This window comes from Vibrio bivalvicida (genome assembly GCF_001399455.2).
In the GTDB taxonomy this organism is placed as follows: domain Bacteria; phylum Pseudomonadota; class Gammaproteobacteria; order Enterobacterales; family Vibrionaceae; genus Vibrio; species Vibrio bivalvicida.
Genome location: NZ_LLEI02000032.1, coordinates 230,687 through 346,029, shown reverse-complemented (window position 1 = coordinate 346,029; position 115,343 = coordinate 230,687). Strand labels below are relative to the sequence as shown.

Below are 115,343 nucleotides of genomic sequence, written 5' to 3'. Positions count from 1 at the left end.
TTGCTACGATGCTATACGAATCAAGCGAGCGGTCCCACTCATCCCACCCCGAGAAGGAGCCGTCTTCTGGGAGCATGGACACCCTCGTAATTTAGCAGTAGGTTGCCAGAAACTTCACGGTTCCAACAAGAAATGGAAAAAGCGATATGGCTATCATAAGCGCTCGCTATCAGAGACAGCAATGTTGGGTGGAAAATTAAGCCTAAGAAATTACAACGCTCAGGTTGGTGAGACTAACGCCATGATCAAAGCGTTGAAAAAGCTTACAGGGATTGGTATGCCTGAAACTCAGTATATGGTTTAAGAATTAAGCACTCATGGTGTAGGTATATCTTATCTCTGAATTAAGCAACAAAGCCGCTCGTACCGCCTCTGTCGCTGCATTCAATGCCAGTAAATTGATTTGCTTAGAAATGTCGTTGATGAAATTTAACACCGTAGTAATCTTTTCACCTTATTCAATCAACTTGTGCATTTTGGCATTTAAACTAGCTAAAAATCTGCTCCTTGTGTTCTTACGCTTTTAAGTTAATTATTAATTTAGTCATTATTGAAGGTTAAAAGCAAACATGAAACTAAAACTTGCTCACAAGGTGGCGATAGCGTTTGGCCTAGCTCTAGCGCTAAATACTGTTGTTTTAACAGCTATTTCATTCTTCAAGGTTACAGACGAAACACAAAAAATGATTTCGTCAAATGCTTACAATTACAGCCAATTAGCAGCTCGAGATATTGGAAACTGGTTAGAAAGCAGAAAACTATCTATCTCTGCGCTTACTAATGCGCTCTCCAACAGCAGAGACAACGAAGATATCTTACGCCACTTGGAGCAAGCAAAGCAGGCTGCAGAGTTTGATCTAGTTTACCTCGGTTTAGCTAACGGTGACATGTACCGAAATACAGGCTTAAACACTGTATCAGGATACGACCCACGGGTGAGAAGCTGGTATAAACTCGCAAGCAACTCCAGTGACATTGTGGTGACTAAGCCATTTATTGCAGCCTCTTCTGGTAAGTTAACAGTAACCATTGCAAAGTCTTTGCATGTTGATGGTAGTTTTATCGGAGTTGTAGGAGCAAGTGTTAGTCTAAGCAAGCTCACTCAAGATGTGTCAGATATGGATGTCCCAGGTGAAGGCATTGCATTTATTTTGTCAGACGATGGTGTGATAATTGCACACCCAAATGAAAAACTACGCAACCAACCGTACGATTCGCTCAATGCCAACCTTTCGTTTGACCAACTTTCTAGTTCAAGGAGCCAAAACCATCTCCCCACTGTCAAGTTATCTGATACAAACTACCTCGTTACGACTCGTCCTATCCCAGCGTCAAACTGGCTAATTGTTATGGCGGGAAAAGAAGACGTGCTCTTACGTCCGATCCGAGACTTAGCTATGTTCTCACTATTGGCAGCTTCCGCATTGATTGTCATCACTATCACTGTTGTCACTCCTTTGATTAAAGCTTTATTTACCAACTTGTTAACGGTGTCTTCAGCATTAAAAACAATCTCCAAAGGTGGGGGAGACCTGACTCAACGTATCAAGGTAGTCAGTCATGATGAAGTAGGGCTGCTCGCAGAGAACTTCAATCTTTTTGTGGGTCAGCTTCAAAACCTGTTGAGTGAGGTGCGTAATGTGACTGAGCAGGTGAACATCCAATCTAGAAGTATCGCCACAGCGGCATCTAAGCAAGAAATACAGGCAAAGTCCCAACAAGACGAAGTAACGATGGTTGCTACAGCAGTGACCGAGATGGCTTCTGCGACACAAGAAATCGCAAACAACTGTGAACAAACGGCTAATGCTTCTGCCAACACTGTTTTAGTAAGCTCTAAAGGTCAAGATATGGCAAAAACCTGTCAAGGTTCAATTGAGAGCCTATCATCCCAAGTAAATGATGCAACGGAGATTATCAGTAAGTTGAGTGCTCACGGTCAGGACATCAACACAATCGTTGGCACAATCAGTGATATTGCTGAACAAACTAATTTGCTTGCACTAAACGCAGCGATCGAGGCTGCTCGTGCTGGTGAACAGGGGCGCGGGTTCGCAGTTGTTGCAGATGAGGTTAGGATTCTCTCTCAACGTACACATAAATCAACCGAAGAAATTACAGCTATGATTACGACGCTCAAAACCACAACCCAAGCTGCTGTGGATGTTATGGCAGGGTGCCATGAGCTGGCTGTAACCAGTGTAGGTGATGCTCAGAATGCTAACGATGCATTCAGTGAGATAGCAATGGCAATAAGTCAAATAAGTGATATGTCTATTCAGATTGCCACCGCAGCTGAAGAGCAGACATCAGTGACCGATGAAATAGGAAGAAACACAGATGCTATTAGAGAAGTGGCGGATTCGTTTATGATAGAGTCTCGAAAAGGTGTGGACCAATCCAGCCAACTTTCTGCACTTTCTAATAAATTGAACGTGCTACTTTCTCAATTTAAGCTGTCTTGAGACATGTTAATGTTCATTCGGTTTAGTATCTGCTGGGTAACTGCGACCTTTCTTAGTTTTGGTGTTATTACACCTGCACATAGCAAGATAGAGATGGTAACATTTGGTTTTCCTCCATACTCGATGCCAGCGATTGATGATAAGCCTATTGGTCCATTTGTGGAGATAGTAAATGATGTATGTGTTCAATTAGTTATTGGTTGTGAAATTGGGTATTGGCCGAACCGAAGAGCAAAAATGCTAGTTAACACAGGTCAAGCAACGGCTATTTTCCCTATGGGGTGGAATAAGCAACGAGTATCGAAATATTTTTTTTCTGTGCCAATCATTGTATCTGAGTACGGTTTTTTTATTAACAAAGATGTGATGCAACCGATTAAAAGCTTAAGCGACTTACAAAATCTCACGGTCGCCGTGTTTAGTCCTTCAAACACATTCTCATCGTTGCTCACCTTACAGCAAGAGATAGTTAAGTTGGGTTACAAACCTTTTGATATCGCAGAACAAACAGATGTATCTGAAAAACTCATTCATCTACTAGACAAAAATAGAGTCGATGCATACTACAGCAATCGAGATGTTGGAGAGTTTAAAGCTAAGACGTTAGGTCTTGGTAATATTACTTATAGTTTTAATCACAGAGATGTATTGTATTTTATTGCTTTTTCTAAAAGCTATGTGAGTCAAGACTTTATTCGAAGATTCAATCGTAGTTTACTTAATTACATGTCGACTAACCCCAATTACTACAGCATTTTGTTAAAATACCAATTAAGTCCAGCTCCTGTAACTGATGAAATTTTAGACAAGTATAATATATTACGTTAGCGTCAACGAAAAACAACGGGAAGGCTAGGCTTTGTTGCGTAATTCGATGGAACTAAATCAGGAACTTACGATCTGATCGGCTACATCAGTTAATTATCGTAGTCCTATGCCAAAACCTCGTTACAAAACAACTAACTCGAAACAGTACACAAAGCCCTAATCAACCGTGGTTCTCTCACCTTCTGGATTGATGAAGATGCTATAAGAGAATGGAAGCACAGCAAACAGAATAAGAGCGGTAGGCCTCGTCGATTCAGCGACCTAGCCATTACAACCGCGCTGATGGTGAAACGAATTTTCTCAATGCCTCTGAGAGCGTTGCAAGGCTTCATCGATTCCCTGTTTAAGTTGGCCTATATTCCTCTTACCTGTCCACATTACAGTTGCATCAGTCGAAGAGCTAAGCAGGTTGAGGTTTCATTTAAGACAAGAACCAGAGGTGCGATACAGCATCTGGCCATTGATGCTACTGGTCTCAAGGTTTATGGCGAAGGTAAATGGAAGGTCAAAAAGCAAGGTATTGATGGAAAGCGTAGAGTCTGGAGAAAGTTGCATTTAGCAGTCGACACCTGCACTCACGAGATAGTCGCTGCAGAACTGAGTTTATCCAATGTCACTGATGCAGAAGTCCTTCCTAATTTGCTCAAGCAAACACGTCAGCGAATCATCGAGATATCTGGAGATGGTGCTTACGACACAAGGAATTGCCATAATGCCATACGGATTAAGCGAGCTGTTCCATCTCACCAAGAGAAGGGGTTGCCTTCTGGGAACAAGGACATCCTCGCAATTTAGCAGTGGGTTGCCAAAAGTTCTACGGTTTCAACAAGCAGTGGAAAAAGCCGTATGGTTATCACAAGCGTTCTCTTTCTGAAATAGCCATGTATTGTGTGAAGCAGTTGCTAGGTGGGAGGTTAAGCCTGAGAAACGATAATGCTCAGGTTGGCGAAACCTACGCCATGATTAAAGCGCTGAACAAGCTTACAGGACTTGGTATGCCTGAAACTCAGTGTGTTGTTTAAGAGTTGCTCAATTTCGAGTGGGTTGGCTTTCTGTCTGAATTACGCAACAAAGCCAATAATATTAGTAAGTAGGACATTGGCATCAAATTAGTAGCCACTAGAACAGCGAGTCTCTAGTGGCCAAAAACAGGTTACCAATCTACACCTTTGAGAGCTTTTACGCCTGACTCAAAAGCATGCTTGACGTTACGCACTTCAGATACGGTGTCGGCCATCTCAGTTAAGGTGCGATGAGCGCCACGCCCGGTGATAATTACTGATTGCATTTTAGGGCGATGGTTCAACGCCTCAACTAATTCATCTAACTCAATGTAACCGTAATTGACCATATAGGTCATCTCATCAAACAGCACGACATCAATCGACTTGTCTTGCAGCATACGCTTACACTCTTGCCACACTTTTTGTGCCGCTTCGGTGTCTCGCGCTTTACTTTGAGTTTCCCAAGTAAATCCCGTACCCATCACTTGAAACTCAACCCCGAGCTTTTCAAGCAGGTTACGTTCACCATTGTCCCATGTCCCTTTAATAAATTGAGCGACAGAACATTTCAAACCATGCCCGACAGCGCGAGCAATGGTGCCAAAACCAGAGGTAGATTTACCTTTACCGTTACCAGTAATGACGAGGAATAGACCTTTTTCTTCTTGAGCAGCAGCAATTCGAGCATCTACTTGCTCTTTCACTTTTTGCTGTCGCTCTTTGTGACGCACTTCTTTATTGGTTTCAGAGGTCATGGTAAATCCTTTTTTATTCAATAATTCTGTGTCTATGATAGCCCATTCACAGTATGGCAAAAACCTATGATTTTCATGGGAAAGCAGTTAGAAATAGAGGCTGAATAGGAAATGAAGAAGCTATTGGTTGTTTGTATGGGGAATATTTGTCGCTCGCCTACGGGTGAAGCTATTCTAAGAGCAAAATCAGAGCAATTAGGAATCTCTGTTGAAGTAGACTCCGCGGGTACTATCGGCTATCACCAAGGCAATCCGCCGGATTCAAGAGCGAAAGCTGCAGGGGAGCGCCGAGGTTATTCATTCAAAGGAATCCGTTCACGCAAAGTGGTAAGTAGTGACTTTGACAACTTTGACCTAATTTTAGCGGCAGATAGAGATAACTTTGCTGATCTTATTGCCCGTTGCCCGCAACGTGTACAGTACAAAATCAAACTGTTTCTTGAGTTTTCTGACACTGAATACGACGAAATCCCCGACCCTTATTACGGTGGGGATAGCGGTTTCGAGCTAGTATTGGATCTTATTGAAGAAGCTTCAGAGAACGTATTGAAGTCGCTTTAATACCGGATAATGGCGGAAAGGTTGTTACGCCGCCATTACTCTGCCACTAAAGTAATCATTAGAGACAATATACTCAGTATTGCGAATTAACTCATCTTGCACTTCTGCCCAGTGAGAGCTGTCATGCTCAATTGCTGGGACGACACCACCGACACGAATATTAAAAGGCGTTAACTCTTTTGCCCAACTTTGGGTAAATCCTGCCACCATTGATGTTGCATTGTCGAAGCCGGACATGTCTTGATAGTCTGGATGGGAAATGACATTAACTATTACACCATTCTTTTTCTCTTCTCGCATTCTTTCCGCGGTTGCCTGACCAAAGCTAAACAGTGTTGCAGCCATTAAAGATAGTCTCTGGGTAAATAAATCACTGCCGTGGTGATCAAAAATGTTGGGCATTGCCTCTGCGGTTAGCGTGTTGATCAAAACGTCGGGGGAGCGCTTGATAGTTTGATCCATAAATGTGAATAAGTATTGGATAGAACTGAGTGAGTGATCATCTATAGGGCACTGATAGACGCTGTCTGATATCTCTTTGCACTGCTGATAGGTCTGAGTAAGTTGTGGAGTTTTTCTGTCACACAATACCAACGTCGCACCAAGCGAAGCAAAATGATAAGCGAGAGTGCTACCGATTTGAGAACCGGCAGATGTCACTAAAATTACAGCATTTTTTATATCCATTGGCTTACCCCCATAAGCAATGCATGCTCTAAAAGATGTCCACATAGCATGGTAGATTAGCTGTGTTTTAGTTGTGAATAACGTCAAATAACTCTTCGCTCAGTATGACAATGTTCGATTATTTGGCGCTATTCACACTATGCAGGTCAATTGTTAAGCAAGTCTGAAAAATGAGACACGAAAAGTGTGATCGAAAACGATCCTATTAGACTTGAGTTTGGATCTGGAAGGTGCGTTGCGCTTTGATGAGCTGGTTATAAAGATCGATAGGTATCAATTCTTTTGGTTCTTTCTCTCCCAGTGCTCGGCGCTGATGACCAGATAAATTGTGATACACCTCTTCCGGCATGTTATGCGTATCTTCAGGTAGGTATGTTAAAGCATCAGGTGCTAGATAATGACTCAGCTTGGTACTCGGTAGCCCCGAGTTATGGAACAGTGAGGCCTGATTTGCTGAAATGTCATAAGAGCCTTGATCGGATCGAAGCTGTTGGGGTAGTGGCAATTCAAACCTTTTACGCAGTGCTTGTTCACTGGTATCGATTTCGTCGACCTTTTCAAGTGGGGTATTGTCACGCACATCATCGGAAAACATCGACAGAATTAAAGCAAAGTCAGCTCGGCGTCCTTCATGCACGGCATGGTTAATACCCGTGCCAAACTGAAGCTCGCTGATAATGGCTGCTTTGTCTAATGTATGAATTTGCATGATGTTCCTCGCTCGTTGCTTTTATAGCGACTTAATGGTGAGAAACTTTAGGTAAATCATGGCTTGAAAAGAAAAAAGCCAGCGAAATACTGGCTTTTGAGTGACTAAACTTTAAATCCTAGGGGAATGGATTATTTTGCTAGGTTTTCTGCAACGAAGTCCCAGTTAACTAGAGCCCAGAACCCATTCATGTAGTCTGGACGAACGTTACGGTAATCGATGTAGTAAGCGTGTTCCCACAGGTCAACAGTAAGAAGTGGAGTTGTCCCTTCTTCTGTTAGAGGTGTTGCTGCGTTAGACGTGTTAACAATTTCTAGAGAGCCATCCGCTTTCTTAACAAGCCAAGTCCAAGAAGAACCGAAGTTGTTGATTGCAGAGTCTGTGAATTTCGCTTTGAACTCTTCGAACGAACCGAATGCAGCGTTGATAGCGTCTGCTACTGCACCTGTTGGCTGACCACCTGCGTTCGGCGCTAGACAGTGCCAGTAGAAAGTGTGGTTCCAGATTTGTGCAGCGTTGTTAAATACACCACCAGTAGAAGTCTTGATGATTTCTTCTAGAGATTTGCCTTCAAACTCAGTGCCAGGGATAAGACCATTTAGCTTAACAACATAAGTGTTGTGGTGCTTACCGTGGTGGAAATCTAGAGTTTCAGCTGAGATATGTGGTTCTAGTGCGTCTTTCGCGTAAGGAAGAGCTGGTAGTTCAAATGCCATTGCTCGATTCTCCATTTATATGAAAGGGTTACCCCTCTCGATTGCTTCCAGTGTTATTTATTATTCATAGCTAGCTAAATGCCAACCATGGTCGATTTGCTGACTTGCGCTATAGTTTAGCAAGTTTTTACTTTATTAAAAGCTTGGCCGCAGCATTTCTATATGAAAATTTTCTATCAGCTTAATCTCTTAAATCGTTTAAAGGATATAACCTTATACATAATAGGCTTTTTATTCTGTGCTAATGGTTTAGAATATCCGGATTACTTGCCGTAACTCCATCTAAGAGGAAGCAATGGAAACTATCGATAAAATCAAACAACAAATCGCAGAAAACTCGATCCTTCTGTATATGAAAGGCTCGCCTAAACTACCTAGCTGCGGTTTCTCTTCACAAGCGGCGCAAGCACTAATGGCTTGTGGTGAGAAATTTGCCTATGTAGATATCCTGCAAAACCCAGACATTCGTGCAGAGCTGCCTGCTTACGCACAGTGGCCAACCTTCCCACAGCTTTGGGTTGAAGGTGAGCTAGTCGGTGGTTGTGACATTATCATCGAAATGTTCCAAAAGGGTGAACTTCAGCCACTTGTCAAAGAAGCGGCTGAACGTGCAGGAACCAGCGAAGAGTAATCTGCACTATATGAATATGACAAATACTGTTTAAATTTACAGTTTTTCTTGATTTGTAAGGGCCACATTCGATAATGTGGCCCTTATTGTATCTGTCTTGCCCTATTTTATGTCTCGTCTCTTTATTGCTGAAAAACCAAGCCTTGGCCGCGCAATTGCCGCTGCGCTGCCCGGACCAAAGAAAAATGACCAAGGCTTTATTCGTTGCGGTAATGGCGATATTGTCACTTGGTGCATTGGACACTTGTTGGAGCAAGTCGAACCAGACGCTTATGATGAGCGCTATAAAAAGTGGAATCTAGCTGACTTGCCAATTGTCCCGGAACAATGGCAGTTAAGACCTCGCAAGTCCTCCAGTAAGCAACTCACTGTAGTAAGAAAACTGCTAAAAGAGTCGCAGCAAGTCATTCATGCCGGAGACCCTGATAGAGAAGGGCAATTGCTGGTGGATGAGGTACTCGATTACTGTAAGGTAAGCAAAACTAAAAAAGAAGCGACCCAGCGTTTGCTGATTAGCGATTTGAACTTGCCAGCGGTCAAGCGCGCCTTAAATCAAATGCGCAGCAACCGTGAATTTGTTCCGCTGTCTGTTTCTGCTTTAGCGCGGTCTAGAGCAGACTGGTTGTATGGTATGAATATGTCTCGCGCCTATACGCTACTTGGACAGAAGGCTGGCTATCAAGGCGTCTTGTCGGTAGGTCGAGTACAAACTCCAGTGCTTGGCTTAGTGGTGCGCCGTGATGAAGATATAGAGAACTTTATCCCTCGTGATTATTTTACTCTTCACGCCCTCATCCCGTATCAAGATGGCTCAAGCGCGTTTGATATACGCGCTCGTTGGAAACCGAGTGACGCGTGTAAACCATGGCAAGACGAAGAGGGGAGAGTCCTCAATCGTAAGCTGGTGGAAAATGTCGCAAACCGAATAGCCAACCAACCAGCAAAAGTCGTTGAGTCGGAGCATAAGAAAACCAAGCAATCAGCGCCACTGCCATATTCGTTATCTGCTCTACAAATTGATGCTGCAAAGCGATTTGGTATGAGTGCGCAGCAGGTGCTTGATACTTGTCAGTCGTTGTATGAAAAGCACAAGCTGATCACCTACCCACGTTCTGATTGTCGCTATTTACCGATGGAGCATTATTCCCAAGCGAGTAGCGTTTGTGATGCGATTGGTAACAATGCCAAGGAGCTTGGCAGTGCAGTATCAGGGGCGAATCTGAGCCTTAAATCCAAAGCATGGAATGATAAAAAAGTCGATGCTCACCATGCGATTATCCCGACGCCGAAAAAGACTTCAGTGAATGGGCTGTCTGGCAATGAGATGAAGATTTATCAGCAGATTGCGCGCCAATATTTGATGCAGTTCTATCCGGCGGCAGTGTATGCAGAAGCCAAGCTGGTATTTGATATCGCAGGAGGAACCTTCATTGCCAAGGGGCGTCAGCTTGTATCGGCAGGCTGGAAAGAACTGATGGGTAAAGTTGATGATGAAGACGCAAGTGTTGATGCGGTTCCTCCTTTACCTGAAGGGAGCGTTCTAACCTGCCGAGAAGGTGAGATTAAAGACCGTAAGACAGAGCCTCCGAAACATTTTACTGAAGCGACATTACTTCAGGCGATGACGGGGATTGCCCGTTTTGTGGAAGACAAAGAGCTGAAAAAAATACTCAAAGAGACCGATGGCTTAGGGACAGAAGCGACGCGTGCAGGCATCCTTGATACTCTGTTTAAGCGCCAATTATTGCAGCGCCAAGGCAAGTCTATTCTCAGTACACCTGCTGGAAGAGGCTTGATTCATGCACTGCCATCTGAATCGACCTTTCCAGATATGACAGCAAATTGGGAACACCAGTTGCAGGGTATGGCGGAGCGTAACCAAGCCTATCAACCTTTTATGCACGAACTCCAGCAGCGAATTGATGGTTTGATGCATCAAGTTCGTAGCGGAGAGGTTCCTGAGTCTTTACGTCACCTACCTAAAGTAGAGCGCCCGGCATACAAGCGCAAAAAAGGTGGCTATCGTAAGAAATCTTCCGCCAAGTCAACATCTAAAAAGTCTTATACCAATCGGGATAAATAGGTGTTCAGATAGTTATACTGCTTGGTATCAACCTACTTTGCGCCCACAGCGTTTAAATAGTTGTTGCCAATAATCGACATGACGGCGTATAGCTTGACGAAACTCCACATGGTGCTTCTTTAGTGGGTACACATAGCTATGAATGTTTGGCTTGGGGTCAAGCAGACTTAGGTTTGATGACAGGGTCTGATAGTAGCCGTCGAGTTGAGCCATATAGGGTTGCACTTTACCCACAAATTGCTGTTCAAAGACATTGTTTAGATATTTGAACTTAGTGCTATCACGATTTGTCGCGCAAATGATGCGATGGTCATATTCTGAGAGTTGTCGAGTGACCTGGTTTAGTTTAGTGGTTGCCATCGCAAGAGAGTAATTTAGGTCACCAACAATTGGGCTTTTCTCTAGTACTTCTTGTACCTCAATGACTTGGCTGTTTGAGCTGTAAGAGGCGAGCTGCAAAACCTTTAGGGCTTGACTGACTTCCAGAACCGTTTGACCAAGATTGGCCTCCAACCACTGATAGCCCTGTAACTGTTTTTGCATCGTATCACTGGCGAACACCAAGTTCCATTGGTGCAGCGACAGTTGAGGTCGCTTTTTCTGCTCAATATCTGCTAGTTTTAGCGTGAGCTCTTGGTCTAATTTGTCACTATTTAAACAGCGAGATAAGCCGTCTAGTAAAGCACGTTGATAGTCGTAGTTACGAAACTCATCGGCAACCTTACCTAAAACGGAGTTCTTCTCCGCAATCAGATTGAATAGACCGCACTGCCGTAATTGATAACTCTCGAGTAAACCGATAGAGACTGGCGGTATTTCGACGTATAAATCGCGTTTTCGTGGCAGGTTGGTGTAACTGTCAGACTCTTTGCCTACCTCAGGTGCGTCTTGTACTCGAGCAACGCGAGTCAGGTAATCGTCAAAAAAAATACTTGGGCTATCCGCTTGGCAGGCTGTTAGCGCGAACAAAGTGGGTATGAGCATGAGTGAATGCGCTCTTACCATGTTAATGCTCTACTAGACTCTGTGAGGGTTCAGCATTGCTGCGAATTGTTCGCATATAATCAGTTGGTGTCAAACCAAACTTAGAGCGAAAGCGCTGGCTGAAGCGTTGCTCAGACTTATAACCGCACATATAAGCTAGTTGCAGTACACTCCATGACTGTGCTTGCATTAAGCTAAGGGCGTGATTAAGTCTTACATCACTGAGAACTTCTCTGTATTGAAGCCCTTCTTTCTTCAGTCGGCGAAGGCAGGTTGCTCGACTAATCGCAAAATGGCTGGCCACCTCCTCTAAAGAGTGAGCTTCGCTGGGTGAAAGTGAGAGATATCGAGTAAGTTGCTCGCGAAAGGAAGCCTGTTGGTTTATGAACAGATGATGGAGAACGCCACGTTCAGCCAGTAGCTGATACAAGGGGGCAAGCCAAAGATGTTGAGTGTCGGTGCTCATGTGTGACAAGTCGAGGGAATAGAGTACATTTAGTGTCTGTTCAATAGCCTTATCTTTTTCTATCCAGGGTAGGTCCTCTGCCCTCATTTTTTGCTGACTAAGTTGAATCAAGTCTTGTTTTGGTGGGGAATGAAAGCTAAACATCCGTGAGAGAAAAGCGCCTTGCTCAGGAAGGTTTTCGAAGCTAAAACGCGATGAACCCTCACAAAGCAGTAGTTTTGTCGAAGACAGAGCGATAGTGCTATCACTCTGAAATAGCCGTTTACTGCCCGAAATGATTTGAATAATGCTTGGAGAGTGAATCGTCACATTGCGCAGTTTTTGTGAATGCTGAGCTCTAAATGTTGCAATTTGATATACGTGATTCATCACTTCTCCTGACTGTTTAACGGGTGTATGTTGCGGTCAAGGTTGCTTTGTCTAATGCAATACTATTAAGGGTAAACCCAACGACAGCAGCTGGTGTGTTTTTATCGAGTCCGAGTTTTGCTTTTGGCAGAGCCCACACTGTAAATTGGTAACGGTGCATACCGTCTGCAACAGGAGGACATGCACCTCCAAATCCAGCAGAACCATAATCTATACTAACTTCCTGACCACCAAGCTCAGTGATGTTTACACCTCTTGGCAGTTGAGTTGTTTTCACTGGAACATCTAATGCAATCCAATGCCAAAAGCCGCTTTCTGTTGGCGCATCAGGATCGTAGGCCGTAATTGCAAAGCTTTTTGTACCTTCCGGGATATCCTTCCAACTCAGTTGAGGCGATAAGTTATCTCCTGTGCACCCCCAACCGGAATATTCAAAGGTCTTAGCCATCGGATGGCCTTCTTGAATGTCATCACTATAGATTTGAAGTGCACTAGCTACGCCAGAAAAAGCGATGCTAGCAATAGATAGTATTGTGAAACCAAGTTGTTGTTTGATCGTCTTCATTGTGACTTTCCTTATTTTTAATCTGTTTATCTAATAGCGTTAAGCCAATTCAGATTAAGGAAAGAACAGCAATTTTAATCAACAAAAAGTATCAAATTTGTCTTAAAGCGTAGTTCATTTGATACTTAGTGTTTTTGGGAATTTTTATTAAACCAGTAAGTGGTTCACGTGTGGATTACCAAGGTAAACGATCACCATTGTAGTTAATAAACTCACCAGAACATGCTTGATCTGTTTGTTCAATCACTTTGATTAAACCCTTTGCGGAAGTGTCGGTATCAATCAACGCATTAGGCCCGCCCATTTCAGTTTGTACCCAGCCTGGGTGAAGTGCTAACACGGTAAAACCTTCAGCTGTCAGATCGTTGCTTAAGCTTTTGACTACAGAGTTGAGGGCCGCTTTTGACGAGCGGTAAATGTAGCCACCACCTGAAGTATTCTCAGTCATGCTGCCGACTTTAGACGAGAGGCAAGCAATTTTCTTTAGCTGTCCTTTTTGCAGGTTAGGGTATAAAGTCTCCACCAGTTTCAACGGTGCAATGGTGTTGATTTCAAGCACTTTTCGCCATTCATCAACATCGGTGTTACCAAAGCCATAACCTTTCGGCCCGTAGTAGCCTGCGTTGTTGATTAGCAGATCGATAGCAGGTAGCGCGTTAGCAAATTCACTCAGTCCTTGGTAATCCGTTACATCTAATGGGTGACAGGTTAGGTTGTTCCCTTCCAACTCCAGAAGCTCCGGCGAACTACTCTCTGAACGATAAGTTGCGTGAACTTGCCAGCCTTGAGCAAGATAGTTTTTCGCTAAGCTTAATCCTATACCACGGTTAGCTCCGGTGATTAGAACAGTTTTCATAGCAAGTCCTTTAGATATTCTCAGAGTGTTTGTTGAAGAATATCAGAAAGCTAGCGGTAAAGGGACTTGGTCGATTGCCTGATAATAAGCTCGATAGGTGGCAGGCGAACTTCATGTCTATTGCCACTTAACAAGTTAAGAATTGACTCAGCACAGACAACACCGACTTCTTCAACGGGTTGACGCATCGTGGTGAGCGCAGGGGTAAAGTAAAATGAGGTCGGAAGATCATCAAAGCCTACCACTGAGATATCTTCTGGTACTCGATAACCGTGGTCATGCAGGGCTTTTATCGCCCCATAGGCTGTTTGGTCATTGGCAGCGAAAATGGCGCTGAAGTGACTCTTAGATTCAATCAATTCCTTAGTCAGTTGATAGCCACATTCACTGCTGAAGTCGCCTTGTTTAATCAGTTTTGGCTGAACCTTGATTCCTGCCTCTTGCAAAGCTTTCTTGTAGCCGACAAAGCGTGCGACCGCGTCTGGTTGGTTGAGCAGGCCTTTAATATGGGCAATGTTTAAGTGACCTTGTTGAAGTAGGTGCAAGGTCGCCATGTAACCACCAAGTACGTTATCGATGTTAACGCAGCGCACGCGATCGCCAATCACATCATAGCCAACGGCGACAACAGGGATGTTTTCTGCATATTCAAGGATTTGCTTCTCTGTGAGGCTGCCAGTGACAATGATGACGCCATCGACATTACTTTTAGACAAGTAGTCTAGAGCATGTGATTCAAGTTTGTTTTTCCAGTGTCCGGTCGCGATAACCAGAGAGTAGCCTTGTGCATTGAGGACTTTCTCCATGTCATTCAGAATACGGCTCGTATGCGGGCTTTCGGGGTTTTGCACCAGAACGCCGATGGTCATGGAACGCGTGTTGCTGCCCTGATTCATGGTGTAGTTAGGCTTATAGCCCAGTGTTTTTATTGCTTGCTCAATGTTGTAACTTTTTTCATCAGAGACGTAAGTTGTCCGATTGAGAAAACGTGAAACAGTACTGGGTGAGACGCCAGCAAGTTTGGCGACATCATAGATAGAGGGGGATTTATTCTTCTTTTTTGATTTCATCGAACCAACAACAAAGCAAGCCAAATACTGAATATAGAAAACACCCAGTCAGAGCTCAATACAGCTGATAGGGAAGTGAGAGGTCTATTAATCAGCCGATGCTAAGTGAGCATCGGCTTACTCATGCTATTAGAAGGTGGCCAGTGAATTTTCACTCAAGGCATCAAACAGATGAACCGCATCTAAATCGAGATACAGAGTCAGTTCACTGACATCAACTTCCGCCGCTTGTGTTTCTACCATCAGTGGTTGCCCCGCAATTTCGGTTTTTAGCAGTATGCTTGCGCCTAGCAGTTCTTTGTCCTTGATCTTGACCGGCAGTGGCAAAACTCGATCGTGGTCCACCTGTTCGGCACGCAGATGGATATCCGTTGGCCTAACACCGAAGTGAAGTGCCAGATTTTTAGAGGCATGCGCGTGGAAACGCTGTGGAAGCGGGATGCGAACATCACCAAGCTCTATCTGCCAATTGCCTTCATCGCCAACTAATTGTGCGTCAAGCATGTTCATCGATGGGTTACCAATGAACTGGGCAACAAACTTATTAGCAGGCTGCTGGAACACTTGTGTTGGTGTGCCCACCTGTGCGACATAGCCATCTTTAAGAATGACAATACGATCAGCAAGTGTCATGGCTTCTATTTGGTCATGGGTGACGTAGATAGTGGTTGTTTGTAGTTCTCGATGAAGCTGCTTGATCTCTTCGCGCATGGTACCACGCAGCTTAGCATCTAAGTTTGAAAGTGGCTCATCAAACAAGAATACTTTAGGTGTACGGACCATAGCTCGACCCATTGCAACTCGCTGACGCTGTCCACCAGAAAGTTCTTTAGGTTTGCGATCTAGAAGTGGCTCTAGTTCCAACATTTTTGCTGCTTTACGCACTTCAACATCAATCTGGCTTTTTGCCATGCCTTTGAGCTTGAGAGCAAAGGCGATATTTTCGTATACCGTCATATGTGGGTAAAGTGCATAGCTCTGGAATACCATCGCTAAGTCTCTATCTTTAGCATCGATTTTATTCATCAGCTTATCGCCAACAAGTATCTCGCCAGCAGTGATGCTTTCTAGGCCAGCCAGCATGCGCAGCGTGGTTGACTTGCCGCAACCAGATGGACCGAGGAAAACCACAAACTCACCATCGTTGACGGTGAAATCGAAGTGTTTCACTACCTCGACATCGTCGTAAGACTTCTTAATGTTTTTGAATTCAACTTTAGCCATTACACATTCTCCTCTCGGCGCTCAAGTAGCATGTTACGGTAAGCAATGGCGCTCTGTTTTAGCGTACGTTTTTGGGTTTCATACTCAACGTGCACAATACCGAAACGCTGCTTGTAACCAAATGCCCACTCGAAGTTATCCATTAGGCTCCATGCGAAGTAGCCTTGTACGTTGACACCAGATTTAATAGCGCTGTCCACCGCTTCTAAGTGTGCTTGGAAATAGTTAACACGTTGGGTGTCATTCACTTCACCATTGATACAATCGTCTTCTCCTGCAGCCCCATTTTCAGTGATGTAAAGTGGCGGCAGGTTGTCGTAACGGTCGTTAAGACGGAGTAGTAGATCAGTGAGTGCTTGTGGGTAGATCTCCCAGCCGATAAAGGTATGTTCATTTTCTGACTGAGGCACGTCTTTGATATCACCATTTTCATCAAAGCGAACTACGCAGCGGGTGTAGAAGTTAATACCGATAAAGTCCAAGTCGGTGCGGATAATGTCGAGATCGCCCTCTAAGATCATCGGCATATTGTGAGATTGACGCTCAAGAACTAACTGCGGATATTCGCCTTTCAGTACTGGGTCCATAAACCAGTGGAAACCTTCTGCATCTGAATACTCGGCAGCAGCCACATCGCTATCGTTTAATGGGTATGCTGGTGTGGCATTGAACACACAACCATGCATGGCGTTAGGGGCATTCTTACGCATGTGAGGAATCGCTAAGCCATGAGCTAGCATTAGGTGGTGAGCCGACAAAAAGCCCTCGCGTTCGCCCTTAATACCCGGCGCATGGATTCCCCAACGATAACCTAGATACGAAGAGCAAAACGGTTCGTTAAGCGTAGCGTAGGAGTCGATTTTATCGCCGAAGTACTCACTGACTATGTTAGCGTACTGCTCAAATTTGTAAGCGGTTTCTCGGTTCAGCCAGCCCCCTTTATCTTCAAGGTACTGAGGGAGGTCCCAGTGATAGAGGGTGACAAAGACTTTTAAACCCCGCGCGTGACATTCATCGATGATCTGTTCATAGAACTTTAGCCCTTCTTGATTGACAACACCGTCTTGAGGAATGATGCGTGGCCATGCCATAGACAGTCGGTATGCGTCGACACCTAGCCCTTGAATCATCTCAATGTCTTGTTTCCAAAGATGGAAATGGTCACAGGCAACATCGCCGTTGTCTGCGTTATCTACTGCACCTGGTTTATTGCAGAAGGTGTCCCAGATAGATGGGCTTCGTCCACCAAGTTGAGCACCACCCTCAATCTGATAAGAAGACGTGGCGACGCCAAACAAGAATTCTGGGCTGCGTAATTTAGAATCAGTAGGAAGTTGGAATTTATTCATTGTTATTTAAACCTTTTTAGCCTTTAACAGCGCCTGACGTCAGGCCGCTAATCATTTGTTTCGACGCGAATAGATAAGTGACAACCAGTGGAAGAATCGAAATGGTTGTACCTAGCATGACCGCTCCCCAAGGGGTATTTGGGATACCTTGGACGCTGCGTAGCGCTTGGGTAATGACATAGTTTTCTGGAGTAGTGAGTACAACCAGAGGCTGCATAAACATGTTCCAGAAGAAAACGAATTGAACGATAGCAAGTGTTGCTAGAGCGGGTTTCATCAGTGGTAGAACAACACTCCAGTAGGTTCTAAACTCGCCTGCTCCATCGAGCTTAGCCGCTTCTAACAACTCCTTTGGGACTGACGCAACCACATGCTGTCGCATCAGGAAAATACCAAATGGTGTAGTGGTAAACGGCAGCCACACAGCTAGATGGTTATCGAGCAAGCCAAGGAATTTGACGATCATGAAGTAGGGGATCAAACTGAGCACTGGTGGGATCATCATCGAGCCGACCAACATACCAAACAGCAAGGTTTTGCCTTTGAACTTGTAGACAGCAAACGCATAGCCACCCATGCTACAAAACAGCAATGAAATCGTAGTGCCCAAAAACGCGATGTAGATTGAGTTAAACATCGCTTGCCAGAATGGCATTATTTCCAATAGCTTGGCGTAGTTAACCGCTAAGCTGTCGCCGATAGCGAAGCTGATCCCAGAGCCAAAGATCTCCGTTCTATCACGCGTGGATAGCAGTGCAGACCACAGGAAAGGGAACACGGTCATAATCGCAGAAACGATCAGGACTACAGCAAGTAATGCCATCAGCAGCTTGGTAAATATCTCTAGGCTACGATCACTTGGTCGCCAGCGAGGAGAAGTTATCGAGTTTGTCGTCATCTTATTGCTCTCCCAGACCTTTTTTACCGAAGAAGAAGAATTGAATTGCGGTACAGCCAGCAATCAACATAAACAGCAGCCAAGAGATCGCTGAAGCGGTGCCCATCTCAAGCCATTCCCAACCCACTTTGTACAAGTACATTGAGATGGTTAAGCCAGATTGGCCGGTACCACCCGTGCCACGTGTTAACACAAACGGTTCTTCAAACAACTGCAGGTTGCCGATGATGGTCATGGTGACTGCAAAGAAGATAAATGGACGAATCATAGGTAGTGAAATACTCCAGAAGCGGCGCCAAGCGTTAGCACCATCCATACGGGCGGCTTCAAGAATATCCTTTGGAATTGTCATCAAACCGGTTGTGTAGAGCACAATGTTGAAGCCGGTGTATTTCCAGAACACCATAATTGCGATAGACGGTTTCACCATGGTGGCGTCATCAAGCCAACGGATTGGTTGGTAGTCATTTACCCAAGCAAATGCCCAGCCAAACAAAGAGCTATCCGCTAATGCCATCAAGCTTTGGTTAATGATTCCTGAGTTGGGCGAATACATGTTGAAAAAGATCAGTGATGCTGCAACCGTCGAGGTAATGAAAGGCAGAAAATACGCGGATGTTAGCCAGTGGCGAAGACGATCACTCATCGAGACCAAAATGTAGGCAACGGGCAGAGCGACTAAGTGCTGTGCCACACCTGACGTAATCGCAAGCCAGAGTGTGTTTTTTAATGAGCGCCACAACCAAGGGTCGGTTAGGGCAATGTGGTAGTTCTCTAGCCCCACATAGTCCATAGCGCCAAGGCCTTCGACCGGGTTCCACTCATGAAAAGAGAGATAGATAGAAAAAAGCAGTGGGAAAATCCCAAATACCGAGAAAATAATCAAAAACGGCAGTAGGAATCCATACGGTGTAAGCGCTTTCAAACTCAGGCGAGAAAAAAGGCTTTCGCGTTGTGATGTTTCCATAACCTTGCTCGCTGCATGATTCATAGTAACGACCTCTAGTCAGGAAGGCGCTGTACGCCTTCCTTTCTTACCAAATATGTAACCAATTAAAGATTGCGTGTACGACGCTTAATCATGCGTTCTGCTTCTTTGAGTGCAGTTTTGATGTCTTTACCTTCATCAAGCACTTCCATCAGAGCATTTTCTAAGATTATCGAGCGAGCAACGTGGTCACCTTTAGCCGGAGCGACAGGCTTGATGTTTTTCGCCACATCAGCAAACAGCAAACGGGCTTTTTGACCGCCGAGGAATTCCACTTCCTCTTGGAACAAAGCGTCATCGTAGGTTTGGGTGTTGGCTGGGAATGCCGCAATGGTTTCAAAGTGCTTAAGTTGAATATCACGACGCGTTGTCATGTATTCAATCAGTTTCCACGCTTCATCTTGGTGTTTTGACTGAGTTGGAATTGAGAGGAAAGATCCCCCCCAGCTACCATAGATACCATCTGGTAGGTGAGAAACGCCCCAATTACCTGCGGTTTCAGGTGCGATCCAGTTATTGAGGTGACCAAGCAGCCATGCACCAGACAATTGAGTGGCAAAGGTGCCATTGCGGAAACCTTCATACCATTCGTTTGACCACGCTAAGATTCGCGCATCTAAGCCTTTTTCACGGATCTCTTTGGCTACTTCGAAAGCATGCACAAAGCGCTCAGAGGTGACCACAGGGTTACCGTCTGCATCGAAGTAGAGCCCTTCTCCTTCAGGCACTGTGGTGAAGATAATCGCTTGGGCAACGTCGGCCGCAGAAGCAATCAGGTAAACGTCTTTTTTCTTCAGCTCCTCACCCGCTTTGATGTAAGAATCCCAGTCTTTGATCGCTTGGTTTACATCAATGCCTGCTTTAGCAAACACATCACTGCGGTAGTACATCACTCCTGGGCCTAGGTCGACAGGCATACCATAAACATCGCCGTCGGCACCTTTACCTTGTGCCCAAGCATAAGGAGCAAAACTCTCGGCAAACTTATCGGCACCATAGTTTTCAGATAGGTTAACTAAGCCGCCAGAAGCGACAAAAGGGCCAATCTTTTCAACATCAACGACAATAACATCGCCTGCACCTGAGCCTGTCGCAAGGTTAGTGGTCAGTTTGGTGTGGTGGTCGCCATGATTGTTCATCAGGTAATCGACCTTGATTCCCGTCTCTTTTTCGAAGTCAGGCAGCAGAACCTTGAGGCTGCTATCGAAGTCTGGGAAGCCGTCAAAGCGAATGTTTGAATCGGCGGCGTTGACTGTCGTAGCAAGTCCAAGTGCGGTGACAGTGGCAAGCGTCAAAGTTTTTAGTTTCATCTTCTTGTCCTTAAATGACTTTATTTAGAGTTGTTTTACTGAGCTTCTAGGCACTAGGGTAGGTGACAGTTTGAAGCTCACATCTCGCTTGTTTTTGTTGAGTATTTGAATAACCAGTTGAACCGCTTCGGCACTCATTTGCTCAATGGGAAAATTCACGGTTGTAAGCGGCGGCGAAATATAACGAGCAAACAAAATGTCATCGAAGCCGATCAGTGACACCTGATCTGGGACCTGAATGTTGTGCTCTTTCAATACCTCAAAAGCGCCGAACGCCATATGATCATTACTGGCAAAAACGGCGGTAAAAGGGCGCTCACGCTTGAGGAGCTTGCGCATTGCGCTTATGCCAGACTCTTCGGTAAAACCGGCCTCTGAAATCAGTGCTTCGTCGAACAGCAGTCCCGCATCTTCAATCGCTTTGCGGTAACCCTGCAGACGCCCCCGTGCATCTGATTTGTCCAGAGGGCCGGTAATACATGCAATGTCGCGATGCCCCATTCGCAACAAATATTCGGTTGCTAGTTGGCCCCCTAATTCGTTATCAATTTCGATACAGTTCTGCGCTAGTTCTGGTACGAAACGATTGACCAAAACCAAAGCCACTCCTTTTGCTTCAAGCTCTGTGAGGTAGTCATCTGAGAGGTGCTGAGTGTGCAAAATCATTGCATCGACTCGACGACCAAGTAGAAATTCCACCGACTCACGTTGGCCCTGTTCGGTATTTGAGCCAGCAGTGACGATTACGTGATAGCCAAAACGGCGTAGCCTTTTTTCAATACTATGCAGGATGCCAGAATAAAACGGACCACCGAGCTCAGGGACTATGATGCCAATGCTGCCAGTGCGGCTAGATGCGAGTGCCTGAGCAATCGAGTTTGGGCGGTAACCCAGAACTTGTATGGCTTTCTCTACCTTGAGCTTTTTGTCATGGCTCACTCGACTCGTGCCATTGATGACGCGAGATACTGTCGCTTGAGAAACGCCTGCATACTCAGAAACATCTTTTATGGTTGCCACTACTTACCTCTACAACTGCTTTTCACTTGAACGCATGAACGTTTTAGAAACCGCTTTCATGAGGCTTAGTATTAAAGATCTTGGTTAAAGCCTATGTGAGAAAAGTCACACTCAAATAAGCCCTGAAAAGCCTTATTGTTCAAAGGATGAAGCGGTATGCAGTTTCGATCTACTTCATGAAACTGTTTCATGAAATGGTTATTTGATGCACAAATGTATTGCTGAGATGATTGAATCTAGGTTTTGCTACCCACAAAAAAGAGCCGCTAAAAAGTGGCTCAAATGGTTTGGAGTTAAGTTGAAGCGGCTAGCAGAATATTGTTAGATTGCTAGCGAAATAGTTGGACAGTATTGTGCTGATTACCACCAGGCTTCCCACATGGCGCCTAAGCTAAATGTATCTTGCTTAGCGGTTGTTGTTGCGGTTGCTTTATTGTCGACTTCGCCTGCTGTTGCGTAAAAGCGGAGCATTGGACGTGCACCAGATCCCCAATCAAAGGCGATGTTTTGTGAAAGCGTCACTTTCCAACCAGAGTTGTCATCAGAGGCTCTCGCGTAGTCGACTACTTGATAACCCGCTTCTAACCAAGTCGAGTGAACATCATTCCAGAAGTACATAGGGCGAACGATGGCACTGTAGTTGGTTCGCTCATCTTCGACCTTTGAAGAGCCGTCGACGGAGTAATCGTGGTAAGCAAGCAAGTACTCGATAGCGGCGTTTTCACCAAGTGTGCTGTTACCATCAAAGCTCGCATAGAGAGTCGTCAGATTATCGGTTTTCCAGAAAACACCGTTATCCGCATTATCAGAGTATCTTAGAACCAGTCGGTTGGAGCCATTGTCATGTGGACGAGAGAAAACCGCTCCCAGTTGGTACGCATTAATACTCTTTGCATCATCAATCGCTTCTGAATCAAAGCCGTAATTAGCGTACAGCTCAAGGTCGGCGAAGCCTAAATTGATGCCATGCAGTTTGGAAGTGAAAGCGTAAGCGCCACTGTCGCCAGTACCCGCACCACCAGTACAGTTGATTGATGGATTAGCACCTGGTTCTATCGTTGGGCTGCAGCTGTCAACAGCACCGACTACGCCAAAATCAAGCTTGACCGAGCCAAGTTCTAGGTTGTTAATGCCGCCACCTTGACCATCATGCATCATCCAGAAATAATCATTGATGCCTTGTTGTGGACGCTGGTGGAAGTCACGCCCAGCCCATACATAAGCGTTGGGCTGACTTTCAAATACGTTGGTTGCACCAGCGTAGGCTTTTTTGATGTTTACCTCATCACCCCAATGGTCGAACATCACTACAACATCCCAGATAGCGCCGCTGTCACTTTGAAACACTTTTGCCAACTGGAACTCTCCGCCGTTGCCTTCGTTGCCTAAACGACCAATCGCTGACGAGCCATTAAATGATCCATCGACCTGAACATACTTCTGGTCACCGGATTGGTAATGTGCGCCATAGCGAGCATAACCAGAGAAGACCACGCCGAGAGGGACTTCAATATCTGGAGTTAGCACAGCAGGTTGCTGGTCGTTGACATAATCGGTCTGCATCCGGCTTTCCAGTTCCTGAATGCGTTGTTCGAGTGCCTGTAGTTCAGTTTCAGTAGCAAAAGAGGTGACGGAAGCAAGCGAAGCTGCCACTGCAATTGAAATAGGCAATAGCTTAAGTTTTTTCATGATAATTCCCTATATGACATTGTGTTGTTGTTCTATTGGGAATCTTAAAAAATGAAATGGATGAAAAGGTTTGAGCGCTTCACACCACGCCTAGGAGGAGACTGTCATGAAACTACACTCTAGTATGGTGAGTCGTTTATTAATATTAAAAACAACTGGATATCTATATTTATCAAAGGCGATGAATTCAATGAAATCGCTTTCATTTCATGATTTTCTATAAGGTATATCACGTTACATTCAAATGCTTTGCGCCTAAAAAAGCCTCTTGCTTTGAATGCTTTCACTATTATGAAAGTTTTCATAGAACGTAAAATTCTTACATTCAATGTCAATCTATATGGTCAGGAAAGAACTATTCGTATCAAAAACCAACTGCTTAATAACATCGCTAGAAACAAAAACAGGGCAGATAAAGTTCCTGCCGCAACCCCTAGTAATAGGTAGTATCGAGTATTCAAACTGAGCTCTTACATTGTATTGGTAATCATTATCATTTAACTTGTTTTGCAACCGCAAATCAAGCTGATACCATGAATCCAACCTTATGGACTTTGTGTTGTTATGATTCCTCTGATTTACCACTCCCTCTATTCTGAGTTGCCGCTGCCTGAAGGGCATCGCTATCCAATCAATAAGTATCGGCTGCTGTTTGAGGCAATTGAACAGCAGCGAGCTGTAAACCCGATATGGCAGCAGACTTTTCAATATGTGCAGCCAGCCCCAGTTGAGCAGGCGGAAGTGAATCAGGTTCATTGTCCTGACTACATACAACTTCTTACGTCAGGTGAACTACCTGCGCCAAAGATGCGCCGAATCGGCTTTCCATGGAGCGAAACACTGATTACTCGGACGTTGACGTCCGCTGGTGGAACCTGCGAAACGGTTCATCAGGCCGTTAAACATGGCGTCGCTATCCATTTAAGCGGTGGATATCACCATGCGCACAGGGATTTTGGTAGTGGCTTCTGTTTAGTCAACGATCTAGTGTTGGCAGCCAAAAGGGCGCTGACTCTTAAAGGGATAGATAAGGTTTTGATTGTTGACAGCGATGTTCATCATGGAGATGGCACGGCAACACTGTGTGAAGAAGAGGACGCGATAGTTACGCTCTCTTTTCACTGTGATAAGAACTTCCCTGCGCGCAAGCCAGATTCTGATCTCGATGTACCGCTAAGCAGAGAAACGGGGGATGCTGAGTTTCTTGAGGCATTCACCTCGGTGGTTGAAATGGCAGTTAATCTACATCAGCCCGATCTCATTCTATATGATGCAGGCGTTGATATTCATGAAGATGACGAGCTAGGGTATTTGAACATCTCTAGTGACGCTATCTACACGCGAGATGCATATATGTTTGATCTTGCTAAACGAAGGAACTTACCAATTGCATGTGTGGTTGGTGGCGGCTACCGCAGTGAGCATCAGGCTCTTGTCCCAATTCATATGCAGCTTATTCGTGCCGCGTTGAACAGCTACCAAAGTTAAAGGATAAATGATGGAACATCGAATTCGCGCCGCAGGGATACTGATTAAAGACGGTGCAATGCTACTTGTTAAAGTGAAAGACTTTACCGGTGAGTATTGGATTCCCCCCGGTGGTGGTATGGAGCCAAGCGATCAAAGCTCGAAAGCCTGTGTGGTGCGTGAGTTTAAAGAAGAGGCGGGGATCGATGTTCAAGTTGGAGAGCTTATCTGCGTAAGGGAGTTTCTCGAAACGCATAAACAGCGCTACCACGCCGAGTTCTTTTATTTAATTGAAGGGTTTTTAGGGACACCTCATCTAGAGAATTTAGCAGGACTAAATGATGAAGGCTACATTCAAGACGTTGAGTGGGTTCCAATCCCTGAGCTAGCAGATAAAAGAATATATCCAGCAGAACTCAAAGATAAGCTTATTGAATTGATTGAGACCAAACGTTTCTCAACTCACCTTGGTAGTTATGTTCAGGGTGAAAATGAAGATATCGATTATCTTTAGAATGATTTGAGACGATAAGCCGCTGATTACTGAGCAGCTTTCTTATGGGACGTGTTTGAAAGTCGAGTTGCGTTCAACTAGGGATTTAATGAATCCCTATTAACTTTACTTGCGCTAAAACGACGAAAGCCCGCTAAAAAATTAGCGGGCTTTCTGAATGTGGCGGAGAGATAGGGATTTGAACCCTAGATACGCTATTAACGTATGCCGGTTTTCAAGACCGGTGCTTTCAACCACTCAGCCATCTCTCCGTTGTTGAAGCGAATAATATAGAGCTAGAGAAAAGTTGTAAACCCCTAATTTTACTGTTTGCTTTAATTATGAGCGGTTGGCTATAAAAACCTAGACAAGCGAGCGTTTTTTAAGCTTTTATCTGAGTGGGGATTCGAGTCATCTAGAAAAATGTTGTTCTGTAATCGATAGTTACGTTGATTGGAGTGGGTATCTAGCCTAACCACAAAATTAAATTCCGCTTATAGCTCAATAAGTGGGGGAAGTGGATGCAAATCAATTAAAGGCGTTGCGGGTTTCAGTCCAAACAGAAATAGTCGATGATTTGAGTCATTAGTAAGATGATTCAATTCGACCAGATCAAGTAAAGCGTAAAATCGATTGACGTACTGACTGGTTTCAGCCGGAAGTGTGAGGTGAGAATAATGCTGGCTGCCGGCTCGTTGAATTGCTCTGGCTACCCTTCCTTCTCCCGCATTATACGCGGCAAGAGTTAGTGTTAAATCACCGAACTTACTATAGAGAAAACTTAGATAGTTAATAGCTGCATCTGTACTAGCGGCGGGGTCAAAGCGTTGGTCGTTATTTTGGCTGACATTTAAGCCAAAGCGCTTGGCGGTTGCTGGGATAAGTTGCCACAAACCAGCGGCATTCGCACGAGAAACGGCGTTGGGGTTGTAAGATGACTCTAGCATAGGAAGTAGGACTAAGAGTTTCGGCAGTTTTTGACTTTCAAGCTGGTGCGATATGTCTTGGATCAGGGCCTGGTTAGCGTTCAGCCTAGCTTGAATTTGCTGCTTATAGGGTGATAACAAGCTAAGCTCTTGCTCGAGATCAACTGGATGCGAAGTAGCAAGCACAGTAACTGGATTCATTAGCGTAAGAGAAATTAAGGTCAGCCGGATCAACCTGCGCAGCTGTGCTAACACTTTCTCCATATCGCTACAAAAGTTCAGTGTAAGTGTGTTGGCTCGGTTCTTTCAGGCTGCTGATTAGCTCATGGAATGCGGCAGAACTTGCCCCGTTGTCACTATTGAGTTGCTGGCACTGTTCAATAAGAGACGCTAATGTTTGCCACTGGTGACGAACTTTGTACGCAATTGACTGAGGTAGAGCATTGAATATCTTTTCTGTACTGCTCTGCTCTAACGGTAAACCTAGTTTGTCCATCACTTGGCTTCTCATCTTTGCGTTGGCGTTAAGTTTTTCGATCAATGGTTTCTGGGTATTGATATTTTGATTGAGTTTTTCTGCATCAAAGGTCAGGTAGAGCATTCTCTGATCCTGCAGTAGCGGAGCGAGCTTGCGGTACAACGCGATATCTTCTCCAACGCTTCGAACAAAGTTTTGAACAAGACGAGAAGCTTCAGATGTCATGGTTATTCCTCAATATTGCCGCTGAATACGACAGTGTTTACTCGTGACCCGTATGGAATTGTAATACCGCGTGCGATAGGGCTTTGGTGTCTAGGGCAAGTTCACCTTTGGCCAAAGCGTTTCTGACTTGTTCTACTTTGGCCAAGTCGACATCTGGAAGTGATGCCATTTGGGCTTGAGCCTGGTCGATAGCGGCAGTATTGGCATTAATCAATGCTTCACTTACTGGCTGTTTTGTCGTTGTCTCAGCTGGCTTTTTAGATGCTTGATTGAAATTGGTTTGTGGGACATGTCCGCCCGCAACTTTATCGATTTTCATGATGTGGTCCTTAATCATCGTGGTTACAGGTTTAATGCGACTATTCCGTGATAGAAATTAAATCCAAGTGATAACTTTTTATATCTACCTGAATTTATAATCTATTTACGAGTGTGGAATGTGAAAAATGATAGCTTCAGTCCAAAAATCAAAATTGAGTTTGGACTTGATTCAGTCCAGTCACGACCGCTTTAATGGTTTTCCCCGAAGAACTATTTTGCACATCGATCTGCTCTCCGTAGTCCCCTTCTTCTAGTGCGATGCCTTTTGTTCGGGCACTAAACCCATCCTTTGTCGCGGTGATAACCACTTGATTACCTTTTGCTACTAGCGCAGGGGAACTTAGTTTACGCGAGTCTAAAATCTGGCCAGTTCGAATGCGCCGCTTGGCAGTTTTGTTGATGACTTGCGATGGCTGAGTGAAAAAATCTTGTTCCCTGTTAAGCGTTCGTCGTTCTATGTGAATCAAGCCTGCAGAGATAGGTTCATCGCGATTGATGCCTGATTTAGCGACGACAACATCGAGAGTGAGTGAGGCTTTGATGGTGACATTGATTCGCCAATCAGCAGATGGAGACGCGCAACTTACCGAGCGCTTTAAGTTTCCGACTGGGAGCGTTTTATTATCGACACCCGAAATCACAACAGCTGTCGGACAAAGTGGTAAATGCTGTGCGGCGCTAGGGACGTGAATAGCCGTTTTAAGCTGATAGTTGTGCCATTGATTACGCTGAGCACGTGCTGATACCGCTTGCGCAAGGTGGCTCTTTACGGCCGAGCGAATAGTCTCTTCAGACATAAATTGCTCTTCAGCATACACGCTTGGTGTGGCTAGAAATACAGTGGCCAAAACCCCCATAACACAGGAGGAAATAAAGGCGTTTCCCACAGATGCGAGCTCTTCCGTAAAGCGGAAGTTGGCTTTCCTTTTGTTTTTATAAGTCATTGATAAATTAAAGTTATTTTTGTGGCATGTATCTTGTTGTATTAGTCCTTAATCGAGCCGACTGTAAGGAAAGATACATGGCTATCTCGTTTGAAAATGCGTTGGGCGTTCACCCTGACGCGCTGAATTTTCGGGTTCAGCGTACCAAAGTCCTTGCTAGTAACCTAGCAAATGTTGATACCCCCGGGTACTTGGCGAAAGACTTGAGTTTTACCACCGTAATGAACCAAATGACACCACAAGGCGTGAGCAAATCTGTACCTAAATTGCAGATCTCCTCGCAGTATTCGATTCCCTACCAAAACAGCAAGGATGGCAATACCGTTGAGCTTGGTGTTGAGCAAGGCAAATTCACACAAAACAACATGGATTTTCAAACTAGCCTGACTTTTCTGAACATGAAGTTCAAAGGCCTAGCGAAAGTCATAGAGGGACGTTAACTATGTCATTTACAGACATTTATTCCATTGCGGGCTCGGCCATGAATGCCCAAACCGTCAGGTTAAATACCGTCGCGAGTAACCTAGCAAATGCAGATGCGGTCTCTGCTAACCCGGATGACGCCTATAAAGCGTTGAAACCTGTTTTTGCAACGGTATACAGCAAAACTCAGTTGGCAACGAGTGAAGGTGTTTACCCAAATGCTGAAGTTCGGATTGTTGATGTGGTGCAAAGTGCTGGCAAAGCTGAGAAACGCTTTGAGCCAAGTAATCCTTTAGCTAATGATGAAGGGTACGTCTTTTATCCCGACATCGATGTGGTTTCGGAAATGGCAGACATGATGTCCGCAACACGCAGTTTTGAAACCAATGTTGAAGTCCTTGGCAATGTAAAAAGTATGCAGCAAGGATTACTCAGATTAGGGCAGGGCGGCTAATGAGTATTGCACCTTACAATGCGTTGAGCAATGACACGCCTGTTGGCTCAGCCACAAGTAGCCTCGGGATTTCAGGTAACCCTCAAGATACCAATAGCGCCTCTTCACTTGAAAATGAATTTATCAGTTTGATGGTGGCTCAAATCCAAAATCAAGATCCACTTAATCCATTGGATGGTACGGAATATGTCGGTCAATTAGCGCAGTTCTCACAAGTTCAAAGTACAGAAAACATGTCCAGCATGATGCAAAACAGCATGGTGCTTTTAGACAATATGCAGGTGCTATCGACAGCAGGTTTAGTGGGCCAGACGGTCTATGTGTCGGGCAATGAGTTTGAACTTAATGACAACATTCAAAGCGGCAAGATTGAACTCGCTCACTCTTCTAGCCAAGTCACCTTAGTGGTCAAAGACGAATTCGGACAAGCAACCAAAGTACCTTTGGGGGCGCATCCGAAGGGCGATGTCGATTTTTCGATTGACCCAGTAAAGCTAGGTCTGAAACCTGGGAATTATTCTGTCTCAGTTGAAGTACAAGAAGGTCAAACGAAACCCAATGTACTGCTTGCAGGTAAAGTGGAACAAGTCCGGATCCCAAGTTCAGGTGGAGCTGCATTTGTCAATATTGAAGGTGTCGGTAGCGTGCCTTTCTACCAGATTACTCAGTTTGGTGCTTAACCAATAAGGAATAAAGAGGTTAATTATGAGTTTTAATATCGCCCTAAGCGGCTTAGATGCAACCAATACCGAGCTGAACACAATCAGCCACAACATTGCCAATGCATCAACCTATGGATTCAAAGGGGCTCGAACAGAGTTTGCAGCTGTCTACAATGGTATGCAGCCAGGTGGTGTGGAAGTCGCTTCTATATCTCAGAACTTTGACAAAAATGGCTCAGTCAGTGGTACGGGTCGTGCGATGGATCTTGCGATCAATGGTAGTGGTTTTTTTGTCACTAAAGATACTTCTGGTCAACTGCTCTATACCCGCTCAGGTGTGTTCGGTACGGACAAAGACAACTTCGTGACAGGTAACACGGGTGGCAAACTTCAAGGTTACAGCGTAGATGGTAATAACAACCTACTGACGGGGGCGACAGGCGACATCAAGATTTCAACTTCGTCGTTAGCGGCAAAAGCGACAGACCAAATGGAGTTTGTCGCAAACCTAGATGCGAGCGCCTCCGTCGTTGACCAAGTGGCAAATCCATTTAATCCAAATAATACCGACTCGTTTAATTCTTCCTATACCACCAAGGTGTACGACTCGTTGGGTAACGCACACACTGTTACTCAATACTTTACCAAAACGGCAGCCAATACTTGGGAAGTGAACGTTCAGGTTGATGGTAGTGCTACCCCAACCGCAACCGTCGGCATGACGTTCAATGCTGACGGTACGCTTGCTACGCCAACCGGGAGCTACAATGTGGCCTTCCCAGCCGCGGGTGCTAATGCCATGAGCGTTGATATTGATTTGGCTGGTAGCACTCAATTTGGTGCGGCGTTTGGTGTGAGCACAAACAACCCGAATGGTTATACATCTGGTGAACTGGCTGGTGTGCGTGTCGAAGACAACGGTATGGTTTACGCCACCTACACCAATGGTCAGTCTCAGCTTCAGGGGCAAGTGATATTAGCAGACTTTGCCAACCCACAAGGCCTAGCAAAAGTGAGCGGTACGGCTTGGACACAAAGCTTTAGCTCTGGCGCACCTATTTTGGGGGTTCCGGGCACAGGGACATTGGGTGATCTTACCCCTGGTGCTCTTGAAGGCTCGAATGTCGACTTGACCAGTGAGTTGGTCAACCTGATGACAGCGCAGCGTAATTATCAAGCGAATGCCAAGACAATATCGACTAACGATAAGCTGACTCAGGCGCTATTTAACGCGATTTAACGGGGCCTGACATGGACAGTTTGTTATTTACAGCAACCTCTGGTGCGAGCCGCGTTTTAAAAGCTCAGCATGTGCGTTCGAACAACTTATCTAACGCCGATACCGCAGGGTTTCGAGCTGATATGGAGCGAGTGTCTAGCATTCAGTTGCAAGGCTCGGGTTTTGACGGCCGCACTATGGTGGTGACGAACTCCGCTTCAACCCGATTTGATGAAGGCGACATCGTAAAAACCGGTCGTCCGTTAGATGTGGCTGTGATGGGAGAAGGTTATTTGGCGGTACAAACCGCCGATGGGCAAGAAGCATATACGCGAGCAGGCAACATCAAAGTTGATTCATTTGGTGCGTTGAGCATCAACGGCTTTGCTGTGTTGGGTGATGGCGGACCGATTGTGCTGCCCGATTACCAAAAAGTAGAGGTTAGCGAGCGAGGTCGAATCTCTGTAGTGCCACCTGGTGGTGGTGCTGAGTTAGAAGTAGGCACGCTAAAGCTTGTTAAACCGCAGACACAGCAACTGCAAAAACAGAGCGATAGCCTATTGCATAGTGTCGATGGTAATCCGTTTGAGGCCGATCAAACCGTGCAATTGGCTCCGGAGCATATTGAAGGCAGCAACGTTTCGGCCATTGATGAGTTGTTAAACGTGATGTCTTTAACGAGAAATTTTGAGATGCAAGTTCGTATGATGAAAACAGCCGAAACGCTTGCTCAAGCTGGCAATAAATTAATGTCGTCGCGATAGTCGACGTCTGACGGAGTAGAAAATGAATTCAGCATTGTGGGTAAGTAAAACCGGCATGGCGGCACAAGACACCAAGATGACCGCGATTTCAAACAACCTTGCTAACGTAAATACGGTTGGGTTTAAACGTGACCGAGTGGTATTTGAAGATCTATTTTACAGTATTCAGCGCCAACCCGGAGCCTTGGTTGACGAAGTCAATGAACTGCCTGCTGGCATCCAGCTTGGTAGTGGTGTTCGTGTCGTAGGAACACAAAAAGTGTTTACTCAAGGTAACACACAAAATACCGCCCAAGAACTCGACCTTGCCGTCATGGGTAAAGGCTTTTTCCAGATTGAAAACTCTGACGGACAGATCATGTATACGCGAAATGGCCAATTTCATGTGAATTCTGAAGGGCTAATGGTCAACAGCCAGGGGCTTCCTTTAGAGCCACAGATTCAGATACCTGAGAATGCCCTTTCGTTGACGGTTGGTGTCGATGGTACTGTTTCGACCACGACAGCAGACAGCACCGCGCCACAACAGCTTGGACAAATTACCTTAGCCAAATTTATAAACCCTGCGGGTCTAGAGGCGCAGGGTGGCAACTTATTCCGCGAAACGGAAGCGAGTGGTCAGGCCGAGGAATTAATCGCGGGAGAAGATGGTGTTGGCAGTATCAAGCAAGGCTCACTGGAAGGCTCTAACGTGCAGGTTGTGGAAGAGATGGTCGACATGATCACCACCCAACGCGCTTACGAAATGAATGCCAAAGTGGTGTCAGCTGCAGACGATATGCTGAAATTCGTTGCGCAATCTATGTAGTAACCGAGAGATGATAAAGGAACAAGCAATGACATCATTTGCAAAATCTTGGCCGCTAGTGGTTATTTTACTTTCGGGTTGTGCGGGGAGGCCAGAGTTTTTACCTCCCGAACCGGATGAAGAGAAGTACGCACCGCCGGCTTTAGACTACTCGTTGCCAGAGGCTCAAAATGGCAGCCTTTATCGTCACCAGTATTCAATGACTTTGTTCCAAGATAGAAGAGCGTATCGTGTTGGCGATATGCTCACTGTGCTACTAGCGGAAGAGACGGAGTCGAGTAAAAAGGCCGACACCAAATATGGCAAAACCTCGAGCGTCGGATTTGCTGCACCAAGTGTTGGTGGAAAAACCATTGACGAACTTGCGGCAAGTGTGGATGCAAAGCGCGCATTTGATGGTAGTGCGTCGAGTTCACAAGGCAACAAACTTGAAGGCTCCATTACGGTAACAGTGCACGAAGTATTGCCTAATGGCGTGTTACGTATTAGCGGTGAAAAGTGGATACGCCTTAATCAAGGTGATGAGTTTATTCGATTAACCGGCATTGTCCGAGTTGATGACGTTAGTCGTAACAATCAAGTCCCCTCCTCGCGAATTGGTGACGCACGGATCACCTACTCAGGGCGTGGCGCTATTGCTGACAGTAATGCATCGGGTTGGCTGACACAATTTTTCAACAGCCCATGGGTACCTTTCTAATGAGACAACAAATGACTTTATTGACCTCCATTTTGTTGATGTTCTTTGTCGGTGCAACGTCTTCTCAAGCCGAAGAAAACAGCATGGGTAAACATCGACGCTCACTACTCACTGGCATGTTAATAATGCTTTCGTTGGGGGCAAGTGCACCCTCCCAAGCGCAGGTGACCATCCCCGTTATGGATTTGGTGGATGTGCAAGGTATTCGAGAAAACCAGTTAGTCGGCTATGGTCTTGTTGTCGGTTTAGATGGTCAAGGGGATCGTAACCAAGTGAAGTTTACCGCGCAGTCTGTAACGAACATGCTGCGTCAGTTTGGTGTACAAATCGATGATAGTACCAACCCTAAACTGCGCAATGTCGCGTCTGTTAGCGTAACGGCAACGGTTGACCCAATGGCGGGCTCAGGGCAAAAACTCAATGTTGTTGTGTCATCGATTGGTGATGCGAAGAGCTTACGCGGTGGCACCTTATTGCTTACCCCTTTGCGCGGAATTGATGGTGAGGTATATGCCGTTGCTCAAGGTAACGTGGTAGTCGGTGGTGTCTCAGCGGAAGGAAAAAGTGGCTCGAAAATCGTGATCAACACACCAACCTCTGGCCGTATTCCAGGCGGTGCGATGCTAGAGCGTGAGGTGCCCAATGATTTCGCTGAACAAGAGCACATTGTACTTAATCTACGTAAACCCAGTTTTACCACGGCTAAGAACATTGCCCGAGAGGTAAACAATATATTTGGCCCTGAAGTCGCGGTAGCGAAAAACAATGTCCGAATCAATGTAAGAGCCCCTCAAGATAGCCAGCAACGGGTTGTGATGATGTCGATGCTAGAAGAGATTAGCGTCGCTGAAGGTAGAAAACCGGCCAGAATCGTTTTCAACTCTCGTACCGGCACGGTCGTGATCGGAAAAAGTGTCAAAGTGAGCGAGGCTGCGGTGAGTCACGGTAACCTAACTGTGACCATCGCAGAGTCACAACAAGTCAGTCAGCCTAACGCATTTGCTGACGGAGAAACTAAGGTTATCGACCAATCTTTACTTGATGTCCAAGAAGAGCAGGCGCAAATGGCAATTTGGCCTCCGGGAACTGAACTCAATACGATAGTTAATGCCGTCAATAGCTTAGGTGCCACACCGACCGATTTAATGTCTATCTTGCAAGCGCTACATGAGGCGGGTGCCCTTAATGCAGAGCTGGTGGTGATTTAAGGAGCCAGTATGAAGTTTGACGGACTTAACGAGCAAGCAAAAATGAACTCAGTGCTCTACCACGATAATAGCGCGCTGATGAATATCAAAAACAGTAACCAACAAGGTGCTGCTTTAGAGGCAGTGGCAGGGCAGTTTGAAGCCATGTTTTTGCAGCTAGTTCTGCGTCAGATGCGCAGTAGTAGTGATGCCCTTGCGGATAAAGACAGCCCATTTTCAAGTCAGCAATATGGGGTTTTTCGCGACATGTACGATGGTCAGCTTGCGATTGAAATGGCGAGAAAACAAAACTCGGGCATTGCAGACATGTTGATTAAACAGCTAAGTCCTTCAATGGCGGAAGTCGAGTTCGAAACTCACTCGATAGGCGCTTCGGCCAATGATGCTCTTACTGCTGTGGAACCAAGCTCACAACTTCCAAGTGATGCACCTGTCAATGTGCAGGCGCCTCTACATTCTACAGGCCAGTCGGTCGCCTCTGTAAGAGAGATTCTGGGTGAAGCAGGCGTTACAACGGCTTTTGCTCAGCCACTAATTCGAAAAATGGAGCTATAAATGAGTTTGGTCAATATTGCATTATCGGGCCTGAATGCAAACCGTGTGGCGCTTGACGTAACAGCGCAGAACGTTTCAAACATTAATACTCCTGGCTATAGTCGCCAACAAGCTTTACTGGCATCGGTTGGTGGTGGTAAGCACGACAAGTTAAGCGCTGGTTCTGGGGTTGAAGTGACCAGTATTCGTCGCGTGACGGATGAATTCCTTGTCAAGCAGACTTGGTCAACCAACAGTTTATCGTCTTATGCGACTCGTTATACCACCAACTTCGGCCAGTTAGAGAATATGCTAGGTGCAGATGGTTTTAGCCTATCTGCAGGACTAGATACCTTATTCTCGGCGTTGAACGACGCGACAGTAAAACCAGAATCGGTCCCTTATCGCCAACAAATTATCAATGAAGCAGAAGCAATTTCGCGCCGATTCAATACTCTTACGGAGTCGCTCTACAATCAACACAAAGATATGAGTGACCAGAGAAGTGCGGCGGTCACTCATGCCAATAGTCTGATGAACAATATCGCCAATGTGAATAAGCAGATTGTTGAGATGCAGGGTACGGGTGGCAATCCTGCAACCTTGATGGACGAGCGGGATGCATTGATTGGTGAGCTTTCCAAAGTGGTTGAAGTGAAAACCACCGCTCAGCACGACGGTAGCTTGCAAGTGACTTTGGTTTCAGGGCAGCCACTGGTGATGGGCAGTGACGCGGGTAAGCTCAAAGCAATTCCAGATCCGAGTGATCCTTACTTAGCAAACATGCAAGTAGAGTTTGGCACGCAAAACTTTGCTGTAACGGGTTCAACAGGTGGGAAAATTGGCGCGTTAAACGATTACCAAACCCAAGTCTTAAGCCCATACCGAACAGCGATTGACGATATGGCCAAAGCATTAGCTGACGAGTTCAACACAGTACTGGCAACGGGGAAAGATCTTAATGGGAATGCTGGTGGTGCATTGTTTAGCTACGACCCTGCTAACCCAGCAGCCAGTTTAACCACGACTGATTTAAAACCTGATCAATTGGCACTGTCTTCTGATGGAACACCAGGTAATGCAGGTGTATTGGACCAGCTTGTGGCGATCAGTAATAAATCGGTTGCGATCAGTGGTTTTGGTTCTTTAAGTCTTAATGATGCTTTCGCCGCAATGGTCGGCGAGACGGCAATTAAAGCGCGTCAGGCAGATGCAGACTACAAAGCTAAGGTGGCGATCAATGAACAGGCCATTGCCGCTCGCGACAATATAAGCGCGGTGAACAGTGATGAAGAAGCGGCAAACCTGATGACTTTCGCTAACGCGCACAATGCCAATATGAAAGTGATCAGTACCGCGAATCAATTGTTCGACTCTGTACTCAAATTATTTTAAAAGTGGGAGAGCCTAAATGCGAATCAGTGATACTCAATTTAGTCAGATGATGCTGCAAAGCTTGCAAGTTAACAATGCAGGTTTAGGGCAGGTGCTGCAGCAGATGTCGACAGGTGAGCGCTTAACTAAGCTTTCTGATGACCCGATGGCATCAATTCAACTGCTGAACTTAGGTAGAGAAGGGTCTGCGATTAATCAATACAAATCCAATATCGCCAACGTAAAAACCGCGCTCTCAAGTCAGGAAGTTCATCTAGATTCAGTCAATGACAGTATTAAGCGTATGAATGAGTTAGTGCTTTGGGGGGCAAACGGCACACTCACCGATGACGACAGAGAAGGCATTGTTACCGAATTGGAAAGCCTCCGTGCCTCGGTGGTGTCTTCTTTTAATGCCCAAGATGAAGAAGGCCGTTTCTTATTTTCTGGCACACAAACTGATACACCAGCGTTGTCAAATACCGCAGGCACGTACACCATTGATGGTAACAATGACAAGCGAGTTGTGACAGTAGCCAAAGGTGTTTCGATGGAAGCCAATATGACAGCGCAAGAGATCCTTGATCTCGGCGGAACAAACTTACTCAATGATCTCGAAGCGGTGATCACTGAGTTTAAGGCACCAACAGCCGCGTTTCGTACCACAGTTGAATCAACCTTAACCGCAATCGAAAACACGTCTGCGAATGTACTAGGGGCGATGACGGAGCTAGGTGGGCGCCACAATAACCTTGATCTGATGGATAGCGCTCATAGCGAGAATAAGCTGTTTGTTGATAAGGTGACAGGTGACCTTTCTGCACTTGATTATGGTGAGGCTTCAGTGCGCCTGAGCAATTACATGGCAGCGCTTCAAGCAACTCAGGCGAGTTACGTTAAGATCAACGATCTGAGTTTGTTCAACCGAATCTAAGAGGTAGTCTTCATCCATGGTTATGAGTACGGTAGAAGTTCGCCCCCATAACGTCCGACTGGCTGGCTCTGAGCGGGCGACCATTTCTCCGCCACGTTCTTCAGACACCCAGGTTGATAATCGTCAGCTAAAATCTGCGGACCATAATCCAGCACCAGCATTGTTTTCGGTGTCTGGTGTTTTGCTTACTCAGGGGCAGCAGAATGCAACATCGGTACAAATTGCTCAGCGCTCCTTACAGGCGATTGGTAGCGAGTTGTCAATGATCAAACAGGGGTTAACACGAGCGTTAACCAGTGGTGCGAATAACATTGCCGGGCTGAAAGAGGGTTTGTCGCGCTCTAAAGCAAATATTGAACATGTATTAGAATCTGCGCGCTTCGATGGTAACAAAGTGGTTGATAATCAGTTAACTTTGAAAATTGATAAAGCAGATATGCGGCGCTTTTCCATTCCAGGACTCAATGTTCATCGATTGAGCGACAAAGCGGAACAAATTCGTTTGGATTTCCCTCAAGGACATTCAGTAATGATTCAGTTTGATGGTCGAGCCGATGGTAAACAGACGGTGAAGATGCTGGATCGCAGTCTCGTCCCTTTGGGTTTAAGGGCATCGATGGCAGACGATGGCACTATATTGTTTGAATCTTCTGAAGTGGCTTACCAGCAGATGCAGCAGAAAGTTATGGTGACTGGACAAGGGCATCGCTTTCCTGCTGGCCAGTCTAATGTCATGACCCTCAAACCCGAGCCGGAAGGTATCTCAGAACTGAGTTTTGATTTGTCGTCGCGTGAAGGGATCAAGCAGACCATTGCTAAAGTAAATCAACACCTTAGACAGGTGCAAAAAGGGTTAGAGCAGGCTAGTTCTTTCGGCTCTGAACTCAGTGCACAAATGACACTTATCCATAGCCAATCCAACCTACTATCAGCCAATGAAGTTAATGAAAAGCTTGCGAGTCTTACACAAAATGATGGCATGTTCGCTACGGCATTTCAGGCACTTAACGCGCAAGCGAACGTGAAACGTCATTCGGTCGTTGCCTTGATAAGATAGTGTCTACGCATCAGGTAATTGATTTCAAACTCTCCCTAAAGTGGAGAGTTTTTTGTACCCACTACACCAAGAAAAAGAAATACAGGAAACAGACAAAGGCGAGCAGAGTCGCAGACAGTGTCGGATAAATAATATGAGCATCTCGTTTGTCGGTTCGCTGAAAGCAAAGGGATGTCAGTAAAACGTTGTATAGGAGCAACAAGGTACTAATTGCCGTACCGCCGTTAAGAGTCAGGTTGTAGAGTTGACTGAGAAATAACGACAGCAACACGTAGTCGATGATGATGAGCCACAGAAATGCTTTTTGTAGGCCATCTTTTTTTGCATGACTGACTTTATGTTGAGGCATGAGCGTATCGTACTGTGTTGCCCCAAGCTCAGTTCTTTAGTGATCTGAGCCTGAGACAGGGGGGTTAAAGGTCTTGCAGCGTTTTATCGCTGCCATCAGCAGTCGGAGTATAATTAATCACTTCCTGCCTAATGACGGGTTTGTTGAACTGGGCTTTTTGTTTTGCCTTTTGCAGTTCACTGTCGTTTTTGTTGCCAAAGAACGTTTCCAATACTTCTGCTGCGGGCGTTGTTAAAACAAACAACTCTATGCGTCGATTTTCACTTGATTCAGGGTTGTTGTCGTTGAGTAACGCCCTGTCAGACATGCCAGTGACTTGTAACACTCGCTCGTCTGGCATACCACCGGCGACTAAGGTATGCCTAGCCATATTGGCCCTTGACGCCGAAAGCTCCCAATTTGATTTGCTGTTAAATCGGCTGCGAAAGCGTGTCGCGTCGGTGTGACCACTTATAATGATGGGGTTGGCAACGCGCTTAAATACAGGTGCGAGGGCGATGAGTAAGTCTTCAAAGAAGGGTGTCAGTTCTGAGCCACCGCGACCAAACATGTGCTGTTTATAGTCATCTTGCAATACGATTCGTAGCCCTTGGGGTGTTACGGTTACATTAACGTTGCCTTGTGCGCTACTTTGACGAACGGCCTCTTGAATCACTTTTGCTAACGCCGCCAAGCGTTCTTGTGTATCAAATGTCCCCGGGATCAGTGAGTCGGTTTCTGGTCCGTCACCGTCACCATCAAAAAATGAGTTTACAGTATGTGTCGAGTTGTGTCGGCTTGGCACTGATGAATCAGATGCCAGATCGATAGGAGAGATACTCTGCGATGTATCAAAAGGGTTACCATAGCTCTTATCAAACACACTTGAGCTATGCAGATGAGCAACGATCGCTTTTCGCTCTTCCTGATCAACAACCTGCATTACCCAAAGAACCAAGAAAAGGGCCATTAATGCGATCATAAAGTCAGCAAATGCCACTTTCCAGGCCCCACCGTGGTGTAGGTCGTGGTCATGGGTTTTGGCCCGTTTAAACACAACATGTTCTTGTCTTTGCATTATCCCTCCTGCTCAGCCAGCCATTTCTCCATTTGATTGAAGGTGGGTTTGATGTCGAGCTGAATGTGTTTACGACCAGCGTCAATTGCTAACAGTGTTGGCTTTTTAGCAACATACGCGACTAGGGTTGCGCGAACACATTCGAATGCCGTCATGTCACGTTTAACACGCTGTGCCATAGCATTACTGAGTGGATCTAGGCAGCAGTAACAGCCGAAGATGCCAACAAAGGTGCCCACTAACGCAGCTGCAACGTGGTAGCCAATCAGTGCAATTGAGCCATCAATGGCAGACATGGTGATAATGATGCCGCCAACTGCGGCCAAAATACCAAAGCCAGGCAGTGCTTCTGCGGTACGCTGCATTGAGCGAGAAGGCAGAAGTAGGTCGGTTTGGATGGCATCAATTTCTTGTTCTAACAACCCCTCTAATTCATGAGGCGACATTTGTCCCATTGCCATTAAGCGCAGATTGTCAGTAATGAATGACACCAAGCGATAATCTTTTGCAACCAGTGGATAACGACTAAACAAAGGGCTTTGTTCTGGGTTTTCAATATGTTTATCAAGCGACTTAAACCCGCCACTACGCACTGTTTCCAATAATACTTGCAGTAGTGCCATTAGCTCCATGCAGTATTCACGTTCTTCCTTTGGACCTGAGATGGTCATGCCCACCTGGCGGCGCATTTCTTTAAGAACTTGTGGTGGGTTGCCAATGATCAATGACCCGGCGGCTGCGCCGATAATGATAAGAAACTCAGCTGGCTGCCAAATCGCACCAAGGTTGCCACCTGCCCACATATATCCGCCAAAGACACAGAGTAAGACGGTGATGGCTCCAAAAAACTTTTGCATGAGTGACTCCTAGGAGGATAAGTAGTGATTAAGTTGTTTAAGGGCTTGTTTATGCAACTGGCAGATGCGCGGAGGCGTCAAATCCAGTACCAATGCAATTTCATGAAGGTTGAGTTCATGTTGATAGAACAAGGTCAGCAATAGCTGGTCTCGTTTGGGGAGTTTTTCCAATGCTACTTCGAGACTGCGACGAGTCTGTTCATGGGCCATACCGTCATAAATGGCCTCAACATTGGTTTCGATGCCATTTTCAATCAGTTGGTCTAGGCTCTGCATCTCACCAGCGAGTACTGCGTTTTGGCGCGCAAGGTAGTCTTTTTCAGTCGTGCCCAGAGCTTCGATGATTTCTGAATCTGTTGGCTGTCGACCCAAAGTTCGCATCAGGTCACGTGTGACGTCATTGAGTTCGTGAGCCTCTTGACGTGTTTTTCGCGAACGCCAATCAAGCCGGCGTAGTTCATCGAGAATGGAACCACGAATCCGACATACTGCAAAAGCAGGGAAGTTTGGGTCTTCAATGTTGCCGTAGCGTCGCCCGGCTTCGAGTAAGCCAATTAAGCCAATTTGCTGCATATCTTCGATGCTGCAATGGGGCGTTGCATGGGCTCTGAGTTGATTGACGATGCGCTTAACCAGTATCTGATGTTTGGAAAGTAGCTTGTTTTCATCAATAGGAACGGAAGGTGAACTGATTTCACCCTCCATGCTGTACTCTTCCTGAAAGTTCATATCCAGCATAGTTGTGCTCCTTATTGCACAACGTATTTGGTCAGCAATACATCATCGATTTCTCGAACGAGTTCGGTATCTTCAAAGGCGAGCAGAACGGTTTGTTTCACTTGGTTTTGTAACAGGTTGACGGCGCCATCTTGACGTAAATCATCGTAAGTTTTATCGCTAAACAGCTTGAGCAGCGAATTACGAACAATAGGCATATAGTCATCAATGTTCTGAATTTTCTCTGGTCGGCGAGTTTCAATAGCAACTTCTAGCATCACAAAGTGGGTCTGTCTTTTTCCTTTCACGCTAAGAACGATTTTTTCAAGTTCATGAAAACTAGGTGTCCGAACAGGAACTGGTTCTTTGGTAAGGAATGAAAGGGGTGAATCAGCGAAAAAATTTTCCGAACTTGATTCGTTCCCTGATTGTTTCAAAAACCAAATTCCGCCAACAACAGTTGCAGCGGAGACCAGAGCGCTGGTGAAGATCATTGCAGCAAAAATTGCGATCATTTGTTGTTTAGTCATAACTCTGTTCCTAGTTTGTTATGCGTGTGTGCTGAGCCAGTGCTCTGAATGGGTATTAGAACTATCCGATGTAGTTGTGCCTGTATCGGAAAAGGTTGCGGAAGATAAAATATGCTTCTCTTGTTCTTGCTGGTGAGGCGACCGATATTGATCCGAATCACCTGAGCCAACATTGACATCGACGTGAACAAAGTTCTGATTCTGTAGCTCTGCACGTAGACGATCTGAGACTTGCATCAACGCCTCACGGGTAGCGGTAGCATTGGCATTAATCTGCACACTAAGGCGGTCACCTTCGACTCTAACTAATAAGTCAAGTTTGCCAAGCTCTGGTGGGTCTAGGCGGATTTTTGCTTCTTGCATGCTTTGTTGAGCTTGTAAGGAGACTCGATCATGGAGAACCTGCATCATCTGCTCTCCCCACTTCCCTGCGTGGGTATCAACCTTAACTGCAGCCCATTCTGAACCTTGCGATTGCGTCACTAGTGCATTGGGTTGAGTCGCTGTGGCCAGTTGAGGTTGGCTTGCGGTGTGAGAGATCGTTTGCAAAACGTTTTGCAATGATTGATTAACTGAAGGAGAACTCAGTAACTCTTTGGCCTGAGTGCTTGTTGGCGCTTTCAGTAGTGCAAGATCATTTTGTTGGCGAGACTGAGTGCTTGCACTGACTTCACTGATTGTCTTAGCCGTTGTTTGTGGGTATTTTGACTCAATAAACCTAGGTTGGTTTTGCTGAGCTGTCGCGACTGATTGAAGAGCAGCTAGTGTTTCTTCAAGTGGTTCTATATCTGTTGGCGAACCATTAGGGCTATAGGCTAGCAATGGTGGTTCTTGGTCGCTGTTTCGCTCCGCCGCCTGTTCGCTGTGTTCTGGCTGCGCCACGTTCCATAATAGGGCTGAATTCTGCTCCATCGCTAGAGCGCCGCCTAGTTCAAAGCGATGAGTGTCTGTACTTTGGCCAAAAGAGCGAGCTTGGTGAATACCACCAATTGAGTTGGATTTCCCCACCGTTTTGGCTGGTTGAGTTTGCACTGAAGAGGTGTCAATCATCTAATGCTCCATGGTCATTGCAAGCTGATACGCTTTAGCTCGTTCGTGCTGCGCGTCGACAACATTAATGTCGGCTTCCAGTTCACTGATGGCTTTCTCTAACACAGTAAAGGCTTCGTGATGAACTGCCCTGACTTCCTTGATCACTGGTGCGAGTCGAGGATCTTTAAGGTAGGGTTGATGGCTTTCCAATAGCTCGCGAAGTTGTAAGTCGTAGCGTTTAAGCCCTGGCCAATCTTGGGTTTTTGTCGCGATTTGAATCAGCTTAGATAGGTGACGGAATCGCTCAGGTGAAACTCTATGCTTGCTGACCAAAATTCATCCACCCTTCTCGAATGTTGTTCATGACATGCTCTACACTCGTCAACTTATCCAGATTGTTTTGGACACTGGCCTGATACAGTTCTACTTGGCAGAAGTCATACAGTTGGTGCAGACCCTGGGCAACTTCTCCCCCGCTCTCTGCGTCAAGAGCGCTGTCTAAACCGACCAAAATGTTCATGCACTTATTGATACCGGAACCTTTTTCGGCAAGGCGTCCGGCAGACATGTGACCGCGGACACGTTCAATTTCATTAAGCAGGCCGTCAATAAGCATCACCACCAATTGGTGAGGATTGGCGGCAGCAGCTTGAGCATCTAAGTCGACTTGCTGATACGAATTGTATCCAGAATCCATTAACATAAAACGTCTCCTAGTGACCGTTAACCAAACAACGACATGGTTTGATTCATCTGGCGCATAATGGTGTTCATTTGGGTAAATTGTTTGAGGTAGCGGTCGTAGGCCATATCATATTTACGGTCTAAAACGACTTGCTTATCATTGATTCGATCAATGTTTTGTTTGAGCGCGTCCTTGCGAGATTTGAATAATCCAGACGAGAATTGCAGGTAAGGCTCGATAAGTGCTTCGACAGAATCTAGTAGTGCACCATCATCATTGAACATGGCTTCAAGCCCTGCGCTATTGTTTAACTGAGCTTTATCGAACTTTTCTGAATCTAGCTTCATTTTGCCATCACGGTCGATGTCTATGCCTACTTGACTCAGGCGTAAGCCGCCAAATTCGCCACGAACCGCGGACTTGACCTGGCTTTCAATCGAACGCAGGGTTGGATCGCTAGCGAGAGCAGGGCGCTTGTTGTTCTCACTATCGATTTTCGAGTGTTCGCTCACGGTTGACATTAAACTGTTATAGGCGTCAATAAATTTAGTGACTTGTTCTTTCGTGGCCTCTTTATCACCGCCTACCTTCATCGTTAGCGGTGAATCAGCGCTCGCCTGAGCCTTGTTTACAGTGATGTCAACGCCATCAATAGCGTTGCTAAATGTATTGCTACTGCCAGTTAGCTTTAGACCCGAGCCTTGTGCACCTAGCCAGACAACCGCATCTTTCGCAGCAGTGATGTCGGTCAAGGTAGAAAATGCATTTTCAAACCAAGCTTGACCTGTACCCGTAGCCTCTACTTTCGTTAGTGCTTTCGTGGTGCCAGTTTCTTCACTCGATAGCATGAAATGCGTCTGACCATCTGATCGAACCAGTGTTGCGTTTACGCCAGGATTATTTGGGTCGTTGTTAATTGCTGAAGTTAGATCTGCAATGGTCGCTTTGCCATCGCCATCACTATCTAGGGCAGACAGATCGAGCGTCATGGTTTTACTATCGACAGTAAATTCAAGCGTTCCAGTCAGGGGAACTTCGGTGGTGGCGTCTAAGCTTGCTGGCATATTGGTTGAGACTTGATGAGCGGTAGCGACTTGTTCTACAAATATCTGGTAGCTACCTGTCAAAGCTTTTGAGTTAGCCGTAGCACTGAAAAAACCGTCTTCGGAAATGGTTGCGCTGTTTTTAATAATACCAGCGGTACTGCCGTTCATTTCAGTCACAGCCGTTCTAAATTCGCGTAGTGCCGATTCGACTTTACCAAGTGCATCTAGCTGAGACTGGTACTGTGATGCTTGCGTTGAATAACGCTGTCTAAATGACTGAACATCGAAAGTGGCCAGTTGTTTGGCCATCGTTGCTGGATCTATTGAGCTCATCAGAGTACTCCCTTTACTAAGTGTCTCGCCAAGTGGCAGAAGTCACACATCACCAATCTATTCGGTTTGAGTAAATTGCAATATGAGTGCCAATGTAAATATTTTTATTTATCAATGGCTTGTTCTTGTTTTTTCTAAAAAACGGAAGAGAGCCTTCCATGATAGGAATTCCGCCATTTCCTGCGTGAAGCGGATTGTTCCTTATAAAATAGAGGCGACCAAAAAGGAGCAAAGATTAAGTTTAAAATTCACGCGAACTGAATCGGATAAAAAAAGCCCCCTATTGAAAAGGGGGCAAAATCACTAGAGTAACTTAAATTGTTACTTGTCTTAGAATGCTTAGCGAAGCAGAGACATTGCCATGCCAGGTAGCTGGTTAGTCTGAGAAAGAACCGTTGTACCTGCTTGCATCAGCATTTGGTTCTTCGTCATGTTTGAAGATTCAATCGCGAAGTCTGCGTCTGTGATACGGCCTTTTGCTGCGGCTGTGTTTTCAGAGATGTTCGCTAGGTTGTTGATCGTGTGGTCTAGACGGTTGATGTTTGCACCTAAAGAAGAACGCACGGTGTTGATTTTGTCGAATAACGCATCAACTTTAGCAATTTCGCCGTTAGAGTTAGCGTTGTTATCAAGAGGTCCTGTTGCGGCTAGGTCTGTTTCGATGGCTTTAACCAAAGTAGAAACATCCACGTCAAGTTTTTCACCTGTTGATGCCCCAATTTGGAAAGTAACTGCTGCTGCTAATTTACCATTTGTAGTCTCAAGCAGTTTCTGTCCTGCACCGTAGGTCGTTTCGTTGATAATGCGTCCAGCTTCTTTCTCAAGCTCTTGATATTCTGCATCTAGCGCAGCAAGTTCAGTCGCACCGTTAGTGCCGTTCGCGCCTTGAGTTGCAAGGTCTTTCATGCGGTAAGCAATGTTGGTTAGCTCTTCAAGTGCGCCGTCTGCTGTTTGCAGCATCGAGATAGCATCTTGAGAGTTACGCATCGCAACAGACATGCCGCGAGTTTGTGCTTCAAGTTTGTTGGCGATAGTAAGACCTGCTGCGTCGTCAGCTGCAGAATTGATACGCATACCAGTACTTAGGCGTTCCATCGCTGTGGTGAGTAGGTCATTAGTGCTGCTTAGTGTATTTTGCGTTACTAGTGATGCGTAGTTAGTGTGCATTGATAAAGCCATCTTAGTCTCCTTCGTTTCTCTCAATACTCAGATTTCGGCTTCAGGATTTCCCCTGGTCACTAACAAGAGGCGGACGACGGCTGGCAAAGATTAACTAAAAAGTTTAAATAATGATAAAAATAAGCAAAATCAGACCAAATAGGAGATGTTGATTCCACTATTTGGCCCTTTTGTGGGTCACCAAACCTCATTTTCGTTTTCAAATGTTTTAAAGGAAAGTGATGTTGGAATGTCGCTAAAGTAGCCAAAATAGTAACTGGCACCCAGCAACTTGTATTGATTGAGTTCTTTTTGGCTCGCGACACGGCTTGCTACCCATTTCAGCTTATGCTTCTTGAGCAATCGCACAATCGGCAAAAAGGCTTGGCGATTTTCTTTGTCTTCTAGCGATATCGAGATCTTGAGCATTGACGGTTTAAATTGAGCAATTCGCTCAAACAGCGGACAGGGTGGTGTCACTTCAAACCACAAAGCATAGGCAAATTCTTCAATTTTTTCGACTAGATGGGCCATTACGGAGGATGAACTGGATTTATTGCCCAACTGCAATGAAGGGATGACATGGGCAAACGCTTGTTTGTGGCATTGAATCACTTGTTCAAAAAATTCGTTTCCAGGTTGCCATGTCAGGGCTTCAACTTGCAGTGGTACCACCACATTGCTGATCAAATCTGGGTGGAAAGTTTCGAGTTGAAAGCGGGTCTGGCGTAGAGCCAAATACAGACTAAACAGATCGAGGCAATATTTGATGTTTTGCGACAGATCAAACTGATACACGCTTTGCTCCCCATCTCCGCCAAAGCGAAGTGTCAGATGCTGGAATTCGACCTCTCCCGATCGCGTTTCGCGTATCGCCTGACATGCATGTTTGATGTCATTGTGTTTGAGTGCCTCAAAAAGGAGCATATCGTCCTCAGTCTCAACATACTCTTCCATGAGTTTAATGATGTAGCCGTACATGGCTTGATGTGAATTTAGATTACCCAAGGTTACCTACCACGTTGATCTGTTTTGTTTCAGGAATTTCGTTATAAGAAAGCACCGCTAGACCTTGCGAGAATGTTCGCGCATAACGGGCAATTAATGGCCTAAGCTGAGGCATTACCAACAGAATGGGTGCCAGCCCTTGTTGCTTAAGCTGCTGCTTAATTAATGGCAGGTTTTGTTGGAATTGAGCGAGGATGTTTGGCTCGATCGGAAAGCTGTCTAGCATAATGGTGCCACTTGATTGCGCTTGCTGCATCGAAGTCAACAACATCTGCTCTAACTCGTCAGACAGTGCATATACTTTAAGTTCGGTCTTTGGTCCTGCGACTAAATTGACCAAAGTCCGGCGTAGGGCGCAGCGTACATCTGCTGCCAGTAAGATCGGATCTTTAGTGTTCTCTGAAGACTCCAACATGGTATTGGCAATAGTGCGAATGTCTTGAAGTGGGACTTGATCCAATAGCAGTTGCCGAAACACTTTTAATTGCTGCGCTGGGTTAAGTGCTGCTGTCAGTGCCTCGGCAAGTTTTGGCGCTTGCTGAGTCAGCCTTTGTGTCATTGCCTCTACGTCATCATGGTTGAACAGCTCTGCTAGGTGAGTCTTTATTACTTTGCTGATGTGAGTTGCGATTACTGTGGCATCATCAACGACCTGATAGCCCATATTGAGTGCTTTCGCTTTATCTGGATGTTCAATCCAAACTGCTGGAAGTTGATAAGCGGGATCGCTGCCCAAAATACCATCGATTTCGCCATAGGTTTCTCCCACAGCAATCGCCATGAGGCGATCTGGCTCGATAAACCCTTGGTCTATCAATTCCCCGTTGAGTGAAATCGTGTACTGGTTGGGTTTAAGGCTAAGGTTGTCGCGGATACGAACTTCGGGTAACAGAAAACCCACTTGCTCTGACAGGTTGCGACGTAAACCGCGAATTCGTTGCGTCAGCGGCGCACCTTGCTCCTTGTTCACTAAGTGGACAAGCCGATACCCTAAAGCCAGTGACAGTGTATGGACATGGGGAATGTCTTGCCAACTAAGTGGTGCCTCTTCATGCTGCATCGCCTGACTGATCACTTCTACATCGTCAAGTTGCGCCTCATGGGCGGGATTTTTAGCCTGTCGCCAGCCAGCAAAAGCAACCACGGCAGCGAAAGTGAAAAACGCAAGGTGCGGCATGCCAGGGACAAGACCGATGACCAACATCACTGTAGCGACGGTGAACAAGGTTGTAGGCGAGGCGAGCAACTGTTTGTGCATCGTCTCAGACATACCGTTGTCGCTATCATTGATGCGAGTAACGATAATGGCGGCGGCTGTGGCTAATAGTAACGATGGGATTTGTGCGACAAGGCCATCACCAATGGTGAGAAGTGCGTAGGTTTTAAATGCTTCAGTGGCGGATAAACCGTGCTCGAACACACCGATGCTAATACCGCCAGTGATGTTAATAAACAGGATCAACAAGCCAGCAACGGCATCCCCGCGAACAAACTTAGAGGCACCGTCCATCGAACCATGAAAATCCGCTTCGTTTGCCACTTCACGGCGACGTTGGCGAGCTGCTTCTTGATCTATCAGACCGGCGTTAAGGTCAGCGTCAATCGCCATCTGTTTACCGGGTAAGGCATCAAGGGTAAAGCGAGCCGATACTTCTGAAATGCGCTCACCACCCTTGGTAATAACCACAAAGTTGATGATCATTAAGATAACGAATATCACCATACCAACTACGTAGTTACCGCCGATGACAACCTCACCAAATGCTTGGATAACCTTACCCGCTGCGTCACCACCATTATGACCTTCAAGCAGCACCACCCGCGTTGAGGCAACGTTTAGAGTGAGACGTAGTAAGGTTGCGATCAGCAATATGGTCGGAAAAATCGAAAAATCGAGCGGACGTTTTGCCGTTGTACTGACCAGAAGAACAAGAATCGCGAGCACAATGTTAAAGGTGAACAGCGCATCGAGCAGTAATGGTGGCAAAGGTAGAATAACCATTGCGAGTACCATCAATAAGACCAGCGGAATCCCGACAAAGCCTTTGGCAGAAGTCTGTAATTGTTTTAACCGATTGAGCATAGGTTGGTGTCCTTGGATTAAATCTAGGTAGTTAGTGTTGCAGGTGTTTTGGAATCACAAAGTGAGGAAGTGGCATCGGCTTTTCGCCTCCCCCAGTTCGAAACGATTTCAATTGCATAACATAAGTAAGAATGTGCGCCACAGCGATGTAGAGCTGACTAGGAACTGCTTGTTCAATGGCGGTGGTGTAGTAAATAGAACGCGTTAGTGGTGGCGAGTTAATGATCTCGATTTGGTTTTCACGGCCAATACGCTGAATATGCATTGCTGTTTCATCGACACCTTTCGCGACCACAAATGGCGCATCAGATAAGCTAGGGTCATATTTAACCGCAACGGCATAGTGGGTTGGGTTAGTAATGATGACGTCTGCAGTCGGAACCATTTTGTCTATCTTACGGCGAGCAAACTGTTGTTGGATTTGTCTTATGCGCTGTTTAACTTCTGGTCGACCTTCATTGTTTTTGTACTCTTCTTTGAGTTCTTGTTTGGTCATCTTGAGTTCTTTTAAGTGTTCCCAACGTTGATAAGGAATATCAATCACACCAAAAAGCAGCAACGCGAACCCCATCAATAGCAATCCATCAAACAGGATCGCCATAACTTTAACCACACCTTGCTCAAGAGACAGTCTCTGCATACCAAGCAGTGGTTGGAGGTGATTGTCTAGATAGCTGTAAAGAAAGCCAAATATTACCGCCACTTTCAAAGTTGATTTAATAAGTTCGACCACTGAGCGAGTAGAGAACATCCTTTTGATGCCACTTAACGGATTTAGCTTGCTCATTTTGGGCATGGCGTTGGCAGGCCGGAACATCCATCCGCCAAGAATGAGTGTACTGGCAACGGTTACGCCTATGATGACAACAAACATAGGTGCAAGAAGCGCAATGAGGACACCAAGGCTATGACCAAGTTGCTCGATCATCTGTATTGGGTTTTCGAGGTCTTCTTTAGTCAGAGCCATGTTGTAGCGAAAAACCCCGGCGACACTGTCCCAAATTTCAGTCACTTGACTGTAGAAGTAAACCGCGACTGCGAGAAATATGGCTGCTGTGGTGAACTCTTTGGCTCGTGGAATTTGGCCTTCCTGACGTGCCTTCTTTACTTTCTGGGGGGAGGCTTTTTCGGTTTTATCTTGAGAAGATTGTTCGCTCATGCGCCCCCCGCCATATATTGGTTAAGGAAACGCAAAGTATCGTTGACCAAAATGGTATACCGACTTGGCACGCCCGAGACTGAAATTAATACACTGAATAGACCAAGTAGCATCGTCATAGGAAAACCAAGAGCATAAACGTTGAGTGACGGGGCTGCTCTATTCATAACACCAAAGCTGATGTTGGCAAGTAGCATGGAAACGATAGCGGGTAAAGCCAGAGCCAAAGAAGCAGCGAACATCCAACTGAACAGATTGACAATGCCTTGCAATGAAGCAAGTGAAAGCCCAGATCCAACCGGCCACACGACAAAGCTTTGGATTAAAATATCAATGATCACCAAATGACCTTCTAGCGATAGAAAGAGTAGCGTACTGAAGATCAGAAAGATTCGACCAAGGATCGCGACGGACATCCCATTGACGGGGTCGTTCATCATCGCCATACCCAGACCCATTTGCATCGAAACAATCTGGCCAAGGGTGGTGAAAATGGTAAACAACATGTGCAGTATCAAGCCAAAAAACAACCCCCATATCGCTTGCTCGAAAGCAAGGTACAGTGAACTCATTGAAAACAGATCAACCGTAGGCATGGTTGGCATCAAAGGGGCAGAAATTACTACAATAGATAGGGCGAGTAGGCTTCTTACCCAAACTGGGATAAGGGCATCGCCAAAAAACGGCATAGAGATAAACACTGCACCGATACGGAAAAAGGGCCACCAGAGTTGGCCCAGTAACTGCGAGATGTCAGCAAACGATATGCTCATTAGCCGATCATTCCCGGAATGCTGTGAAACAGATAGTCGAATAGATCCATAATTTTTCTCAGCATCCAGTGCCCTGCAAAAATCACCATCAACAGCGTGACTAATAGTCGCGGTAAGAAACTTAAGGTTTGTTCGTTGATTTGAGTCGCCGCTTGGAAAATTGCGATGCCAAGACCAACGATTAGGCCAGGAACAACGAGAACGGCAACCATGGAAATGATAAGCCAAACAGCATTAGAGAATAGGGTAACGGTCATTTCCGGAGTCATTAGGTTTCCTACTATCCGAAGCTTGCTGAGAGCGTACCGACCGTCATTGCCCAGCCGTCGACGAGTACAAACACGACAAGTTTAAAAGGTAATGAGATGATGAGAGGAGAAAGCATCATCATACCCATCGCCATCAAAACACTGGCGACAACAAGGTCAATAATCAGAAATGGGATGAACAGCATAAAGCCAATTTGAAATGCGGTTTTCAACTCACTGATTACAAATGCAGGGAGAACGACAGCAAATGAAATATCTTCAATTTGGGTGTCCAGAGGTTCATTGGCAATACGCAGCATCTGTTCCAATGCGGTTTGTTGAGTTTGGGCAAGCATGAAGTTACGAACAGGTTTTTCGGCGATTGAGAAAGCCTGCATCAAAGTGATTTCGCCATTATCGTATGGTTGGAAAGCATTATGGTAAATATCAGTCCAAACGGGGCGCATAATGAGTAGGGAAAGCGCTAAGGCAATACCGACTAACACTCGATTAGGTGGGCTTTGTTGTAAGCCAAGTGCTTGTCTTAAAATTGTTAACACCACAATAATACGGGTGAAACTGGTCGCCATTAAAATAAATGCGGGTAGGAAGCTTAAAGCCGTCATCAACAGCAGAATTTGGAGCTTTACACTGTACTCTTGTTGGCTAGCTCCATCACTGACAGACAGAATCGTCAGGCCAGTTTCGCTCGCAGATAAAGGGAAGGCGAGCATTAAGCTTGTCAAGCCAATCAGTGTTACCCAGCTTTGCAGTGAACGTACATTCGCCATGCTTGTGTAAACCTTACTGAACGGCTGTTGCTAATGCTGAATCCACAACATCAATTAAGCGCAAGCCATACTTTTCGTTAACCACTACGACTTCTGCATGGCCCATCAGAGAGCCATTGACTTTAACATCAAGTGGTTCGCCGTTTAGTTTGTCTAATTCGATGACGCTACCTTCTCCCGCCTTCATCAAGTCACCAAGTGCGATGTCTTTGCTAGCCACTTCAAGCGTTACTGTTACGGGGATGTTCCTAAAAAAACTCAGATCTCGCTCTGGAGTGGGGATAGAGCTTTCTAGACGATCTGATTGAGAACCCTCAAGTTGAAAATCGTCAAAGTTCAGTTCTTCACCATTGAAGGTCGTTGTTTCGGTAGGCTCACTCATTATAGTGACTCCTTATCATGGTTGATGATCAAAACAAGCTGCCCATCTTTCTCTGCAACTCGTCCGTTAAAGAGGTGTTCGTCGCCAATACTGACTGGAACAGTAGAGAGCAGCTCAATGGGTAAAACATCATTGGGCTGCAAGGAGATTATTTCGCTGAGCGGTAACTCTTTCTTGCTCAATAAGACATTAAGCTTTACTGGCGTTGATGTGAGTGATCGGCAAAATGGCTCACTCATAGCGTCGTTGGCTTGAAGATTTAGCTGTTCGGTCAAGGTGGTAACGAGCTTTTCATCTAGTTTAAGGTGCACCATGCCTTGATGTTCAGGTAAAGAAATTTCTATTTTTGCCCATAATCCATTACCTTGCGCTGGCTCGAATTCGCAACTTGACCACATCTGTTGAGGTGCTAGCCAACTCGTCATTTGGCGTCCCAGTCTTTCTTGCAGCCTTAAATCACTGTTACTCAGAACCTCACTGGTTCTTTTCATCTTGGCGTCATAGAAACTATCGGCAAGCTTGATCAAAGTTGCCTTATCTCCGTTGATATAGACCTTTCCTCCACCATCGTGTTGAAAAGTGCTGGTGGTTGCTTTGTCCATTTCATTTGCTGTCATCGTATGCAGTGACACCTGCTTGATGCAGGCATGTACTAGGCTGCTTTTAAGCCAGCTTTGTAGCTCGCAAGTTAGGTTGTTGCATGAACTAGACATTAAACTTTCTAACCTTTCACGAATAACATGAATTGGCTTGCCCAACGATTCTATGTTTAATGCTTGATAGTCTGGAATAAACATCTTGGTTCTGGGTTCCATTTATATTTTACCGTGCTCTGACAAAGCTAATGGCTAATTTTTACCTCAAACGTGGCAAGTCTACATAGAGGTTTTAGTTCTAAATAAGTGTTTGTTATGAAATTTGTGACTTTAGTTCATATGTTGATTTAAGTCTCTAATTAGAGCTTCTAATCAAAAATAAAACAGGTTAATTTCCGAATCGCATCAACTATAAGATAAATATAAAACTGGCCTTTTAAGGGTGTTGTTGTTGATTTGGTTACTGCATTTTGTTGGATTTATGTGACTTTTTGTCAAATCTTTAAAGTTCACAATTATTCAAATGGCTAGGTTAGTGAGCAAAAATAAAGAGTTCGCAAACCTATTTGGTGTGTATGTTTTGATCTATCCACATGGTATTTAGAAAAGAATGCCAAATATTTATCCAATATTTTAATAAAAATACGATGGCAGTTTATTCAAGAATATATTCGTTGGCTTTACTTTTTCTTAGTTTTCAATCTTCGTCTAATAGTTTGGTTAAGATTCCAATGGATGAAGTTAATTGGGAATATAAAGGTACCAATCTGAAATGTGATTTGAAATATAATAACCCTTCCTATGGGAAGTTTTATTTCCGCTCGGAAGAAAAAGGGTTGATTTATTTCAAAGCTAGCGTGAATGGCGCAAATAAACGTGGGCATTCTGGGGTGCTTTTAAGTACTCCTGCGCCGTGGAATATCGGCCGCGCACCTAGAATAGTGACCAATATTGCTTCTGTAGACAAAGGCACCATGTCTTTTAGTACAAATGTCGAAGGTTTGTTGGTGGATATTGAAGCAGGCAATTGGCTTCAATTTACTATCGGCGGAAACAGTCCTTCCGACAAAAGCACGTATCTTGTGCCGACAATACGCATTCACAATGCACTTAAAAGGTTTCGTGATTGTCAGTCGTCTTTACCATTAATGTCTTATACACAAGCAAGGGATATTGCTCTTTTGTTTGAGCTCGGTCAGATAACACTTAACGCAAACCAGCTTAAAACTCTTTCAGCATTGAATAGTTATCTGATGGTTGATTCTAGAGTCGACAAACTGCTGATAGATGGTTATGCCGACAATGTTGGTTCGAAGATTGGCAATTTAAAAATTTCGCGTCAACGAGCGGAGCAGGTGGCTAGCCAGATGGAAAAGCTTGGCGTTGACCGCAACATGATCGAAGTGCGTGCTCATGGCTCTCGATATCCCATTGCGAGCAATGCGAATCATCAAGGACAGGCCAAGAATCGCCGAGTCACCTTGCGATTGGTTCGCAGCGATGAAGCGGTGCTTCCAATGACACCAGACAACAACGATAAGGGTAAGGTTTGAAAATGGCAGATACTGCAAACATCTTGTTGGTTGAGCCGAAAGACGAACTTGCTCAACCCGTAATTAGAGTACTTGAAGAGTCAGGTTACACCATCACCCATTCAAGAACGGGGCGAAGTGCTTTGCTAGAGCAAGCCGCGGGCATCACGTTAGTGAGTTCAAACCTTCCAGATATGTGTGTGCGCGAGTTTGTACATTGTCACCAAAAGAAGCCTGGTGATGGTGTATCAATCGCCATCGTAGAGCAGGAGCAAGGTATTCTAGCGGCTGAAACTATGAAAGCGGGCGCGACGGATTACTTGCTAAGACCGTTTGAAAAAAGCCAGTTGGTTAATTTACTTAGCCGAGTTGAGGCTGTAGGCAAGCCAATGGCGAACATTGTCGCAGAGTCATGGCGCAGTAAGCAGGTATTACAACTTGCCCATCGAGCGGCGTGTACTAATGCGAGTGTATTAATCACAGGAGAATCGGGTACGGGTAAAGAAGTACTTGCTCGCTATGTGCATGAACAGTCTTCGCGCTCTGAAGGCCCTTTTATTGCGGTGAATTGCGCTGCAATACCCGAATCAATGCTTGAAGCTGTCCTTTTTGGCCATGTTAAAGGGGCGTTTACCGGAGCGACTAATTCACAGAGCGGTAAGTTTGAAGAAGCGAATAATGGCACAATTTTGCTTGACGAAATCGGTGAAATGTCACCTGCGGTACAAGCAAAGTTATTACGCGTGTTGCAAGAGAGAGAAGTTGAGCGAGTGGGAAGCCACAAGCCAGTCAAGCTCGATATTCGCGTGATCGCTGCAACCAATAAAGATCTAAGAGATGAAGTGAAAAATGGTACTTTCCGCGAGGACCTTTACTACCGACTTGATGTGCTTCCTCTTCATTGGCCGCCTCTAAGAGAACGTAAGGACGACATTTTACCCATTGGTCAGTTTTTCATTAGTAAATATCAAGATGGTAGCCAATGTCACCTCTCTCAAGATGCCATGGTTGCCCTTAGTCAATATCATTGGCCGGGAAACATCCGCGAGCTCGAAAACGTTATCCAACGAGCGCTGGTTATGAGACATGGGGATTACATTACGGCTCATGATCTGATGTTACCTGTAGAGTTGCTAACGCCACAGGAAGAATCTAAAACAACTCAAACAATGGGCCATGTAGAGGCTAAGAAGCAAGCCGAGTACCAATACATATTAGATAAACTGCGCCAATTCGGCGGCAACCGTACCAAGACGGCAAATGCGCTTGGGGTAACCACTCGTGCTTTGCGCTACAAGCTAGCAGCGATGCGCGAACAAGGTATTGATTTACAGTCAGCGCTAGGCTCGGCTGCATAAAGGAGGTTAAGTCATGGCAAGTCAACCACTCAACAGTGCATTCACCGCAGAGCAGTTAATGCTGACCAAAATGGATGTGATGCGCACGCAAGTACAGCCAGAATTCGTTGTTTCTGCAAACCCACTTGATGTTCAGAAAGCTAATTCACCTATGTCATTTTCAGCAGCGATGACCAATGTGCTTGATTCTGTGAATGCTCATCAATCAATCGCCACTCAAAAGATGACCGCAGTTGAGACTGGGGCAAGTGATGATCTTGTTGGTGCAATGATAGCGAGTCAAAAAGCCAGTTTGTCGTTTAATGCCTTAATGCAAGTGCGCAATAAGGTTGTTACTTCTTTTGAAGACATCATGAAGATGCCGGTGTAAGCCATGTCAGAGATTACTACTCAAGTCGCTGGAGGAGCACCGTATAATCCGGCACCAGCACAGTCGACGTCAATTCGAGGAATGGATGAGTACACAGCTAAACTCAAACAGCTTTGGTCTAATAGTCAACGTAACTTAGTGCTTTCTGCCGTCCTTGCGGCAATTGTTGCTGCAATTATCGTTGTGGCTCTTTGGAGTTCGACACAAAGTTTCCGGCCTCTGTATAGTCAGCAAGAACGTTTTGATACTGGCGAAATTGTCTCAGTATTAGAAACGGAAGGAATTAACTACCGACTTCAGGAGCAGAACGGTCAAGTATTGGTACCTGAGGGAGAAGTAGCGCGAATTCGTATGCTGCTGGCAGCTAAAGGAGTCAAAGCCAAGTTGCCTACAGGACTTGACTCACTCAAAGAGGATAGCTCTTTGGGTACCAGTCAGTTTATGGAAACAGCCCGCTATCGACACGGCTTAGAAGGGGAGCTTGTTAGAACAATTATCTCTTTAAATGCAGTGTCAAACGCTCGCGTACACCTTGCTATTCCACGCCAAACCTTGTTTGTACGTCAAAATAGTGAGGCGCCTTCTTCTTCTGTCATGCTCGAACTTAAACCCGGTGAAGAACTTAAACCAGCACAGGTCGAAGCCATCATTAACTTGGTGGTAGGTAGCGTGACTGGTATGAAACCGGAGCTGGTGTCTGTTGTTGATCAATATGGTCGTTTACTCAGTGCAGATGTGGCTTCATCTGAAGCGGGAAAAGTTAACGCTAAGTACCTCGAATATCAAAAAAACGTAGAAAAGCAGATAATTCAGCGCGCATCAGACATGCTGACCCCCATTCTTGGTCCGAGTAATTATCGCGTGCAAGTGGCGGCAGATATGGATTTCAGCCAAGTAGAAGAAACTCAGGAAATTCTAGACAACGCCCCGATTGTGCGCAACGAACACACGATTACTAATAACTCCGTTGACCAAATCGCGTTGGGGGTTCCTGGAACCCTAAGCAATCAACCACCTGTTACTGGCGAAGTGCCAACACAAGATAGCCAGAATACCAATGCCCGCTCTGAAGTGAATCGTCAATATGCGGTGGGTAGCAGTGTTCGACGTACTCAGTACCAGCAAGGCCAAATTGAAAAACTAAGTGTCTCTGTTTTGCTTAACGAATCAGCGGCACCCAATGGTACAGCTTGGACACCAGAAGAAAAAACGCAAATCTCAACCATGATTTCTGATGCTGTAGGTATTGCCGCAGATAGAGGTGACAGTTTTAGCCTGATGAGTTTTAACTTTACGCCACTTGTTATTGATGCTCCTCCAGCTATCCCTTGGTGGCAAGATCCAACGGTTCAGCAACCGATGCGTTACGTCATTGGTGGCATGTTAGGTATGGCGATGATCTTCTTTGTTTTACGCCCTCTTATCATGCATCTCACCGGTGCGGACATGCGTTCGCAGGAGCTTGAGTTTGCTGAGCCACAAGAAGAGTCTGTGTATGACAACCTACAAACACGGGAAGAACGCGAAAGAGAAGAAGCCCTCAATCGCAAGCTTTCTGAAAAAGGCATTGCCGCTTCAAATGGCCTCGATGTCAGCAATGACATGCTACCGCCAGCAGGTTCGCCACTGGAAATTCAATTGAAGCATCTACAACTTATCGCGAACGAAGAGCCAGAGCGTGTCGCAGAAGTACTTAAACAATGGGTGAATGTGAATGAACACAGCAGAATCAAAGCAGAAAGCCACGCTTAATCATGTTGAGCAAACCGCATTAGTCCTTCTCGGTATGGGCGAAGATGCAGCGGCAAAAGTGCTGCGCAATTTTACTCGTGATGAGACTCAACGTGTTACTAAAGCAATGGCGCGGTTGAATGGCATTAAAAGTGACAGTGCTCACGGTGTGATTCAGAGCTTCTTTGAAGATTTTCGTCAGCACAGTGGTATACGTGGTGCTTCCAAAGAATATCTCTCGAACACCTTGAGAAAGGCGTTAGGCAACGATCTTGCGAAAGGCCTGCTCAACAACCTGTATGGCGATGAAATTCGTAACAATATGCAGCGCCTACAATGGGTTGAGGCTGAAGTTCTCGCTCGTTTTATCGCCAATGAGCACCCGCAGATGCAGGCGATTTTCCTTGCTTACCTGCCATCAGAAAGCTCGTCGGTAGTATTAAAACACCTGCCGGAAGATTATCACGATGAACTGCTCTACCGAATCGCGCAGTTGCAGGATATCGACCACAAGGTCGCTGGTGATCTGAATGATTTGATTGAGCGCTGTATTGAGCAGGTATCGACGAGTCAAAGTGCGCCCTTGTCGGGTGTAAAACAAGTGGCTGATATTATTAACCGCTTTGAAGGCGACCGCGGCTCACTAATGGAGATGCTCAAGTTGCACGACGAAGAGGTTGTGCACGCAATTGAACAGAATATGTTTGACTTTATGGTCTTAGGCCGTCAAAGCGAAGAGACTATGGACCGTTTGGTTCAACAAGTGCCGTTGGAGCTTTGGGGCACAGCACTGAAAGGCGCAGAAATTACCTTGCAGCAAGCCATCAAGCGTTCAATGCCTCAGCGGATGGTGAAAGCATTGCAAGATGATATGCAAGTGCGTGGCGCCGTACCACTGAGCCGAGTAGAAAGAGCGCGCCAAGATATCATGCTGATTGTACGCGAACTGGATGAGACTGGAGAAATTGAGCTTGTTCTGTACGAAGAGCCCACAGTGGAGTAATTACGATGTCATTGACTAAATCTCCGCTGTTGACCGTGCCAGCCTCGGGATATCGGGTTCATCGCTTTCCGCCGCTCGCACAACCTGTAGTGACTGATGGTGAGTTTGACTTGGAAGAGTCGTGGCAAGATGCTCAAGCAGACCTGCAACAGAAACTAGAAGAAGGTTTCCAAACTGGGCTAGAACAAGGCCATGCTGAGGGATTGACTCAAGGCTTGTCACAGGGTAAGCAGCAAGGTTTGTTAGAGGGGCAAAAAGAGGGATTTCAAAAGGGGTTTGTTTCTGGTGAACAGTCTGGTAAACAAACTTTTATTGAAGCCGCTAAACCTGTTAATGAACTTTACCAAACCTTGTCGCGCTGGCAATCAGAACGAGAGCAACAGCAACGCCATATCATCTGTGAATTAGTACAAAAGGTAGCACAGCAAGTCATTCGCGCTGAATTGACTCTGATGCCGCAACAGATTTTAGCCTTGGTCGATGAAACTTTAGAAGCCATGCCTGGAAAAACAGATAAGGTCACCGTTCACCTCAATCCGCAAGACCTTGACCGAATTACGCAGATCAACTCAGAACTTCCCAAAGAGTGGAAGTTGGTGGCAAATTCAGAGTTGCCGTCGGGGGGCTGCCATTTAGTAACAGAAGAGGCTGAGGCAGACGCGAGTTGTGACTCCCGATTACAGGCGTGTATGGATAATGTCAAAGAGCACCTTCTTGATGAGGTTGTTCCAGCATCTGTAGAAGGCGAGCATGAGTAACACTTTAGCTTTTGAGCTGTTGTCTGAACGTACCAATGAGGCATTAGCCTCCCTTGATTCGATCCCAGTGGCGCGAGTAACGGGGCGGTTGGTGAAGGTGAATGGCCTGATGTTGCAAGCGGTAGGGTGCCGATTTAAGCTTGAACAACGTTGTTTAGTAGAAACAGCCGAAGGTGACATGATTGAAGCCCAAGTGGTTGGTTTTGATCATACCATTGCGTTTCTGATGCCGATTCGTCGTTTAGGTGGGCTGTTTGCGGGTGCTAAAGTTATCCCTTTAGATGGTGACAGTACCGTGCATCTAAATGAAACCTGGCTAGGGCGTGTAGTGAATGGGTTGGGAGAAGCCATTGATGACGGGCCAAAACTAAATGGCGGTGACCGAGTCTCTCTCGACCCTAAATCAATCAACCCATTGAAACGCAGGCCCGTTGATACGCCACTGAATGTTGGCGTGCGTGCAATTAATGGATTACTCACCGTAGGCAAAGGTCAGCGGATAGGGCTGATGGCGGGTAGTGGTGTCGGTAAGAGTGTTTTGATGGGAATGATTTCTCAGAGCACCGAAGCTGACGTGATAGTGGTTGGTTTAATTGGCGAACGTGGGCGAGAAGTTAGAGAGTTTATTGAACGAAATCTGACGGAAGAAGCGCGTAAAAAAGCCGTTATCATAGCCGCGCCTGCCGATGAATCTCCACTTATGCGTTTGCGGGCGACTTTGCTTTGCCATCGCGTAGCCGAGTATTTTCGTGACAAAGGCAAAGATGTACTGTTAATGATGGACTCATTAACACGCTATGCAATGGCACAGCGTGAAATTGCGCTTTCGTTAGGAGAACCTCCAGCTACTCGCGGTTATCCACCTTCCGTTTTCAATGTATTGCCTCAACTGTTAGAGCGGGCGGGTAATAGCGAAAACCTTCAAGGAAGCTTGACGGCGATCTATACTATTTTGGCCGCAGGCGATGACCAACAAGATCCCGTGGTTGATTCTGCGCGTGCCATCCTCGATGGTCATGTGGTTTTATCACGTAAACTGGCTGAGCAAGGACATTTCCCAGCTATCGATATCAACGCTTCTATCAGCCGTTGCATGGCGGGATGCTCTCAACCTGCTCATCTAACATTAGCGAATGAGTTTCGTAAAACGTACTCCAACTATCTTCAAGTAAAAGATCTGTTGCCTTTAGGCGGCTATCAGCCAGGTCAAGATCCTGAGCTAGATCGCTCGGTCGCCCTTTACCCCAGCTTGACAGCCTATCTACAGCAATCGGCAGACAGTTCTGTCGACTACCAGCAAAGCCTGAGTGAATTGGCGCAGCTATTTCAGCAATTATAGTGAGGGAACATGCAGTCGAAGATCCAAGCCATAGAAAGATTTCAGAAGATCGAACAGAAAAAACGAGACTTGATATCTCAGCAGCTTGAGTTGGTACGTCAACAACAGACTCAAGCCGAGAATCAACTAGAACAACTGATCGAGCTGAGAAAGCTAAGCGCGCCGAAGTCTTGTTCAGGGACATTTTTCCATCGTGAAATGTTGGTGAATCACAGCCGTGTCGACCAAATGATCAACAAGTTAATTGTCCATCAGGAACAGGAACAAGCGCTTAAGCAAGCGCAATGCGTGTCTTTGCAAAAACACTTACAGCATAAACATATACAAGTGAAAGGGTTAGATAACACGGTTGAGCGTTGGCAAGCGGAACTGAGGACACATCAACAGCACTTGGAAGATATCGCTCTTGAAGAAGTGATTAATAACCGGTTTGCGCGAAAGTCTCGTTAAAACAGTCGTCAGGTCTTGTTTATTTCGGCACAACAAGCCTCAAAATCAATGGAGTAAATGGTGTCGATATGCTCAAGTTAAAAGATGCGAATGTTCTCATCGTTAAAGAATTTCCGAATAAAAGTATTGGCATATCCAGTTTATTGCTCTCGCTTGGCATTAAACAGCATAAAATCATCCATTTGAATGCGCCTCATGAGCCATTGAACCGAACTTTTCATGATCGCTTCGACATTTTGATTTGCGATCAAAGTTATCGTCGTAACCAAGTCAAGGCTTGCGATTTACTTAATGAACTCAATGTTATGCGGACAATTGATGAGCGTTCAACCATCATCATGGATTGTTTTGAGACCAACATAAAAGATGTGTCTTACTATCTTGCTGATATTCACCTTAGGCCCGAAGACACACAAAGGGACATCAGCGAGCTGATTCGCAAGGTATTTGAGAAGAAGAATAAAGTCTGGCCCTTGCTGCAGCGCGAGCATGACTTTTCAGAAGAAGAGATGACCAAGCGCTATCAGTTCTTTGAACGCCATTATCCCGAGTATCAGTACGATTTAATGCTTAACCGGGGTCACCAGTATTTGATCAACAGAGATCTGAAAGCGGCCACAGAGCTTTATGGAGCTTTGATTAAAGAGGCAAGCAAAAAAGATTACTCCTTAGAAGTTAGCTTTTTCCTCAATGCCCTTAGTTTGAATGGTCAGTCAGAAGATGCTTTAGAGTTACACGAGAAGTTTGATGTGTCGAAAGTTCAGTTTGGCCAACCATTTGATGAAATGGGCACGTTACTGTTGCTCAAGAATGGTCATTTTCAGCGCGCCTATCGAATGTTGTCAACATCTGGTATTCGTTATGGGCATAACCTTGCTCAGCGAACCATGATTGGCTTGATGGGAATCATCATGGGTAAAACAGAGCAAGGGCTTGAGCATTTTTCGTCGAACCTTGCCACCGCTAAACTGCTTAACAGAGACGTGGCTTATCATATGTTGAACTATATGTTTGCATTGTTGATGCTGTGGATGAAAGGAGGGGAAGGAGCAGCACTATATGAGAAAAAGTACCAGCAAATGTTGAAAGAAGTATCGCGTTATAAATTGAGTGAGGCTGACGACCTACAGCTAGCGATGATCAGGCTTCATGGCGATTGTTTAACGATAGGCAGCCAACATGCTGAGTCATTGATCAGTGGGTTGACCAAAAAACTCACCAAGGCAAGCTGTACTTCTAAGATACATGCTCTGTATTTGGCGTCAGGACTTGGTAACAAAACTTATTTTTATGAACTTCGTAAAGGTTTAATTCAATGTGAAAGTGTGTTTATGATCGATCCTATCCCCCCATTTTGTGCCGCCATAGCAAAATCTATGGATTTCAGCCGGTTTGCGACAGAGATGGGGCAGTTCCAGCGAGAAAAGGTAGAGTGACTTATGCTCTTTTCAGCCGCTCGTTCGAGCAAAGCGACCTTATTGAGCTTGATATTAAATTCTATTTCTATGTCTGGGATAAGGTTTCCGAACTGACAAACTGGCTCTTTTCGCCGTCAGGTTGCCTGATAAAATCCTCGCTATTCTGATTCATCAACTTTAACTCCGTGCCTTTCTAACACTATGGAATCAAACAGTTTTACTATAACGGTATCTGGAATTGATGGAACAAAGTTCTTTAATCTCTCTTTTCGTATGATTAAGGGCATTAAGCTACTGTTACTTTTGTTCACCCTCGTATTTTGTACGTTGATTGCCTTGCTTTCTATATTTGTCGATGACGCTTCCGATTCAAAACGAGAAAAGAAAGAAGCCGTCAGTAAGGCCTATTCGTTAGAGAAACAATTACTGCGTTCGCATGAATTTCAGAGTGACTTAGAAAATAACCTGAGTCAAAAACAGCAAGACATTGCCTATATCTCTGAGAAATTAAAGGGCATTGAATCAGCACTGGATCTTTCCAATGACGCGCTGGATCTAAAACAGCGTTTAAATAATGCAGGGCTGAGTGTTGCAGCACGTCATCAGATCATGCAATTGATCCCAAATGGACGCCCGGTGAAGCAGGGGTACTTGTCTTCACATTATGGCAAGCGGCTTCACCCAGTAAAAAAGATTCGCGCGATACATCATGGTATCGACTATGCCGTAAATGTAGGAACACCAATATACGCACCAGCTGACGGTGTTGTCGCCGTGACCAGAAAGAGCAACAAAGGGTCAGGCAACTTCCTTCGTGTTTCTCATTCGTTTGGATTTAGCTCTTCTTACTCGCATTTAAAGGCGTTCAAAGTGAGTAGAGGCGATTATGTTAAAAAGGGCGATCTGATTGGATTGTCTGGTAACACTGGACTGTCGACCGGTTCTCACCTTCATTATGAAATCCGTTTGGTGGGGCGTTCACTTAACCCGTTACCGTTTGTCCAATGGGAAATGAATAACTTTGACTCGATTTTCGAATCGAATAAGGATGTAAAATGGGATTACTTAGTAAACAAAATAGAGAATCAAATAGCCATTGCTCTCAAACTGTCATCGCCGATGGAGCCTATATCGAAGGAAAACTCAAGCTTACTTGTAACATCCATATCGATGGGCAAGTGAAAGGCAGCATTGAAACAGACCACACAGTGACAATAAGCGCGACCGGGTCTGTTGATGGTTCAATTCGTTCTGAACGTTTGGTTATCAACGGGCGATTTTTAGGTAATGTATATACTAAAAGTCTAGAAATTCTAGAGCATGGCTATCTTGAAGGTGAAGTTTCTGCGTCAGAGTTTACCATCCAAAAAGGTGGTATATTCCTAGGCAACTCTAAAAACGTCAAAAGCGAAGAAGTGGTTGCATTAGACTCGGCAAAAAAAGCATCTAAGGTGAGGAGCAAGGCTGAAGATAAGAAGGTGGAGCAGTGCGCTTAAGCCAACACTACTCAGATTCATTCAAGAAAAAGCCCAATCATCGAATTGGGCTTTTTCTTATTTCCATTTGGATTCCATCGTACCGATTCGCTAATCAATAGAAGGAATAGGAAAGAGGGAATAAAAAGAGAGCCGAAGCTCTCTTTCTAGGTGTATGGTCGGACTGACAAGATTTGAACTTGCGACCCCCGACACCCCATGACGGTGCGCTACCAAGCTGCGCTACAGTCCGATGTCATTAATTTAATCGTAAATGGCTGCGGGGTCAATCATATAACGCTATGATTTAGTTACTTTTTGCGTAAAAACGTTGCAGTTCAGTCAAGCCTTGCATCAGCACAGGTAGTGTTGGGTTCTCATCTTTCAAGCGTTGGTAGTTGGCATTGTACAGTTTGTAGTTACCAAACTTGTCGATCACCGTTGTGTCTGCTGTGGTAATCAAGGCTAGTTCTCGTGAATCTCCTGCGAGAATCCAGCGGCGTTTGCGTTCATCAAATAGGTTGCGGCCACTACTGAAGTCAGTCGGATTAGATGAGACACCCAGCAAGTCTTGCAGAAGCGTCACAGACATATCTAGGTGGCTAGTTCTATGTTGGTACTCGCCCGCTAATTTACCTGGCCAATGGATAATCATTGGTACTTTTAGCTGGTACTGGCTGTAATTGGTATTTGAGCCCCAGCTATTGGTTTTGGTTTCGTTAAACTCGGTAGCGTGATTTGAAGTGATTACGATCACAGTAGATTCATCAAGTTCTAATGTCGCAACTTGTTCAAGTAATTGACTTAATTCAGAGTCAGCGTGGGCGACAGACTTCTTATAGCCTGCTTTTAGTTTCTCGCCTGTTGATTGCTGAGTGTTGCTATCGTTGTATGTGCTGAAGTTATCAACGGTTGTCAGCTCAATGTAGCTAAACCAAGGTTTTTTGCCTTGCTGCTGAACCCACTCAGCCCATGCATCAATTGCTTGCGTGTCTGCTGATTTACTGTCGTTGAAGGCGATGCCGTTGAAGTTCATACCACGGAAGACAGTCTCACCATACAAAGGCTCGTCAAAGTTATCTGCGCTAAACAAACCAAACTGGTATTGCTTGTTGATCAAAGTGTCGATCAAGATGGGCTTAGAGCCTTGGGTTTTAATACTGCTTGAATAGCTACTTGGTAGGCCGTAAAACAGACCAAATACGCCGAATGAGTCGTTACTTGAACTGTAATGATTGGTGAAGTTCAAATTGTCTTGAGCGAATGCGTATGTTGCAGGCATTTCTTGCTCGGTTAGCATATCGGCACGTAAGTTATTTACGCTAACAACTAATATGTTGAGCGGATTCGCACGGCGGTTAAACTCAATTTTTTCAAGTGGGTAGCGGACTAATTCTACGCTGTCTTGGCTTTGCTCTAAACGTTTAAGATACTCTTCACGGTCTAGTAATCCATGCCTTTCCATAAATGACTTCGCGGTCATTGGGTAAGAGAGCGGAAAGTTGGCGCGTTGCGCAGTTATTGGATTGTAGAAGTAGGCATCGGCCCATACATAGATAAGATGGCTGGCAATAAAACTGACAAAAAACAGTGCTGCTATTGGTCGGCCGACATGCTTATGTGACAGCTTACGTTGTTTACGCCACACCCATTCAGATAATGCCAGTTGAATAAGGAATATAAACGGTAAGACAATAAACAGGTGCTGTAAATCGACACTGATGGTCGAGCTTTCATCGCTAAACAAGACTTCCCATACAACAGGGGTAAGATGCAAGTTGATCGTCTGGTAGGCTTGCGTGTCGACCAACAAAATGGTTAATCCGACGGTTGCAAAACAAACCGCCACTAAACGGAACAGTTTTCGTGACGGTATGACAAAAGTAAGCGGAAACAGAACCAGCAGGTACAAGGCAAATACGAGGAAACCAAAATGGCCGACCCAAGAGATCATCAAATAGAATTGACCAAGCAGAGTTTCAGGCCACGGAGACTGAGAGATATAACGGGTTCCGATCAGCATTGCCGCGATGATGTTGAAAAAGGCAAACCAGTGCCCCCATCCCACTAAACGCGATACGCGTTCGCCGTATGTATTTCCGTTATCGACCATGTAAGTGTTCTACTGTCCGTTATTATTTTTAATGTTTTTTGTCTTCAACTGAAGAAACAAGTGCTTCTGCGAATTTTTCAGCAATTGCTTTACGTTGTGAAGCAGCAACGTCTTGATTTAAGACATTGGTAGCGATATTTCCAGCAATCATTAATGCAAGCTCTGGACCCGCTGAATGTTTTTCAAGTACCGCAGCCACTTCCGTTAGGATTTGTTCCACTTGTTTGTCGCTGTATTTGGATGTAATCGGCATAAAGACTCTAATGATGATAGTAAAGCGGCTTATGATAACCTACAATGCCACGCAACTGAAACCTACGCGGCGATAAATTTCATCATGAGCCTTCATCTTTCTAACGTTATCTTACATCAATTACAGAAAAACGATGCAGATGAACTAGTTGTTAACTTTCGTTCCGAGTCTCTATCTAATGACAACTCGACCGAAAACCTAGTTGCTGAACTTCATCGTGTATTCAACTCTAAAGCTGGTAAAGGCTTTGGGTCCTTTAAATTTGACAGCGATTTTAACAACTGGTTGCAAGAGCTACGTCAAGGAAATAAAAACTTTTATGATTTCTCGCAGTTAAGCGCTAACCGCCTTAAGGATGAGTTATCAAAATACCCGTTTGCAGACGAAGGTATTTTGGTCATTGCAGAGTATCAATCGCTTGCAACAGATTACCTATTTGTTGCTATTATTCCTTCAAATCAAAGCCTTAAAGTAACTGAAGGCCTAGATATTAGTGCGACGGACTATCTTGATCTAAGTAAGATGGATATCGCAGCGCGTATCGACTTGACCAGTTTTGAAACGGATAAAGACTCGAATCGTTATCTAGCGTACATCAAAGGGCGTGTAGGGCGTAAAGTTGCAGACTTTTTCCTTGATTTCCTACAAGCAGAAGTAGGCCTAGACAGCAAGGTGCAAAACCAAGTGTTAATGCAAGCGGTGCAAGACTTCTGCGCAGATTCAAAACTGGAAAAAGATGAAGCGATTAGCTACAAAAAACAAGTAGCGGATTACTGCAACGAGCAGATCAAGTCAGGGGATGAGGTTCAAGTCCGTGAGTTGTCTGGCGAGCTTCCTCCTTCTCAAGATGGCACAAGCTTCCTTGATTACACTCAAGAACAAGGTTATGAACTTGAAGAAAGCTTTCCTGGTGACCGTACAGCAGTACGTAAGCTAACGAAATATGTCGGGGCTGGTGGTGGCTTGAATGTAAGCTTCGATAGTTTGCTACTGGGCGAGCGCATTTTTTATGATCCAGAGACCGATACGTTAACTATTAAAGGCACTCCGCCTAACCTACGAGATCAGCTTACTCGCAACAAATAACCTCTCTAGAATAGGACTGACTGCAACATTTTTGCAGCTAGTCCTCCACTTCTGCTTGATAGTGTATATTCTTGTAATACTAGGGATTTATCTACAGGCAAGAGCATGGACGGGAAAGCGCTGAAAATCGGCTGGGTGCTGCTAGTAATCTGGATAGGCAGTATTGCTGCTATGGCGAGTAGTTACCGGTCGATAGACACAACCAAACAGCAGGTTTATGAACTAGGTAGCGGTATTCAAGAGCTGCGCGACTCGTTCTCGTTTGATTCACCTTACGGTGTTCATATGGCTGACTCTCAAGCCCTTAACTTACAGCTCATTTATGCGCTACGCCTTCAGCTTGAAACCCACTACCAAGACAGTTGGTTCCTTCCAGACATTACTCAACTACTTTTTACGGCTGACCGCTTTATTGAGCAGTCCCAAGTTTACCTTAACAATAGCTTGGACTTACTTAGCTTGGTTGAACAGGTTGGTACCATGCGTGAACGTTACGACAACGAATCTATAGAAACCCTCTACTTTCGTTTGAGTGCGAATGTATTAGAAGCTGTTTTTGGTGATAGCGCATCTAGTCCTCAGGTCTATCGTGACCTTGATAAAATCTACGTTCAATCGAACCAGCTTTCAGCCAAAGAACGTCAAGACTTGCAACAGGTGCTTGCGCAAGTCTCTTCTGTACTAGGAGGCTATGCTCAAGGGCGCTATATCGTAGAGAAACTACGCACGCATGACGTTCATAAACAGATCAATATGTTGCGAGGTGAATTTGATCGATTGCTTGCTCGTTATGTTGTTGCTGGACTAGCGCTGACTCTGGTTATCTTTGGTGGCTTTATCTCTTTGCTTCGATTTGCACAGCAGGTTCCTCGCGTTCAATCCGAGAGCATTTCACCATCTATTCTTGCCGAAAGTGAAATAGATGCTCCAGAAGCCGCTGAGACTGTGTTATCAGCAGTAGAAAATGTAGCGCAAGAGTCCATCATACTAAAGGGTGTTCACTCTTCTCCTGAGTCTGTTGCCCAGTACCAACAAGCGGAAGCGAATGGTGAGATAGATGAAGTTGAAATTGATTTTGACAAGATGCTTGAATCATTAAACAACGACATGGAATCGGTCTGTATGCTACTGGAAGTGTTCATTGAAGATCACAAAGGAGACGCCGATAAAATCGTACAGTTAGTCAGCGATTCACCTGAAGAAGCACAAAGAGCTGCGCATAGCTTGAAGGGGGTAGGAGGAAACCTTGGAGCCACCAAACTCAGAGAAGCGGCCGGGAAAGTTGAATTGGCACTTAAAGAGGCCAATCAAGTTGAGCCAAATAAGGTTGAAGAGCTTAAAACGCGCCTTGAACGAGCCATAGAAGAAGCTAGGGTTTTCCTGAAAGAGCACAATACCATCAATAGTTAACCTTGGTCTAACTTTTAAGGTATAAGCTAAGTGCAGTGCAACCAACGAAACCTATTGATTCGTTATTATTGGCAACAAAAAAGCGCCTCAACTAAAGCTGAGGCGCTTTTTGTTATCTGTTGACTTTACGCTGTTTGCTTGGTGAGTTCAGCTTCTTCTTCGCTAACCTCAGCCGTTGCTGTTGGTTCACACTTGTCAACGAACCACCCCATGTACGAAGTGATAATGGTAACAATGATGCATACAAAGCTTAACCACATGAATGGTGCGTAAGATAGAGTGGCGACACCAAGAATACTTGCCATATAGATGCCGTTATCACTCCAAGGCACCATGCCTGAAGTCAACGTACCGCCAAACTCTGCATTACGTGATAGGTTCTTGCGCTTATAACCTAGGCGGTCGTAGTTTTTGGCACAAATTTTTGGTGTTAAGATCAAAGACACATACATCGCGGAGCCAAACACGTTACCCATAAATGCAGTACCGATGGTACTTGTTGCCAGAGAACCTGCGCTTTGTACACGGCGTTCAAACAGCTTAGCAACCGTTTCTAGTACACCGACTTTATCTAGCAAGCCACCAAAACCTAGACCAAACACAATCACAGCAACCGAGCCAAGCATTGAAGACATACCGCCGCGGTTAAGAATTGAGTCGATAAAGGCCACACCCGATTCAATTTCGAATGGCGCCCAAGCTGTGTTGAATGCTTGGAGGAAGTCGACATCTTGAATCATCACTGCCCAGATAATACCGAGGAGCGAGCCAAAACTGATCACTGGGAAAGAAGGCATACGCATTGCCAGTAGACCTAGCACAATAATCACAGGGACAAACGAGTACGGAGTAATGTAGAACTGCTGTTCCATAGCTTGGATCACCGATTGCACCTGAGACATATCGACATTACCAGCATAGTGGAAGCCAAATGCGGTAAACATAATGCCCGTAATAATGTAGCTAATCAGAGCGACAGGCAGCATTCCTTTAATATGTTCAACCACTTCAACGTTAGACATAGAAGAGGCTAGGATCACTGAGTCTGATAGTGGGGACATCTTGTCGCCAAAGTAACAACCAGAAAGAACCGCGCCTGCAGTGATTGGTGCTGGAACACCCAAACCTTGGCCTATCCCCATCATAGCGATGCCAGCAGTACCAGCCGCGCCCCATGACGTACCCGTTGCAAGAGCCGTTAAGGAACAGATGATCATTGTTGCTAAAAGGAAAATCGAAGGATGAATCGCTTTCAGACCATAATAGATAATGGTTGGTACTATACCACCAGAAATCCAAGTACCGACTAGTGCGCCTACAGCTAGCAAAATAAGTACGGCACCAAGTCCGTTAGATATTCCGTTTAGAGCTGCTTTTTCTAACTCTTTATATTTGTGGCCTAAACGAATACCTAGAACCATGATGATGAACCAGCCAATGTACAGGGCTAGCTGAATAGGTAGGTCAAGCTTAGCGGTGAACGAGAACGCCATTAGCAAGAATAACCCAAGGGAGACAACAACCTGCATCAAGCTTGGCAGACGGGGAGTATGTTGTGTCATACGGAGCCTCTTAATTATTTATTAGCAAATGCAAACAGGGGAACAAATCTGTTTACGAAGGAGTGTTAACTCCAATTTAAGGACGTAGGGCACTCTACATTAGATGGAATAATATTTCGATAAAATGTCGCCTTCGTGTGATTTGTGTCTGTTGATTGAATTGTTGCTAGTTAAAAATGTGGTGAAACGTTAAAATTAGTCGCAAGTGTTGTATCTAAATGTAAGTTTTGTGTGGCACGAGCTTTTCGTTGTTGTTTTGTCTGTGGCGTGTTTTTGTATAGGTAAATAACAAGTGGTGAAAAAGTCTACAAAGCAAGGCTTCTGGTCGGCATTAACGAAATAAGAAATAAAAGTTACAGATTTGATGCAATTTTCTCTTGAGATTTTGCTGCGAAAATTGAATATTGAGCTATTCCCTTTTTAAAATTGAATACACGGAGAGTTGAGAATGAGAGTAGGTTTAGTCGGTTGGCGTGGCATGGTGGGTTCTGTGCTAATGCAGCGAATGGTTGAAGAGAAAGATTTTGACCTTATTGAGCCAGTTTTTTACAGCACATCTCAGATCGGTATTCCTGCACCTAACTTAGGTAAAGAGGCAGGCCTACTTCAAGATGCTTTTGATATTGAGAGCCTAAAACAGCTAGATGCAGTGATCACTTGTCAAGGTGGTAGCTACACGGAGAAAGTCTACCCAGCACTACGCCAAGCAGGTTGGAAAGGATACTGGATTGATGCCGCATCAACTTTACGTATGGCGCAAGATTCGATTATTACGCTAGATCCTGTCAACCTAAGCCAGATCCAACAAGGTATCCACGGTGGTACAAATACCTTTGTTGGTGGTAACTGTACAGTGAGTTTGATGCTGATGGGTTTAGGTGGCCTATTTGAGAAAGGTCTGGTTGAGTGGACAAGCGCGATGACTTACCAAGCGGCTTCGGGTGCGGGCGCTCAAAACATGCGTGAGTTGATCTCGCAGATGGGTGTCATCAATGATTCAGTTAGCTCTGAGTTAGCCAACCCTTCAAGCTCTATTTTAGATATCGATAAAAAAGTCGCTGACACTATGCGCGGAAGCTCGTTCCCAACCGATAAGTTTGGTGTACCGCTAGCTGGGTCGCTTATCCCATGGATTGATGTTAAGCGTGACAATGGTCAAAGCAAAGAAGAGTGGAAAGCAGGGGTTGAAGCAAACAAGATACTTGGTTTCCAAGATGCACCAGTGCCTATTGATGGAACCTGTGTTCGTATTGGCGCGATGCGTTGTCACTCTCAGGCACTAACGATTAAGTTGAAGCAGAATGTGCCAATGGATGAAATCGAAGAGATGATTGCTACCCACAATGATTGGGTAAAAGTGATTCCGAACGATCGTGACATCACTGCTGAAGAACTGACGCCAGCAAAAGTGACAGGCACGTTATCTATCCCAGTCGGTCGTCTGCGCAAGATGGCAATGGGCGATGACTTCTTAAATGCGTTTACTGTTGGCGATCAACTATTGTGGGGGGCGGCTGAGCCGTTACGTCGTACACTACGCATTATCTTAAGTGAAAAAGCCTAATCTCAATTAGACTTGCCTTTATTAATCAAGACCCTACTATTTTAGTAGGGTTTTTTCTATTAAGGCAATCAATGAGTATCCTACGTATCTTCCTAGCCGTGGTTGCGGCGATCGCGGCATGGCTCGTTATCCATATGTTAGTCGGTGAGCTCATTTCGTTGGCCGCGATATTATTTTGTCCGGAACAATCTACAAACGGTGGTGAATGTTATGTGGAATGGTGGAGAGATATAGTATTCGTCGTTGATGTTATCGGGGTTGGTCTGTCCGCATGTGCGACAATCTTAGCGGCTGTCTGGGCTGCGAATAGTCATAGAAAAAGAGTGTCGAGGGTGACGTATTGCATTGGTATGATAGTGGCGAGTTGGCTTGCTGTTAGCATGTGGCCAAATTGGCTTGTCGTATCGTCATGGTTTAGCGCATTGGTCATTGGATGGCTAACCGTTAAGTGCTTGGATCAGCGATACGACAATAAAAGTTAAGTCGATTTCTCAACGGGTACAACGCGCTGATCTGGGGAGGCAAGTTCGCTGCCACAGTGCTTACAATGTAGAGCGTCAGAGTCATGACCTGTTTGCATACAATTTGGGCACTTGACAAGAGTTTTGTGTGAGTTCATCTCTTGGTTTAACTCAGCAGTAATGATGCCAGTTGGCACTGCCAGTATTGAGTAACCGAGTAACATGGTCATAGATGCAATCGCTTTACCTAGCGCTGTTTGCGGAATCAAGTCACCATAGCCGACGGTAGTAATAGTGACAATCGCCCAATAAATACTTTGCGGAATACTGGTAAAGCCATTCTTTGGCCCTTCAATGACATAGATTAGTGCACCAAATATTGTGACCAAGATGGCGACTGTACTAAAGAAGATAAAAATTTTGCGTTTGGCCATTAGTAAAGAGCGCAACAAGATATTGGAGTCTTGTAAGTAACGGACTAGTTTCAATACGCGAAAAATACGCATTATCCTCAGTGCTCTGATGACGCCCATAAACGAGGCGGATGGGAAGAATATCGCTAAATATGTAGGCAGTATTGCGAGCAAGTCGATGACACCGTAGAAGCTTTTTGCATACGCTGTTGGCTTTGGCGAGCAATAGATCCTCAACAGATACTCAATCGTAAACAAACCGGTAAAGGTATATTCCATGTACCTTAGTTGTGTTCCCCAGCTTGATCGAACGGAAGGAATTGATTCTAACACTAGCACGAGTAGAGATGACAAAATCGCCACGATGAGCGCAAGATCGAAAGTACGGCCCGCCTTGGTGTGAGTACCGAAGATAATGACGTAAAGGTGATGTTTTAAAGAGTTTCTTGGCATGATAGAACGACATTTAGTGAAGTCATTCTATCATACTCGATAATTTGGCTTAGGCTAACCCTGGGAAGAGGTTACGTAGGCCGTTAGCAATAAATTCAATGCCCAGAGCACCAAGAATCAAACCCATAATACGAGTGATGACGTTGATCCCAGTCTGACCTAGGAAGCGCACGATTAATGGTGCCGAACGGAATAGTAGCCAGGTACACAAAGCAAAAATGATGATGGTAATTACGATACCGACGGTGTCGAACATGCCTGGATAGCGAGAGCCATAAACGATAGTCGAGCTAATTGCACCTGGCCCAGCCATAAGGGGCATGGCGAGTGGTACAACACCGATTTGTTCGCGGCTAACGTATTCAGACTTCTCTTGTTTGTTCTGTTTATCTTCACCTAGCTTACCGCTCATCATCGAAAACGCGATACTCAGAAGCAATAGACCACCCGCTACTCGGAACGAGTCTAGCGAAATGCTAAACATATCGAGCAGTATCTGTCCTGCCATTAGAGATACGACCAATATAATCGCCACAGCAAGGTTCGCAGTGACCGCAGTCTTGTGCTTCTCTTCTTGAGTCATATGACCGGTTAGAGAAACGAACACAGGCATGATGCCAACAGGGTTAACTGCAGCTACCAAGCCAAGGAAAAACTGCAAAAATATAGCGATTTCGAAGGTCTGCATTCGGTGTGTCCAAACAAAGTAAAAAGAAGGAACAGATTACATGCGGAATATAGTCGAAATCTTACTCATGAACGAATGAAAAAAACTAACGTTAAACCTATTTCATTACTGAGAAAATCTTATTATTGAAGAAAACGTAAACACTAATGACTTACTATGTTATGTAGAGTGTGGTTAGAAGATGGTACGTTTGACATAAACGTTAACATTCGCACATTTTAAATAAAAATAGAGACTGAATATAGAGAGATAATGCGCTTAGGATATACTCTCAGTAGCACAAATTTTATGGATCACATGTAAGTATGTGGTCAAAAAATGAAACTTTTTTACAAAATGTGGTCATTTGACAAATATAAAGGGCTAACTGCTGAAAATTTGCCCAACAGGGTTTTGTGATTTAAGTCTATGATTATTATGGGTTTAAAGTGAATTTTGAGAATTAGGTACCACTAAGTGGGTAAATAGTTTTTGAGAACTGATCTGGGTCAATTATTTTCATAACCTGAAATAATATACTCAGTCCTGAAAGCGATTTACTAAGTTCTCTGTTTCAACAATCACAGTGACCTTACTAAAAAAGTTTTGAATATTTATCAATTTAGGAGATTCACTATGCCTGTAACTAATATGGCTGAACTAGATGCAATGGTTGCTCGCGTTAAAGCGGCGCAAGCAGAGTTTGCAACATTCTCTCAAGAGAAAGTAGATGCAATCTTCCGTGCAGCATCTTTAGCAGCTAACCACGCTCGTATCCCGCTAGCACAACAAGCGGTTGAAGAGTCTGGCATGGGTATTGTTGAAGACAAAGTAATCAAAAACCACTTTGCTTCAGAGTTCATCTACAACAAATACAAAGATGAAAAAACATGTGGCATCCTAGAAGAGGATGACAACTTAGGTACTATGACTATCGCTGAGCCTGTGGGCATCATCTGTGGTATCGTACCAACAACTAACCCAACATCTACTGCAATCTTTAAATCTCTAATCTCTCTAAAAACGCGTAACGGCATCATCTTCTCGCCACACCCACGTGCCAAGAACTCTACTAACGATGCAGCGAAATTAGTTCTAGATGCAGCAGTAGCTGCGGGCGCACCAAAAGACATCATCGGCTGGATTGATCAACCATCTGTAGAGCTTTCTAACGCTCTTATGAAGCACGACGGTATTGCACTTATCCTTGCAACAGGTGGTCCAGGCATGGTTAAAGCAGCATACTCTTCTGGTAAGCCAGCAATCGGTGTAGGTGCAGGTAACGTTCCTGTAGTTATCGATGAAACTGCTGACATCAAACGTGCTGTAGCTTCTATCCTTATGTCTAAAACATTCGATAACGGCGTAGTATGTGCTTCTGAGCAAGCAGCTATCGTAGTTAGCGAAGTATATGACGAAGTGAAAGAGCGTTTTGCTTCTCACAAAGCTCACGTTCTATCTAAAGCTGACGCAGATAAAGTACGTAAAGTACTTCTTATCGACGGTAACCTAAACGCGAAAATCGTAGGTCAACCTGCTCCAGCAATCGCTGAAATGGCTGGCGTTAAAGTGCCTGCAGATACAAAAGTACTTGTAGGTGAAGGTCTAGGTAAGGTTTCTTACGACGACGAGTTTGCACACGAGAAACTATCTCCAACTCTAGGTCTATTCCGCGCTGACAACTTCGAAGACGCTGTTGCTCAAGCGGTAACTATGGTTGAAATCGGTGGTATCGGCCACACATCTGGTCTTTACACTAACCAAGACGTAAACGCAGATCGCATCCGTTACTTCGGTGACAAGATGAAGACAGCACGTATCCTTGTAAACATCCCAACTACTCACGGTGGTATCGGTGACCTTTACAACTTCAACGTTGCACCGTCTCTAACTCTTGGTTGTGGTTCATGGGGTGGTAACTCTATCTCTGAAAACGTTGGTCCTAAGCACCTTATCAACAAGAAAACTGTAGCTAAGCGAGCTGAAAACATGTTGTGGCACAAACTACCTAAGTCTATCTACTTCCGTCGTGGTAGCCTTCCAATCGCAATGAGCGACCTAGAAGGTAAGAAACGCGCATTCCTAGTAACTGACCGTTTCCTATTCAACAACGGTTACGCTGATGAAGTCGTTAAACTGCTTAAAGAACAAGGCATCGAAGTTCAAACTTTCTTTGACGTAGAAGCTGATCCAACACTATCTGTTGTTGAGAAAGGCGCAGAAGCAATGAAGAGCTTCCAACCTGACGTAATCCTAGCTCTAGGTGGTGGTTCACCAATGGATGCAGCTAAGATCATGTGGGTTATGTACGAGCACCCAGAAACTCACTTCGAAGAACTAGCAATGCGCTTTATGGATATCCGTAAACGTATCTACAAGTTCCCTAAAATGGGCAAGAAAGCTGAGCTTGTATGTATCACTACTACATCTGGTACTGGTTCTGAAGTTACTCCATTCGCGGTTGTTACTGACGACAAGACTGGTGCTAAGTACCCACTAGCTGACTACGAAATCACACCAAACATGGCTATCGTTGATGCTAACCTAGTAATGAACATGCCTAAGTCTCTAACAGCATTCGGTGGTTACGATGCAGTAACTCACGCTCTAGAAGCTTACGTATCTGTTCTTGCTAACGAGTACTCAGACGGTCAAGCTCTACAAGCGCTTAAGATGCTAAAAGAGTACCTACCTTCAAGCTACGCGAACGGTGCTAATGACCCAATCGCTCGTGAGAAAGTACACAACGCTGCGACTATCGCTGGTATCGCGTTTGCGAACGCATTCCTAGGTGTTTGTCACTCTATGGCGCACAAAATTGGTGCTGAGTTCCACCTACCACACGGTCTGGCGAACGCACTACTAATCTCTAACGTTGTACGCTACAACGCGAACGATAACCCAACTAAGCAAACTGCGTTCTCTCAATACGACCGTCCACAAGCACGTCGTCGTTACGCTGAAGTTGCTGACCACCTAGGCTTAAGCCAAGCTGGTGACCGCACTGCTCAGAAGATTGAACGTCTACTAGCATGGTTGGAAGAGCTGAAAGGCGACCTAGATATTCCACTGTCGATTCAATCAGCTGGCGTATCTGAAGCAGACTTCGTTGCGAAACTAGACGAGTTAGCAGTTGAAGCGTTCGATGATCAGTGTACAGGTGCTAACCCACGTTACCCACTAATCACTGAGCTTAAAGAAGTGCTACTTGCTTCTTACTACGGTAAAGCATTCGTAGAAGGTGAAACTTTCGAAGGTACGACTGTTATCAAGAAGAAAGCCGACCAAGAATCTAAGCCAGCAGCGAAAGCTAAAAAAGTAAAAACTGAAGCTTAATAAGTAAGATTCAGTATGAGATAGGTTTTCGCTAGCACGGAACCTACAAATCGGGAAAAGATCAAAGCCCCAGTCGAGAGACTGGGGCTTTTTTTACTTAAGAGCCAATTTCTGCTCGCGTAGTTGGGACACCTGATCAAAACCAATGCCCCAATTGTCGGTATTGATTTCGTCGATGACAACGAAAGTAGTTGCTGGATCTTTGCCCAATACATCAACCATGACTTGGGTCATCGCGTTAATGATTTTGTGCTTTTGTTGAGACGTGACTTGTTCGTCAGTCACCTTGACGTTGATATAGGGCATGTTCACTCCTTATCTTTATAGTCTGCATACATCTTATTGACGATTCGCCACTGTTGGTTTTCATACAATAAGCCAAGAAAATCGATGTAAGTCCGACCTAACAATGGACATAACACTTTTACCATCGCCTGATGGCCAATGATGTCTATTGATAGGATTTGATAGCCATAGTAATCACCACGATCGATTGGTTTCGGTCGCTGTTCTACGAGTGTTAACCACTCGGTGAGTTCTCGTCTCAAATCAGGGGCTTTGAGATAAGCATCGGGGTGAAAGATGCGAGCTAACAATTGGCTATCGCCGCTATGTATGCCGGTAAAATATTGCCCAATCACGTTTGTAATGGTCTCAAAGTCGTTTTGAAGGTGGTTGTCACTTTTCATGTGTCTCTCTACTTAGCCGCTATTGGACTGACATTCTGATATTCAGCATTTAGTGAAGTAGTGAAGCTCGGCCTCGCTAATACTCGATCAATCATCTGCTGCGATTTAGCAGGGATGATGATATCGACAGGAAAAGCAGCACCCCAACGCGAATATACTGCCAGCATGATGTCTGCAGGAGAGATCTGGATTCCGCCCAAAAACGGAGCGTCTTCCAGTTTCTGTTCGACAACTTGCCAAAGCTTATTGATGCTTGATGTTGCCGTATCGAAAATCTGCTGGCGTAGCTCCTCTTCAGAGATGGAGCTTGCTGCAAAAAACAACTTGCTGTAAGCCGGGTGCATGGTGGCATTCGCAAACATGATGTTCTGGGTAGCAACTTGTTTCGCAACTGGGTCATCATTCGGCCACAGTTTTGATGGATGCTTTTCAAGTAGGTAAAGCATGATGGCTGCGCCTTCGGTTAAGGTTTGCTCGCCATCAACAAGGACAGGGACGTTCGCTACTGGGTTAATTTGAGAAAACGACTCTAAGCTTTGCACATTAATTAAAGCCACTTCTTGCTCAAGTTCGCGTAACACGGTTTGAGTAGCGAGAGAGCAAGCCTCTGGTAAAAAATATAAGGTATACATGATGTTAACTCCCAACTTTAGTCGTTTAGTTTCCGTTCACTGGACGAAAACGATTAATTTCATTTGCCGGCAAGAAAAACAATAGAGCAAACGATTGTTGAGATATATAGTGACAATGAGAACCATGTGTTTCTGGAATGAGAACAGTTAGAGCAGGGCGATATATGAACAAACTAAGAGCGATCGAACTATTTGTTCGTCTGGTAGAAGTAGGGAGCTTTACTCGTCTTGCTGAGCAGGAGAGAACATCAAAATCTATGGTAAGCAAGGAAATCAGCCGATTAGAGCAAGATCTAGGAGCGAGGCTGTTGCACAGAACGACACGAAATATTCAACTGACTCATGTCGGTAAAGAGTACCTAAAATATGCCAACGAAATTCTGAATAAGGTCGGTGATGCAGATGCATTTGTAAAAACGTTGGCTCAAGCACCGAGAGGGAAGATCAAGGTCAATGCGCCAATGGCACTAGGAATCACAGACTTGTCTATGCTGTTTGCCGATTTTATGCGCGCATATCCGGATGTCGATATTGACATTCACTTAGGGGATGAAAACATTGATTTAGTTGCTGAAGGGTTCGACTTAGGTTTTAGAGCCTCAAGCCAGCCATTTGATTCCAATTATATCGGCAGGGCATTATGTGAATTTCAGTACCACCTATGCGCTGGATCTGGTTATTTTAACCATCATGCTCACATTTCATCAGCTCAAGATCTTTTGGCTCACAACTGTTTTGAATATGCTTACTTTAAAGGAAAAAACGTTTGGCCTGTTGATGGGTTTGTTGCTACTTCTGGTTCATTGCGTGTAAATAGCGTGTTGTTTATGCTGCAAGTAATCAAAGCCGATTTGGGGATTGGTTATTTACCCGAGTTCGTATGCCGCGAACTGTTGGAGAAAGGTGAACTGGTTGAAGTTTTGCCTGACAGCGAGAAAAGTAAGCTAACACTATATGCTTTATATCCTGCGCGCCAGTTTGTACCACCCGCGGTTATACAGTGTATTAACTTCGTCGAGAGGTGGTTTGAAAGTCATAGACCATTATGAATAGGACCCTCGCATATGCGGAGGGTTCTATTCATCGGATCGTTCTACTTCTCGTCTTCAGGTAGCTTAACGTTAAGCTCTAACACGGAAATATCGTCATCTTTGTGCTCGAAGGACAAATCAACCATAGACGGATCAATGGCGACGTACTTGCTGATCACTTTAAGAATATCTTCTTTCAGTTGTGGCAGGTACGAGGGCGCTGGGTCATCCTGGCTACGTCGTTCTGCCACAATAATTTGCAAACGCTCTTTAGCCAAGTTTGCAGAGCTTTTTTTCTGGGGACGGAAAAACTCAAGTAGTGACATTTAGCCTCCGAATAGTCGTTTAAAGATTCCTTTCTTCTGTTCAGTCAGAAAGCGGAAATCCACTTGCTGACCAAGCAGACGCTCAACAGCATCGTTATAGGCCATACCTGCGTCAGACTGCTCGTCGAAAATGACAGGTACGCCTTTGTTAGACGCATTGAGTACTGCCTGACTCTCTGGGATAACACCCAGTAGCGAGATATGAAGGATCTCTTCTACGTCTTCAACGCTAAGCATTTCACCTTGTGTAACGCGTGTTGGGTTGTAACGCGTCAGCAGTAGGTGCTGCTTCACTGGCTCCAAGCCTTCTTCCGCACGGCGTGACTTAGAGTCTAAGATACCAAGAATACGGTCAGAGTCGCGGACAGAAGAGACTTCAGGGTTAGTAGTAACGATGGCCTCATCTGCAAAGTATAGTGCCATCAGCGCACCTTGCTCGATACCTGCCGGTGAATCACAGATAATAAAGTCGAAGCCCATTTCATCTAACTCATCAAGAATACGACGAACGCCTTCTTTGGTTAATGCATCTTTATCGCGAGTTTGAGAAGCAGGAAGAATGAACAGATTCTCTGTGCGCTTGTCTTTGATCATTGCCTGGTTCAAGGTCGCTTCACCATTGATTACATTAACAAAGTCGTATACGACTCGGCGTTCGCAGCCCATGATCAAATCTAAGTTACGCAGACCGATATCAAAATCGATAACTGCGGTTTTTTTTCCTTTTAAAGCAAGGCCAGAAGCGATCGCTGCGCTTGACGTGGTTTTACCCACCCCACCCTTACCTGAAGTGACAACAATAACGCGTGCCATTATGTGTTCCTTATAAGATTAAATCGTTAACAACTCGAACTTGAGTGAGTCGTCGTTCAAACTAAACATAACTTTTTGCTGCCAGAACTCGTCTGCGAATTGCTCGGTGAGCCAGTAGTGCCCCGCAATCGACATAAGTTCGGCATTAAGCTTATTGCAGATGATGACTGCGCCGGTATTTCCGCTAGCACCAGCGATTGCCCGGCCGCGTAACGTTCCATGAATATGAATGGAACCATCTGCAATGACCTCTGCCCCCTCGCTGACATGGTTAAGTACCACTAGATCGCTGTCCTTGGCATAAATTTGTTGCCCAGAACGTACGGGGGTGCGAATGACCTTAGCGGGGGCCATTGTCGCGGGTGCTTGAGTTGGCGATTTGCTTGCCGACATGACAGCGAATTTAGCTTCTGAAGCTAGATTCTGCGTCCGTCTGTCTTTACACCCTGTGACACCAACTGGAATCATGCCTGCTTGAGAAATGCCTTCTTTCAGTCTCACAAAGTCAATGTCACCATCGACTTTTGAAATATTAATGACAACAGGGGCATGAGCAAAAAATGCCGGTGCTTGCTCTACCTTTTCTTGTAGGAAATGGATAGTTTTATCAACATTGTTGTCAGAAAGGTGCAAAACTGACAAAGTAAAGCTGCTGCCTTTTAGGTCTGGGGTCTGTGACATCTTTTACTTACAACCTCTTAAGGGCGTTGCCTGAGACTAGGGGTGTCATGTTATATTCCCAGAATAAGCACAGCAAGTTATCTTGCGCTCAATTGAGTGTTTTGCTTTAAAAAATAGCGAAACATTGACGTTCCATGAATTAAACGGACAAAAGGCTTCCAATGCTTTGTGCAATTTACAAAAGTTCTAAAAAAGAAGGCACTTACTTATATATCCCGAAAAAGGATGATTTTTCACAAGTTCCTGACACTTTAATGCAAATGTTTGGCAAACCTATTATGGTTATGGTGGTCAAACTGGAAGGGCGTACACTGGCACAAGTTGATGTGGAAAAAGTCAAACAGTCGCTTAAAGATGACGGTTTTTTCTTACAAGTACCACCGCCGCCAAAAAACCTACTCGATGAATATAAAGAACAAAAACAAGCTCGTCAGCAATCTAAAGAGTAAAAAATAATTTGATTGTTGGTTTCATTTGCTCAAGGAGGGCAATGTGAAAAAAATACTGTCAGTCGTTCTAGGGTTCACTTTTGCCACCTCTGTTTATGCCAATGAGGTGAGTTTTGAACAATATGTTGAAGGCCTAAAACAAGAAGCTCGAAGCAATGGTATTTCGGAGCAGATTATTAATCAGGCTTTTGACAATGTGACTCATAAGCCTCGTGCGGTAAAAGCAGATAAAAACCAGCCGGAAAAGAAATTAACACTGGATGAGTACATTCCTCGTGCTGTACCCGATTGGAAGGTAAAGCAAGCTAAAGCGCTATACAAAGAGCATTATGCTGAGTTAGGCCGAATTGGTGAAGAATACGGTGTACAGCCACGTTTTATTGTAGCGCTTTGGGGAGTTGAGAGTAACTTTGGTAAGTTCACTGGTAACTACCCAGTGATCGATGCACTGTCGACGCTCGCCTATGATGGTCGTCGAGAGGCCTTTTTCCGTAAAGAGACCATGGCCGCGCTGCAAATATTGCAAGAAGGACATATCTCAGTCAGCGACTTTAAAGGCTCTTGGGCTGGGGCGATGGGGCAATGCCAGTTTATGCCAAGCTCGTTTCTTTCTTATGCTGCTGACGGTAGCGGCGATGGTAAGAAAGACATTTGGAATACTGAAGCGGACGTGTTCGCGTCAGCCGCCAACTATTTGAGCCAGTCAGGTTGGGATGACAAGTTTACTTGGGGGCGTCAGGTTAAGCTACCGCAAGGTTTTGACATGAACCTAGAAGGGCGCATTGAAGGTAAAGAGAAAACCCTCGCCGAATGGAATCAACTTGGCATCACTCGTTACGATGGTAGCTCACTGCCTCAAGTCGATGTGGATGCCTGGTTGACAGCCCCTGATAATGCCAATGGCCGCGTCTATCTGGTTTACAACAACTACAATGTATTGATGAAGTGGAATCGCTCTTACTACTTCGCGTTAGCTGTCAGCCACCTTGCTGATAGAATTACTCTGTAGATAACCCACTGATACTAAAGGAGCTCAATGGAGCTCCTTTTTCATTTTGGAGAGAGTGTGCTTTCAGAACGTGCCGCACAAATGGTGGTATTTGCTGCCTTGCTAAAACATAAGAACTTTACCTTGGCTGCTAAGAGCCTAGGGGTATCAGTTTCCCATGTGAGTAAGCAATTGGCTCAGCTTGAGTCGTCGTTAGGTGTGAAGCTGGTGCAACGCACTACACGCAGTTTTACACCGACAGAAGCAGGGCAGAGATTTTATGAACACTGTGCTCAACTGGTTACCATTATCGGTGAAGCGCAGCTTGAAGTTGAAAGTCAGCGCGATGAAGTGGCGGGCTTAGTGAAAATTGGTTTATCGCAGTCATTTGGTACTTTGCATATCATTCCTGCAATTGATGAATTACGACGACAATATCCTAGCTTACAAGTCGAGGTTCACCTATTCGACTATAAGGTCGATATGCTAGAAGAAGGACTAGATCTCTGGATCACGAATAATGAGCACTTACCTGAAGGATACGTGGCTCAACGTTTAGCTGATTCTAAGTTTGTCGTTGCTGCTTCTCCGGATTATTTAGTCCAACATCAAACTCCCAGTCATCCAAATGAATTGACAGAACATAATTGCTTGATCTATAGGAGTTGGGAGAGAGACTACACTCGATGGGCTTTTGCTAAACAACAAGAGCTCCTCAATATTAAGGTCTCAGGGAACTATTCAGTTGACTTAGCTGAGGCTGTTCGTGATGCTGCTGTGGCGGGGTGGGGGATTGCGTATCTTGCCACGTATCTCATCGGTGATGAGTTTAAAAATGGTCAACTTATCCAGCTATTTCCTGATTGGACCGCCTCGCAAAGTATGCCGTTTTACGCTGTGTACCCGAGCCGACGTTATCTGCCCAAGAAGACTGTTGCCGTGATCGAATTTATTAAGCAGCAAATTGGCAGTCCTTGCTACTGGGATAAGAAACTAGATCCTTATATTCAGAAACCTTAACTGGATATGGTTTAATAAGTTAATTTTTCTTAGGTTATAAACATAATTTCCATACAGAAAATATCGACCCAAGCAAACGTTTATATGATTAAAAATCAATGAGATAAAGTGTTGGTGGTTATTTGTGCTAACCAAACTACATCCGGTTAACAACTGTGATTTGCATCTCATTTTTATATCACTAAACTCCGACGCCACTCTTGTTCCCTTAATGTCGGATCCTATCTATGAACTCAATTCTAGGCATTGTCGCCATCCTGTTTACGGCATGGCTGCTTTCTACAAATAGAAAGAAAATCAATTTAAAAACGGTTTCGTTGGCTTTTGCTCTGCAAATCACTTTTGCTCTGTTGGTGCTTTATGTCCCTGCGGGTAAAGAGGCACTAAATAGTGTGACAGGTGCGGTTTCAAATCTTATTAACTATGGTCAGGAAGGCATCGCTTTCTTGTTTGGTGGTTTGGCGACAGGTGGTTTTACATTTGCGATTAACGTATTGGGCATCATCATCTTCTTCTCGGCACTGATCTCAGGCTTGTATCATATTGGTCTAATGCCAAAGGTGATTAACCTAATTGGCGGTGGCTTACAAAAGTTGCTAGGTATTGGCCGTGCAGAGTCACTATCTGCAACCGCCAATATATTTGTTGGCATGATAGAAGCGCCACTAGTGGTTAAGCCTTACCTTAGACAAATGACCGACTCTCAGTTTTTTGCCGTCATGTGTGGTGGTTTAGCTTCTGTTGCTGGTGGTACTTTGGTCGGCTATGCGTCGTTAGGTGTTGATCTAAACTTCCTTATTGCCGCGGCATTCATGTCTGCGCCAGCAGGTCTGTTAATGGCGAAAATGTTAGTTCCAGAAACAGAGGCCATTAGCTCAAGCACTGAACTCGATAACGCAGATATGCCGAAAGCAACCAATGTGGTAGAGGCGATGGCAGATGGTGCAATGTCTGGTTTACGTATTGCGGTAGCTGTTGGTGCAACCTTATTGGCATTTATTAGTGTGATTGCGATGCTGAACGGAATGCTAGGTTGGCTTGGTGGCCTAGTCGGTATTGAACTCAGCTTTGAACTAATCCTTGGTTACCTTTTTGCCCCAGTTGCTTGGTTACTCGGTATTCCATGGAGTGAGGCAATTACAGCAGGCTCATTAATTGGTAATAAAATTGTGGTTAATGAGTTCGTGGCCTTTATCCAGTTAATGGATGTAAAAGCGCAGCTAAGTGAGCACTCTCAAGCGATTGTTACTTTTGCGCTTTGTGGCTTTGCGAATATCTCAACAATGGCAATGTTAATCGGTGGTTTAGGTAGTCTAGTTCCTGAAAAGCGCCCATTTATTTCAAAATATGGCTTCCGTGCTATTGCGGCAGGTGTGATGGCAAACTTAATGAGCGCTTCGATTGCGGGTGTGATTCTCAGCCTTTAGGAGTCGAGAGCGGACTTCGTCCTTCGAGATGCGAGAACGCTCGCTCTCGGGGATGATGGTAATAAAAAGGGTTGGCATTAAGTGCCAACCCTCCAATCTGTTCTCGCTTCTATTTCTTAGTATGGAACTGCTCACAAGCTAGCATGGTATTTTCAATTAGACTTGCGACGGTCATTGGCCCGACACCTCCTGGCACCGGAGTAATAAAGCTCGCGCGCTCTTTCGCCTTGTCATAGTCCACATCACCGACAAGTTTACCTGACTCAAGGCGGTTAATACCGACATCAACCACAACCGCACCTTCTTTAATCCAGTTACCAGGAATAAAGTTTGGTTTACCTACTGCTACCACAACCAAATCAGCTTGGCGAATGTGCGATTCAAGGTCTTTGGTGAAACGGTGACAGGTTGTTGTTGTACAGCCCGCCAGCAGTAGCTCAAGCGTCATGGGGCGACCGACAATGTTTGATGCACCGACGACTACAGCATGCATGCCACGTAGGTTAATGTTATAACGCTCTAGTAGAGTAATAATCCCTTTTGGGGTACAAGAACGTAGCTTAGGAATTCGCTGTGCTAAACGGCCTACGTTGTAAGGGTGGAAGCCATCAACGTCTTTCTCTGGGTGAATGCGCTCCAGTACATGTGTTGTATCAATACCTGCTGGAAGCGGCAACTGAACAAGAATACCGTCAATCTCAGTATCACTGTTGAGCTTGTCAATAAGCGCGAGTAGTTCTTCTTCTGTTGTTGTCGCTGGAAGGTCAAAAGATTTGGAGACAAAGCCGACTTCTTCACATGCGCGACGCTTGCTACCGACATAAACTTGAGAAGCCGGATCTTCGCCGACAAGAACGACTGCAAGGCCAGGCGCGCGTAAACCCGCTTCTTTACGAGCTTTGACACGAGCAGCAACTTCTGAGCGAACAGTTTGGGAAATTAGAGTTCCATCAATATTTTGAGCAGTCATGACTTTCCTTTAATAAGAATGGCGAATTATTTGCAGCGCATTGTCGCAAATTATTTGACGAACATCTAGAAGCAAACGTTTGCTTTGTGGTGTTTTTAATCAAAATAGAATTCTGTGACTTTTTTTTAGTCAGTCAGATCATAATGTTACTAAAATCCCTTGTTTTAAGAATTCGAACTCGTATAATCCTTTTCCTGTAGCGCGCCCTTAGCTCAGCTGGATAGAGCACGTCCCTTCTAAGGATGTGGTCGTAGGTTCGAATCCTACAGGGCGTGCCATTTATTTAAGGAACCCGATAACTCATTGAGTTATCGGGTTTTTGCTTTTTTAAAACAAAGTCATCTGGCTTTGCAGGCCAGCACCTTTTTGTCTTTCTTCGCTTCTGCACCGCTTCTACTGTTGTAATCAATTAACTCACTTCCTGGTTTCGGGAAAATTAAATTCCCTTTGGTGAAGTTTTAATCATTAATTATTTGATTTATAAATGCTTGTGTTTTTATGTTTAAGCTTGTGAATGCTTATTGGTGGCTGAAAAGTCTTGTATTTAATTGAAAAATAAAAAGAAATTTTATTTTTATAATGATTAATTTGTAACTATTCGCCTGCTCGTGTATCTAGGTCTTCGGCTAGTGGTGAGCATTTACATGTCGTCTTTACCTAGCACTCAAGTGAAATAAAATTGATAGATGTAGATACATGGCGGACAAACAAGACTTAAGCGATAAGCGGATACTCATTGTTGAAGAAAACAGTATGTTATCGTCTTCGATAAAGAATATGTTGAAGAAAATGGGTGGTGCAGAGGATAAGTTGCACAAGGCTCAAAACGTGATGACATTTAAGCAATTCGTCAATCAGTATCGCTTTGATCTGATTATTTGTTCTTATGCGAGTAAGAAGAGGGTTGTTGGTCCCAAGTATCATTATTTGTATCAGCAAAGTCTGGCTCATTCACATGATTGTTCATTTGTTGTGGTTGTTAATAGCAGTGACGATGAACATCTTAGAGGGGCTGAGGAGTTGGAGCCGGACAATATCCTAGGTCACCCGTTTAACTACAATCAGTTTAAACATCTTATCTTTAGCAGTTTAATTAAGCGCTCGATACTGTCAAAAGTGCACAAAAAGCTGGATATTGGTTTATTCGATGATGCGATAGAAATTTGTAATCTCCAATCCAAAAAGAAAGGGATAGAGTGGCTGGATTTTTACAAAGTCGTCGTCGAATGCTATGTAAAACAAGACAAGCACGATTCCGCGATTCAGGTTCTTAAGCTGCTCGCTCGGCGCGTGAAACATCGTTGGCCAATAGTGAAACTGATTTCTTTGCATGATGAACTTGGTCACAATGAAGAAGCACTCGAACTCGCTCATGAATATGAGCTGCTCGGCTATCCAGATGATCCCCTAGTCGCGCAACTCACAGCTCGTCATTCCCTGCTCGATTGTGACTTAGATAAAGCGGTTCGAGTAATGATTAAGCTGTCGATCCGTTACCCACATGTCGTTCATCTTACTTTAAAGTGCGTGATGCTGTGTATTGTGCAGTCTGACTATCGTAAAGCCTCAGTGTTCCTTGCTAAGATTGACTATGACTCAGTATTGGATGACGGAGAACTGATTCTGATCGAAGAGCTGCGTTTATTCCTTGAAGCTCTGATAGCACTTAAGACGCAAAATAGGATGAACCCTGCGACTTTAAAAACTTCATTGAAAGTGATTCTTGCCATTCAAGAGCATGACTTAATTGATAGCCATAAGCTGTCAAAAGGCTTGTATCAGTTGCTATTTCAAGTCAATGGCTTCAATCCTGTGTGCTCACCTAAGCGGCTTGAGGTTCTGTATGTTCAAACGAAATTAGAGCACCGCAAGTTCGTTATGCTTGCTGTCGCGCTTCATATTGGATGTCTGGATCTTGCCAAGCAATGGTTGGAAGAGTTGAGGCAGGTTAATGTGGTTAGGAAAGATATCGCAATGACGATTAGCTGTATTGTACTTGATAAAGCAGAGAGGATATTGAACCAAAAAACGCAAGCGATGAACGAAGCTAAAGAAAAGGCTTCATTGGGTCAGGTAATAGAGGAATTGGCGATAAAAGCGAAAGAAGCGCCTTACTTTATTAATCATCATTCACATTTCATTAACGCTATGCTCAAGTTCGAGGTTTCAGACAATAGTAATCTAGAGTTACTGAAAGAGCAGTTTCCGGTAAGTGTCGGAATAGTCATTGAAAACTTGATAAAACAAGATCCTCTTCACCCTAAGGTAACTCAAATCCAAAAAGCAAAGCGCATTGTTCAAAAGCGTCTTAAGAATCCTATTCTTGCCTAGACAAATCAATTTGTTAGCAGGTTGACCAGACATTGATTGATTACTGTACTTACGCAATGCTTTTCGGTAGCATGTCGATCCTTAAATAAATCCTTATAGACTAAGCTAGAGCTTGGCACCTTACGTTCAGAGAACATGCGCAGTATCCATACCAAAATTAAACCTGAATTCGAACCGTTGCTAGCGGAACTCGCTCTTCATGCCTTGCTTCACTTGCGCACTAACCATACTGCTAGCGCTTTAGAACGGCAATCTCGTTCTCAAATCAATGATATTCTTTCTGCTTGGTTAAATAAGGCAGCGAATAGCAAAAAGTACAAACCCTTTAAAAAGAAAGTAAAATCCTTGGTGAGTCATGCTCGCGCTCAGCGGCTAGATATGGAGTCAATGTTAAGTAATTTGCTTGTTCCGGCCGCGGGAGATGAACTACCACATCTAGATAGTTTTTTGTTATTGGTTAACACCTTAGAGAAAGAGTTAAACACCACAGTTTTAGTCTCAAGCCCAGAAGCCGTTGATCTGCAGCATAATAGCAAAGGGTGCCTATTGTGTGTTTTGTCTAAAGATTTGAATACTCACTTTAATAATCGCAACCGTCTTGTTGAAGATATTTCGATGTTGTTTCGTGGTATTCGTGGAGAAAAACACGCTTTTCTTCGAACTATCTATTCTTCGTCCCTATTCGACCATCATGTAGAATTTGAAGATGGTGAGTTCGTTAGAATAACACTCTCTCTGCGTTAACCAACGCGACTCTCATTTTATTAGTCCCAAAGTTTATATTCCCACTATTTAAATACTTCTTAGGTTTTATTGCTAATAGGTCTTCGAATTAATACTTGTTTTAATTATGAGATGTCTCATTATTGAACAGCTGATTTCTTTGTAAGTTATTGAACTAATTTATCTAACAGAAGATATTTGCCGCTCCAATAACTAGAAGGATAATTCAGGATGGAGCTCAAACTGATTTCATTAACCTCGGTGTTAATGTCTTTAACTGCGACTTCTGCTCTTGCACAAGTTGCAGAAGGAGAGGGGTGTATTGTTAGTTTAGAAACTGGCGAAAAATATTGTTTACAAGTCGGAGAGCGTTCCGGCTATTCGCTGCCCGGATTTATTTACCAGCATGAAGTAGAGGTCTATGCTGCACCTGGCACAGGGGTGATGTTAAGTGATTGGGACAACCTTTCATATAATAGACTTGCTGTATTCCAAGGCTATACGCCAAATCAAGAATTGGAGTCAGTTAAGGCGTACAATGGAAAAATGCTCGACTTCTCAACCCCGCGTTCGATGCGAGTGGTTGCTAAGCAGCCTCTCGTAAAACCAGATTTGACTTGGTCATGGCAAGACAGTGACTTTATGCCGCAATATAATCAAGTTATGTCCTCACCTGTCGTCGTTCAATTAAATGACGACAATGGAGATGGTAAAATTGATAACAAAGATATCGCAGACATTATCGTAACCACATTTTCGGGTGCCAAGTACAATGAGAATGGGGTGGTACGCGCTTTAAGTGGTAAAGATGGTTCAGAGTTGTGGGATTATCGAGATGGGCCAGTAATGGCTGATCCGCGCTATTCTGTTGCTGCCGCTGATTTAGATGGTGATGGGAAAATTGAGATCGTCTCTGGTGCGATCGGTGCGAATCACATCACTGTGATTGACCATCAAGGTTATCAAGAAAAACAGATAGAAATCATTTCGACAGGGTATCCGGCAGGTCAATTCGCCATTGCTGATATCGACAACGATGGTAGTGTTGAAATTCTTGGTGCCGACGGCGTTTATAGTTACGAAACAGGCTTACTCAGATTTTCATATGCATGGAGTCCTTCTCCAATTCCAGTTGATACCGATGGCGATGGCGTTCAAGAAGTGTTTGCTGACACATCACTTTTTAATGCTAACGGCGCTGTAGTCTGGACTCACCCGACCCTTTACCGCGCTTGGTTTTCATCGGTGGCGAATTTAGATGATGATGCGAGCCCAGAGCTGATAGTTTCTATCCCAAGAACCTCTCACGAGCCCGACAAGAGCTCGTTTTCTGTCTTAGAGCACGATGGTTCCGTTAAGTGGAGTGTGACCAATGTCAGCAACCCAGGTGGCGGTGTGCAAGCGGTATCGAACTTCTTAGGTAAGTCATCGACGGAGCAGCTATCTCAGTCAGATACTTATGGGTTTAAACATCGTTCCAGCGTTAAGCTTAAGGTTGAGGACAATAGTCTTCTTTATATCAATTCTGGTCTAGCAATTGACGCAATTGGTACTAATGAGCTTAACTTGGTTGGTGGTGACGGTGGGCACGCTAATTCGCCTATCGATCTCAGCCAAGTAACCCAAGTGGCGATCACCTCAGGTAAATACTTCTGGGGAGGAAAGCATCTGCTAGCACTTGAGTTTTATTATGCAGATGGTTCGTCAGTGATGTTTGGCTCTAAAAGAGCAGCATTTTGGCAAAAAACTCAGCATTTCCAACTACCTGAGAACCAAAAAATTAGTGCTGTTAATGTATGGTCAAAAGGCTGGCTAGTTGAAGCCCTTCAGTTTGAGTTATCTGAAACATCAAGCAACGAAACGTTAGGTATTGTTTATGCGGGATATAACGCTGTCGATATGTATAACCGCCATGGTGAATTAGTTTGGACCGTACTTAATGATGATTTAACTAGTGGCAAAATTGGTGTGTCTGCGTTTGACTTTACAGGCAATGGAATTGACGAAGTACTTGTTCAAGACCAAACCAAGGTACGCATTCTCGATGGTCGAAGTGGATTAGCTCTTGCTGAAATTCACAATTCGACCGGGAGTTTATGGGAGTTCCCAATTGTTGCTGATCTTGCTGGAGACAAAGATGCTGAGTTGATTGTTGTCGCAAATGATTACGATGCAAGATACGCCTTAAATCATGGTGTTTATGTTTATAACTCCGGTGACGATGATAAACCTTGGCAAAACGCGACTCGTATATGGAACCAGCACGCATTTTATATCAGCAATATTAATCAAGACGGAACAGTGCCAACCAAGTATCAACCAAGTTGGTTAACGCACAACACATACCGTTCTAGTACTTATGTTGCCAGCGAAAATGAAAGCTCAGAAATCTATGGTTTCCCAGCAGGTCAGCCTGTGGAACTTGATCTGAATGATGAACTTCATGTTCGCTCAGGTTGGATGATTGATGCGTTGGGCGCTGACGGAGATGAGATGGCTGGTGGTTACGGTGGTGTACTAGGTATTCCTGTTGATCTTGAACGCGTGGTATCTGTTGAGGTGACATACGGTACTTTCTATTGGGGAGGTAACCATGTGGTTGCGCTTACTTTTGTGTATCAAGATGGCACAGTGCTGTTTTATGGGTCTAAACGTTACGCTTATGCCAAGAAAGTTGGCAAATTTGACGTTCCTCAAGGTAAGAAAATCGAAGATATGAAGGCTTGGGCTGTGGGCGACTATATCGACGCAGTGCAGTTCATTGTTGACTAATACCAAACAGAATAAATGTCGGAATACCTATTTTATCCCGACGGGTATAAGCGCTAATGATGACCAATAGAAACGCCAGTCCTAGGTGACTGGCGTTTTTAGTTGGGTTGATTTACACGAGTTTGAACTTCAGCAGTTGATCGTTCACTTCGCTAACTTCTTCACGATAACTCGACACGATATCATTCATTGTATCCGCAAGTTGACCGGTATTTTGCGCGATCTCTGTTAACACGTCGATGTCTTGGTCGACAGCCTCACTCGCTTTAGATTGTTCTATGGTTGAATTGGCGATGCTGGTAATGTGCTCATTGACGGTCTCAATCAAAACTTCAAGCTGAGATACGCTGTTATTCACATCAGATACCGAGTTAAACGTTGAATCTGTCGCCTCACGACTTTTATTCATGTTGTTGACTGCGGTTTGAGTATTGGTAGAGATGTTTGAGAGTAGCTGGGATATATGTTCCGTCGCTTCTTTGCTGCGTTGCGCTAGGTCGCGTACTTCAGAAGAAACCACAGCAAATCCACGACCATGTTCACCCGCTCGTGCAGCCTCAATAGCCGCATTCAGTGCGAGCAGGTTTGTTTGCTCAGAAATGCCATTGATTGTATCGACAATTTTGCTCACGCTTTGTGCATCTTGTTCAAGTTGCAGCATACAGTCTTGAGTTTGTTCTATTTGATTAACTAATGCTTTTACAATCACATATGAATCTTGGCTCTGTTGTTGGCAGGTGAGTACTTTGTCGGTCATTTGCTTTGTTTCTTCCAATGAGCGTTCAGAGGATGAAGCAATTTCGAGACTAGACTGCGAAAGCTGCGTCATTGCCGTTGCGATGTTGCCACACTTATCTGCTGTGGCGCGGCTACTATCTCCCAAATCATCAGCACCTTGCACCATTTGGTCGAGTCGTTGATGGCTGTGGTCATTACTTTGGGTAACGCGCACCAAGAGCTGCTTAATACTCGCAATCAGTCCGTTGACGCTGAGAGATATTTGCGACAATTCATTTTTTCCATCGGCTTGGAGAACCAAACTAAGATCGTTAGATTTCGACATACTGGCGAGATTGGAGGTCAGTTCGCCAACTCGACGTTTGAGACTAGAAAGGCTAACAACTAATCCGCCTAGTAGAAGTGCGCCCAAGCAAATACTGCCTGCCACCATTAAGCTTAGCTGCCACTGGGCAGAGTTTGCCTGTCGGGAAACCACATTGGTCATCTCTTCAACTAGGCCGTTGCGAATGGCATTAACCAATTTAATTCGCTCGGTTGCAGAGCCGAACCAAACTAACGCAGATGGGCCTTGAAGGTTGCTTAGGCTGGTCTTTTGAGCCAAATACTGATTTTCGATGTCGACCACTTGCTTCCAGGTTGGGCTGTTTTTAGCCTGGGTAAATTGTTGCAAGTAAGCTTCGGGCATGGTGAGCATTGCTGCTCGCTCACTATATTGCCCCGACTTTAGATAGTTCTCGATCGATGTGTATTGATCGATGGACGATCGCTTTCTGGCAAATGCACCATTTAATGCCCCCCGAACTTGGCCTGCTCGCTCCTTGATGATCATTACAGAGGTTAAAGAGTTTCCTAACCTGATAATTTGTGCATTATTGACACCTGACACCAGCAGGGCGGCATTATCTATGGCCAACTGGTTTAAGTTCGAGTAGTACGCAAAAGGAGAGCGTTTAGGTGAAAGCTGATCGACCTGGTTTCTAATTTGGTTAATCTCAGCTAACTGGGCCGAGAGATCGTGTTTCAGTTTATCGGTTAAATCTTGAGAGATATGTTTTGGTTGGAACTGATTAAAAGCCGCAATGTGTTGGTCGGCTTTCGCACGTTGAGCTCTGAGGTTAGCAACTTGCTCTTGGGCACCTTTACTACCAAGTACTCCTGCTGTTAAACCGCGCTCTACCGCTAAGTTGTGGGCAAGATTGTCATACAGCAAGGTAAGCTCTATGGTCTCTTTATCTTTATAGGCTTGGTCTACAATAGCGCCTTTGACCAGCGAGAGCTCAATCGCCATAAAGAGTGCGATTAAAAGCGGTACCCCGGCCAGGGCAGTAAAAATGTGGTGCAAAGAAAAGCGTTGCATAACCAAACGCATAGGTGGCCTCCTGACTCGAATTTATAATTATGATGATTCGATCATAGTTGAATTGATTGAAATGTTAAGTGACAGAGAACTTATTGTGATTAATATCCTCACTTAAATCATGGAAAATGGTATTAATCGTTTCGTTGTCATAAAAATTTAACCTAAGTATGCATTGAGAAAAGTCTTGAATTTCATCATATTGTAATGACCATGTAATAAAAGGGGAATGCCTATGCAACATCAAGAGATGATCCAACCTTCCAACTTTGGATTGATTAGCCGTACTTGCCTGTTTTCACTGATCGGAATTGTCAGTGTTTTTACACTTCTATAAAAGAGCAAGTGATTAAGAGGTAAGCCCTGAAGTGTTAGTAACTACTTACTTTGTTTTTTGCTGACAATCAGGGTACCCTCTAGACCTCACCATAGCGCTATGCTAGTTTCCTCTTAGCTCATATTGTTAATGGTTTGTGTATGCTCTCTCTATCCTCACTGTCTCATCGTTTTGCTTCATTACCAACAACATTTTATTCAACTGTGCTCCCACAACCATTAGACGATAGTCGCTGGGGGATTTGGAATGGCGATTTGGCAAAGCAGTTTGGCTTGCCTGGTGATGCGCCGCTAGGTGAACTTAAGCAGCTCCTTTCTGGAGAGTCGGTGTTAGAAGACACACCTCCAATAGCTATGAAATACGCGGGTCATCAATTTGGTGTTTACAATCCCGATTTAGGTGACGGGCGCGGGCTATTACTAGGCGAGCTAACCAGTCATTCCAATCAAGTGTTTGACTTGCATATTAAAGGAGCAGGGCTGACACCCTATTCGCGGATGGGGGACGGTCGAGCAGGAATACGTTCAACCATTCGCGAGTATCTGTGCAGTGAAGCAATGGCTGGGCTGGGGATCCCGACGACCCGAGCGTTGGGTATGTTAGTCAGCGATACGCCTGTGTACCGCGAAAAATGCGAACAAGGTGCTTTATTGCTGAGAATGGCGCGCAGTCATATTAGATTTGGTCACTTTGAGCACTTTTTCTATACCAATCAATTATCAGAGTTACAGCTACTCGCTGATAAAGTCATTGAGTGGTATTGGCCGGATTGTTTCGATACCGACAAGCCTTACGTGACTATGTTTACAAAGGTTGTAAATGCTACCGCTGAAATGATTGCTATGTGGCAAGCCTATGGGTTTGCTCACGGCGTGATGAACACCGATAACATGTCGATAATTGGTGACACGTTTGATTATGGTCCATTCGGTTTTCTAGATGATTATGACCCAAGCTACATTTGTAACCACTCAGACTACCAAGGTCGTTATGCGTTTGACCAGCAACCACGTATTGGTTTATGGAACCTATCTGCTTTAGCGCACAGCTTGTCACCTCTCATTGAGCGTGATGAACTAGAGCAAGCCTTATCGAGTTTTGAGCCCCTAGTTGCGAAAAGTTTTAGTCTAATCATGCGCAAGAAACTGGGGTTGAAAAGCAAGCAAGCCAACGACACGCAGCTTTTTGCAGCGATGTTTGAATTGCTTCACCAACATAAAATGGACTATACCCGATTCCTACGCGAGCTTTCCTGTGTCGATAAGCGGGGTGAACAGGCGGTGCTAGACCTTTTTGTTGACCGTGAAGCTGCTCGGCATTGGTTAACTCAATATTTGCACCGTTGTGAGCAAGAAGTCGATGAAACGGGTTCAAGATTGTTAGTAGAGATACGATGCGCTCAAATGCGCCAAGTCAATCCGAAATACATCTTACGCAACTATCTTGCCCAACTCGCGATTGATAAAGCTGAAGAGGGAGATTTCAGTGAAGTACATCGATTGGCCGAAATTCTGAAAAGGCCATTTGATGAACAGCCTCAAATGAATGCGTACGCTAATCTACCACCAGAATGGGGCAAAAAGATGGAAATTAGCTGCTCATCCTAGTTCAGTTAACTTTTGGTTTTGTTAATAAGATGTGATGAATGTCCGCAAGAAGTTCAAATTCTACTGATTATCCAATCATAACGAGGGATAGATGTGATTACACTCGCTCTATCTAGTTAGTGTAGTATTAGGTAGGGATATGTCAGTTAAAATTCTCGTTGTTGATGATGATCAAGAAATTTGTGAGTTGTTAGAAGAATACCTGACAAAGCAAGGTTATCAGGTCTCTGCGGTCAATGACGGCGAGCAAATGAAAACCTATTTGGAGCAGCAGAGCTACCCAGAACTGATTCTACTCGATGTGATGCTACCCGGGGATGATGGCTTTGCCTTGTGCCAACAAGTTCGTCGTCACTCATCAGTGCCAATTATTATGCTGACGGCGGTGTCTGATGATACAGACCAGATTATTGGCCTAGAGATTGGTGCAGATGACTACATTGCTAAGCCATTTAACCCTCGCCACCTGAATGCGCGTATCAAAGCGGTCTTGCGCCGCGTCAATGTAGCTGAAGAGATTCCAGCCAGCGCCAATGCTAAGTCGATTGTGTTTGGTGATTGGCAGCTTGATCCGTTAGCGCACCGAATTACCCACTTAGAAAACCATCAATCTCATGATCTCTCTGGTAGTGATTTCGCCTTGTTGATGCTGTTTCTCAAGCGCCCAAATGAAGTGTTGGACCGCGATACGATCTCTTTTGCGACTCGTGGACGCGAAGCACTCCCTTTTGAGCGTGGGATAGATGTTCAGTTAAGTCGATTAAGACAGCGACTGGGTGATAGCGCTAAGTTCCCTCACTATATTAAAACCATGCGTGGTAATGGCTATTTGTTGGCGGTGCCGGTGAGCTATGAGAGCTAGTGTTTGGAACTGGTTTCGGCAGTTCAAGCCTAATTCACTAGTCAGCCGCACATTAGGCTTAACTTTACTGGCCGTGATTCTTGCGCAAGGGGTTGCTACTAGCATTTGGTATACAGAATCGAAACATAAAGAGCTAGCGGGGATACGTGATGCATCCGAGAGCATGGCGAACATGTTCTCTTCTACGGTGACCTTTTTTCAATCTCTCCCCGTTCGCTACCGCCACATTGTTCTTGATCAAATCCGCAACATGGGAGGAACGCGTTTTTTTGTTTCTTTCAATAAAGAGCAACTTGTTGTTGAATCGATCGAAGATACACCGTTGAAACTGGCATCGATCGAGGCCATCGAAGGAGTTCTGCAAAACAAACTGCGTAAAGCAGAAAGCATCTCGGTCGATTTTTCCCATCCAGATAACTTACGTTTACTGAAAAACGATATTTACCTGCATGATCTACCCAAATCTTGGGCGCACCATACCCTCACGTTAAACCCTATCGACCCGCCAATCTTAGTGGTGCAGATCGAGCTGGCCTCACATGAATGGGTCTACATAGCGGCTCTATTGCCTGCTCCTTACGTTACTCTAGATGACACGCTAATTGGCCGTGAGCAGATTTTGTTTCTGATTTTTTCGACTACGATTTTGCTTGTTCTGACTTATCTACTGGTGCGTCGTCAAGTTAAACCGCTCAAGCGATTAGCCAAGGCCGCCAATGAAATGAGCATGGATATTGATCAGGCGCCGCTGCAAGAAGAGGGGGCAAGTGAGCTGATAACCGCCACACGGGCATTTAACCGTATGCAGCAACGTATCCGACGCTATGTTGCCGATCGTGAACATCTTTTCTCGGCCATTTCACATGACTTAAAAACGCCAATTACTCGCTTAAGACTGCGTGCTGAGCTTTTGGAAAGTGACACTAAGCGCGAGAAGTTTAATCGAGACCTTGATGAACTAGAGATGATGGTTAAAGGTGCGTTGCAATGTGTTCGTGATACCGATTTGCATGAAAACAACGCTTATATTGATATATGCGAAATGATACAAAGCTTAGTTGAACCTTATAATCAGTACCAAACCCAAGTCGAGTTTAAGCCTAGAGACATGGAGCCCATCGTTGCGAAGCCGCTCGCTATGAAAAGGGTGCTGGGCAATTTGATTGAAAATGCGGTCAAATACGGTCAACGCGCTGAGGTGATCGTCATGCTTGATGAAGAATGGATAACGGTGGTCATTTGCGATCATGGCCCCGGTATTCCAGAAGAAAAGCTCGAAGCCGTTTTTGAGCCTTATTATCGTTTGGCGAATGATGAAGATGGACATGGTTTAGGCTTAGGTATCTGCCGCAATATCCTCCATGGACATGGCGGAGATCTCATTATTGATAACTTGCCAAATAGGGGCTTGAGAGCGCAAGTCTTTATTCCACCTAGCCTTGAAGTGTAATGTAACATTGTTGTTACATTCCCTTTACGCTTTGTTTCAATCAAAAAATTCTAATTGGATAGACTCCCTTATGTACAAGCAAGAGTGCTTGAGGTCATTAAGTCGTAGACCTGAATGTCTAATCCAATACATGGAAGATAATAATGAAACTTAATAAAATCCTACTTACCCTTTCTCTACTTTCTGCTGCTAATGTTGTTAACGCTGGTGAAGTTGAAGTGCTTCACTGGTGGACAGCAGGTGGCGAAGCAAAGTCTGCAGCGGTACTTAAAGATATGCTAGAGAAACAAAATCACACTTGGAAAGACTTCGCTGTTGCTGGTGGTGGTGGTGAGTCAGCCATGACAGTACTTAAAACGCGCGCGGTATCTGGCAATCCACCTTCTGCGGCGCAGATTAAAGGTCACGATATTCAAGAGTGGGGCGGTCTTGGCTTCCTAACGTCACTAGACAGCACAGGTCAGCAAGAAAAGTGGGATGAAATCCTTCCTTCCGTTGTGACTAAAGTGATGAAGTTTGACGGCGAGTACGTAGCGGTTCCGGTTAACGTTCACCGTGTAAACTGGATTTGGGCCAACCCACAAGTACTTAAGAAGTCGGGAGTAGAACTACCAACAACCCTTGATGAGTTCTTCGTTGCCGCAGATAAGATTAAAGCAGCAGGTTACGTGCCTTTAGCGCATGGTGGTCAGCCATGGCAAGACGCAACGGTTTTTGAAGCAGTAGCACTAGACGTGCTAGGTAGTGAAGATTACAACAAGGCGTTTGTTGAACTGGATATGGATACACTGTCTGGTGACAAAATGGTTGAAGTGTTCACTAAGTTCAAGAAAATTCGCAACTACATTGACGCTAACTCTCCAGGTCGTGATTGGAACGTAGCAACCTCAATGGTGATCAACGGTGAAGCGGCAATGCAAATCATGGGCGATTGGGCGAAAGGTGAGTTTACTGCAGCGGGTAAAGTCCCAGGTAAAGACTACATTTGTGCACCAGCACCAGGTACTAACGGCCAGTTCACTTTCAACATTGATAGCTTTGCTTTCTTTGAGCTGAGCGACAAAGCAAACCAAAAAGCGCAGCAAGATCTTGCGCGCACCATCCTAACCAAAGATTTCCAAGAAGTCTTCAACCTAAATAAGGGCTCGATCCCAGTGCGCTTAGATATGGACATGTCTAAGTTTGACCAGTGTGCATTAGACTCAATGGCGACCTTTAAAGCGAGTGCCAAGTCAGGAGATCTAGTACCAAGTATGGCGCATGGCCTATCGACAACAAGCTACGCTCAAGGCGCGATCTATGATGTTGTTACTAATTTCTTCAATGACGACAAAGCGGATCCACAACAGGCAGCACAAAAGCTAGCGAAAGCGGTTAAAGCTGCGATCTAACTACCGTAGTTAAATCACACCCCCAAAGGGCGTTCAGGCTTGTGGGGAGCCTGTTCGCCCTTTCCTCTATTCCCGATCAGGATGTTGATCGGCGTGTTATGACGTAAGGACTCGTTATGGAGCATGTTGTAAATCGGTACGAAAAGAAGTCGACAACTAAGGTCAGTTTGGCCGACCGACTTCAACATTGGCTGCCGAAAATCGTTCTTGCCCCGACCGTTCTTGTAACTGTAGTTTGTATCTACGGTTATATTTTCTGGACAGCGGCACTCTCAATGACCAACTCACGTTTTCTACCTAGTTTTAATTTCGTAGGCTTTACCCAATACGAAAAACTGATGGATAACGACCGTTGGATCACTTCTATTACCAACCTAGGTGTTTTTGGCCTGCTGTTCATGCTGGTGGCTATTGGACTCGGCGTCGGTCTAGCGATTCTTCTTGACCAAAATATCCGTCAGGAAGGTGCAATTCGTACCATCTATTTATACCCAATGGCCTTGTCGTTCATTGTCACTGGTACTGCATGGAAATGGATTCTCAACCCAGGTCTTGGCATCGAAAAACTGATGCAAGATTGGGGCTTTAGTGATTTCAAATTTGACTGGCTGGTGAACTCCGATATGGCGGTCTACACCTTAGTGATTGCGGCTGTTTGGCAATCTTCAGGTTTTGTCATGGCAATGTTCCTTGCAGGCCTACGTGGTATTGATTCTTCCATTATCAAAGCGGCGCAGATAGATGGCGCGAGCTTACCAACCATCTATTGGCGAATCATTATGCCGTGTCTGCGACCAGTCTTCTTTAGCGCAGTGATTATTACCTCCCACATTGCGATTAAGAGCTTTGACTTGGTAACCGCAATGACAGCGGGTGGGCCAGGGTACTCTTCCGATCTTCCAGCCTTGTTTATGTACGCGCACTCATTTACTCGTGGTCAAATTGGTTTAGGTGCTGCCAGTGCCATGATGATGTTAGCGGGAATACTCGCGATTCTAGTGCCATACCTGTATTCAGAACTTAGGGAGAAAAAATCATGATGCAAGGGATCAACTTCTCTCGATTATTTATCTACTCAACGCTGGCATTTTTCTGTGTGGTTTACTTGATGCCGTTGTTTGTGATGGTGATTACTTCTTTCAAGACCTTACCAGATATTAAAGCCGGTAACTTAATGAGTTTACCGACCGAGTGGGTGTTCGATGCTTGGCTTAAAGCTTGGGACAGCGCTTGTACCGGTGTTAAGTGCGAAGGGGTGAAGGGGTATTTTTGGAACTCGTTCCAAATGGTGATACCTGCGGTGGCAATCTCTACCTTACTCGGCGCGTTCAATGGTTACGTTGTGACCAAATGGCAATTCCGTGGCTCGAACTTGTTCTTTAGCTTGCTGCTATTTGGCTGCTTCATTCCGTTCCAAGTTGTTCTTCTGCCTATGGCTACAGTACTAGGCAAGCTTGGCTTGGCGAATACTACGGCTGGACTTGTGATTGTTCACGTTATCTACGGTATGGCATTTACTACGCTCTTTTTCCGTAATTTCTACATCAGTATTCCGGATGAACTGGTTAAAGCAGCCAAGCTTGATGGCGCTGGTTTCTTTACTATCTTCTTCAAGATTCTACTACCAGTATCGACGCCGATTATAATGGTGACCGTCATTTGGCAGTTCACCGCAATCTGGAATGACTTCTTATTTGGTGTCGTCTACTCAGGTTCAGAGACTCAGCCGATTACGGTGGCACTCAATAACTTGGTCAACACCAGTACTGGAGTGAAAGAGTACAACGTTGACATGGCAGCCGCGATTATTGCAGCACTGCCGACACTCTTAGTTTACGTATTAGCAGGGAAATACTTCGTTCGCGGCCTAACGGCTGGATCGGTAAAAGGATAATTATTATGGCAACACTAGAACTTAAACAAATCCGTAAAACCTATCCAAAGGCGGAACAAGAGACGCTGAAAGGTATCGACATCAATATCGACTCTGGTGAGTTCCTGATCTTAGTTGGGCCGTCAGGTTGTGGTAAATCAACTTTGATGAATACTATTGCGGGGCTAGAGAACATCAGCTCAGGTGAGATTGCGATTGATGGCAATGACGTGTCTGAAGTTGAGCCTAAAGATCGTGATATCGCTATGGTATTCCAGTCTTACGCGCTGTATCCGAATATGACGGTGCGCGGTAATATCGAGTTTGGCCTTAAGATACGCAAAATGCCAAAACTTGAGATTGATGCCGAGGTAGAGCGTGTCGCGACAATGCTGCAAATTGACCACCTGCTAGATAGAAAGCCTTCGCAGCTATCCGGTGGTCAGCGTCAACGTGTGGCAATGGGACGCGCACTCGCCCGCAGGCCTAAGCTCTATTTGTTTGATGAACCATTATCCAACCTTGATGCGAAGCTTCGTGTTGAGATGCGTCATCAAATCAAACGTCTGCATCAGCAGCTCAACACTACTATTGTCTATGTCACGCATGATCAGATCGAAGCGATGACTCTGGCAGATCGCATCGCAGTAATGAAAGATGGTGAACTGCAGCAGTTGGGCACGCCGCAAGAAATCTACAATAAGCCAAACAACATGTTTGTCGCTGGGTTTATGGGGTCGCCGTCAATGAACTTTATCAAGACAATGGTGGACTTGGACGCAGAAGATAACCCTGTAATTAAGGTCAAAGGTAATAACGGCCAAGAGCATCATATTAATTTGCCTGCTTCAATGCGTGAGCAAGATGGAAAGGAAGTGGTGATTGGTTTGCGTCCTGAGCATATTACTGACAGTGAGAACCAAGAGTCTATTGCTACAACTCAGTTAAATTTGGCCTTGGAAGTACTTGAACCAACCGGGCCAGACACTATCGCAATGATTAAGGTTAACGAACAGGAAGTGGCGTGTCGTTTGTCGCCTGAGTTCGATGTAACGGCAGGTCAAATTGCCCCTTTGCACTTTGATTTATCCAAAGCGGTGTTTTTTGATGCAGCAACTGAGCAACGTATCGAGTTTCACTGATGGATGATTTAAGTGATGTATTTATTAGTAACAATGGGTGAATTCGACTAAGCTTAGAATCATAGCATGAGTTCAGTTTCATGCAGAGTGAGTCGAGGTGGGCAGTTATGTCTCCTTATTGCTCACCTCATCTCTAGTAACGAAAATGGCAGCTTGCATAGCTGCCATTTGTTTTTTTAGTTTTGCGGGCTTGTTAAATATGTGTAAATCTACCCGTGTGGAAAATTATGATGTGTAGGTTTCCCCCCATTTATTAAGAATTTATGTGAACTTGATTGGCAAATTAAATAGGGATTACGTATAACACTTTGAAAATACAAGCTTAATCATGGTTTATTGATCTTGGCTCGGTTATTGCCCTTATAAATATATCAACACCCAGTGATGGGGTTGTTCATTTAACAAGGAGAATAATAATGTTTAAGCCATTGACCCTACTATCTGCCTCCATTCTTGCTGTGACCAGTTTTAACGCTGCGGCGAACTGTGATCCGGGCGAGACAGTGATAAAATTCAGTCACGTAACGAATACAGATAAACACCCGAAAGGTATCGCGGCTTCATTACTTGAAAAACGTGTCAACGAAGAGATGAACGGAAAAGTGTGTATGCAGGTTTTCCCTAACTCGACCCTTTATGATGATAACAAGGTACTTGAAGCATTGCTCAACGGTGATGTGCAACTTGCTGCCCCTTCTCTATCAAAGTTTGAAAAGTTCACTAAAAAGTACCGTATTTTCGATTTACCGTTCCTATTTGAAGACGTAGAAGCGGTTGACCGTTTCCAGAACTCTCAGGCTGGTGAAAAACTGAAAAATGCAATGCGTCGCCGCGGTCTGCAAGGTTTAGCGTTCTGGCACAACGGTATGAAGCAGATGTCTGCTAACAAGCCTCTCATCTCCCCAGAGGATGCAAAAGGTCTTAAATTCCGTGTTCAAGCGTCAGACGTATTAGTTGCGCAGTTTGAGCAACTAGAAGCTAACCCACAGAAGATGTCATTTAAAGAAGTGTACGGTGGCCTACAGACCAAAGTTATTGATGGTCAAGAGAACACTTGGTCAAACATTTACGGTAAGAAGTTCTTCGAAGTTCAAGACGGCATCACCGAAACTAACCACGGTATTCTCGATTACCTAGTGGTGACTTCTAAAGATTTCTGGAAAGGCTTACCGGACGATCAGCGTAAACAGTTAAACAAAATCATCCAAGAAGTTACGGCGACACGTAATGCTGAATCTTCAAAAGTGAACCTAGCCAACAAAAACAACATTATCGAAGCGGGTGGTGAAGTTCGTACTCTGACTCCAGAGCAACGTCAGCAGTGGGTGACTGCGCTTCAGCCAGTTTGGAAGAAGTTTGAAAAAGACATCGGCTCTGATCTAATCGAAGCGGCTCTAGCTTCAAACAAATAATAATAAGGGTCTAACAAGCCCATAACTCAATAAATATTGGCCCTCTTGTCGGGAGGAGGGCCTTTCTTTACCTGCGATATAGTGAAGTAACTTATGGAACAGTCAATTTTTGCCAGAATTGGGAAGGTGACAGACGCAATTGAAGAGACATTGATTGCGTTCTTTTTAGGAGCAATGACCTTGCTCACGTTCGCCAACGTTGTATTTAGATATGTCTTTAATGACAACATTTTATGGGCACTGGAGCTTACCGTGTTCATGTTTGCTTGGATGGTCCTTGTTGGCGCATCGTACGGCGTCAAAAAGCATTTTCACATCGGTGTCGATGTGGTGATTAACCTCGCTCCAGAGCAACTACGTAAAATTTACGCCTTGATTGCTGCGGCTTGTTGTTTGGCTTTCTCTATTCTGCTGTTGATTGGCTCTTGGAACTACTGGTATCCATTTGCAACCGAGCGTGCTTGGTACGAAACAGACGATATTCCAATGCCAGAAATGCTCCAGTTCCTTGCTGATTGGCTCAATGAAGGCGAACGTTACGAAAAAATGCCTCGCTTTATTCCTTATATGGCGCTGCCGATTGGCATGGCGTTGCTCACATTCCGCTTTGCTCAAATCACCGTGCAAATCATCACAGGTAAGTTGGATCGCTTAATTGCTGGTCATGAAGCGGAAGAAGAGTTAGAAGCACTGAAAGAAGAGCTCAAGGATGCCGGCGAAGCAATGGAGCCGAAAAACAACAATAACCAGAACAAGGAAAGCTAAACCATGGAAATCTTATTCTTATTCGTCATGGTGATTGGTTTTATGCTTGTTGGCGTGCCAATCGCAGTTTCATTGGGTTTATCAAGTATTATTTTCCTGATGATGCATTCAGATGCGTCGTTAGCCTCTGTGGCACAAACCCTATTTAATGCCTTCGCTGGACACTACACCCTATTGGCAATCCCATTCTTCATTCTGGCATCAAGCTTTATGTCTACAGGCGGGGTAGCAAAACGTATTATTCGTTTCGCCATCGCGATGGTGGGCTGGTTCCGCGGTGGCCTAGCAATGGCTTCAGTTGTGGCGTGTATGATGTTTGCTGCACTATCTGGTTCATCACCAGCAACGGTAGTGGCGATAGGTAGTATTGTTATCGCTGGTATGATCAAAAATGGCTATTCAAAGGACTTTGCTGCTGGCGTTATTTGTAACGCGGGTACATTGGGTATTTTGATCCCGCCTTCAATTGTAATGGTTGTTTACGCGGCGGCAACGGATGTGTCCGTAGGGCGTATGTTTCTTGGTGGTGTGATTCCTGGCCTTCTTGCTGGCGTTATGTTGATGATTGCCATTTACATTGCAGCGCGCGTGAAGAATCTACCCAAGCAGCCATTCGTTGGTTGGGGAGAAATGTTTGCAGCGGCAAAAGATGCCAGCTGGGGTCTATTGCTGGTGGTGATCATCCTTGGTGGTATCTATGGTGGCATCTTTACACCAACGGAAGCGGCAGCAGTAGCAGCAGTGTACTCTTTCCTTATCGCCAACTTTATCTACAAAGATATGGGGCCGTTTTCCGATAAGAAAAACACCAAACCTGCGTTAGTGAAAATCTTCCAAGCGTTTGTCCATAAAGACACAAAGCATACCTTGTATGAAGCGGGTAAGCTGACCATCATGCTATTATTTATCATTGCTAATGCATTGATTCTCAAGCATGTACTAACGGAAGAACGCATTCCGCAAATGATTACAGAATCAATGCTGTCAGCAGGTCTTGGCCCGATTACCTTCTTGATTGTCGTTAATGTTCTACTGCTTATTGGTGGTCAGTTCATGGAGCCATCGGGCCTGTTGATTATCGTTGCACCATTAGTCTTCCCAATTGCTATCGCGCTCGGTATCGACCCAATTCACCTAGGTATCATGATGGTAGTGAACATGGAGATAGGTATGATTACTCCTCCTGTCGGGCTCAACTTGTTTGTGACCGCTGGGGTAGCCAAGATGTCGATGATGCAAGTGGTTAAAGCCGCACTGCCTTGGGTGGCGGTAATGTTCCTCTTCCTCATTATTGTGACGTACGTGCCTTGGGTTTCGACATGGCTTCCGACGACGCTGATGGGGCCAGAGATCATAACCAAGTAACCGAATAACATAATGAAAATAAAAAGCCCCAGAGAGGCAGTTATCTGGGGCTTTTGTTTTAGGACATTTCTATTTATGGACTGTGGAGTTAATAAGACAACTCCATTCATCACTTCCGTTTGATGAGTCCAATGTATGAGATGTGAGATGAACAAAAGGTGAATAGATTATTCACCTTTATAGTTGCTCTTATCCAAGCCATATTTTTGCATTTTGTCGTACAGGGTTTTGCGAGCAAGTTGTAAATGTACCATGGTCTTTTTAATGCTGCCCTCATTTTGGTTGAGTGCTTGTTCAATCAGGCTCTTCTCAAATTCAGCGACTTGCTGAGCTAGGCCCAACTCTCTACTGGCATTCTCTGCACTTTCAGAACCAAATTGGGACAGTCTGCCTAGAAGAACAAAACGCTCGGCCGCGTTTCTTAATTCACGAACATTACCCGGCCAATCGTGGCTCATTAACTGATGAATTTGCTGAGATTCAATCGCTGGTGCTGACTTCCCGTAGCGCGAAGCAGCAACCAGTAAGAAGTGGTGAAATAGAGTAGCGATATCCTCTTTACGTTGCCGCAATGGTGGCAGGTCGAGGGTAACAACATTGAGCCGGTAGTAGAGATCTTCACGAAATGTCCCTTGTTCGGCTGCTTGTTTTAAGTCGACCTTGGTTGCGGCAATCACGCGAATATCAATCGGGACAAGTTCATTTGAGCCGACTCGTTCAATCACACGTTCTTGCAACACGCGTAGCAAACGAATTTGCGCTTGAAGAGGCATAGACTCGATCTCGTCTAGGAACAGTGTGCCCCCTTGAGCGTGCTCAAACTTACCCACGCGTTTAACGTCGGCTCCCGTAAAGGCGCCTTTTTCGTGACCATACAGTTCGCTCTCAATCAGATTTTCTGGCACGGCACCACAGTTGATCGCGACAAAGTTGTTATCTCTTCGTTGGCTCTGCTCATGAATAGAACGAGCAAAGAGTTCTTTACCTGTTCCAGTTTCTCCAAACAGGAGAATATCAGCATTGGTGTCAGAGATATGAACTATAGTATCACGTAGCACTTGTATTGAAGGTGTGTCACCAATAATCCTTGGCCCAAGCGCTTGGCTCGCTTTTAAGGTGCGTTTAAGTTCTTGGTTCTCTATAGTTAAGTCGCGTTTTTCGAGCGCTCGGCGGGTAGTATCAATTAAACGATCAATCGGAAAGGGCTTCTCAATAAAGTCATAAGCACCGTTTCGTAGTGCATTGACGGCCATTGAAATATCACCATGTCCGGTGATCAGAATCACTGGGATGTCTGGGTCTTGGTGTAAAATACTCGAAAGGATGTTCTCACCAGACAGTCCCGGTAAGCAGATGTCAGTAATAACAACTTTTGGTAAACCGTCTTGTTTGATGGCCAGTAGTGCTTCTTCAGCACTTCCAAAAAATCGCGCTGAGATATCTTCTAGTTCAAAACTTTGTTCTATCGCTAGGCGAATATCACTTTCGTCATCAATGAAAATTACATCGTACATCTGCATTACGTATTATTCCTTAATGGGCAAAGAGATAGTGAATCGTGCTCCACCGAGTGGTGAACGTGCAACACTCAGTTCGCCGCCCATTGCTTGGCTGATCTGTTGGGAGATAGACAGTCCGAGCCCAAGTCCATTTTTCTTAGTGGTATAAAAAGGTTCGAACAGTGATTGCTGTTTATCACTATCAATACCTGGGCCATTGTCATCAACGAAAATGGACAGCTGTTTTTCATCTACTGAGGTAGAAATGGATACCTGACGCTGTGCTTGGTCTTCGACAGCTTGCATTGCATTAGTCATAAGATTAATAAGAACTTGCTCGAACTGAATAGGATTCAGATCTACTTCAGGCAAAGGTTGATCGAGTTGAGTCTCAAGAGCAACTTGCTTGGATTTAAACTGTGGAGCTAGCAACTCTTTAGCGGCGATAATCAGCGGAACCACATCGAGCGAATTGACTTCATTGCTATCACTTTTTCGAGCGAATGAGCGTAATTGACTACTGATCTTAGCCATACGGTCTGTGAGTGCAGAGATACGCGATAAGTTTTCATCGACCCGGTCGTATTTATCCCGCTCTAAAAAGCGTCGACCATTGTCTGCAAAACTACGGATTGCGGCGAGAGGATTATTAAGCTCATGGCTAATACTGGCCGACATTTGGCCAAGTACGGCGAGCTTGGCCGCTTGAATCAGTTCATCTTGAGTCTGGCGTAAAGCGTACTCAGTTTTCGTGCGCTCATTGATCTCCGCTTGCAACTCAGAGGTTCTTTCCATGACCAAAAACTCAAGCTTCTGTTTCGCTTCTGACTGCAACTGTTCGAACTGACGTTTTTTTAGGTGGCGTTGATAAGTCAACTGAAGGGAAAGGTAAGCGATTACAAACAACAGTGTCACAAGTAGGGAAAAGCTTAGTGTTGACCAAAGTAAAGTCACCTTTGGCGTCAACACTCTCAGTGTTAGATCATGTTTAGTCAACGGACGAGATGACACTAAATAAGAGTTCTCGAACCCTGAAGCGAGTGGGTTACTGAGTTGTGCTTGGGGTTTAGAGATATCACCAGACAAACCAAACGAGCGTATAGGTGAGTCTAGGTATTGGCGACTGTTGAGAATGGATTGCCGATCTGCTTCTGATAGGGTTGTCAGGCTCTTAAATAGCCAATCTTCGTTGCTCGACATAAAGATTACATTATAGCTATCGGTCGCAACGAACGTATTAGTTCTATTTTGCCAGTTGGCCTCAATGGCAGTTAGATCCATTTTAATCACAATGACGCCAATGGTTTCAGCGGCGTACATAACAGGATAAGAGAAGTAGTAACCTCGCTGTTTAGAACTTGAACCTAGGGCAAAATACTGACTAGGTTTACCTTGAATCGCATTGGAAAAATAGGGACGCCAAGCGTAGTTGCGACCTATAAAAGAACGCTGAAGATTCCAGTTGCTAGACGCGATAGTATTGCCGAACTCGTCTAACAAGTATGCATCTGTCGACTTAATAGTTTCATTTACTTGCTCAAGGTAGCGATTGGTGAGCTCTATCTGAGCGCTGTTCTGCGGGTGTTGCAGCGCTGCGATCAGCTCTTTATCTTTGGCAATAAGTTGAGGTAGGTGAGCGTACTTATCGAGCTTGCTCGAAATAAACTCTGCAAAACGTTCAAGTTGCTCTTTGTGTATTGAAAACTGGCGACTTTCGCTTGAATTCCATATCCAGCTTGAACCGACGACTACCGTAAACAGGTAGAGTATGAGCAGATAAAACTTGCCGCGCCTGAACGTTAACATCACCATTCCTGTGAATCTTCCTTAAACATCCATAGCGTAAAGGTTTTTGTTACAAATGTGTTTACTGGGCTGATTAAACTGAGGGATAAAACCGGACTTAGATCTTGTTTTAATCTTTAAATGAAAAAAAATATTAGTTTCTCTTGAAAAAGGCATTAATGTCCCCATTTCTGGAAACAAAGACTGCTTTATTGATGTTTTTTTTAGCAGTTAAGTGAGATTTTAGGGTAAACCCGCAGTGATCTTAGGGATCGGCTCGACAGCTATCGATCCGCTCGGTAGAATGCTGCGTCTAAATTTTTATCCTGAGACTAATCGGAGATACCTTTACTCGGACTAGCTGTTAAGCAACTAGCTTCGAAAGGATATCGCTAATTAGTCCGATAATTGAATTGCTCGATTATCGATACTCGATTTATAAGAGTACTCATAGAGTACAAACAAGGATGGGTCCTTTCTTTGATGAATGGGCACATACGCTCAGTTATCTGAGTCAGTTTTGAGGTTAATGAATAATGCAAGTTACTGTTGAAACGCTAGAGGGCCTAGAGCGCCGTCTAAACATTACTGTTCCTGCTGCAAACATCGAAGATGCTGTTACTGCAGAACTACGCAACATCGCAAAAAACCGTCGTTTCGATGGTTTCCGCAAAGGCAAAGTGCCTCTAAAAATGGTTGCGAAGATGTACGGCAAAGCAGTACGTCAAGACGTAATGGGTGAAGTAATGCAACGTCACTTCATCGAAGCGATCGTTAAAGAAAAGATCAACCCAGCAGGCGCACCAACTTTCGCTCCAGTTGAGACTAAAGAAGGTGGAGACCTAGTATTCAACGCAACTTTCGAAGTATACCCAGAAGTTGAACTAAAAGGCCTAGAGAACATCACTGTTGAAAAACCAACAACTGAAGTTCAAGACGCTGACGTTGAAGAAATGATCGAAACTCTACGCAAGCAACAAGCGGGTTGGGTTGAAGTAGAAGAAGCAGCTGAAGAAGGCAAGCGCGCGACTATCGATTTCGTTGGTTCTATCGACGGTGAAGAGTTTGAAGGCGGTAAAGCTGAAAACTTCCCTCTAGAAATGGGCGCAGGTCGCATGATCCCAGGTTTTGAAGACGGTATCGCAGGCAAGACTGCTGGTATGGAGTTTGAAATCGACGTAACTTTCCCTGAAGATTACCACGCTGAGAACCTAAAAGGTAAAGCTGCGAAATTCTCTATTAAAGTAAACAAAGTTGAAGCTCGTGAGCTTCCAGAACTAAACGACGAGTTCGTTTCTAAGTTCGGTGTTGCTGAAGGTGGCGTTGACGCTCTTAAAGCTGAAGTTCGTAAGAACATGGAGCGTGAGCTTAAGCAAGCTGTTAAGAACCGAATCAAAGAGCAAGCGCTTGACGGTCTTGTTAAAGAAAACGAAATCGACGTACCTGCTGCACTTATCGATCAAGAAATCGGTACTCTACGTCAGCAAGCTGCACAGCGTTTTGGTGGCAACCCAGAAGCAGCAGAGCAGCTTCCACGTGAGCTATTCGAAGAGCAAGCTAAGCGTCGCGTAGTCGTTGGTCTTCTTCTAGGTGAAGTTATCAAGTCTGAAGAGCTAAAAGCTGACGACGAGAAAGTGAAAGCACTTATCGAAGAAATGGCGACAGCATACGAAGATCCAACAGAAGTTATCGCTTACTACGAGCAAAACGAGCAAATGATGAACAATATGCGCAACGTGGCTCTAGAAGAGCAAGCTATTGATGCAATCATCGCTAAAGCTCAGGTTTCTGATGCAGAAGTTAGCTTTAACGAGCTAATGAACCAGCAACCAGCAGCGTAATAAGCAATTAACTGCTTACAAGGTTGACTTAGCGTTAACTATTCTGCTAACAATGGTCCGTATGATATGTATCATCCGGGCCATTTATTTTAGGGACATAAGAATATGAGCTACCAAGAAAAAAATGCAATGTCGCCAATTCTAAACGCGCTAGTACCAATGGTGGTTGAGCAAACTTCCCGAGGTGAGCGTTCTTACGATATTTACTCGCGTTTGCTTAAGGAACGTATCATCTTTCTGACTGGTCAAGTAGAAGACCAAATGGCTAACTTAGTCGTGGCTCAGATGCTATTCCTAGAGTCAGAAAACCCTGATAAAGATATTTTCCTATATATCAACTCACCAGGCGGCAGCGTGACAGCAGGTATGTCTATTTACGACACCATGCAGTATATTAAGCCAAATGTAAGCACAGTTTGCATGGGTCAAGCTTGCTCAATGGGTGCATTCCTCCTTGCTGGTGGTGCTCCTGGTAAGCGTCATGTACTACCAAACTCTCGTGTGATGATTCACCAACCGCTAGGTGGTTTCCAAGGTCAAGCATCGGATATCCAAATCCACGCGCAAGAAATACTGACTATCAAACAGAAGCTAAACAAGCTGCTTGCTGAGCATACAGGTCAACCACTAGAAGTGATCGAACGCGATACTGATCGCGATAATTTTATGTCGTCAGATCAAGCGGTAGAGTATGGTTTGGTTGACTCAGTTCTGACTCATCACAAAGAGTAATACCATATCGCCAAAAGATGCAGGCGAAATTTGGTCAAAATTGATATAAACTCAAAGCAAGACAGTGAAAGCTAATAAGAGGTTAGCGAATGACAGATAAAAGCAAAGAGAGCGGTAGTAGTAAGCTTCTTTACTGCTCTTTCTGCGGCAAGAGCCAGCACGAAGTTCGCAAGTTAATCGCTGGTCCGTCAGTCTACATTTGTGACGAATGTGTCGATCTATGTAACGACATTATTCGTGAAGAAATCAAAGATGTTCTACCGAAAAAACAATCTGAAGCACTTCCTGTGCCAAGAGAGATTCGTGAACATCTAGACGACTATGTGATTGGCCAAGATTACGCTAAAAAAGTGTTAGCAGTAGCCGTTTATAACCACTATAAGCGTTTACGTAATGGGGACACCACCAGTGAAGGTGTCGAGCTTGGTAAGAGTAACATCCTACTGATTGGTCCTACTGGTAGTGGTAAAACACTACTTGCTGAGACACTCGCTCGCTTCCTTGACGTTCCATTTACCATGGCTGATGCAACCACGTTAACGGAAGCAGGTTACGTTGGTGAAGACGTTGAAAACATCATTCAAAAGCTTCTTCAGAAATGTGACTACGACGTAGCGAAAGCAGAACGTGGTATCGTATATATTGATGAAATCGACAAGATTTCTCGTAAAGCTGAAAACCCATCTATCACACGTGATGTATCGGGTGAAGGTGTTCAGCAAGCACTACTAAAACTGATCGAAGGCACAGTTGCTTCAGTACCTCCTCAAGGTGGTCGTAAGCATCCACAGCAAGAGTTCCTACAAGTAGATACATCTAAGATTCTATTTATTTGTGGTGGTGCATTTGCTGGCTTAGATAAAGTGATTGAACAACGTGTGGCGACAGGAACGGGTATCGGCTTTGGTGCAGATATTCGCTCTAAAGATGAAACACGCACTATTGGTGAATTGTTCTCTCAAGTAGAGCCAGAAGATCTAGTCAAGTACGGTCTAATTCCAGAGTTCATTGGTCGTCTACCTGTAACGACGACGCTAACAGAACTTGATGAAGACGCACTCATCCAAATCTTATGTGAGCCAAAGAACGCACTGACTAAGCAATACGCAGCGTTGTTCGAAATTGAAGATGCAGAGCTAGAGTTCCGTGAAGACGCTTTGCGTGCTATCGCTAAGAAAGCGATGGAGCGTAAAACAGGTGCTCGCGGCCTACGTTCAATCCTTGAAGGTGTTCTACTTGAAACCATGTATGAATTGCCATCAATGGAAGACGTGAGCAAAGTTGTAATTGACGAGTCGGTAATTAAGGGTGAATCTGATCCGCTGCTTATTTACAGCAACTCTGACAATCAAGCTGCAGGTGCAGAATCATAATCTGATTCACATAAATTAATGTACGTAGAAAGGGGGTAATCAATTACTCCCTTTTTTTTATTCTTTCATTGAATCCAACCAATTAGCCCCCATATACTGCTCATAGGACAAAGCGGAAGAGAGAAGAATATGAACTTGGAACGTTCCGAACGTATCGAGATCCCCGTACTACCTCTACGAGATGTAGTCGTTTACCCGCATATGGTAATTCCATTGTTTGTTGGACGCGAAAAATCGATTGCTTGTTTAGAGGCAGCAATGGATAACAACAAGCAAGTATTATTGGTAGCCCAGAAAGAAGCGGATACTGATGAGCCAAATCAAGCGGACTTATTTGAAGTTGGTACCGTAGCGACAATTTTACAACTACTTAAACTACCAGATGGTACGGTTAAGGTGTTGGTAGAAGGTCAGCAGCGCGCAAAAATCAATCACTTTATCGAAAACGAATTTTTCTTTGCTGACGCAGAATATCTGACTACTGAAGAGTTAGATGAGCGTGAGCAAGAAGTTATTGTGCGCAGTGCGATTAATCAATTTGAAGGCTTCATCAAACTCAACAAGAAAATTCCGCCAGAAGTTCTGACTTCTCTAAATGGAATTGATGAAGCAGCTCGTCTTGCCGATACTATCGCCGCGCATATGCCACTTAAACTGGCAGAAAAACAGAACGTTCTGGAGATTCTAGACGTGAGTGAGCGTTTAGAGTTCTTGATGGGGCAAATGGAATCTGAGATCGACCTGCTTCAAGTTGAGAAACGTATCCGTACTCGCGTTAAAAAGCAGATGGAAAAGTCGCAGCGTGAATACTATCTGAATGAGCAGATGAAAGCGATTCAGAAAGAGCTCGGCGAAAGTGAAGATGGCGTCGATGAATTTGAAGCGTTGAAGCAGAAGATCGTCGATTCGAAAATGCCACAAGAAGCACGCGAGAAGACGGAACAAGAGCTACAAAAGCTGAAAATGATGTCTCCTATGTCGGCAGAAGCGACCGTAGTACGTGGTTATATCGACTGGATGCTAGGCGTTCCTTGGGCAAAGCGCTCTAAGGTTAAGAAGAACCTGGCGAAAGCAGAAGAGGTTCTAAACGAAGACCACTACGGCCTTGAGCGCGTAAAAGAACGTATTCTTGAGTACTTAGCAGTTCAAAATCGTATCAATAAACTTAAAGGCCCGATTCTGTGT

General features: G+C 44.8%; 110 protein-coding genes, 3 tRNA genes and 3 pseudogenes (2 of these 116 running past the window's edge). 60 read left to right on the top strand and 56 right to left on the bottom strand.

Going from position 1 to position 115,343, the window contains the following annotated elements:
- A pseudogene (locus tag APB76_RS12495) lies at positions 1-304 on the top strand (IS5 family transposase) (it extends 577 nt beyond the left edge of the window).
- Between the two features lie 54 nt (positions 305-358).
- Here the strand turns inward: APB76_RS12495 and APB76_RS22960 are convergent.
- Positions 359-454: pseudogene (locus APB76_RS22960) on the bottom strand (methyl-accepting chemotaxis protein); the annotation flags it as partial.
- Between the two features lie 115 nt (positions 455-569).
- Between APB76_RS22960 and APB76_RS12490 the strand changes: the two are divergent.
- The 3 genes and pseudogenes from APB76_RS12490 (at position 570) to APB76_RS12480 (ending at position 4,315) form a co-directional block, all read left to right on the top strand.
- Positions 570-2,465: a methyl-accepting chemotaxis protein gene (locus tag APB76_RS12490; RefSeq protein WP_054961502.1), complete on the top strand. Its 1,896-nt coding sequence runs from the start codon at positions 570-572 to the stop codon at positions 2,463-2,465.
- Between the two features lie 9 nt (positions 2,466-2,474).
- Positions 2,475-3,293 carry a substrate-binding periplasmic protein gene (locus tag APB76_RS12485; RefSeq protein WP_054961503.1) on the top strand — a complete coding sequence of 273 codons (819 nt, stop codon included), beginning with the start codon at positions 2,475-2,477 and terminating at the stop codon, positions 3,291-3,293.
- A 106-nt stretch (positions 3,294-3,399) separates the two neighbouring features.
- Positions 3,400-4,315: pseudogene (locus APB76_RS12480) on the top strand (IS5 family transposase).
- A gap of 131 nt (positions 4,316-4,446) precedes the next feature.
- Here APB76_RS12480 and cobO read toward each other — a convergent pair.
- Positions 4,447-5,052: a cob(I)yrinic acid a,c-diamide adenosyltransferase gene (gene cobO, locus APB76_RS12475; RefSeq protein ID WP_054961504.1), complete on the bottom strand. Its 606-nt coding sequence runs from the start codon at positions 5,050-5,052 to the stop codon at positions 4,447-4,449.
- A gap of 111 nt (positions 5,053-5,163) precedes the next feature.
- Between cobO and APB76_RS12470 the strand changes: the two genes are divergently transcribed.
- Complete coding sequence (locus APB76_RS12470; protein ID WP_049843540.1) at positions 5,164-5,613, top strand: low molecular weight protein-tyrosine-phosphatase; 450 nt, start codon at positions 5,164-5,166, stop codon at positions 5,611-5,613.
- A gap of 24 nt (positions 5,614-5,637) precedes the next feature.
- On the opposite strand, the gene APB76_RS12465 is transcribed toward APB76_RS12470, so the two are convergent.
- The 3 genes from APB76_RS12465 to sodB all read right to left on the bottom strand — a co-directional run bounded on the left by APB76_RS12465 (position 5,638) and on the right by sodB (position 7,725).
- Entirely contained in the window at positions 5,638-6,300 is a 663-nt protein-coding gene (locus tag APB76_RS12465; protein WP_049843541.1) for an SDR family oxidoreductase, read from the bottom strand.
- Positions 6,301-6,505: 205 nt separating this feature from the next.
- The gene (locus tag APB76_RS12460; RefSeq protein ID WP_054961505.1) at positions 6,506-7,009 is read right to left on the bottom strand and encodes a VC2046/SO_2500 family protein; all 504 of its coding nucleotides are present in this window, start codon (positions 7,007-7,009) and stop codon (positions 6,506-6,508) included.
- Positions 7,010-7,140: 131 nt separating this feature from the next.
- Positions 7,141-7,725, bottom strand: a complete 585-nt coding sequence (sodB, locus tag APB76_RS12455; protein WP_054961506.1) for a superoxide dismutase [Fe] — start codon at positions 7,723-7,725, stop codon at positions 7,141-7,143.
- 295 nt (positions 7,726-8,020) lie between these two features.
- On the opposite strand from sodB, the gene APB76_RS12450 reads away from it, so the two are divergent.
- Positions 8,021-8,356: a Grx4 family monothiol glutaredoxin gene (locus APB76_RS12450; protein ID WP_049843544.1), complete on the top strand. Its 336-nt coding sequence runs from the start codon at positions 8,021-8,023 to the stop codon at positions 8,354-8,356.
- 109 nt (positions 8,357-8,465) lie between these two features.
- On the top strand, positions 8,466-10,439 hold the full coding sequence (locus APB76_RS12445; RefSeq protein ID WP_054961507.1) for a DNA topoisomerase III: 1,974 nt from the start codon (positions 8,466-8,468) through the stop codon (positions 10,437-10,439).
- A 27-nt stretch (positions 10,440-10,466) separates the two neighbouring features.
- Here APB76_RS12445 and APB76_RS12440 read toward each other — a convergent pair whose 3' ends face one another.
- From APB76_RS12440 to APB76_RS12385, 12 genes are all read right to left on the bottom strand, one after another.
- Positions 10,467-11,423 (bottom strand): DUF3080 domain-containing protein, encoded by a 957-nt coding sequence (locus APB76_RS12440; RefSeq protein ID WP_237767903.1) that lies wholly within the window; start codon positions 11,421-11,423, stop codon positions 10,467-10,469.
- A 22-nt stretch (positions 11,424-11,445) separates the two neighbouring features.
- A complete protein-coding gene (locus tag APB76_RS12435; RefSeq protein WP_054961509.1) occupies positions 11,446-12,258 on the bottom strand; it encodes a helix-turn-helix transcriptional regulator in 813 nt (270 codons plus the stop codon).
- A gap of 16 nt (positions 12,259-12,274) precedes the next feature.
- Positions 12,275-12,823, bottom strand: coding sequence for a YbhB/YbcL family Raf kinase inhibitor-like protein (locus APB76_RS12430; RefSeq protein ID WP_054961510.1), 549 nt, complete (start codon positions 12,821-12,823; stop codon positions 12,275-12,277).
- A 175-nt stretch (positions 12,824-12,998) separates the two neighbouring features.
- Positions 12,999-13,679 carry an SDR family oxidoreductase gene (locus APB76_RS12425; protein ID WP_054961511.1) on the bottom strand — a complete coding sequence of 227 codons (681 nt, stop codon included), beginning with the start codon at positions 13,677-13,679 and terminating at the stop codon, positions 12,999-13,001.
- 50 nt (positions 13,680-13,729) lie between these two features.
- Complete coding sequence (locus APB76_RS12420) at positions 13,730-14,749, bottom strand: substrate-binding domain-containing protein (protein WP_054961679.1); 1,020 nt, start codon at positions 14,747-14,749, stop codon at positions 13,730-13,732.
- Positions 14,750-14,878: 129 nt separating this feature from the next.
- A complete protein-coding gene (locus APB76_RS12415; protein WP_049843549.1) occupies positions 14,879-15,973 on the bottom strand; it encodes an ABC transporter ATP-binding protein in 1,095 nt (364 codons plus the stop codon).
- Entirely contained in the window at positions 15,973-17,322 is a 1,350-nt protein-coding gene (locus APB76_RS12410) for a GH1 family beta-glucosidase (RefSeq protein ID WP_049843550.1), read from the bottom strand. Before APB76_RS12410 ends, APB76_RS12415 begins: the two co-directional genes overlap by 1 nt.
- 16 nt (positions 17,323-17,338) lie before the next feature.
- Positions 17,339-18,220 carry a carbohydrate ABC transporter permease gene (locus tag APB76_RS12405; protein WP_004748472.1) on the bottom strand — a complete coding sequence of 294 codons (882 nt, stop codon included), beginning with the start codon at positions 18,218-18,220 and terminating at the stop codon, positions 17,339-17,341.
- Position 18,221: 1 nt separating this feature from the next.
- Positions 18,222-19,211 (bottom strand): carbohydrate ABC transporter permease, encoded by a 990-nt coding sequence (locus APB76_RS12400; RefSeq protein ID WP_008077977.1) that lies wholly within the window; start codon positions 19,209-19,211, stop codon positions 18,222-18,224.
- Between the two features lie 62 nt (positions 19,212-19,273).
- Positions 19,274-20,518: an ABC transporter substrate-binding protein gene (locus tag APB76_RS12395; protein WP_054961512.1), complete on the bottom strand. Its 1,245-nt coding sequence runs from the start codon at positions 20,516-20,518 to the stop codon at positions 19,274-19,276.
- A 24-nt stretch (positions 20,519-20,542) separates the two neighbouring features.
- Positions 20,543-21,538, bottom strand: a complete 996-nt coding sequence (locus tag APB76_RS12390) for a LacI family DNA-binding transcriptional regulator (RefSeq protein WP_054961513.1) — start codon at positions 21,536-21,538, stop codon at positions 20,543-20,545.
- Positions 21,539-21,898: 360 nt separating this feature from the next.
- Positions 21,899-23,227 carry a carbohydrate porin gene (locus APB76_RS12385; protein WP_054961514.1) on the bottom strand — a complete coding sequence of 443 codons (1,329 nt, stop codon included), beginning with the start codon at positions 23,225-23,227 and terminating at the stop codon, positions 21,899-21,901.
- 564 nt (positions 23,228-23,791) lie between these two features.
- On the opposite strand from APB76_RS12385, the gene APB76_RS12375 reads away from it, so the two are divergent.
- Positions 23,792-24,715 (top strand): histone deacetylase family protein, encoded by a 924-nt coding sequence (locus APB76_RS12375; protein WP_054961515.1) that lies wholly within the window; start codon positions 23,792-23,794, stop codon positions 24,713-24,715.
- Positions 24,716-24,725: 10 nt separating this feature from the next.
- Positions 24,726-25,208 carry an NUDIX domain-containing protein gene (locus APB76_RS12370; protein ID WP_054961516.1) on the top strand — a complete coding sequence of 161 codons (483 nt, stop codon included), beginning with the start codon at positions 24,726-24,728 and terminating at the stop codon, positions 25,206-25,208.
- Between the two features lie 160 nt (positions 25,209-25,368).
- Here APB76_RS12370 and APB76_RS12365 read toward each other — a convergent pair.
- The 5 genes from APB76_RS12365 to flgA form a co-directional block, all read right to left on the bottom strand.
- Positions 25,369-25,459 (bottom strand) — tRNA-Ser (locus tag APB76_RS12365).
- A gap of 222 nt (positions 25,460-25,681) precedes the next feature.
- Positions 25,682-26,377: a lytic transglycosylase domain-containing protein gene (locus APB76_RS12360; protein ID WP_054961517.1), complete on the bottom strand. Its 696-nt coding sequence runs from the start codon at positions 26,375-26,377 to the stop codon at positions 25,682-25,684.
- A gap of 4 nt (positions 26,378-26,381) precedes the next feature.
- Positions 26,382-26,816 carry a flagellar protein FlgN gene (locus APB76_RS12355; protein WP_054961518.1) on the bottom strand — a complete coding sequence of 145 codons (435 nt, stop codon included), beginning with the start codon at positions 26,814-26,816 and terminating at the stop codon, positions 26,382-26,384.
- Between the two features lie 37 nt (positions 26,817-26,853).
- Positions 26,854-27,135, bottom strand: coding sequence for a flagellar biosynthesis anti-sigma factor FlgM (gene flgM / locus APB76_RS12350; protein ID WP_054961519.1), 282 nt, complete (start codon positions 27,133-27,135; stop codon positions 26,854-26,856).
- Between the two features lie 148 nt (positions 27,136-27,283).
- Positions 27,284-27,934 carry a flagellar basal body P-ring formation chaperone FlgA gene (gene flgA / locus APB76_RS12345; RefSeq protein ID WP_330220428.1) on the bottom strand — a complete coding sequence of 217 codons (651 nt, stop codon included), beginning with the start codon at positions 27,932-27,934 and terminating at the stop codon, positions 27,284-27,286.
- A gap of 224 nt (positions 27,935-28,158) precedes the next feature.
- Here flgA and flgB point away from each other — a divergent pair, with 224 nt between their 5' ends.
- The 12 genes from flgB to APB76_RS12285 all read left to right on the top strand — a co-directional run bounded on the left by flgB (position 28,159) and on the right by APB76_RS12285 (position 38,218).
- Positions 28,159-28,521, top strand: a complete 363-nt coding sequence (gene flgB / locus APB76_RS12340) for a flagellar basal body rod protein FlgB (protein WP_049843560.1) — start codon at positions 28,159-28,161, stop codon at positions 28,519-28,521.
- A gap of 2 nt (positions 28,522-28,523) precedes the next feature.
- On the top strand, positions 28,524-28,958 hold the full coding sequence (gene flgC / locus APB76_RS12335; protein ID WP_049843561.1) for a flagellar basal body rod protein FlgC: 435 nt from the start codon (positions 28,524-28,526) through the stop codon (positions 28,956-28,958).
- Positions 28,958-29,638, top strand: coding sequence for a flagellar hook assembly protein FlgD (gene flgD / locus APB76_RS12330; RefSeq protein ID WP_054961521.1), 681 nt, complete (start codon positions 28,958-28,960; stop codon positions 29,636-29,638). Before flgC ends, flgD begins: the two co-directional genes overlap by 1 nt.
- Positions 29,639-29,663: 25 nt before the next feature.
- Positions 29,664-30,860: a flagellar hook protein FlgE gene (gene flgE / locus APB76_RS12325; RefSeq protein ID WP_049843563.1), complete on the top strand. Its 1,197-nt coding sequence runs from the start codon at positions 29,664-29,666 to the stop codon at positions 30,858-30,860.
- 11 nt (positions 30,861-30,871) lie between these two features.
- Entirely contained in the window at positions 30,872-31,603 is a 732-nt protein-coding gene (gene flgF / locus APB76_RS12320) for a flagellar basal-body rod protein FlgF (RefSeq protein WP_049843564.1), read from the top strand.
- Between the two features lie 22 nt (positions 31,604-31,625).
- Positions 31,626-32,411, top strand: coding sequence for a flagellar basal-body rod protein FlgG (flgG, locus tag APB76_RS12315; protein WP_049843565.1), 786 nt, complete (start codon positions 31,626-31,628; stop codon positions 32,409-32,411).
- 10 nt (positions 32,412-32,421) lie between these two features.
- On the top strand, positions 32,422-33,111 hold the full coding sequence (flgH, locus tag APB76_RS12310; RefSeq protein WP_193395082.1) for a flagellar basal body L-ring protein FlgH: 690 nt from the start codon (positions 32,422-32,424) through the stop codon (positions 33,109-33,111).
- 83 nt (positions 33,112-33,194) lie between these two features.
- Entirely contained in the window at positions 33,195-34,319 is a 1,125-nt protein-coding gene (locus APB76_RS12305; RefSeq protein ID WP_157633203.1) for a flagellar basal body P-ring protein FlgI, read from the top strand.
- A 9-nt stretch (positions 34,320-34,328) separates the two neighbouring features.
- Complete coding sequence (locus APB76_RS12300) at positions 34,329-34,874, top strand: rod-binding protein (protein ID WP_049843568.1); 546 nt, start codon at positions 34,329-34,331, stop codon at positions 34,872-34,874.
- On the top strand, positions 34,875-36,248 hold the full coding sequence (flgK, locus tag APB76_RS12295) for a flagellar hook-associated protein FlgK (RefSeq protein ID WP_054961523.1): 1,374 nt from the start codon (positions 34,875-34,877) through the stop codon (positions 36,246-36,248).
- A 16-nt stretch (positions 36,249-36,264) separates the two neighbouring features.
- Complete coding sequence (gene flgL / locus APB76_RS12290) at positions 36,265-37,161, top strand: flagellar hook-associated protein FlgL (protein ID WP_054961524.1); 897 nt, start codon at positions 36,265-36,267, stop codon at positions 37,159-37,161.
- 16 nt (positions 37,162-37,177) lie between these two features.
- Positions 37,178-38,218: a hypothetical protein gene (locus tag APB76_RS12285; protein ID WP_054961525.1), complete on the top strand. Its 1,041-nt coding sequence runs from the start codon at positions 37,178-37,180 to the stop codon at positions 38,216-38,218.
- A gap of 61 nt (positions 38,219-38,279) precedes the next feature.
- Here the strand turns inward: APB76_RS12285 and APB76_RS12280 are convergent, their stop codons facing one another.
- The 18 genes from APB76_RS12280 to APB76_RS12190 all read right to left on the bottom strand — a co-directional run bounded on the left by APB76_RS12280 (position 38,280) and on the right by APB76_RS12190 (position 53,241).
- Positions 38,280-38,567: a hypothetical protein gene (locus APB76_RS12280; RefSeq protein WP_054961526.1), complete on the bottom strand. Its 288-nt coding sequence runs from the start codon at positions 38,565-38,567 to the stop codon at positions 38,280-38,282.
- 64 nt (positions 38,568-38,631) lie between these two features.
- On the bottom strand, positions 38,632-39,624 hold the full coding sequence (locus APB76_RS12275) for a flagellar motor protein MotB (protein ID WP_054961527.1): 993 nt from the start codon (positions 39,622-39,624) through the stop codon (positions 38,632-38,634).
- Positions 39,624-40,481, bottom strand: coding sequence for a flagellar motor stator protein MotA (motA, locus tag APB76_RS12270; RefSeq protein WP_049843574.1), 858 nt, complete (start codon positions 40,479-40,481; stop codon positions 39,624-39,626). Before motA ends, APB76_RS12275 begins: the two co-directional genes overlap by 1 nt.
- A gap of 9 nt (positions 40,482-40,490) precedes the next feature.
- Entirely contained in the window at positions 40,491-41,219 is a 729-nt protein-coding gene (locus APB76_RS12265; protein ID WP_049843575.1) for a FliA/WhiG family RNA polymerase sigma factor, read from the bottom strand.
- An 11-nt stretch (positions 41,220-41,230) separates the two neighbouring features.
- Complete coding sequence (locus APB76_RS12260) at positions 41,231-41,728, bottom strand: flagellar basal body-associated FliL family protein (RefSeq protein WP_049843576.1); 498 nt, start codon at positions 41,726-41,728, stop codon at positions 41,231-41,233.
- Positions 41,729-41,746: 18 nt separating this feature from the next.
- Positions 41,747-42,775: a flagellar hook-length control protein FliK gene (locus APB76_RS23275; protein WP_408058697.1), complete on the bottom strand. Its 1,029-nt coding sequence runs from the start codon at positions 42,773-42,775 to the stop codon at positions 41,747-41,749.
- A 3-nt stretch (positions 42,776-42,778) separates the two neighbouring features.
- Positions 42,779-43,093 carry a LafD gene (locus tag APB76_RS12250; RefSeq protein ID WP_049843577.1) on the bottom strand — a complete coding sequence of 105 codons (315 nt, stop codon included), beginning with the start codon at positions 43,091-43,093 and terminating at the stop codon, positions 42,779-42,781.
- Entirely contained in the window at positions 43,077-43,463 is a 387-nt protein-coding gene (fliS, locus tag APB76_RS12245; protein ID WP_054961528.1) for a flagellar export chaperone FliS, read from the bottom strand. Before fliS ends, APB76_RS12250 begins: the two co-directional genes overlap by 17 nt.
- Positions 43,464-43,483: 20 nt before the next feature.
- Positions 43,484-44,824, bottom strand: a complete 1,341-nt coding sequence (gene fliD / locus APB76_RS12240) for a flagellar filament capping protein FliD (RefSeq protein ID WP_054961529.1) — start codon at positions 44,822-44,824, stop codon at positions 43,484-43,486.
- Between the two features lie 339 nt (positions 44,825-45,163).
- Positions 45,164-46,003: a lateral flagellin LafA gene (gene lafA / locus APB76_RS12230; RefSeq protein WP_049843581.1), complete on the bottom strand. Its 840-nt coding sequence runs from the start codon at positions 46,001-46,003 to the stop codon at positions 45,164-45,166.
- Between the two features lie 177 nt (positions 46,004-46,180).
- A complete protein-coding gene (locus APB76_RS12225; RefSeq protein WP_054961531.1) occupies positions 46,181-46,990 on the bottom strand; it encodes an EAL domain-containing protein in 810 nt (269 codons plus the stop codon).
- Entirely contained in the window at positions 46,983-49,073 is a 2,091-nt protein-coding gene (flhA, locus tag APB76_RS12220; protein WP_054961532.1) for a flagellar biosynthesis protein FlhA, read from the bottom strand. Before flhA ends, APB76_RS12225 begins: the two co-directional genes overlap by 8 nt.
- 31 nt (positions 49,074-49,104) lie before the next feature.
- A complete protein-coding gene (flhB, locus tag APB76_RS12215) occupies positions 49,105-50,232 on the bottom strand; it encodes a flagellar biosynthesis protein FlhB (protein ID WP_054961533.1) in 1,128 nt (375 codons plus the stop codon).
- The gene (fliR, locus tag APB76_RS12210; RefSeq protein ID WP_054961534.1) at positions 50,229-51,005 is read right to left on the bottom strand and encodes a flagellar biosynthetic protein FliR; all 777 of its coding nucleotides are present in this window, start codon (positions 51,003-51,005) and stop codon (positions 50,229-50,231) included. Before fliR ends, flhB begins: the two co-directional genes overlap by 4 nt.
- Positions 51,005-51,274, bottom strand: a complete 270-nt coding sequence (fliQ, locus tag APB76_RS12205; RefSeq protein WP_049843586.1) for a flagellar biosynthesis protein FliQ — start codon at positions 51,272-51,274, stop codon at positions 51,005-51,007. Before fliQ ends, fliR begins: the two co-directional genes overlap by 1 nt.
- An 11-nt stretch (positions 51,275-51,285) precedes the next feature.
- Positions 51,286-51,987 carry a flagellar type III secretion system pore protein FliP gene (gene fliP / locus APB76_RS12200; RefSeq protein ID WP_408058696.1) on the bottom strand — a complete coding sequence of 234 codons (702 nt, stop codon included), beginning with the start codon at positions 51,985-51,987 and terminating at the stop codon, positions 51,286-51,288.
- 70 nt (positions 51,988-52,057) lie between these two features.
- Positions 52,058-52,426 carry a flagellar motor switch protein FliN gene (gene fliN, locus APB76_RS12195; RefSeq protein WP_049843588.1) on the bottom strand — a complete coding sequence of 123 codons (369 nt, stop codon included), beginning with the start codon at positions 52,424-52,426 and terminating at the stop codon, positions 52,058-52,060.
- Positions 52,426-53,241 (bottom strand): FliM/FliN family flagellar motor switch protein, encoded by an 816-nt coding sequence (locus APB76_RS12190; protein WP_049843589.1) that lies wholly within the window; start codon positions 53,239-53,241, stop codon positions 52,426-52,428. Before APB76_RS12190 ends, fliN begins: the two co-directional genes overlap by 1 nt.
- Positions 53,242-53,753: 512 nt before the next feature.
- Between APB76_RS12190 and APB76_RS12185 the strand changes: the two genes are divergently transcribed.
- From APB76_RS12185 to APB76_RS12135, 11 genes are all read left to right on the top strand, one after another.
- On the top strand, positions 53,754-54,575 hold the full coding sequence (locus APB76_RS12185) for an OmpA family protein (protein ID WP_054961536.1): 822 nt from the start codon (positions 53,754-53,756) through the stop codon (positions 54,573-54,575).
- A gap of 2 nt (positions 54,576-54,577) precedes the next feature.
- Entirely contained in the window at positions 54,578-55,912 is a 1,335-nt protein-coding gene (locus APB76_RS12180; protein ID WP_054961537.1) for a sigma-54 interaction domain-containing protein, read from the top strand.
- A 13-nt stretch (positions 55,913-55,925) separates the two neighbouring features.
- Complete coding sequence (gene fliE / locus APB76_RS12175) at positions 55,926-56,282, top strand: flagellar hook-basal body complex protein FliE (protein WP_054961538.1); 357 nt, start codon at positions 55,926-55,928, stop codon at positions 56,280-56,282.
- Between the two features lie 3 nt (positions 56,283-56,285).
- Positions 56,286-58,034 (top strand): flagellar basal-body MS-ring/collar protein FliF, encoded by a 1,749-nt coding sequence (fliF, locus tag APB76_RS12170; RefSeq protein ID WP_049843593.1) that lies wholly within the window; start codon positions 56,286-56,288, stop codon positions 58,032-58,034.
- Positions 57,997-59,016 (top strand): flagellar motor switch protein FliG, encoded by a 1,020-nt coding sequence (locus tag APB76_RS12165; protein ID WP_054961539.1) that lies wholly within the window; start codon positions 57,997-57,999, stop codon positions 59,014-59,016. The genes fliF and APB76_RS12165 overlap by 38 nt, the downstream gene beginning before the upstream one ends.
- Before the next feature lie 5 nt (positions 59,017-59,021).
- Positions 59,022-59,774 carry a flagellar assembly protein FliH gene (fliH, locus tag APB76_RS12160; RefSeq protein WP_054961540.1) on the top strand — a complete coding sequence of 251 codons (753 nt, stop codon included), beginning with the start codon at positions 59,022-59,024 and terminating at the stop codon, positions 59,772-59,774.
- A complete protein-coding gene (locus APB76_RS12155) occupies positions 59,767-61,113 on the top strand; it encodes a FliI/YscN family ATPase (protein WP_049843596.1) in 1,347 nt (448 codons plus the stop codon). Before fliH ends, APB76_RS12155 begins: the two co-directional genes overlap by 8 nt.
- Positions 61,114-61,122: 9 nt before the next feature.
- Complete coding sequence (locus tag APB76_RS12150; RefSeq protein WP_054961541.1) at positions 61,123-61,563, top strand: flagellar export protein FliJ; 441 nt, start codon at positions 61,123-61,125, stop codon at positions 61,561-61,563.
- Between the two features lie 68 nt (positions 61,564-61,631).
- Complete coding sequence (locus APB76_RS12145) at positions 61,632-62,999, top strand: response regulator (protein WP_054961542.1); 1,368 nt, start codon at positions 61,632-61,634, stop codon at positions 62,997-62,999.
- A 183-nt stretch (positions 63,000-63,182) separates the two neighbouring features.
- Positions 63,183-64,163, top strand: coding sequence for a M23 family metallopeptidase (locus tag APB76_RS12140; RefSeq protein ID WP_054961543.1), 981 nt, complete (start codon positions 63,183-63,185; stop codon positions 64,161-64,163).
- Entirely contained in the window at positions 64,094-64,477 is a 384-nt protein-coding gene (locus APB76_RS12135) for a bactofilin family protein (RefSeq protein WP_082173389.1), read from the top strand. Before APB76_RS12140 ends, APB76_RS12135 begins: the two co-directional genes overlap by 70 nt.
- Positions 64,478-64,632: 155 nt before the next feature.
- Here the strand turns inward: APB76_RS12135 and APB76_RS12130 are convergent.
- From APB76_RS12130 to APB76_RS12120, 3 genes are all read right to left on the bottom strand, one after another.
- Positions 64,633-64,709, bottom strand: a tRNA-Pro gene (locus APB76_RS12130).
- A gap of 54 nt (positions 64,710-64,763) precedes the next feature.
- A complete protein-coding gene (locus APB76_RS12125) occupies positions 64,764-66,569 on the bottom strand; it encodes a DUF3413 domain-containing protein (protein ID WP_049843600.1) in 1,806 nt (601 codons plus the stop codon).
- A 28-nt stretch (positions 66,570-66,597) separates the two neighbouring features.
- Positions 66,598-66,822: a YejL family protein gene (locus APB76_RS12120; RefSeq protein ID WP_049843601.1), complete on the bottom strand. Its 225-nt coding sequence runs from the start codon at positions 66,820-66,822 to the stop codon at positions 66,598-66,600.
- A gap of 84 nt (positions 66,823-66,906) precedes the next feature.
- Between APB76_RS12120 and yejK the strand changes: the two genes are divergently transcribed.
- Complete coding sequence (gene yejK, locus APB76_RS12115; protein ID WP_054961544.1) at positions 66,907-67,908, top strand: nucleoid-associated protein YejK; 1,002 nt, start codon at positions 66,907-66,909, stop codon at positions 67,906-67,908.
- Positions 67,909-68,013: 105 nt separating this feature from the next.
- Positions 68,014-69,318: an Hpt domain-containing protein gene (locus APB76_RS12110; RefSeq protein WP_049843603.1), complete on the top strand. Its 1,305-nt coding sequence runs from the start codon at positions 68,014-68,016 to the stop codon at positions 69,316-69,318.
- A gap of 125 nt (positions 69,319-69,443) precedes the next feature.
- Here APB76_RS12110 and nhaC read toward each other — a convergent pair whose 3' ends face one another.
- Positions 69,444-70,880 carry a Na+/H+ antiporter NhaC gene (gene nhaC / locus APB76_RS12105; RefSeq protein WP_054961545.1) on the bottom strand — a complete coding sequence of 479 codons (1,437 nt, stop codon included), beginning with the start codon at positions 70,878-70,880 and terminating at the stop codon, positions 69,444-69,446.
- Positions 70,881-71,328: 448 nt separating this feature from the next.
- Here nhaC and asd point away from each other — a divergent pair, with 448 nt between their 5' ends.
- Positions 71,329-72,444 (top strand): aspartate-semialdehyde dehydrogenase, encoded by a 1,116-nt coding sequence (gene asd, locus APB76_RS12100; RefSeq protein ID WP_054961546.1) that lies wholly within the window; start codon positions 71,329-71,331, stop codon positions 72,442-72,444.
- Positions 72,445-72,515: 71 nt separating this feature from the next.
- The gene (locus tag APB76_RS12095; protein WP_054961547.1) at positions 72,516-72,926 is read left to right on the top strand and encodes a hypothetical protein; all 411 of its coding nucleotides are present in this window, start codon (positions 72,516-72,518) and stop codon (positions 72,924-72,926) included.
- Here the strand turns inward: APB76_RS12095 and APB76_RS12090 are convergent.
- Positions 72,923-73,771: an ion transporter gene (locus tag APB76_RS12090; RefSeq protein ID WP_049843607.1), complete on the bottom strand. Its 849-nt coding sequence runs from the start codon at positions 73,769-73,771 to the stop codon at positions 72,923-72,925. The genes APB76_RS12095 and APB76_RS12090 overlap by 4 nt on opposite strands.
- A 49-nt stretch (positions 73,772-73,820) precedes the next feature.
- Positions 73,821-74,459 (bottom strand): YchE family NAAT transporter, encoded by a 639-nt coding sequence (locus APB76_RS12085; RefSeq protein ID WP_049843608.1) that lies wholly within the window; start codon positions 74,457-74,459, stop codon positions 73,821-73,823.
- 615 nt (positions 74,460-75,074) lie between these two features.
- On the opposite strand from APB76_RS12085, the gene adhE reads away from it, so the two are divergent.
- Positions 75,075-77,774, top strand: coding sequence for a bifunctional acetaldehyde-CoA/alcohol dehydrogenase (gene adhE / locus APB76_RS12080; RefSeq protein WP_054961548.1), 2,700 nt, complete (start codon positions 75,075-75,077; stop codon positions 77,772-77,774).
- Between the two features lie 93 nt (positions 77,775-77,867).
- Here the strand turns inward: adhE and APB76_RS12075 are convergent, their stop codons facing one another.
- The 3 genes from APB76_RS12075 to APB76_RS12065 are packed head-to-tail and all read right to left on the bottom strand — an operon-like array spanning position 77,868 to position 79,095.
- Positions 77,868-78,080 (bottom strand): tautomerase family protein, encoded by a 213-nt coding sequence (locus tag APB76_RS12075; protein WP_049843610.1) that lies wholly within the window; start codon positions 78,078-78,080, stop codon positions 77,868-77,870.
- A gap of 2 nt (positions 78,081-78,082) precedes the next feature.
- Complete coding sequence (locus APB76_RS12070; protein WP_054961549.1) at positions 78,083-78,463, bottom strand: nuclear transport factor 2 family protein; 381 nt, start codon at positions 78,461-78,463, stop codon at positions 78,083-78,085.
- 8 nt (positions 78,464-78,471) lie between these two features.
- Entirely contained in the window at positions 78,472-79,095 is a 624-nt protein-coding gene (locus APB76_RS12065; RefSeq protein ID WP_054961550.1) for a glutathione S-transferase family protein, read from the bottom strand.
- A gap of 164 nt (positions 79,096-79,259) precedes the next feature.
- Between APB76_RS12065 and APB76_RS12060 the strand changes: the two genes are divergently transcribed.
- Positions 79,260-80,144 (top strand): LysR family transcriptional regulator, encoded by an 885-nt coding sequence (locus APB76_RS12060; RefSeq protein WP_054961551.1) that lies wholly within the window; start codon positions 79,260-79,262, stop codon positions 80,142-80,144.
- A gap of 44 nt (positions 80,145-80,188) precedes the next feature.
- Here the strand turns inward: APB76_RS12060 and minE are convergent, their stop codons facing one another.
- Genes minE through minC form a run of 3 tightly spaced genes read right to left on the bottom strand, consistent with a single transcriptional unit; the run spans position 80,189 to position 81,946 of the window.
- Complete coding sequence (minE, locus tag APB76_RS12055) at positions 80,189-80,452, bottom strand: cell division topological specificity factor MinE (protein ID WP_049843614.1); 264 nt, start codon at positions 80,450-80,452, stop codon at positions 80,189-80,191.
- A complete protein-coding gene (minD, locus tag APB76_RS12050; protein ID WP_049843615.1) occupies positions 80,453-81,265 on the bottom strand; it encodes a septum site-determining protein MinD in 813 nt (270 codons plus the stop codon).
- 18 nt (positions 81,266-81,283) lie between these two features.
- Complete coding sequence (gene minC / locus APB76_RS12045) at positions 81,284-81,946, bottom strand: septum site-determining protein MinC (RefSeq protein WP_054961552.1); 663 nt, start codon at positions 81,944-81,946, stop codon at positions 81,284-81,286.
- A 161-nt stretch (positions 81,947-82,107) separates the two neighbouring features.
- Between minC and APB76_RS12040 the strand changes: the two genes are divergently transcribed.
- The 4 genes from APB76_RS12040 (at position 82,108) to APB76_RS12025 (ending at position 85,830) form a co-directional block, all read left to right on the top strand.
- Positions 82,108-82,395, top strand: coding sequence for a YcgL domain-containing protein (locus APB76_RS12040; protein ID WP_049843617.1), 288 nt, complete (start codon positions 82,108-82,110; stop codon positions 82,393-82,395).
- A 43-nt stretch (positions 82,396-82,438) separates the two neighbouring features.
- The gene (locus tag APB76_RS12035; protein ID WP_054961553.1) at positions 82,439-83,404 is read left to right on the top strand and encodes a lytic murein transglycosylase; all 966 of its coding nucleotides are present in this window, start codon (positions 82,439-82,441) and stop codon (positions 83,402-83,404) included.
- 57 nt (positions 83,405-83,461) lie between these two features.
- Positions 83,462-84,403 (top strand): LysR family transcriptional regulator, encoded by a 942-nt coding sequence (locus APB76_RS12030; protein WP_054961680.1) that lies wholly within the window; start codon positions 83,462-83,464, stop codon positions 84,401-84,403.
- A gap of 227 nt (positions 84,404-84,630) precedes the next feature.
- The gene (locus tag APB76_RS12025) at positions 84,631-85,830 is read left to right on the top strand and encodes a NupC/NupG family nucleoside CNT transporter (protein ID WP_049843620.1); all 1,200 of its coding nucleotides are present in this window, start codon (positions 84,631-84,633) and stop codon (positions 85,828-85,830) included.
- A gap of 109 nt (positions 85,831-85,939) precedes the next feature.
- Here the strand turns inward: APB76_RS12025 and folD are convergent, their stop codons facing one another.
- Positions 85,940-86,800 carry a bifunctional methylenetetrahydrofolate dehydrogenase/methenyltetrahydrofolate cyclohydrolase FolD gene (folD, locus tag APB76_RS12020; protein ID WP_049843621.1) on the bottom strand — a complete coding sequence of 287 codons (861 nt, stop codon included), beginning with the start codon at positions 86,798-86,800 and terminating at the stop codon, positions 85,940-85,942.
- A 201-nt stretch (positions 86,801-87,001) separates the two neighbouring features.
- On the opposite strand from folD, the gene APB76_RS12015 reads away from it, so the two are divergent.
- From APB76_RS12015 to APB76_RS12000, 4 genes are all read left to right on the top strand, one after another.
- Positions 87,002-87,078, top strand: a tRNA-Arg gene (locus APB76_RS12015).
- Between the two features lie 418 nt (positions 87,079-87,496).
- Positions 87,497-89,131 carry a response regulator gene (locus APB76_RS12010; protein ID WP_054961554.1) on the top strand — a complete coding sequence of 545 codons (1,635 nt, stop codon included), beginning with the start codon at positions 87,497-87,499 and terminating at the stop codon, positions 89,129-89,131.
- Between the two features lie 135 nt (positions 89,132-89,266).
- Positions 89,267-89,875 carry a DUF2913 family protein gene (locus APB76_RS12005; protein WP_049843623.1) on the top strand — a complete coding sequence of 203 codons (609 nt, stop codon included), beginning with the start codon at positions 89,267-89,269 and terminating at the stop codon, positions 89,873-89,875.
- 210 nt (positions 89,876-90,085) lie between these two features.
- On the top strand, positions 90,086-92,626 hold the full coding sequence (locus tag APB76_RS12000) for a beta-prism lectin domain-containing protein (protein WP_054961555.1): 2,541 nt from the start codon (positions 90,086-90,088) through the stop codon (positions 92,624-92,626).
- 112 nt (positions 92,627-92,738) lie between these two features.
- Here the strand turns inward: APB76_RS12000 and APB76_RS11995 are convergent, their stop codons facing one another.
- Positions 92,739-94,736 (bottom strand): methyl-accepting chemotaxis protein, encoded by a 1,998-nt coding sequence (locus APB76_RS11995; RefSeq protein ID WP_054961556.1) that lies wholly within the window; start codon positions 94,734-94,736, stop codon positions 92,739-92,741.
- 465 nt (positions 94,737-95,201) lie between these two features.
- Here APB76_RS11995 and APB76_RS11990 point away from each other — a divergent pair, with 465 nt between their 5' ends.
- The 10 genes from APB76_RS11990 (at position 95,202) to APB76_RS11945 (ending at position 106,928) form a co-directional block, all read left to right on the top strand.
- Positions 95,202-96,668, top strand: a complete 1,467-nt coding sequence (locus tag APB76_RS11990) for a protein adenylyltransferase SelO (protein WP_054961557.1) — start codon at positions 95,202-95,204, stop codon at positions 96,666-96,668.
- Between the two features lie 139 nt (positions 96,669-96,807).
- Positions 96,808-97,530 carry a response regulator gene (locus tag APB76_RS11985; protein WP_054961558.1) on the top strand — a complete coding sequence of 241 codons (723 nt, stop codon included), beginning with the start codon at positions 96,808-96,810 and terminating at the stop codon, positions 97,528-97,530.
- Positions 97,520-98,980, top strand: coding sequence for an ATP-binding protein (locus tag APB76_RS11980; RefSeq protein ID WP_054961559.1), 1,461 nt, complete (start codon positions 97,520-97,522; stop codon positions 98,978-98,980). Before APB76_RS11985 ends, APB76_RS11980 begins: the two co-directional genes overlap by 11 nt.
- Before the next feature lie 143 nt (positions 98,981-99,123).
- Positions 99,124-100,371, top strand: a complete 1,248-nt coding sequence (locus APB76_RS11975; RefSeq protein ID WP_054961560.1) for an ABC transporter substrate-binding protein — start codon at positions 99,124-99,126, stop codon at positions 100,369-100,371.
- Positions 100,372-100,487: 116 nt separating this feature from the next.
- On the top strand, positions 100,488-101,411 hold the full coding sequence (locus APB76_RS11970; RefSeq protein ID WP_049843630.1) for a carbohydrate ABC transporter permease: 924 nt from the start codon (positions 100,488-100,490) through the stop codon (positions 101,409-101,411).
- Positions 101,408-102,265 (top strand): carbohydrate ABC transporter permease, encoded by an 858-nt coding sequence (locus APB76_RS11965; RefSeq protein WP_049843631.1) that lies wholly within the window; start codon positions 101,408-101,410, stop codon positions 102,263-102,265. The genes APB76_RS11970 and APB76_RS11965 overlap by 4 nt, the downstream gene beginning before the upstream one ends.
- Positions 102,266-102,270: 5 nt before the next feature.
- Positions 102,271-103,386 carry an ABC transporter ATP-binding protein gene (locus APB76_RS11960; RefSeq protein ID WP_054961561.1) on the top strand — a complete coding sequence of 372 codons (1,116 nt, stop codon included), beginning with the start codon at positions 102,271-102,273 and terminating at the stop codon, positions 103,384-103,386.
- A 416-nt stretch (positions 103,387-103,802) separates the two neighbouring features.
- Positions 103,803-104,798 carry a TRAP transporter substrate-binding protein gene (locus tag APB76_RS11955; RefSeq protein ID WP_049843633.1) on the top strand — a complete coding sequence of 332 codons (996 nt, stop codon included), beginning with the start codon at positions 103,803-103,805 and terminating at the stop codon, positions 104,796-104,798.
- Positions 104,799-104,891: 93 nt separating this feature from the next.
- The gene (locus APB76_RS11950) at positions 104,892-105,563 is read left to right on the top strand and encodes a TRAP transporter small permease (RefSeq protein WP_054961562.1); all 672 of its coding nucleotides are present in this window, start codon (positions 104,892-104,894) and stop codon (positions 105,561-105,563) included.
- A 3-nt stretch (positions 105,564-105,566) separates the two neighbouring features.
- The gene (locus APB76_RS11945) at positions 105,567-106,928 is read left to right on the top strand and encodes a TRAP transporter large permease (protein WP_049843634.1); all 1,362 of its coding nucleotides are present in this window, start codon (positions 105,567-105,569) and stop codon (positions 106,926-106,928) included.
- Between the two features lie 167 nt (positions 106,929-107,095).
- On the opposite strand, the gene APB76_RS11940 is transcribed toward APB76_RS11945, so the two are convergent.
- Together APB76_RS11940 and APB76_RS11935 are read right to left on the bottom strand one after the other, a co-directional pair.
- On the bottom strand, positions 107,096-108,442 hold the full coding sequence (locus tag APB76_RS11940; protein WP_054961681.1) for a sigma-54-dependent transcriptional regulator: 1,347 nt from the start codon (positions 108,440-108,442) through the stop codon (positions 107,096-107,098).
- Positions 108,443-108,454: 12 nt separating this feature from the next.
- Positions 108,455-110,233 (bottom strand): sensor histidine kinase, encoded by a 1,779-nt coding sequence (locus APB76_RS11935; protein WP_054961682.1) that lies wholly within the window; start codon positions 110,231-110,233, stop codon positions 108,455-108,457.
- Positions 110,234-110,748: 515 nt separating this feature from the next.
- Here APB76_RS11935 and tig point away from each other — a divergent pair.
- From tig to lon, 4 genes are all read left to right on the top strand, one after another.
- Positions 110,749-112,053 (top strand): trigger factor, encoded by a 1,305-nt coding sequence (gene tig, locus APB76_RS11930; RefSeq protein ID WP_054961563.1) that lies wholly within the window; start codon positions 110,749-110,751, stop codon positions 112,051-112,053.
- Positions 112,054-112,158: 105 nt separating this feature from the next.
- The gene (clpP, locus tag APB76_RS11925) at positions 112,159-112,785 is read left to right on the top strand and encodes an ATP-dependent Clp endopeptidase proteolytic subunit ClpP (protein WP_049843636.1); all 627 of its coding nucleotides are present in this window, start codon (positions 112,159-112,161) and stop codon (positions 112,783-112,785) included.
- 89 nt (positions 112,786-112,874) lie between these two features.
- Positions 112,875-114,158, top strand: a complete 1,284-nt coding sequence (gene clpX / locus APB76_RS11920; protein WP_049843637.1) for an ATP-dependent protease ATP-binding subunit ClpX — start codon at positions 112,875-112,877, stop codon at positions 114,156-114,158.
- Between the two features lie 129 nt (positions 114,159-114,287).
- On the top strand, positions 114,288-115,343 hold the 5' end (the start) of the coding sequence (gene lon / locus APB76_RS11915; RefSeq protein WP_049843638.1) for an endopeptidase La. The gene runs 1,296 nt beyond the window's last position; 1,056 of the gene's 2,352 nt are visible here — the first part of the coding sequence; it begins with the start codon at positions 114,288-114,290; the stop codon falls past the right edge of the window.

Excerpts from the sequence above, each read along its gene's own strand:
- APB76_RS12490 (WP_054961502.1), top strand. The coding sequence starts at position 570 with ATGAAACTAAAACTTGCTCACAAGGTGGCGATAGCGTTTGGCCTAGCT.
- APB76_RS12485 (WP_054961503.1), top strand. The coding sequence starts at position 2,475 with ATGTTCATTCGGTTTAGTATCTGCTGGGTAACTGCGACCTTTCTTAGT.
- cobO (WP_054961504.1), bottom strand. The coding sequence starts at position 5,052 with ATGACCTCTGAAACCAATAAAGAAGTGCGTCACAAAGAGCGACAGCAA.
- APB76_RS12470 (WP_049843540.1), top strand. The coding sequence starts at position 5,164 with ATGAAGAAGCTATTGGTTGTTTGTATGGGGAATATTTGTCGCTCGCCT.
- APB76_RS12465 (WP_049843541.1), bottom strand. The coding sequence starts at position 6,300 with ATGGATATAAAAAATGCTGTAATTTTAGTGACATCTGCCGGTTCTCAA.
- APB76_RS12460 (WP_054961505.1), bottom strand. The coding sequence starts at position 7,009 with ATGCAAATTCATACATTAGACAAAGCAGCCATTATCAGCGAGCTTCAG.
- sodB (WP_054961506.1), bottom strand. The coding sequence starts at position 7,725 with ATGGCATTTGAACTACCAGCTCTTCCTTACGCGAAAGACGCACTAGAA.
- APB76_RS12450 (WP_049843544.1), top strand. The coding sequence starts at position 8,021 with ATGGAAACTATCGATAAAATCAAACAACAAATCGCAGAAAACTCGATC.
- APB76_RS12445 (WP_054961507.1), top strand. The coding sequence starts at position 8,466 with ATGTCTCGTCTCTTTATTGCTGAAAAACCAAGCCTTGGCCGCGCAATT.
- APB76_RS12440 (WP_237767903.1), bottom strand. The coding sequence starts at position 11,423 with ATGCTCATACCCACTTTGTTCGCGCTAACAGCCTGCCAAGCGGATAGC.
- APB76_RS12435 (WP_054961509.1), bottom strand. The coding sequence starts at position 12,258 with ATGAATCACGTATATCAAATTGCAACATTTAGAGCTCAGCATTCACAA.
- APB76_RS12430 (WP_054961510.1), bottom strand. The coding sequence starts at position 12,823 with ATGAAGACGATCAAACAACAACTTGGTTTCACAATACTATCTATTGCT.
- APB76_RS12425 (WP_054961511.1), bottom strand. The coding sequence starts at position 13,679 with ATGAAAACTGTTCTAATCACCGGAGCTAACCGTGGTATAGGATTAAGC.
- APB76_RS12420 (WP_054961679.1), bottom strand. The coding sequence starts at position 14,749 with ATGAAATCAAAAAAGAAGAATAAATCCCCCTCTATCTATGATGTCGCC.
- APB76_RS12415 (WP_049843549.1), bottom strand. The coding sequence starts at position 15,973 with ATGGCTAAAGTTGAATTCAAAAACATTAAGAAGTCTTACGACGATGTC.
- APB76_RS12410 (WP_049843550.1), bottom strand. The coding sequence starts at position 17,322 with ATGAATAAATTCCAACTTCCTACTGATTCTAAATTACGCAGCCCAGAA.
- APB76_RS12405 (WP_004748472.1), bottom strand. The coding sequence starts at position 18,220 with ATGACGACAAACTCGATAACTTCTCCTCGCTGGCGACCAAGTGATCGT.
- APB76_RS12400 (WP_008077977.1), bottom strand. The coding sequence starts at position 19,211 with ATGAATCATGCAGCGAGCAAGGTTATGGAAACATCACAACGCGAAAGC.
- APB76_RS12395 (WP_054961512.1), bottom strand. The coding sequence starts at position 20,518 with ATGAAACTAAAAACTTTGACGCTTGCCACTGTCACCGCACTTGGACTT.
- APB76_RS12385 (WP_054961514.1), bottom strand. The coding sequence starts at position 23,227 with ATGAAAAAACTTAAGCTATTGCCTATTTCAATTGCAGTGGCAGCTTCG.
- APB76_RS12375 (WP_054961515.1), top strand. The coding sequence starts at position 23,792 with ATGATTCCTCTGATTTACCACTCCCTCTATTCTGAGTTGCCGCTGCCT.
- APB76_RS12370 (WP_054961516.1), top strand. The coding sequence starts at position 24,726 with ATGGAACATCGAATTCGCGCCGCAGGGATACTGATTAAAGACGGTGCA.
- APB76_RS12360 (WP_054961517.1), bottom strand. The coding sequence starts at position 26,377 with ATGGAGAAAGTGTTAGCACAGCTGCGCAGGTTGATCCGGCTGACCTTA.
- APB76_RS12355 (WP_054961518.1), bottom strand. The coding sequence starts at position 26,816 with ATGACATCTGAAGCTTCTCGTCTTGTTCAAAACTTTGTTCGAAGCGTT.
- flgM (WP_054961519.1), bottom strand. The coding sequence starts at position 27,135 with ATGAAAATCGATAAAGTTGCGGGCGGACATGTCCCACAAACCAATTTC.
- flgA (WP_330220428.1), bottom strand. The coding sequence starts at position 27,934 with ATGTCTGAAGAGACTATTCGCTCGGCCGTAAAGAGCCACCTTGCGCAA.
- flgB (WP_049843560.1), top strand. The coding sequence starts at position 28,159 with ATGGCTATCTCGTTTGAAAATGCGTTGGGCGTTCACCCTGACGCGCTG.
- flgC (WP_049843561.1), top strand. The coding sequence starts at position 28,524 with ATGTCATTTACAGACATTTATTCCATTGCGGGCTCGGCCATGAATGCC.
- flgD (WP_054961521.1), top strand. The coding sequence starts at position 28,958 with ATGAGTATTGCACCTTACAATGCGTTGAGCAATGACACGCCTGTTGGC.
- flgE (WP_049843563.1), top strand. The coding sequence starts at position 29,664 with ATGAGTTTTAATATCGCCCTAAGCGGCTTAGATGCAACCAATACCGAG.
- flgF (WP_049843564.1), top strand. The coding sequence starts at position 30,872 with ATGGACAGTTTGTTATTTACAGCAACCTCTGGTGCGAGCCGCGTTTTA.
- flgG (WP_049843565.1), top strand. The coding sequence starts at position 31,626 with ATGAATTCAGCATTGTGGGTAAGTAAAACCGGCATGGCGGCACAAGAC.
- flgH (WP_193395082.1), top strand. The coding sequence starts at position 32,422 with ATGATAAAGGAACAAGCAATGACATCATTTGCAAAATCTTGGCCGCTA.
- APB76_RS12305 (WP_157633203.1), top strand. The coding sequence starts at position 33,195 with ATGGGTAAACATCGACGCTCACTACTCACTGGCATGTTAATAATGCTT.
- APB76_RS12300 (WP_049843568.1), top strand. The coding sequence starts at position 34,329 with ATGAAGTTTGACGGACTTAACGAGCAAGCAAAAATGAACTCAGTGCTC.
- flgK (WP_054961523.1), top strand. The coding sequence starts at position 34,875 with ATGAGTTTGGTCAATATTGCATTATCGGGCCTGAATGCAAACCGTGTG.
- flgL (WP_054961524.1), top strand. The coding sequence starts at position 36,265 with ATGCGAATCAGTGATACTCAATTTAGTCAGATGATGCTGCAAAGCTTG.
- APB76_RS12285 (WP_054961525.1), top strand. The coding sequence starts at position 37,178 with ATGGTTATGAGTACGGTAGAAGTTCGCCCCCATAACGTCCGACTGGCT.
- APB76_RS12280 (WP_054961526.1), bottom strand. The coding sequence starts at position 38,567 with ATGCCTCAACATAAAGTCAGTCATGCAAAAAAAGATGGCCTACAAAAA.
- APB76_RS12275 (WP_054961527.1), bottom strand. The coding sequence starts at position 39,624 with ATGCAAAGACAAGAACATGTTGTGTTTAAACGGGCCAAAACCCATGAC.
- motA (WP_049843574.1), bottom strand. The coding sequence starts at position 40,481 with ATGCAAAAGTTTTTTGGAGCCATCACCGTCTTACTCTGTGTCTTTGGC.
- APB76_RS12265 (WP_049843575.1), bottom strand. The coding sequence starts at position 41,219 with ATGCTGGATATGAACTTTCAGGAAGAGTACAGCATGGAGGGTGAAATC.
- APB76_RS12260 (WP_049843576.1), bottom strand. The coding sequence starts at position 41,728 with ATGACTAAACAACAAATGATCGCAATTTTTGCTGCAATGATCTTCACC.
- fliS (WP_054961528.1), bottom strand. The coding sequence starts at position 43,463 with ATGTTAATGGATTCTGGATACAATTCGTATCAGCAAGTCGACTTAGAT.
- fliD (WP_054961529.1), bottom strand. The coding sequence starts at position 44,824 with ATGAGCTCAATAGATCCAGCAACGATGGCCAAACAACTGGCCACTTTC.
- lafA (WP_049843581.1), bottom strand. The coding sequence starts at position 46,003 with ATGGCTTTATCAATGCACACTAACTACGCATCACTAGTAACGCAAAAT.
- flhA (WP_054961532.1), bottom strand. The coding sequence starts at position 49,073 with ATGCTCAATCGGTTAAAACAATTACAGACTTCTGCCAAAGGCTTTGTC.
- flhB (WP_054961533.1), bottom strand. The coding sequence starts at position 50,232 with ATGAGCGAACAATCTTCTCAAGATAAAACCGAAAAAGCCTCCCCCCAG.
- fliR (WP_054961534.1), bottom strand. The coding sequence starts at position 51,005 with ATGAGCATATCGTTTGCTGACATCTCGCAGTTACTGGGCCAACTCTGG.
- fliQ (WP_049843586.1), bottom strand. The coding sequence starts at position 51,274 with ATGACTCCGGAAATGACCGTTACCCTATTCTCTAATGCTGTTTGGCTT.
- fliP (WP_408058696.1), bottom strand. The coding sequence starts at position 51,987 with ATGCTCGCCTTCCCTTTATCTGCGAGCGAAACTGGCCTGACGATTCTG.
- fliN (WP_049843588.1), bottom strand. The coding sequence starts at position 52,426 with ATGAGTGAGCCTACCGAAACAACGACCTTCAATGGTGAAGAACTGAAC.
- APB76_RS12190 (WP_049843589.1), bottom strand. The coding sequence starts at position 53,241 with ATGGAACCCAGAACCAAGATGTTTATTCCAGACTATCAAGCATTAAAC.
- APB76_RS12185 (WP_054961536.1), top strand. The coding sequence starts at position 53,754 with ATGGATGAAGTTAATTGGGAATATAAAGGTACCAATCTGAAATGTGAT.
- APB76_RS12180 (WP_054961537.1), top strand. The coding sequence starts at position 54,578 with ATGGCAGATACTGCAAACATCTTGTTGGTTGAGCCGAAAGACGAACTT.
- fliE (WP_054961538.1), top strand. The coding sequence starts at position 55,926 with ATGGCAAGTCAACCACTCAACAGTGCATTCACCGCAGAGCAGTTAATG.
- fliF (WP_049843593.1), top strand. The coding sequence starts at position 56,286 with ATGTCAGAGATTACTACTCAAGTCGCTGGAGGAGCACCGTATAATCCG.
- APB76_RS12165 (WP_054961539.1), top strand. The coding sequence starts at position 57,997 with ATGAACACAGCAGAATCAAAGCAGAAAGCCACGCTTAATCATGTTGAG.
- fliH (WP_054961540.1), top strand. The coding sequence starts at position 59,022 with ATGTCATTGACTAAATCTCCGCTGTTGACCGTGCCAGCCTCGGGATAT.
- APB76_RS12155 (WP_049843596.1), top strand. The coding sequence starts at position 59,767 with ATGAGTAACACTTTAGCTTTTGAGCTGTTGTCTGAACGTACCAATGAG.
- APB76_RS12150 (WP_054961541.1), top strand. The coding sequence starts at position 61,123 with ATGCAGTCGAAGATCCAAGCCATAGAAAGATTTCAGAAGATCGAACAG.
- APB76_RS12145 (WP_054961542.1), top strand. The coding sequence starts at position 61,632 with ATGCTCAAGTTAAAAGATGCGAATGTTCTCATCGTTAAAGAATTTCCG.
- APB76_RS12140 (WP_054961543.1), top strand. The coding sequence starts at position 63,183 with ATGGAATCAAACAGTTTTACTATAACGGTATCTGGAATTGATGGAACA.
- APB76_RS12125 (WP_049843600.1), bottom strand. The coding sequence starts at position 66,569 with ATGGTCGATAACGGAAATACATACGGCGAACGCGTATCGCGTTTAGTG.
- APB76_RS12120 (WP_049843601.1), bottom strand. The coding sequence starts at position 66,822 with ATGCCGATTACATCCAAATACAGCGACAAACAAGTGGAACAAATCCTA.
- yejK (WP_054961544.1), top strand. The coding sequence starts at position 66,907 with ATGAGCCTTCATCTTTCTAACGTTATCTTACATCAATTACAGAAAAAC.
- APB76_RS12110 (WP_049843603.1), top strand. The coding sequence starts at position 68,014 with ATGGACGGGAAAGCGCTGAAAATCGGCTGGGTGCTGCTAGTAATCTGG.
- nhaC (WP_054961545.1), bottom strand. The coding sequence starts at position 70,880 with ATGACACAACATACTCCCCGTCTGCCAAGCTTGATGCAGGTTGTTGTC.
- asd (WP_054961546.1), top strand. The coding sequence starts at position 71,329 with ATGAGAGTAGGTTTAGTCGGTTGGCGTGGCATGGTGGGTTCTGTGCTA.
- APB76_RS12095 (WP_054961547.1), top strand. The coding sequence starts at position 72,516 with ATGAGTATCCTACGTATCTTCCTAGCCGTGGTTGCGGCGATCGCGGCA.
- APB76_RS12090 (WP_049843607.1), bottom strand. The coding sequence starts at position 73,771 with ATGCCAAGAAACTCTTTAAAACATCACCTTTACGTCATTATCTTCGGT.
- APB76_RS12085 (WP_049843608.1), bottom strand. The coding sequence starts at position 74,459 with ATGCAGACCTTCGAAATCGCTATATTTTTGCAGTTTTTCCTTGGCTTG.
- adhE (WP_054961548.1), top strand. The coding sequence starts at position 75,075 with ATGCCTGTAACTAATATGGCTGAACTAGATGCAATGGTTGCTCGCGTT.
- APB76_RS12075 (WP_049843610.1), bottom strand. The coding sequence starts at position 78,080 with ATGCCCTATATCAACGTCAAGGTGACTGACGAACAAGTCACGTCTCAA.
- APB76_RS12070 (WP_054961549.1), bottom strand. The coding sequence starts at position 78,463 with ATGAAAAGTGACAACCACCTTCAAAACGACTTTGAGACCATTACAAAC.
- APB76_RS12065 (WP_054961550.1), bottom strand. The coding sequence starts at position 79,095 with ATGTATACCTTATATTTTTTACCAGAGGCTTGCTCTCTCGCTACTCAA.
- APB76_RS12060 (WP_054961551.1), top strand. The coding sequence starts at position 79,260 with ATGAACAAACTAAGAGCGATCGAACTATTTGTTCGTCTGGTAGAAGTA.
- minE (WP_049843614.1), bottom strand. The coding sequence starts at position 80,452 with ATGTCACTACTTGAGTTTTTCCGTCCCCAGAAAAAAAGCTCTGCAAAC.
- minD (WP_049843615.1), bottom strand. The coding sequence starts at position 81,265 with ATGGCACGCGTTATTGTTGTCACTTCAGGTAAGGGTGGGGTGGGTAAA.
- minC (WP_054961552.1), bottom strand. The coding sequence starts at position 81,946 with ATGTCACAGACCCCAGACCTAAAAGGCAGCAGCTTTACTTTGTCAGTT.
- APB76_RS12040 (WP_049843617.1), top strand. The coding sequence starts at position 82,108 with ATGCTTTGTGCAATTTACAAAAGTTCTAAAAAAGAAGGCACTTACTTA.
- APB76_RS12025 (WP_049843620.1), top strand. The coding sequence starts at position 84,631 with ATGAACTCAATTCTAGGCATTGTCGCCATCCTGTTTACGGCATGGCTG.
- folD (WP_049843621.1), bottom strand. The coding sequence starts at position 86,800 with ATGACTGCTCAAAATATTGATGGAACTCTAATTTCCCAAACTGTTCGC.
- APB76_RS12010 (WP_054961554.1), top strand. The coding sequence starts at position 87,497 with ATGGCGGACAAACAAGACTTAAGCGATAAGCGGATACTCATTGTTGAA.
- APB76_RS12005 (WP_049843623.1), top strand. The coding sequence starts at position 89,267 with ATGCGCAGTATCCATACCAAAATTAAACCTGAATTCGAACCGTTGCTA.
- APB76_RS12000 (WP_054961555.1), top strand. The coding sequence starts at position 90,086 with ATGGAGCTCAAACTGATTTCATTAACCTCGGTGTTAATGTCTTTAACT.
- APB76_RS11995 (WP_054961556.1), bottom strand. The coding sequence starts at position 94,736 with ATGCGTTTGGTTATGCAACGCTTTTCTTTGCACCACATTTTTACTGCC.
- APB76_RS11990 (WP_054961557.1), top strand. The coding sequence starts at position 95,202 with ATGCTCTCTCTATCCTCACTGTCTCATCGTTTTGCTTCATTACCAACA.
- APB76_RS11985 (WP_054961558.1), top strand. The coding sequence starts at position 96,808 with ATGTCAGTTAAAATTCTCGTTGTTGATGATGATCAAGAAATTTGTGAG.
- APB76_RS11980 (WP_054961559.1), top strand. The coding sequence starts at position 97,520 with ATGAGAGCTAGTGTTTGGAACTGGTTTCGGCAGTTCAAGCCTAATTCA.
- APB76_RS11975 (WP_054961560.1), top strand. The coding sequence starts at position 99,124 with ATGAAACTTAATAAAATCCTACTTACCCTTTCTCTACTTTCTGCTGCT.
- APB76_RS11970 (WP_049843630.1), top strand. The coding sequence starts at position 100,488 with ATGGAGCATGTTGTAAATCGGTACGAAAAGAAGTCGACAACTAAGGTC.
- APB76_RS11965 (WP_049843631.1), top strand. The coding sequence starts at position 101,408 with ATGATGCAAGGGATCAACTTCTCTCGATTATTTATCTACTCAACGCTG.
- APB76_RS11960 (WP_054961561.1), top strand. The coding sequence starts at position 102,271 with ATGGCAACACTAGAACTTAAACAAATCCGTAAAACCTATCCAAAGGCG.
- APB76_RS11955 (WP_049843633.1), top strand. The coding sequence starts at position 103,803 with ATGTTTAAGCCATTGACCCTACTATCTGCCTCCATTCTTGCTGTGACC.
- APB76_RS11950 (WP_054961562.1), top strand. The coding sequence starts at position 104,892 with ATGGAACAGTCAATTTTTGCCAGAATTGGGAAGGTGACAGACGCAATT.
- APB76_RS11945 (WP_049843634.1), top strand. The coding sequence starts at position 105,567 with ATGGAAATCTTATTCTTATTCGTCATGGTGATTGGTTTTATGCTTGTT.
- APB76_RS11940 (WP_054961681.1), bottom strand. The coding sequence starts at position 108,442 with ATGTACGATGTAATTTTCATTGATGACGAAAGTGATATTCGCCTAGCG.
- APB76_RS11935 (WP_054961682.1), bottom strand. The coding sequence starts at position 110,233 with ATGTTAACGTTCAGGCGCGGCAAGTTTTATCTGCTCATACTCTACCTG.
- tig (WP_054961563.1), top strand. The coding sequence starts at position 110,749 with ATGCAAGTTACTGTTGAAACGCTAGAGGGCCTAGAGCGCCGTCTAAAC.
- clpP (WP_049843636.1), top strand. The coding sequence starts at position 112,159 with ATGAGCTACCAAGAAAAAAATGCAATGTCGCCAATTCTAAACGCGCTA.
- clpX (WP_049843637.1), top strand. The coding sequence starts at position 112,875 with ATGACAGATAAAAGCAAAGAGAGCGGTAGTAGTAAGCTTCTTTACTGC.